This is a genomic window from Demequina aurantiaca (assembly GCF_050598105.1).
In the GTDB taxonomy this organism is placed as follows: Bacteria; Actinomycetota; Actinomycetes; order Actinomycetales; family Demequinaceae; genus Demequina; species Demequina aurantiaca_A.
The window spans coordinates 1,489,894-1,605,236 of sequence record NZ_CP192436.1 but is presented as its reverse complement, the minus strand read 5'-3'; the positions used below and the strand labels follow the sequence as shown (position 1 = coordinate 1,605,236).

The window sequence follows — 115,343 nt, the reverse complement described above, 5'->3', positions numbered from 1 at the left end:
CTCGCAGACCCGTGACTGATTCGCGCGCGAGCATGGAAAGATAGTCGCATGCCTCTGGATACCAGCATCGCCGCACGCCTCAAGCGCGACTCCGCCGGACTCGTCTGCGCCGTGGTGCAGCAATACGACACCGGAGAGGTGTTGATGGTCGCGTGGATGAACGACGCAGCGCTCGCCGAGACGTTGACAACCGGCCGCGCCGTGTACTGGAGCCGCTCCCGCCAGGAGATGTGGCGTAAGGGCGACACCTCTGGAAACGTCCAGTGGGTGAAGTCTGCTGAGCTCGACTGCGACGGCGACGCCATTCTGCTCAAGGTGGACCAGCACGGCCCCGCCTGTCACACCGGCACGCGCACGTGCTTCGAGGCGGGCGGCTCCCTAGGCGCCGTCGTGGCAGAGCAGTCATGACCGCCGCGCCGTCGCCAGCAGACCTCGAGTGGGGTCAGACGTGGCCATCGTTGCCGGAGTTCGCCGAACTCGGCGCGACGCATCGCGTGGTGCCCGTGGCGCGACGCATCCTCGCCGACGGCCTCACGCCGGTGGCCGTGTACCGGGCGCTCGCGCAGGCCCGTCCGGGCACCTTTATCTTGGAGTCGGCGGAGCCGGACGGCACGCGCGGCCGCTTCTCGTTTGTCGGCGTGCACTCGCGCGCGACGCTCACGATCGACGGCGACGACGCCCGATGGACGGGCGACGTGCCCGTCGGCCTGACGGACGAGGCGCCTCTGGCGTCCATCCAGCTCGCGCTCGACGAACTCAAGTCGGAGGCCATCCCTGGCCTGCCGCCGCTCACAGGCGGGCTCGTGGGCGTCATCGGCTGGGACATCGTGCGGCAGTGGGAGCCGACGCTCCCGAACGCCGCCACGCGGGACCTCGACGTTCCCGATGCCGTGCTGTGCCTGGCGACCGACATCGCGGCGATCGACCACCACGACGGCTCGGTGTGGCTGATCTCGAACGCGGTCAACGCGGACGCGCAGGAGAGCGGCATCGAGGCGGCCTACGACGCCGCCTTGCTGCGCCTGGACGCGATGCAGGCGGACCTCCTCGCGGCAAAGGCGGGGGAGATCTCGGTGGCGACGCCGGACGCGCCCGAGCCGCGCATCGACCGCCGGTCCGAGGCTTGGGACTACCAGAAGGCAGTCGAGGCCGGCAAGGACGCCATCCGCGAGGGCGAGGTCTTCCAGGTTGTTCCCTCGCAGCGATTCGACGTCGAGTGCACCGCCTCGCCGCTGGACGTCTACCGGGTGCTGCGCACCATCAACCCCAGCCCGTACATGTACTACTTCGAGCTCGAAGACGCCCAGGGCAGGCAGTTCGCCGTGGTCGGAGCGAGCCCCGAGTCGCTTGTGACGGTTCACGACCGCGCTGTTACCACGTTCCCCATCGCAGGATCGCGCCCGCGCGGGGCCACCCCAGAGCAGGACCGGCAGCTCCAGGAGGATCTGCTCGCGGATCCCAAGGAGCTCGCGGAGCACGTGATGCTGGTCGACCTGGCGCGCAACGACCTGGTCAAGGTGTGCGAGCCCACCTCCGTCGAGGTGGTGGACTTCATGCAGGTCAACCGCTACAGCCACATCATGCACATCTGCTCCACTGTGGTCGGCAAGCTCGAGCCGCAGTACGGCCCGCTCGACGCGCTCACGGCGACCTTCCCAGCCGGCACGCTGTCGGGCGCGCCCAAGCCGCGCGCGATCGCGCTCATCGACGCGTTCGAACCCACCCGGCGTGGGTTCTACGGCGGGGCCGCGGGATACTTCGACTTCGCTGGGAATATGGACCTCGCGATCGCGATCCGCACGGCGCTCATCAAGGACAACGTCGCGCACGTGCAGGCCGGCGCTGGCGTGGTGGCCGACTCGGTGCCGGAAACCGAGGAGCAGGAGACGCAGCACAAGGCGGCCGCGATGGTTCGCGCCGTCTCGGTCGCGTCCAGGCTCAGGCCCGCTGGGCCCCGCTAGACTATCGAGCAGATTACCGAACCAAGGAGTACTTATGTCGAGCATTCACCTCGAGCCGCAGGACCTTCCGGACATCGCGCCGCACAACCACGGCCGCACCAGGGCCGCCTGGGTGACCAACGGCTCCATCGTCTTTGGGTTCCTGCTCGCATCCATCGGCCTCGCAATTCTCTTTGCGCCGCTCATGTGGATCGGCGGCGTCATCATCGTTGTGGGAATGATCGCAGGCGGAGTCCTCAGAGCGCTGGGCCACGGTCAACCGCTAGGGTAGTTTCCGCGCGCGATAATCGTGTGCAGCGGAACTATCAGAGGAGATAGCGATGACTGCAGTACCCCCACCCCCGCCGCCCAACTCGGGTGTCCCCATGGGAACGCCTGGAGTGAACCCGGCTGAGGCGAAGAACAACCTCGGCGTCTGGGCACTCGTGCTGGGCATCCTGTCGCTGGTTTGCTGTGGATTGCTGGCAGGCATCCCGGCCATCATCCTCGGCAAGAAGTCCAAGGAGGCTCAGGCTCAGGGACTCGCGACTAACGGCAACCTCGGTAACGTCGGTTTCATCCTTGGACTCATCGGTACGATCCTTACTTCGATCGGCTGGATCCTTTACTTCGTGCTCGTGGTCCTCGCGACCGCGGGCGGCGTGTCTACCTACTAGCACGTCATGGTGTTGGAGGCGCTTCCGCGAGTTCCGGTGACCCCGCCCACGCGGCGCAAGGTAGCCGGGCCAATGGTGGCAGCTCTTTCTTTGGGCGCGGCGGCGGTCTATACCGCCGCCGCGAACCCCTACCAGGCCGGTTTCTTTCCGTCCTGTATCTACCTCTCCGCCACCGGGCACTGGTGCCCGGGTTGTGGCGGACTGCGCGCGACGCACGACATCCTCCGCGGCGACTTCGGTGCCGCGATGGGTATGAATCCCGTCGTCGTGCTGGTGATTCTGCCCCTGATCGTGGTGTCTATGGCCTGGTGGTTGCTGTCCGCCTTCGGTATGCGGCTCCCAAAAATTGTCGTCCCCACCTGGGTCGCGTGGGCGCTGCCCGCACTGCTCGGCGTGTTCTGGATACTGCGTAACATCCCAGCGCTGGAGCCCTGGCTCGCGCCGTAGACCGAGACGCCTCAAGCGCCGTTGTCCGCCGGTCATCGGCTGACGCGCGCGCCGGTACCATGGGACACATGGGAAAGGTGGGCTCATGAACGTACTTGACAGCATTGTTGCTGGCGTCAAGGAGGACCTGGCGGTTCGCCAGTCCGAGACGTCGATGGACGCACTCAAGGAGCGCGCCGCGCGACTTCCGAGTGCACTCGACGCACGCCAGATGCTTGCGCGCGAAGCGGTGGCGGTGATCGCCGAAGTGAAGCGATCGAGCCCGTCTAAGGGTGGCATCGCTGAGATCGTCGACCCGGCGGCGCTTGCCACGGAGTATGAGGCCGGCGGAGCATCGGTGATTTCGGTCCTGACCGAGCAGCGGCGCTTTGGCGGCTCGCTCGCGGATCTTGACGACGTGCGCCGCAAGGTAGACATCCCGATCCTTCGCAAGGACTTCATCGTCACGCCGTATCAGGTGTGGGAGGCGCGCGCCCACGGCGCGGACGTCGTCCTGCTGATCGTCGCGGCACTGGAGCAGATGGCCCTCGAAAGCCTGATCGAGCGCGTTCACTCGCTGGGCATGTGCGCGCTGGTCGAGGTCCACGACGAGCTCGAGGTCAAGCGCGCGGCTGACGCTGGAGCGCGAGTTGTCGGAGTGAACGCACGCAACCTGCGCACGCTCGAGGTTGACCGCGACACCTTTGCGCGCGTCGCCCCCACTATCCCCGACGGCATCCTGCGCATTGCAGAGTCCGGCATCCGGGACTCGCACGACGTGGTGGAGTACGCCCGCATGGGCGCGGACGCCGTGCTGGTAGGCGAGGCGCTGGTCAAGGACAACAACCCCCGCCAGGCGGTGGCCGAGATGGTCGCCGCCGGTTCACACCCGGCTCTGCGATCGGTGCGCCCGTGACCGAGTCAACTCCCGCGGTTCCCTCTTTGCAGTCGGCGCCGGGGCCATTCTTTGGCGAGTTCGGCGGCCGGTTTGTCCCCGAGGCCCTGGTGGCCGCGTTGGACGAGCTCACCGACGCCTACGAAAAGGCCCGTCTAGACCCGGCCTTCGATGCCGAACTGTCGCGACTGGCCCGCGAATACTCCGGACGCCCCAGCATCATCACGGAGGTGCCGCGCTTCGCGAAGCACGCCGGCGGTGCGCGCGTGATCCTCAAGCGCGAGGACCTCAACCACACCGGCTCGCACAAGATCAACAACGTGCTCGGTCAGGCGCTGCTGACCAAGCGTATCGGCAAGACCCGCGTGATCGCGGAGACCGGCGCGGGCCAGCACGGCGTCGCAACCGCCACCGCGGCCGCCCTCATGGACCTCGAATGCGTGGTCTACATGGGCGAAGAGGACACCGAGCGGCAGTCGCTCAACGTGGCGCGCATGCGCCTGCTCGGCGCGACGGTCATCCCCGTCAAGACGGGATCCCGCACGCTCAAGGACGCGATCAACGAGACGTACCGCGACTGGGTCGCGAACGTCGACACCACCAACTACGTCTTCGGAACGGCCGCGGGGCCCCACCCGTTCCCGGCAATGGTGCGCGACTTCCAGCGCGTCATCGGCCTCGAGGCGCGCGAGCAGCTGCTCGCGCTCGGCGGGCTACCGGACGCCGTTATTGCGTGCGTGGGCGGCGGCTCCAACGCGATCGGCATCTTCGACGCGTTCCTGGACGACAAGGACGTGCGTCTCATCGGCTGCGAGGCCGGGGGAGACGGGTTCGAGACCGGTCGCCACGCCGCGACCATCACGGGCGGAAAGCTGGGCGTTCTACACGGCTCGCGCTCCTACCTATTGCAGGACGCGGACGGTCAGACCATCGAGTCGAACTCGATCTCCGCAGGGCTGGACTACCCGGGCGTTGGCCCGCAGCACTCCTGGTTGGCAGACCTGGGCCGCGCCGAGTATTGGGCGGTCACGGACGCCGAGGCGATGGAGGCCTTTCGCCTGCTGTGCCGCACGGAGGGAATCCTGCCCGCCATCGAGTCGTCGCACGCGCTCGCCGGCGCGATGAAGCTCGGCCGCGAGCTCGGACCTGAAGCGACGCTGCTGGTGAGCCTGTCCGGCCGCGGCGACAAGGACGTGGAGACCGCCGCGAGGTACTTCGACATGCTTCCCGAGCCCTCCACGTCAGGTGAGGGCGCATGAGCGCGCTCACCGAGCGTCTCGACCAGATCAAGGCCGAGGGTCGCAGCGCGCTGATCGGCTACCTGCCCGTGGGGTACCCCAGCGTCGCGGGCTCGATCCGCGCCATCGAGGTGATGGTCGAGGCCGGAGTCGACATAGTCGAGGTGGGCCTGCCGTACTCGGACCCCGTGCTCGACGGGCCGACGATCCAGCTCGCCGCAGAGGAAGCCTTGCGGTCCGGCACGCGCGTGTCCGACGTGTTCCCGGCGGTTCAGGCGGCGGTAGCCGCGGGCGCGCCCGCCGTGGTGATGTCCTATTACAACCCCATGCTTCAGTACGGTCTAGAGCGCTTTAGTGCGGACCTTGCCGCTGCGGGTGGATCCGGCGTGATCACGCCGGACCTGACTCCGGACGCCGCGCAGGACTGGACCGCCGCCGCGTCGGCGCACTCCCTTGACCAGATTTACTTGGTCGCGCCTTCCTCGACGCAGGAACGGCTCCATCTGACCGCTGCGGCGACCTCTGGCTTCGTCTACGCGGCCTCCATCATGGGAGTGACGGGGGAGCGTGCTTCGGTCGGCGACGCCGCCGAGCGGCTCGTCGCAGACACCAGGGCAGCCGGCGCGGCGCGCGTGTGCGTCGGACTCGGCGTGACGACGGGCGTGCACGCGGCGAAGGTGGCCGCGTACGCGGACGGCGTGATCGTGGGATCCGCGCTGGTTCGCTGCCTGACAGACAATGACGATCTAGAAGCCGGTCTGGCCGCGTTGCGACTCAAGGTCGCTGAACTCGCGGCCGGCGTGAGGGGCAACGCCTGATGTACACGAGTATCCCCAGTCCGCCGCCCGAGTGGAGTTCGCTCTCGCTCGGCCCGCTGACCATCCACCTGTACGCCATCATGATCCTGATCGGGATCTTCGTGGGCCTGTGGATCGCCACCCGGCGCTGGGTGGAGCGCGGCGGTGACCCCGAGGTGGTCGGCTCGATCGCTATCTGGGCCATCCCTTTCGGCATCATCGGCGGCCGCATCTATCACGTGATCTCCTCGCCCGCCGCCTACTTTGGCGAGGGTGGCAGCCCACTCAAGGCCTTCGAGATCTGGAACGGCGGACTGGGAATCTGGGGCGCGGTGGCCTTCGGAGCGCTCGGCGCGTACATCGGCGCCAAGCGCAACGGCGCATCCTTCACCGCCTTCATGGACGCGGCGGCCCCCGGACTTCTGGTCGCGCAGGCCATCGGCCGGCTGGGCAACTACTTCAACCAGGAACTGTTCGGCTCGCCCAGCAGCCTGCCGTGGGCGCTGCAGATCGACCCCGCGTTCCGCCCCGAGGGCTTCGAGCAGTACACGACCTTCCACCCGACGTTCCTTTACGAACTGCTCTGGAATCTCGCGGGTGCAGCGCTGCTGATCTACCTCGACAAGAAGTGGGATCTGCGCGGCGGCCGCGTGTTCTGGCTTTACGTGGTGGTCTACACGACCGGCCGCCTGTGGATCGAGAACGTCCGCATCGACGAGGCGGTCCAGATCGCTGGCCTGCGCGTGAACGTGTGGGTGTCGCTGGTGGTGCTCGTAGGCGCCCTGCTGACGTTCATCCTGCTCGGGCGCTCCCAGGAGGAACGGCCCACCCGGGTTCCACGTTCGGAGCTGGCGGCGCCGCTCGTGCTCGCCGGGGCTAAGGGCTCCGCTGTCCCCGCTGGTAACTCAGCGAGCGACGACTCAGAGGTAGAGCAGATCTCCGACGTCCACGCACGTGACGAAGGTCATGAGGACCCCACAGATTCTGCGAATAGCATTGACGAAGAGAGTTCGAAGGGCCAGAAGCCGGCCGATGGCGGGGTTTCCTAGGGTCCTCGGATTCCTATTCCTTGCCCAAAACCAGGTAGTGTGTTTACCCGTGTGTAAGCCGGGCCGATGGCGCCCCGAAATCAATGAACCCGTGGCATAAGCCCACGAGCAATTAAGGACGGTGCAATGGCTGGATATCTCGGCGCCAATCGACCCACAAACGGGTTGTACGACCCTGCCTATGAGCACGACGCGTGTGGTGTCGCCTTCGTGGCGACCCTGCGAGGTAAGCCCGGCAGGGACATCGTCGAGGCCGGCCTGACCGCGCTCAAGAACCTGGAACACCGCGGTGCAGTCGGTGCGGAGACGGAGACCGGCGACGGCGCCGGAATCCTCACCCAGGTGCCCGACGCCTTCCTGCGTGCCGTGGTGGACTTCGACCTCCCCGAGGCCGGCGCCTACGCAGTCGGCATCGCGTTCCTGACGCCCGGAGCCGAGGACGCCGAGGTAGCCGCCTTCCAGGCCGTGGCCAAAGTAGAGAACGCGACCGTGCTGGGATGGCGCGACGTGCCGGTGGACCCCGCCTCGCTGGGCCCTTCAGCCCGCGCCTCGATGCCGACCTTCCGTCAGGTATTCGTCGCGGCAGACGACCTCGCGGGCATCGACCTGGACCGTCGCGTGTACCGGGTACGCAAGCGCGCCGAGAAGAACGGCGGCCCGTTCTTCGCCTCGCTGTCCTCGCGCACGCTGACCTACAAGGGCATGCTGACCACCTACCAGCTTGAGAAGGTGTTCCCGGATGTCACCGACAGCCGGTTCGCGTCCGAGCTGGCGCTGGTCCACTCGCGCTTCTCGACCAACACCTTCCCGTCGTGGCCGCTCGCGCAGCCGCTGCGGAGCATCGCGCACAACGGCGAGATCAACACCGTCCAGGGCAACCGCAACTGGATGAGCGCCCGCCAGGGCACGCTTAAGGCGGACGTACTCGGCGAGATGTCCGACCTGATGCCCATCTGCACCCCGTCGGCTTCGGATACCGCGTCCTTCGACGAGGTACTCGAGCTGCTGCACCTGGGTGGACGCACGCTTCCCCACGCGGTGCTGATGATGATGCCCGAGGCGTGGCAGAACAACTTTGAGATGAACCCCGCACGCCGCGCGTTCTACGAGTACCACTCGACGCTCATGGAGGCCTGGGACGGCCCCGCCGCGCTGCACTTCACCGATGGCACGCTCATCGGCGCGACGCTCGACCGCAACGGGCTACGCCCGGGGCGCTTCTGGGTCACGGACGACGGCATGGTGCTTGCGGGCTCCGAGGCCGGACTGCTGGACATCGACCCCGCCAAGGTGATCCGCAAGGGTCGCCTTCAGCCCGGGCGCATGCTCCTCGTGGACACGGCCGAGGGCCGGATCATCGAGGACGAGGAGATTAAGTCTCAGCTCGCCGCAGAACACCCGTACGAGAGCTGGGTCGAGGACAACGCGGTGCGGCTCTCGAACGTGCCCGATCGCGAACACATTTCTCACTCGCGCGCGTCGGTCAAGCGCCGCCAGCGGGCCTTCGGTTACACCGAAGAAGAGGTCAAGATTCTGCTGACGCCCATGGCTCAGAACGCCATGGAGCCGATTGGTGCGATGGGCACGGACACCCCGATCGCGGTGCTTTCCCAGCGTCCACGCCTGCTGTTCGACTACTTCACACAGATGTTCGCACAGGTCACCAACCCGCCGCTGGACTCCATCCGAGAGCAGATCGTCACCGCGATCGGCGGCGCAATTGGTCCCGAGCCGAACCTCCTCGAGGCCACGCCGGATCACGCGCGCAAGGTGATCCTTGACTTCCCGGTCCTCGACAACGACGAGTTGGCGAAGATTGAGCACATCGAGATGGACCGCAAGCTACGCGACGTCTTCTCGTCGCGCAAGATTCGCGGTCTCTACCGAGTCGCGGAGGGCGGCCAGCGTCTAGAGGAGCGGCTCTCAGAGATCTTCGCCGAGGTGGACGCCGCCGTCGCGGATGGCGTGTCCTTCATCATCCTGTCCGACCGCGACTCGAACCAGGACCTGGCGCCAATCCCGTCACTCCTGCTCGTCTCCGCGGTGCACCACCATATGGTGCGTCACCACTCCCGCACCAGGGTGTCGCTGCTCGCCGAGGCGGGAGACGTGCGCGAGGTCCACCACGTCGCGTTGCTGGTTGGCTACGGCTGTGCCGCGGTCAACCCCTACCTGGCCATGGAGACCGTCGAGGACCTCGCGACGCGAGGCTACCTGGGCGACATCACGCCGCAGCAGGCCACGGCGAACCTCATCAAGGCGCTCGGCAAGGGCGTCCTCAAGATCATGTCCAAGATGGGCATCTCCACTATCGCGTCCTACCGCGGCGCACAGGTATTCGAGGCCGTCGGTCTGTCGCGGGAGTTTGTCGCGCGTCACTTCACGGGCACGCCCAGCCAGATTGATGGCGTCGATATCGAGGTCATCGCTGCCGAGGTGGCCGCGCGCCACTCGGACGCCTACCCCGCATCGGGCGAACTGCCTGTCCACGAGCGTCTCAACACCGGTGGCGAGTACCAGTGGCGCCGCGACGGCGAGGAGCACCTGTTCGACCCGCACACGGTGTTCAAGCTCCAGCACGCGACCGCCACGCGCCAGTACGACGTCTTCCGGGAGTACACGGACCGCGTCGACAACCAGGCCAAGCGCGCTATGACGCTTCGCGGACTGTTCGAGTACAAGTCCGAGCGCGAGTCCGTGTCGATCGACGAGGTCGAGCCCGTCAGCGAGATCGTGAAGCGGTTCAACACCGGCGCGATGTCCTACGGGTCAATCTCGGCCGAGGCGCACGAGACCCTGGCTATCGCCATGAACCGACTCGGTGCGAAGTCCAACACGGGGGAGGGCGGCGAGGCAGTTGATCGCCTGTACGACCCCGAGCGCCGCAGCGCCATCAAGCAGATCGCGTCGGGACGCTTTGGCGTCACGAGCGAGTACCTGGTGAACGCGGACGACATCCAGATCAAGCTCGCGCAGGGCGCCAAGCCCGGCGAGGGTGGCCAGTTGCCCGCGAACAAGGTGTACCCGTGGGTGGCGCAGACGCGTCACTCGACGCCCGGTGTTGGCCTCATCTCGCCCCCGCCGCACCACGATATCTACTCGATCGAAGACCTCAAGCAGCTGATCCACGACGCGAAGAATGCCAACCCTCTGGCGCGCATTCACACCAAGCTCGTGTCCGAGGTTGGCGTCGGTACCATCGCGGCCGGAGTTGCCAAGTGCAAGTCCGACGTCGTGCTGATCTCCGGCCAGGACGGCGGAACCGGCGCGAGCCCGCTCAACTCCCTCAAGCACGCAGGTGCGCCGTGGGAGATTGGCCTCGCGGACACCCAGCAGACGCTGGTCATGAACGACCTGCGTGACCGCATCGTCGTTCAGGTTGACGGCCAGCTGAAGACCGGCCGCGACGTCGTGATCGCGGCCTTGCTCGGCGCTGAAGAGTTCGGCTTCGCTACGGCGCCGCTGATTGTCTCCGGCTGCATCATGATGCGCGCGTGCCATCTCGACACATGCCCGGTCGGCGTCGCGACTCAGAACCCGGAGTTGCGTGCGCGCTTCACTGGCCAGGCCGACCACGTGGTCAACTTCTTCGAGTTCATCGCCCAGCAGGTGCGCGAGCAGCTCGCGCAGCTCGGTTTCCGCACGATCGCCGAGGCGGTCGGTCACGTCGAGGCGCTCGAGACCCGCGCGGCCATCGACCACTGGAAGGCGCAGGGACTCGACCTCAGCCGCGTGCTGGCGGTTCCCGAGCAGGGTCGAGCCTTGATCAGCTCGACCACGCAGGACCACGGGCTAGACCGCGCACTTGACAACGAGCTCATCGCCTTGGCGGAGCCCGCACTCGAACGCGGCGAGCACGTCGTAATCGACAAGCCGATCCGCAACGTCAACCGCACCGTGGGAACGATGCTGGGCTACGAAGTGACGCGCCGCTACCGCGGTGCCGGACTCGAGCCGGGCACCATCCAGGTGAACTTCACCGGCTCCGCCGGGCAGTCCTTCGGAGCCTTCCTGCCGCGCGGCATCACGCTGCGCTTGACCGGAGACGCCAACGACTACGTCGGCAAGGGGCTGAGCGGCGGGCGAGTCATCGTCCGTCCGGCACCCGAGGCCATGTTGGACGACAGCCGCGATGTGATTGCAGGTAACGTCATCGGCTACGGCTCCACGAGCGGCGAGATGTTCCTCCGGGGCCAGGTGGGCGAGCGTTTCTTTGTCCGCAATTCCGGCGCCACCGCCGTAGTAGAGGGCGTGGGCGACCACGCGCTCGAGTACATGACGGGCGGCACCGCGGTGATTATGGGTAGCACCGGTCGCAACCTGGGCGCGGGAATGTCCGGCGGCACGGCGTATGTGCTGGATCTTCGCGAGCAGCGAGTGAACGCGGACGCCTTGGCAGCGGGGGAGCTCATCCTGAGCCCGCTCGATGCCGAGGATGCCACCCTGGTTAGGACGCTGATCGAGCGTCACGCGGCTGAGACTCAGTCTCCGCTGGCCCGTGAGTTGCTTGCTCACTGGGACCAGAACGTGCAACGCTTTACTCGGGTGTTGCCCGCACAATTTGCGCGAGTACGCGACGCGCTCGCCGAGCTCGAGGCGACGGGCGGGGATCTTCTCGCTCCGGGTGCCTGGGCCGAGTTCTTGGAGGTGACCAGTGGGTGATCCACGCGGATTTATGAAGATTCGGGAGCGCGAGCTCCCGCCGAGCCGCCCGGTAGAGGTACGCCTACTCGACTGGAAGGACGTCAAGGATGAGCTGGGCAAGGACGAGACTGTCCTGCGCCGGCAGGCGACCCGCTGCATGGACTGTGGCGTGCCGTTCTGCCATGAGGGTTGCCCCCTAGGTAACCTCATTCCCGAGTGGAATGACCTGGTCCGCCAGGGTCAGTGGCTCGACGCGAGCGACCGTCTCCACGCGACGAACAACTTCCCGGAGTTCACCGGTCGGATCTGTCCCGCGCCGTGCGAGAGCTCGTGCGTGCTGGGCATCAACCAGCCCGCGGTGACCATCAAGAACATCGAAGTCTCGATCGTCGACAAGGCGTTCGAAATGGGCTACCTGGGGCCGCACGTGCCCCAGCGTCAGACGGGCAAGACCATTGCCGTGGTCGGTTCAGGGCCCGCCGGACTCGCTGCGGCTCAGCAGCTCACCCGGGCGGGACATACTGTCGCCGTGTTTGAGAAGGACGACCGCATCGGCGGGCTGATGCAGTACGGCGTGCCGGACTTCAAGCTCGAGAAGCGTCACATCACTCGCAGGCTCGACCAGATGCGAGCCGAGGGCACTCGATTCCGTGTCAGCGTCGAGATCGGCAAGGACATCACGTGGGACGCGCTGCGTGACCGTTATGACGCGGTGCTGGTCGCCACGGGCGCCCCGGTTCCTCGCGAGCTCCCGCTGCCCGGCCGCGATCTTGACGGCATCCACTTCGCGATGCCGTACCTCATTGAGGGCAACAAGGCCGCGGCTGGCGACGACGTTCCCGACCAGATCACGGCTGCAGGTAAGCACGTGATCGTCATCGGTGGCGGCGACACTGGCTCAGACTGCATCGGTACCGCGCTGCGTCAGGGTGCAGCATCGGTCACCACCCTTGCTATCGGCAAGAAGCCGGCGCTCGAGCGCACGGACAGCACGCCGTGGCCGGTGGACCCCCGAATTTTTGAAATCTCTTCGAGCCATGAAGAGGGTGGCGAGCGAAATTACCTGGCTTCTACCGTCGAGTTTGTAAGCGACGAGAGCGGGCACGTTAAGTCACTGAAGGTTGCCGAGACCCAGTACAATGCGGACGGGTCGCGGACACCGATGGCTGGCACAGAACATGAAATTCCAGCGGACCTGGTGTTGATCGCGATGGGCTTTACGGGACCGGACACAGGAGCGTTGGCCGGCCAGGCTGACGTTGCAGTGACCGAACGTAGGCAGATCCAGCGCGACGAGGCATACGCGACGAGCGCCCCTGGCGTCTTTGTCGCTGGGGATGCAGGACGCGGCGCTTCGCTCATCGTTTGGGCGATCGCCGAGGGCCGTGCCGCAGCGGCCGCTATGGATGAATACTTGACTGGGAGCACCGAGCTTCCGGCACCTGTGACGGCGCGCACGGTTGCGCTCCGCGCTTAGAAATTGAGGCTGAAAAATATGCGTAAAGCAAAGATTGTCTGCACCATCGGTCCGGCGACCGCTTCGCTAGAGCAGATGCGTCTGCTCGTGGGAGCTGGAATGGACGTGGCGCGTATCAACCGCAGCCACGGCAGCGCCGCTGAGCACGAAGAGGTCTACAACAACGTCCGCCAGGCGGCGGAAGAGGCCGGACGCAACGTCGCGGTCCTCGTCGACCTCCAGGGTCCCAAGATCCGCCTCGAGCGCTTCATCGACGGTCCTCACCACCTCGCGGTGGACGACGTCTTCACCATCACGAACCGCGACGTAGAGGGCACCAAGGACATCTGCGGCACGACCTTCAAGGGCCTGCCGGGCGACTGCAACGTTGGGGACTCGCTCCTCATCGACGACGGCAAGGTCCGCCTCGAGGTGACCGCGGTGACTGACACCGACGTCGTCACCCGTGTCGTTGTTCCCGGTCCGGTCTCCAACAACAAGGGAATCAACCTTCCCGGCGTGGCCGTCTCGGTTCCCGCGCTGTCGGAGAAGGACGAGGACGACCTCCGCTGGGGCCTCGCCCTCGGCGCCGACTTCATCGCGCTGTCGTTCGTCCGCTCCGCGGCCGACTACGAAGACGTCGCACGCATCATGGCCGAAGAGGGACGCACCGTTCCCGTCGTCGCCAAGGTCGAGAAGCCTCAGGCAGTCGACAACCTCGAAGAGATCGTCGACGCGTTCGACGGCATCATGGTCGCCCGCGGTGACCTCGGCGTGGAGCTCCCGCTCGAAGACGTGCCGCTGGTCCAGAAGCGCGCTATCGAGCTGTGCCGCGCACAGGCCAAGCCGGTCATCGTCGCCACCCAGGTGCTGGAGTCGATGATTTCGTCGCCAGTGCCCACGCGCGCCGAGACCTCCGACTGCGCGAACGCCGTCCTCGACGGTGCAGACGCAGTGATGCTTTCAGGTGAGACCTCGGTGGGCGAATTCCCCATCATCACGGTCGAGACCATGGCACGCATCATCCAGAACACCGAGGAGAAGGGTGGAGACCGCATCGCGCCTTTCCTCACCACTCCCAAGACCCGCGGTGGCTCGATCACGCACGCCGCTGCTGACATCGCAGACACGCTTGACGTGAAGTACATCATCACGTTCACGCAGTCGGGTGACTCGGCGCTGCGCATGTCGCGCTTGCGTCCCAAAATCCCCATGCTTGCGTTCACGCCCGACGCTCACACGCAGAAGATGCTCTCGCTTAGCTGGGGCATCAACGCGGAGCTCGTCGCCAAGGTCGACTCCACGGACGAGATGGTCAACCTGGTTGACGGCTTCCTGAAGGAGTCAGGCAAGGCAGTAGACGGCGACTACGTAGTTGTGGTCTCGGGTACGCCCGTTGGCGTTCCCGGCACCACCAACTCGATCTTCGTTCACAAGGTCGGTCAGGTCCGCCTCTAGCGGTCAGACTCGCACGTAAGAAAGCCCGCCACCGGTCATGCCGGTGGCGGGCTTCTCTCGTCTTGGGGCTGGGTCTGTCTCGCGGTGGAGGCGGTGGACGCGGTGGACGCGGTGGAGTGTCCTAGTGCTCGGCGCGCAGCGTCGCCCAGTCTCGGTCGCCCAGGTCGGGGACGGCGCGGGCGTAGGGTTCCGCGAAGAGCGGCGAGGAGATGAGGAAGTCGGCCGTGGCCATGTTCGAGGCCATCGGGATGTTCCACACAGCGCCGATGCGCAGCAGGGCCTTGACGTCGGGGTCGTGGGGTTGCGCCTCGAGCGGGTCCCAGAAGAAGAAGAGCGTATCGATCCCGCCCTCCGCGATCTTGGCGCCAATCTGCTGGTCGCCACCCACGGGGCCGGAGAGGAATCTTGTCACCTTGAGGCCAAGTTCGAACTCGAGCATCGTGCCGGTGGTGCCCGTCGCGTAGAGGTGATGCTTGGACAGCGTCCCCCTGTTGAAGTCGGCCCACGTGAGCAGGTCGACCTTCATGTTGTCGTGTGCCACGAGGGCGATGTGGCGCTTCGTGTCGTTCGTACGCTTCGCGCTGATTTTTGACATGGCACCAGTATCGCGCGTCCGAGGCCGTACGGCCAGGGGCAGGACTGCAGTGGACAACGCAGAAGAGCCACCCGCGGTGACGATGGTCACGTTGCGGGTGGCTCTCCTGGTCTCTCTGTGCCCCGAGTGGGATTCGAACCCACACTGGTACGGGTTTGAGCCGTATGCCTCTGCCAGTTGGGCTATCGGGGCGCGCACACTAGGCTAGCGGTTGTGACCGAAACTTCTGACAACAACACTCAAGAGTCTGCCCCATCGGCCGGCATCAAAAAACGACGCGCCATTGTGGCTGAGGACGAGGCGCTGATCCGTATGGACATCGTCGAGACCCTCATCGAGGGCGGGTACGACGTCGTCGGCGAGGCGGCGAACGGCGAGGAGGCCGTGGCCCTCGCCAAGGAGCACAAGCCCGACGTCATCGTCATGGACATCAAGATGCCCGTCATGGACGGCATCACCGCGGCTGAGCACATCGCTCAGGACAGGCTCGCGCCCGTCGTCCTACTGACCGCCTTCTCTCAGAAGGAGCTCGTGGAGCGCGCCCGCGACGCCGGCGCGATGGCCTACGTCGTCAAGCCGTTTACTCCGGGCGACCTGCTTCCCGCGGTCGAGATCGCGGCGTCCCGTTTTGTGGAGATCCGTGCCCTCGAGAACGAGATTGCAGATATCAATGACCGCATGGAGACGCGCAAACTTGTAGAGCGCGCAAAGGGCCTGCTCATGGAAACAATGAAACTGAATGAGCCAGAGTCATTCCGATGGATTCAGAAGACGTCAATGGATCGTCGTCTAACCATGAAGGAAGTTGCCGAAGCAGTCGTCGACCAAATGGGAAAGAAGTAAATTACCCAGGTATTCATTGTTAAACGTCACGAAATCGTGATGAATGTGACCCACTATCGAAATAAAATGCCTGTAGCGTCTAGGTATTGCACGCGAGGAAGGTCCTCGTGGTAATCGAACGGCGGGGTCTCCCCGTCGAGTTGGAGGGAACAACATGGCACGATGGAATACCATCGCCCGCGGAGCGGCTCTAGTAGCCGTTGGCGCGCTGGCCTTGGCCGCTTGCTCTTCCAGTGACGACGCGGAGCCTTCGAGCTCCGGTTCAGCTGGCGCAAGCGACTCACCCGCAGCATCCGGCGACGGCCTGCTCATTGGCTCGCTGCTACCTATCACTGGAAGTCTTGCGTACCTCGGCCCGCCCGAGATCGCTGGCGTCGACCTCGCTATTGAGGAAATCAACGCTGCTGGCGGCGTGATGGGAACTCCCGTCACCGTCGAGCACACTGACTCGTCAGATGCAGACAACCCCACGATCGCAAGCACCTCGGTCAGCAAGCTGATCGGTGACGGCGCAGCCGCCATCGTCGGCGCTGCATCGTCGACGGTTTCGCTTAACGTGGTGGACACCATCGCGAAGGCATCCACCGTGATGATCTCGCCGGCCAACACCTCGACGGCGCTTTCTGGCTACTCACCGTTCTACTTCCGCGTGGCACCGCCGGACACCGTCCAGGGCAACGTTCTCGGAAACCTGATCGTCAACGACGGTCACAAGAAGATCGGCGTGCTGGTCTTCAACGAGGACTACGGAACGTCACTTCGCGACGTCATCTCTGAGACCGTCACGGCTGAGGGCGCGGAGATCGTCTACGGCAACGCCGGCCAGGAATTCGACCCCAAGGCGTCGAACTTCTCCTCCGACGTGCAGGCCGTGCTGGCTGCAGAGCCCGACTCGATCGTCATCATCGCGTTCGACCAGACCAAGCAGATCATCCCGGAGCTCGTGAGCGCCGGCTGGACTGACATGAGCGCGGTCTACATGACTGACGGAAACACGGCAGACTACTCTGCTGACTTCGACGCAGGTGTCCTTGAGGGTGCACAGGGTACGATTCCTGGCGCATTCCCCGATGACGCATTCAAGGAGCGCCTGAACTCAGTCGCACCCGCACCGCTCGACTCGTTCGCATACGGCCCCGAGTCGTACGACGCAACCATCCTGGTTGCTCTCGCGGCAGAGAAGGGCCAGGGCACTGACGGCATCACGGTTCAGGAGAACCTGGCTGCAGTTTCCGGTGCTACTGGTGGAGCAGATTGCACCACGTACGCGGAGTGCCTCGCAATGGTCCAGGCCGGCGATGAGATCAACTACAAGACGGTAGCTGGCTCCGGTCCGATCAACGAGCAGAACGACCCGTCGAGTGCCTTCATCGGCATCTACGAGTACCAGAACGACAACACCATCGTGTGGCAGAGTGCACAGGAGGGTCAGGCCTAAAGCCTTCCCCCTGCTCTAAATCTCGATAGCGAGGAGCCCCCGGCCATTGGCCGGGGGCTCCTTTGCGTGCCGGGCGTGCCCATCCCGATAGAACGCCGGAGACTCGATGCGGCATGCGTCTTGCCCTCGCGCGCGCCCTGGGGGTCTATAACCGCACGCTCCGGGTACCGGTTGCGTCCCAGTGGTCCATGAGCGCACGCTCCGCGCGCCCGTGACGCCCTGTTGGTCTACGAGCGCACGCTCCGGGTACCGGTGACGCCCCAGTGGTCCATGAGCGCACGCTCCGGGTACCGGTGACGCCCCAGTGGTCAGGCACCGCACGCCGCCCGCGCCAGTGCCACGCAATCGCAAGGGTGGCAACGTGAGCCCGCCACCGGGGGAGTGGCGCCCTCACGCCAGTAGCACCCCAGCGGTCCATAACCGCGCGCTCCGGGCACCAGCACCACCCCAGCGGTCCATGGACGCGCGCGAGGTTCCAATCGGTTCGAGAGGCCCGCGCGCTACATGGACGTCTGGCGGGCGCAAAAAGGCCGCGGCGCCCAATGGGCGGCCGCGGCCTTCTTGAAAGTGCTACTTGGTGACTAGGAGGCGTCCTGCTCCGAGCCGTCGCCGAGGGTTCCGAGGTACAGCTCGATGACTTTGGGGTCCTTGAGCAGTTCCTGACCGGTGGCCGTGTATGCGCTGGTGCCCTGGTCGAGCACGTAGCCGCGGTCACAGATCTGCAGGCAGCGGCGTGCGTTCTGCTCGACCATGATGACCGTCACGCCAGTGCGGTTGATCTCACGCGTACGCACGAAAGTCTCGTCCTGGCGGTCAGGGGAGAGACCTGCGCTGGGCTCATCGAGCAACAGCACGCTGGGGTCCATCATGAGGGCGCGCGCCATTGCTACCATCTGACGCTCACCGCCGGACAATGATCCCGCCGCCTGATGACGACGATCCGCGAGCACGGGGAAGATGTCGTAGATCTTCGCGCGCTGCGACTTGTACGTCTTGGGCGCTTGGTACGCGCCCATCTCCAGGTTCTCTTCGATAGACAGCGACTCGAAGACGTTCTCGGTCTGCGGCACAAAGCCGATACCGCGCCTCACGAGCTGGTCTGCCTTGAAGTTAGTGATGTCCTCGTCACGCAACGTCACCGTTCCTTCGCGTACAGGAACCAGGCCGAACAGCGCCTTCAGGAACGTCGACTTACCGGCTCCATTGGGGCCGATCACGCCGATCAGTTCGCCTTCCTTGACGTCCATCGAACATCCGTTGAGGATGTCGACGCCAGGCAGGTAGCCCGCGATGAGGTGATCTGCAGAAATGATGGTCTTCGCGTCGGTCACTCTCGCTCCTCAAAAAGGTCGGTGTCGTGGTGGTTGCCAAGGTACGCGTCCTGCACGTCCTGATTGGCCATCACCTCGTGTGGGTCGCCCTCGGCAATGATCTTGCCCTCGGACATCACTACTACCCAGTCGGAGATACGGCGCACCATGTGCATGTCGTGCTCGACGAACAACACGGTGACGCCCTCCTCCTTAAGACCGACGATGTGGTCCAGCAGGCTCTCCGTCAGCGCGGGGTTAACGCCGGCCATGGGCTCGTCAAGCATGATCATCGACGGCTTGGACATGAGCGCCCGTGCCATCTCGAGCAACTTGCGCTGTCCGCCCGAGAGCGAACCCGCGTAGTCATCCTGCTTGTCGAGCAGTTTGAAGCGTTCGAGAAGTACCTCGGCTTGCGCCGTGACCTCCTTCTCGCGCTTGCTCCACAGCGGAGAAAGCATCGCGGTCAGCATGTTCTCGCCCGACTGGTGCTGTGCACCGAGGCGCATGTTCTCCATCACCGACATGCGGTTGAGAGCCTTGGTGAGCTGGAACGTACGCACCATTCCGGCACGCGCGACGTTGGCCGACGACATGCTGTCGAGCTTCATGTCGTTGAACGTGGCGGTTCCAGCGTTGGCGCTATCGAAGCCCGTCAACAGGTTGAAGAACGTTGACTTGCCGGCGCCGTTGGGGCCGATGAGTGCCGTGATGGCGTGACGCTGGGCCTCGAAGTGCTTCACGTCCACTGCGGTGAGTCCACCGAACTGCCGCACGATGCCGTCGGCGACGATGATCGGGTCCGGCTTCGCGGAGCCGGGCTTCGAATCGACATCGGCAAATGGGTTGGGGGTCATGTCAGGCATTGAGTGATATCTCCCTCTTGTCGCCGAGGATTCCTTGCGGTCTAAACACAATCAACAGAATCAGTCCGAGGCCCACGAAGGCGAGCGCTAGCGGCTCGATCTGCTGAGTTGCCAGGTTAGGCAGTACCAACGGAGCGAGTTGCTTGATGAACACGAACATCGCCCAGAACAGCACCGAACCGAGAACTGGGCCCAGCACCGTTGCCGCCCCACCAAGGAGCAACATTGTCCAGATCCAGAAGGTCGTCACACGGCCCATGGAGTCGGGCTGCACGGCGTTTCCGTGAGACCAGACCACTCCACCGGCAGCTCCGAGGACACCACCGATGATCAGCGCCTGCATCTTGAACGAGTAGACGCTCTTACCGAGCGACCGCACGGCGTCTTGGTCCTCGCGGATGCCACGCAGCACGCGGCCCCAGGGACTCTTGTTGAGCCTCCAGAACAGTCCGGCCGTAAGTGCGACCAGCGACCAGCCGACGATCAACAGCCACCAGGTGGTGCCGTGGTAGCTCCACGGCCCGATTTCGATAATCTTGGGCGCGAACGGGGACAGGTTCTCGAACGGGGGCTTGAATTCGTTTCCACGGATACCGGTGTTGCCGCCGGTCCAGTCCTTGAGCCACTGGGAGCGGCCTATGAGTCGAACCATTTCCGCCGCCGCGATTGTCACGATGGCGAGATAGTCGCCGCGCAGCCGTAGCGTCGGCCAACCGAGGAACAGCGCGAACAGCACAGCGCCTACGAAGGCCACGAGCATGCCAAGCCACATCGAGCCGCCCTGCGAGACGGTGATGGCGTAGCCGTACATGCCGATGAGCATGAATCCCGCCTGGCCCATGTTGAGCAGGCCGGTGAGTCCGTAGTGGAAGTTCAGCCCGATCGCAGCCAGCGCGAAGGCCGCCGTGGTTGGCGAAATAATGATCTGCAGAATGTCATTGAAGTCCATGTCAGCCCACCCTTTCCTTCTTGCCGAGCAATCCTTGTGGTCGTACCAGCAACGTCAGAATGAGGATGCCCATCACAACCGCGTACTTCAGGTCAGGCGTCGGCAGGACAACTGTCGAAACTTCTGCCACGATTCCCACCACGAGCGAACCAACGAGGGCGCCGAACGGGTGACCGAGGCCACCGAGCGTCACCGCAGCGAACATAAGCAGCAGGATGCGGGCACCAGCGCTGAAGTCCGAGGTGTTCTCGTACAGCGCGAGCAACACACCACCGAGCGCCGCGAGCGAACCGGACATGATCCACACGATGCGGATCACGCGGTTGACCGAGATGCCGGTCGCCGATGCGAGGGCGGGGTTGTCGGAGACCGCGCGGGTGGCGCGTCCCAGGCGAGTGCGCTGCAGGAAGAAGCCCACAGCTCCGAGGGCAACAACACAAATACCCATCGAAATCATCGTCTGCGGGCCAATCGCAACGGGCCCGAACTGAACCCGCTCCTCGATGGACGTCGACAGGCGCACACGCTGTGCACCCATCCAGATCTGCAAGAGGTTGACGGCGATGAGCGCCAGACCAATCGAGACGATCATCTGTTGCATTGGCTTCACGTTGCGCTTGCGCAACCGGGACCACAAGATCGTGTCCTGGAGCCAGCCCGATGCACCACCGGCGGCTACCGCGATGACGGCGGCGAGGATCAGTGGAGCCCCTGCCGAGACTGCGGCAAAGGCGGCGGCAGCACCGAAGGTGACCTGCTCACCGTGGGCGAAGTTGCTCAGCCCAGTGGTTCCGTAGATCAGGGAAAGTCCAACGGATGCGAGGGCCAGGAGAAGGCCGAAAGTCACACCGTTCAGAAGGTTTTGCAGAAAGAGATTAGTTTCCGATCCTACGATCGGATCGACCACCTCAGTAGTCAGTTCCGCTGCTTTCGCTGGTACTGCCGAAATGACAGTAACGATGGCTACCGCCATTGTCGAAAGTAGAGCTATGCGCAGTGGAAATTTGCGGGCATTGAGCCTCATGGTCGCGGCTTCGCTCACCTAGTCCTCCTCGTCTGGGTTGTTTTAAACATAGCCCACTCTTGTTACGGCAATGTTTTCACCACGCAAGTTAGACGCGCTGTTGCGAGATTGTGATTGTCCTGGTCGACGATGTTTATGGCGTAGGTGGCAGTGGTTCTTCCGCGATGCAAAACTATTGCGGTTCCGGTAACAATTCCGTCTTTCGCGGAGCGGTGGTGCGTAATATTGAGGTCGACTCCGACGGCGATCTTGCCCTCCCCGGCGTGCGACATCGCGGCCAAGGAGCCGAGCGTCTCGGCGAGCACCGCGGAAGCGCCGCCGTGAAGTAGCCCGTAGGGCTGCGTGTTGCCCTCGACCGGCATCGTCCCGACCGCGCCGTCCGGATTGATGGAGAGAATCTCGATCCCCATGCGAGTGATCAGATTGTCTTTGGACATGTTCTGCAGCGCTGCAAGCGTCGTGTCTGTCATGCAGATAGGTTGTCACTTGTGAGTGAAACTAACAATGGCACCCTGCTCCTGATCGACGGCTTCTCGATGGCGTTCCGCGCCTTCTTTGGCCTGCCTGTCGACAAATTCGCGACGTCGACGGGGGTCCCCACCAACGCGGTGTACGGCTTCACCACGATGCTCGCGACACTGATGCGCGACAACAAACCCACTCACGTGGCGGTTGCCTTCGATCTCCCGGGCGGGACTTTCCGCACCGAGCGACTGCCGTCCTACAAGGGCACGCGCGACGAGACCCCGCCGGAGTTCTCGCCTCAGGTCCCGCTGCTGCGCGAGATGCTGGCTGCGCTCCGCATCGAAGTAGTGGACAAGGAGAACTTTGAGGCCGACGACGTCCTCGCCACGTACGCGAAGCAGGGCGCCGATGCGGGGCTGAGGGTACTGGTGGTGTCCGGGGACCGCGACACTATTCAGCTGGTGAACGAGAACGTCACCCTGCTGTACCCCCGCAAGGGTGTGTCGGACCTGGTCCGCTTCACCCCGCCCGCGGTGCAGGAGAAGTACGGAATCTTGCCGCACCAGTACCCCGAGCTGGCCGCACTCGTCGGTGAGACCAGCGACAACCTGCCCGGAGTGCCGGGTGTGGGCCCCAAGACTGCAGCGAAGTGGATCAACACGTACGGCTCGCTGCCGGAGATTCTGGATCGCGCGGAGGAGGTGCCGGGCAAGGCCGGCGAGAGCCTGCGCGCGCACCTGGACGACGTCCGCCTCAATCGCGAACTCAATCACCTGGTGACCGACCTGGACCTGCCGCTCGGGGTCGAGGACCTCAAGTACCTCGGCGCGGACGCCGCCGCCATTAACGAGGTCTGCGACGCGCTGCAGTTCAAGACGCTGAGGGACAAGCTCATGCCGCTCGTGGCAGAGGGCGAGCAGGGCGCCGTCGCGGCTCCTGAGGCGACTCCCGACGTCGAGGTCGTGGCGGAGATGGCGGTAGCCGGCGCGACCGCATCGTCCGCACGTGCCTATATATATGTGGACGGAAAGATCGGCGCCGACGCGGACGCCTGGGCGATCGGCGTCTCTCACGTTCCCGGCGCGGCCTGGGCGATTGACCTGACGGCACTGGATGCCAAGGAGGATGCGGCGCTCAAGGCTTGGCTCGCCGACGCCCAGATTCCCAAGGTGCTGCACGGGGCTAAGGACGCCTGGCATGCGCTCGCCGCCCGCGGCTACGACCTGCGTGGAGTAGTAGGTGACACGCAGATCGCGGCGTTCCTCGTGAACGCGGACCAGCGCGGCTTCACGCTGGACGACGTCTCGCAGCGATTCCTGGGCCAGAGCATCGGCGCGGGGGTGGCGAGCGATGAACTCGACCTTGGTCTCGAGAGCTCCGCTGCCCACTCTGCCGCGGAGCGCGCGGCAATAGTAGGGGCGCTGGCGCTCGATTTGGAGAGCCAGGTCGAGGAGCGCGGGATGGGGGACCTCTATCGCGACTTGGAGGTGCCGCTGATCGCGGTGCTGGCCGAGATGGAGCATGCCGGCATCCAGATCGACCGCGAACACCTGCAGTCTCTCTCGGACCAGTCGCGCCAGCGCGCGGGGCAGGCGGCCGATGCGGCGTACCAGGCCATCGGCGGGCGGGAAGTGAATCTGGGGTCGCCCAAGCAGCTCCAGGAAGTGTTGTTCGAGCAGTTGGGTATGCCCAAGACCAAGAAGATCAAGACGGGGTACACGACCGATGCCGCGTCCCTAGCGGACCTCAATGAGAAGAACCCGCACCCTTTCCTCGAGGCCCTGCTCGCGCATCGGGACTCGACCAAGCTCGGCCAGATTATTGACGGGCTGGCGGCATCGGTGCGCACGGACGGCCGGATCCACACCACGTTCAGCCAAACCGTCGCGTCAACGGGGCGGTTGAGCTCCAAGGACCCCAACCTGCAGAACATTCCCATCCGAACTCCCGAGGGGCACCGCATTCGCGAGGCGTTCGTGATGGGAGAGGGCTGCGAGACGCTGGTGACCGCGGACTACAGCCAGATCGAGATGCGCATCATGGCGCACCTGTCCGGCGACGGCGCCCTGATCGACGCGTTCCGCGCGGGGGAGGACCTGCACCGGTTCGTCGGATCCCGCGTCTACGGGGTTAAGCCCGAGGACGTCACCCCGGAGATGAGGTCACACGTCAAGGCGATGTCCTACGGACTCGCTTACGGGCTGTCGGCCTTCGGGCTGTCCCGCCAACTCGGAAACTCCGTCGGCGAGGCGCAAGCGCTGATGGATGACTACTTCTCTAGGTTCGGGGCCGTCCGCGATTACCTCAAGTCCGTGGTCGATCAGGCCCGGGTGGACGGGTACACGGAGACCATCTTCGGCCGTCGCCGCTACGTGCCAGACCTGACCTCGAGCAACCGCCAGCGTCGCGACATCGCGGAGCGGGTGGCGCTGAACGCACCCATCCAGGGCAGCGCGGCCGACCTCATCAAGCGGGCCATGCTGGGCGTCGAGTCCCGGCTGCGTGCGGAGGGTCTCGAGTCGCGCATGCTGCTGCAGGTTCATGACGAACTGGTGATCGAGGCCGCCGTCGGCGAGGCCGATGCGGTAGAGCTGATCCTGCGCGAGGAGATGCACGGCGCGGCCGACCTCACCGTGCCGCTCGACGTGAATGTGGGCAAGGGCGAAAACTGGCGCACAGCCGGGCACTAAGTCTTAACTTTTGGTGACAACCGGGACTTTAGTGGGGATTCAGTGTTTCCTCGGACGCTAGTCTGAACGCATGCGTATTGGACTCCTCACCGGTGGCGGTGATTGCCCAGGGCTGAATGCAGCCATCCGTGCAGTAGTGAAGCGAGGTACCGCCGAACACGGCGTATCGATCGTCGGCTTCCACAATGGCTGGCAGGGGGTAATGGACGGCGACGCCATGCCCATGAGCCGCGAGGACGTCAGCGGCATCCTCGTCGCAGGCGGCACCATGCTCGGAACGGCCCGCTGCCACCCGCACCAGGTAGAGGGCGGTATTGAGGCCGTTCTAGAGACCGCGCAGAATGAGAACCTCGACGCTCTCATCTGCATCGGCGGCGACGGCACCCTGCGCGCCGCATCCAAGGTCCACAAGGCCGGCGTGCCAGTGATCGGCATCCCCAAGACCATCGACAACGACGTAGCAGGCACCGACAGCTCGATCGGTTTCGACACTGCCGTGTCGATCGCCACGGAAGCCATCGACCGCCTGCACTCGACCGCAGAGTCGCATAACCGCGTCATGGTGGTCGAGCTCATGGGCCGCCACTGCGGCTGGATCGCGGTCGCCGCGGGCATCGCGGGTGGCGCGGACATCATCCTGGCGCCGGAACGTCCGTTCGACATCGACGACATTGTCAAGAAGATCCGTCACCGTCACCGTCACCGCAACTTCTCGATCATCGCTGTGGCCGAGGGCGCGATTCCCGCCGAGGGCACGTCGTGGCAGCCCACGGAGACTCTTGACGGGCGCGGAAACCCCATTGCGGGCCAGATCGGCAACCAGATCACGCGCGAGATCGAGGAGCGGACCGGGTTCGCGACGCGACTCACCGTCCTGGGTTACACGCAGCGCGGGGGAGTCCCCACGCCGACCGACCGGCTGCTTGCCACGCGCTTCGGCGTCGCGGCAATCGACGCTGCCGTCGAGGGAAACACCGGCGTGTACACGGCGCTGCGCGGCGAACACGTGCAGATGCGCCCGTTCAAGGTCATGGCGGGCAAGACCAAGTACGTCTCGGATGACCTCCTCGACACCTCGCTAGGACTGTAAATATCGTTCACATCACCTCGTAGGTATCCGTCCGCCGTGAACCCCGGGTAACACTCGGGTCACGGTTGGGCGTGTGCGTTGTGTCGTTTGTGCGCCTAGCGGTAGCATTGAGGTTGGTCCCGCGCGTCTCGCGTTGAACCACGTCCATTCCTTACGATCCATCCACCTATATCGGAGTTAACTACTACATGTCCGTATCCACCCCCGAAGAAACCGTTATTACCGTCAACGACATCGGCTCGAGTGAAGATTTCCTCGCCGCGATTGACGCAACGATCAAGAACTTCGACGACGGTGACCTCGTAGAGGGCATCATCGTCAAGGTCGATCGTGACGAGGTCCTCCTCGACATCGGCTACAAGACCGAGGGCGTTATCCCGTCCCGCGAGCTGTCGATCCGTCACGACGCCAACCCCGACGAGGTCGTGAACCTCGGCGACACCATCGAGGCGCTCGTCCTCACCAAGGAGGACAAGGAAGGCCGTCTCATCCTGTCCAAGAAGCGCGCGCAGTACGAGCGTGCTTGGGGCAGCATCGAGAAGGTCAAGGAAGAGGACGGCATCGTGACCGGTTCCGTGATCGAGGTCGTCAAGGGTGGCCTCATCGTGGACATCGGCCTGCGCGGCTTCCTTCCCGCCTCGCTCGTCGAGATGCGCCGAGTGCGCGACCTCGCGCCCTACATCGGTCAGCAGATCGAGGCCAAGATCATCGAGCTCGACAAGAACCGCAACAACGTGGTCCTGTCGCGTCGTGCCTTCCTCGAGCAGACGCAGTCCGAGGTCCGCTCGACGTTCCTCACCGCACTGGCTCCCGGCCAGCAGCGCAAGGGTGTCGTCTCCTCGATCGTCAACTTCGGTGCATTCGTGGACCTGGGCGGCGTGGACGGCCTCGTGCACGTCTCCGAGCTCTCCTGGAAGCACATTGACCACCCGAACGAGGTTGTCTCCGTGGGCCAGGAAGTCGACGTCGAGGTTCTCGACATCGACATGGACCGCGAGCGTGTCTCGCTCTCGCTCAAGGCAACGCAGGAAGACCCGTGGGCCGTGTACGCACGCACCCACGCGATCGGCCAGATCGTTCCCGGCAAGGTCACCAAGCTGGTTCCCTTCGGCGCATTCGTGCGCGTGTTCGAGGGCATCGAGGGCCTGGTGCACATCTCCGAGCTGGCCACGCGCCACGTGGAGCTGCCCGAGCAGGTTGTGTCGGCTGACGAGGACGTCTTCGTCAAGATCATCGACATCGACCTCGAGCGTCGCCGCATCTCGCTGTCCATCAAGCAGGCCAACGAGGGTGTCGACCCGAACGGTGAGGACTTCGATCCCGCACTGTACGGAATGACCGCCGAGTACGACGCAGCGGGCAACTACAAGTACCCCGAGGGCTTCGATTCCGAGACTCAGGAATGGCGCGAGGGCTTCGACGAAGCGCGCGAGGCCTGGGAGGCGGACTACGCCAAGGCTCACGAGCGCTGGGAACTGCACAAGGCATTCGTTGCCAAGCAGGACGCCGCAGCAATCGAAGCGGAGTCGGCACCGCCCGTCGCCGCCGCCGCCAAGAAGCGTGGACCCAAGAACGACGGTCCCACGTCTTACTCCTCGCAGGAAGAGGAGCCTTCGGACGCCGGCACGCTGGCATCCGACGAGCGCCTCGCAGCACTGCGCGAGAAGCTCACGGGCAACTAGTCCACAGTTGTAATACGAACGGCCCTCGCCATTGCGGCGGGGGCCGTTCGTGCGTCTGGAGTTAAGTCGCGCCGGCGGTCATCGCCCGTTGCGACCGGCGGAGCCCGCGGTGCGATTCTCGCCGACGTGGGTGAACCATATGCGCACCGATGTGGCGTGGGCCGCATTATGTTGCGGCGTGACGATTCGAGGTGCCACACTTTCCCAATGCTTCGCATAGGGCTTACCGGCGGAATCGCCGCAGGAAAATCGGTAGTCGCTGAGCGACTAGGCGAACTTGGCGCGTGCATCGTCGACCATGACCAGCTTTCGAGGAGAGTGGTCGAACCCGGATCGGCTGCACTGATCGAGATCATCCGCGCGTTCGGCGACAGGGTCGTCGTGGGCGGCATTCTCGATCGCGAGGCCCTCGCCGGGCTAGTGTTCGGTGATGCCAGGGCGCGTAAGCGACTCAACGGCATCGTCCACCCCTATATCGAGGCGATGGCGTCCGCGAAGGATCGCCAGCTACGGGCCGAGGGTCACACGGTCGTGGTGCACGACATCCCGCTGCTGGTGGAGACCGGGCAGGGGTCCGCCTTTGGACTGGTAGTGACGGTCGCCGCGCCCGAGGAGCTGCGGCTCAAGAGGCTGATGGAGAACCGCGGGATGCGACACGATCCCGCGCAGGCCCGCATCGACTCCCAGGCGAGCGACGCCGAGCGAGCGGCCGTGGCCGACCAGGTCCTCGACGGCAGCGGCACCCGCGAGAACCTGCGCGCCCAGGTGGATGAATTCTGGGAGACGCACGTTCCGCACTAGCGAGGGGTGTGGCACCACGTGTCACAGGCGGGGCGTAGCGTTGTCGCATGACGAATACTGACTTGCGCCGCTCACAGGCTCCCTTCGAGGTGATCTCCGAGTACAAGCCATCGGGTGACCAGCCCAAGGCGATCGCTGAACTCACCAGCCGCATCCAGGCGGGGGAGAAGGACGTGGTCCTGCTCGGCGCCACGGGTACGGGAAAGTCGGCCACTACCGCGTGGTTGATCGAGAAGCTCCAACGTCCCACGCTGGTGATGGCGCACAATAAGACTCTCGCGGCGCAGCTCACCAACGAGTTTCGGGACCTCTTCCCTAACAACGCGGTCGAGTACTTCGTCAGCTACTACGACTATTACCAGCCAGAGGCGTACGTCCCGCAGACGGACACGTTCATCGAGAAGGACTCCTCGATCAACGAGGAGGTGGAGCGGCTTCGCTACTCGGCCACCAACTCGCTTCTCACGCGCCGCGACGTGGTGGTGGTGTCCTCGGTGTCGTGCATCTACGGACTCGGCACGCCCGAGGAGTACATCCAGGGGATGGTCACGCTGCGCATCGGCGACACGATCTCCCGTGATCATCTGGTGCGCACGTTTGTGCAAAACCAATACGCGCGAAACGACCTGGCCTTCACCCGCGGCACCTTCAGGGTGCGCGGGGACACGGTGGAGATCATCCCGGTCTACGAGGAGCTCGCGATTCGCATCGAGATGTTCGGTGACGAGGTGGAGGCGCTGTACACGCTGCATCCCCTGACCGGGGAGGTGGTGGAGAGGCGCGACCAGGTCCATATCTTCCCCGCGTCGCACTACGTCGCGAGCCAGGAACGCATGAACAAGGCCATCTCGACGATCGAGCAGGAGCTCGGAGAGCGGCTCGAGGAGATGGAGCGCCAGAACAAGCTGCTCGAGGCCCAGCGCCTGAAGATGCGCACCACGTTCGACCTCGAGATGATGCGCTCGGTGGGCACGTGCAGCGGCATCGAGAACTACTCGAGCCACATGGAGCAGCGCGCGCCGGGGACGCCGCCGCACACGCTGCTGGATTACTTCCCGGACGACTTCCTGCTGGTCCTCGACGAGTCGCACGTGACGGTCCCGCAGATTGGGGCGATGTTCGAGGGCGACGCGTCGCGCAAGCGCACCCTGGTCGAGCACGGCTTCCGGTTGCCGTCCGCGATGGACAACCGACCCCTCAAATGGCCCGAATTCCAGGAGCGCGTTGGCCAGACGGTGTACCTGTCTGCCACTCCCGGAAAGTACGAACTCGAGCGCGGCGATGGCGTGGTCGAACAGATCATTCGCCCCACCGGCCTCGTGGACCCGCAGATCGTAGTGAAGCCGACGGAGGGCCAGATCGACGACCTCTTGGAGCAGATCCGGCTGCGCGTGGAGCGCGACGAGCGCGTGCTGGTGACGACTCTGACCAAGAAGATGTCCGAGGACCTCACCGAGTTCCTCGGGGACCGCGGGATTCGCGTGGAGTACCTGCACTCGGACGTCGACACTTTGCGGCGAGTCGAGCTGCTGCGCGAGCTCCGGATGGGGCGCTTCGACGTGCTCGTGGGTATTAACCTGCTCCGGGAGGGGCTCGACCTGCCCGAGGTCTCGCTGGTGAGCATCCTCGATGCGGACAAGGAGGGCTTCCTCCGTTCTGGCACGTCGCTGATCCAGACCATCGGCCGCGCGGCGCGTAACGTCTCTGGAGAAGTCCACATGTATGCGGATCGCATCACCGACTCCATGGCGAAGGCGATCGACGAGACCACGCGGCGACGCGAGCGTCAGGTTCAGTACAACCTGGACAATGGCATCGACCCCACGCCACTGCGCAAGCGGATCGGCGACATTACTGAGATGCTGGCCCGCGAGGACGCGGACACCGCCAAGGCGCTCGACCTGGCGGCGAAGGCGAAGTCGGGCGGTAAGAAGGCAAACGCCGCCGAGGTGTCGAACGCCCAGCGCCCTGCGGCGGAGCTCACCACCCTGATCGAGGACCTGTCGGCGCAGATGCACGAGTCGGCCGCCAACCTGCAGTTCGAGATCGCTGCGCGACTGCGCGACGAGATCGGCGAACTCAAGAAGGAACTGAGGCACATGCTCAATGCGGGGTAGCGGGGTAGCGGGGTAGCGGGGTAGCGGGGTAGCGGGGTAGCGGGGTAGCGGGGTAGCGGGGCGGTTGGCGTCGGCTCTACGCGGACAACCAGCGAACGCGGGATTGGCTTGGGTCGCGCGTCCGCGCACGTAGGATTGCCGGGTGCATGAGACCTCATTGTGGATCGCGACGATTGCCTTCATCGTCGCGCTGTTCGTGTTCGATTTTGCGATCGTCATTCGACGCCCTCACGTGCCGTCGTTCCGCGAATCCGTCTTCTGGTCGATGTTCTACATCGGGATCGCGATCGTGTTTGGTGCCACGCTCCACTTCTGGTCGGACACCTTCAACACGGGAGAGTATTTCGCGGGGTACATCACCGAGAAGTCGCTGTCCGTAGACAACCTCTTCGTGTTCCTCGTGATCATGACGCGGTTCGCAGTTCCACCAAAATACCGCCCCAAGGTTTTACTGATCGGGATCGCGATAGCGCTCGTGCTGCGCGGCCTGTTCATCTGGGCCGGCGCCGCCGCCATCGAGCACTTCTCGTGGACGTTCTATATCTTCGGCGCGTTCCTGGTCTATACCGCCTTCGGCCTGCTGAAGGAGGACTCCGAGGAGACGGCGCATCCCGAGTACAAGGAGAGCGCGCTCATCCGCGGCATCCGCAAGCTCGTGCCGGTCACGGACGGGTACCGCGGCGGCAGGATGACGGTGCGCGAACTCGGCAAGCGCATGGTGACACCCATGCTGATCGTCGTGATCGCGCTCGGAACCACGGACGTGCTGTTCGCCCTCGACTCGATTCCGGCAATCTTCGGTCTGACGAAGGATCCGTACATCGTCTTCACCGCGAATGCGTTCGCGCTGCTGGGGCTACGCCAACTCTTCTTCCTGGTCGACGGGCTACTCCAGCGACTGGTGTACCTGCACTACGGGCTGGCCGCGATCCTGGCCTTCATCGGCGTCAAGCTCGTGCTCGAGGCGCTCCACGTCAACTCCGTCTCGTGGATCAATGACGGCGAACCGTTCGCGTGGGCGCCCGCTATCTCCACCGCCACCTCGCTCATGGTGATACTCGGGACGCTGACCATAGCGACGGTCGCGAGCCTGGTAGCCACGCGCAAGCAGCGCGTTGGTGCAACGGTCGGCGCCCCAGAGGGGTCGGCAGGCTCCAAGGACGCGTCGGACGATGGCGAGACCAAGTAGCCAGCCGGGCACTGGTTCCGCCGCGGCGGAACAGACTCTCTAGCGGGGGATAGCGCCCCAGGTCCCGATCCACTCGCGGATGCGGTGCGAGCCGACCTGGCCCTCGAGGACGTAGGGGTCCGCGGCCAGCAGGGCCTCGACCTCGTCGGACGACTCGGCCGCGACCAGGAGCAACGCGCCCGCCGGACCGTCCTGGCCAAAGCGGCCGTACGCGAGCATCTGGCCGGTGGAGACCAGCGACTCGAGATAGGCGCGGTGCACGGGGCGGAGTTCGTCGCGCTTGGCTGAGTCGTCGGTATAGGTGTATTCGACCATGAAGTTCGTCATGCTGACATTGTGGGGCGTGGCGGCACCGGCCCACAAATCGAACGGATCGTGAGCCCTCGGCGCGTTCGAACACTTGTTCGATGCGAATGGCACGTACCATTGGCGTGTGAATGACCAAATCCTGGTGCGCGGTGCGCGCGAACACAACCTCAAAGGTGTCGACCTCGACCTTCCCCGCGACGCGCTGATTGTCTTCAGCGGACTGAGCGGTTCGGGCAAGTCGTCACTCGCCTTCGACACGATCTTTGCAGAGGGGCAGCGTCGCTACGTTGAGTCCCTCTCCGCGTACGCGCGGCAGTTTCTGGGCCAGATGGACAAGCCGGACGTGGACTTCATCGAGGGGCTGTCCCCGGCGGTCTCGATCGACCAGAAGTCGACCAACCGCAACCCGCGCTCGACCGTCGGAACCATCACCGAGATCTACGACTACCTGCGCCTCCTGTACGCGCGCGTCGGCACCCAGCATTGCCCCATTTGCCACGAGCGCATCCAGGCCCAGACGCCGCAGCAGATTGTGGACTCGGTGCTGACGCTCCCCGAGGGCACCCGCTATCAGGTGCTCGCGCCGGTCATTCGTGGCCGCAAGGGTGAATACTCCGAGCTTTTCGATGACCTGCAGCAGCAGGGGTTTGCGCGCGCCCGCGTGGATGGCGAGACCATCCAGCTCACCGAGCCCCCGGAGCTCGAGAAGAAGCTCAAGCACGACATCGAGGTGGTCGTGGACCGACTCGTCGCGCGCGACGGCGTCCGGCAGCGCCTGACCGACTCGGTAGAGACCGCGCTCAGGATTGCCGATGGCCTGGTGGTCATCGACCCGGTCGATAGCGAGATTGAGCCGCGTCGCTACAGCGAGAAGCGCGCCTGCCCCAACGACCACGTGCTGACGCTCGAGGAGATGGAGCCGCGTACCTTCTCGTTCAACGCCCCGTACGGCGCGTGCCCCGAGTGCAGCGGAATCGGCATCAAGCTTGAGGTGGACGCGGACCTGGTGGTGCCGGACCCCGGACTGAGCCTGAATCAGGGCGCAGTCGCGCCGTGGTCGAGCATGGCGTCAGAGTACTTCTCCCGCATGCTGAACGCGCTGGCGGAGGACCTCGACTTCGACATGGACGCCCCCTGGGAGACGCTCTCCAAGGAAGTCCAGCAGTCGGTGCTCGTGGGCAAGGACTACGAGGTTCACGTCAAATTCAAGAACCGTTACGGGCGTGAGCGCCAGTACACCACCGGCTTCGAGGGCGCGATCACCTGGATCGAGCGCCTGCACTCGCAGACCGAGTCCGACTTCTCGCGCGAGAAGTACGAGAACTACATGCGCGAGGTTCCCTGCCCGACGTGCGCGGGTTCGCGGCTCAAGCCCGAGGTGCTGGCGGTGACCATCGGCGGGCTGTCGATCTCGGACGTCTGCAACCTGTCCATCGCCGACGCGCGCAAGTTCCTGCTCCAGGCGGAGCTGGACGAGCGCGGCCGTCAGATCGCCGTGCAGGTGCTCAAGGAGATCGACGCCCGGTTGGGCTTCCTGCTCGATGTGGGACTCGACTACCTCACGATGGCCCGCGCTGCGGGGACGCTGTCGGGAGGCGAGGCGCAGCGCATCAGGCTCGCGACGCAGATTGGGTCGGGACTGGTCGGGGTGCTGTACGTGCTCGACGAGCCGAGCATCGGGCTGCACCAGCGCGACAACCGGCGGCTGATCGACACGCTGACCCGCCTGCGGGACCTTGGCAACACGCTCATCGTCGTCGAGCACGACGAGGACACCATCCGGGTCGCGGACTGGATCGTGGACATCGGCCCCGGCGCCGGCGAGCACGGCGGGGAAGTGGTCCACGCGGGCACCTACGAGGACCTCCTCACCAACGAGGCCTCCATCACGGGCGCCTATATCTCCGGACGCAAGTCGATTCCCACGCCCGAGACGCGTCGCGAGATAGATACCGACCGACAGGTGACGGTGGTGGGCGCGCACGAGAACAACCTGCAGGACATTGAGGTGTCGTTCCCGCTCGGAGTATTCACGGCCGTGACCGGCGTCTCCGGTTCCGGCAAGTCCACGCTGGTCAACGCGATTCTCTACACCTCGCTCGCCAACACTCTCAACGGCGCGCGCCAGGTCGCGGGACGACACACCCGCATCCTGGGTGCGGATCAGCTCGACAAGATCGTGCACGTGGATCAGGGCCCCATCGGCCGGACCCCGCGCTCCAACCCCGCAACCTACACGGGCGTCTGGGACAAGGTTCGTAAGCTCTTCGCTGACACGCAGGAGGCCAAGGTCCGCGGGTACGGGCCCGGCCGCTTCTCCTTCAACGTGAAGGGCGGGCGCTGCGAGTCGTGCTCGGGCGACGGCACGCTCAAGATCGAGATGAACTTCTTGCCCGACGTCTACGTCCCGTGCGAGGTCTGCAAGGGCGCGCGGTACAACCGCGAGACGCTCGAGGTGCACTTCAAGGGCAAGAACGTCGCCGACGTGCTCGACATGCCGATCGAGGAGGCCGCGAACTTCTTCGAGGCCATCCCTGCCATCTCCAGGCACCTGAAGACGCTGGTCGAGGTGGGGCTCGGATACGTGCGGCTCGGCCAGCCCGCTCCGACCTTGTCGGGAGGCGAGGCGCAGCGCGTCAAGCTCTCGTCCGAGCTGCAGCGCAGGTCGACGGGCCGCACCATCTACGTGCTCGACGAGCCCACCACCGGGCTTCACTTCGAGGACGTGCGCAAGCTGCTGGGCGTCCTGCAAGGGCTGGTGGAGAAGGGCAATACCGTCATCGTGATCGAGCACAACCTTGACGTGATCAAGTCTGCGGACTGGGTCATCGACCTGGGTCCCGAGGGCGGATCCGGCGGTGGACTGGTGGTCGCTGAGGGCACTCCCGAGGAGGTCGCCGCCGTGGCGGCGAGCCACACGGGCAAGTACCTCGCAGAGTCGCTGGGCGTCGTCGTCAACAAGTGAGCGTTGTAGCGCACGGCTGGCGACGGCGACCTACGGTGGGTCGCGGTCGCCAACCGGCTGCGTCTCGCCCGCGCGTCTGGAAGTAGGCTGAGCGCGTGACCAATCCGGCCGATTACCGCCCCGCACCGGGCAGTATCCCCACCGACCCCGGCGTGTACCGCTTCCGCGACCCGCACGGGCGCGTGGTGTACGTGGGAAAGGCCAAGAACCTGCGCGCGCGGCTCGGCAACTACTTCCAGGACCTGTTCGCGCTGCACCCCCGCACCCGGCTGATGGTGACCACCGCCGCATCGGTCGAATGGACCGTGGTGCGCTCCGAGGTCGAGGCGCTGATCCTCGAGCACACGTGGATCAAGCAGTACGACCCGCGTTTCAACGTGGTCTTCAAGGACGACAAGTCGTACCCGTACCTCGCCGTGACGCTCAACGAGAAGTTCCCCCGCATTCTGGTGATGAGGGGCGACCGCAAGCCCGGCGTTAGGTACTTCGGCCCGTACGCGAAGGCGTGGGCCATACGCGAGACCGTGGACACGCTGCTGACCGCGCTGCCGGTCAGGACCTGCGCCGCGGGAGTGTTTCGCAAGGCGGAGCGGCAGGGGCGACCCTGCCTGCTCGGGTACATCGATAAGTGCTCGGCGCCCTGCGTGGGCCGCATCAGCGAGGAGGACCACCGGGCGCTAGCAGAGCGGGTGTGCGCGGTGCTAGGCGGAGATGCCAAGTCGATGATGCGTGACCTGACGGCCTCGATGGAATCAGCCGCTGGGCGCCAGGACTACGAGTCGGCGGCGAGGGCCAGGGACCGTCTCCGCGCGCTGAATGCCGTGCTCGAACGCAACGCCGTGGTGTTGGCCGAGGGGACCAACGCGGACATTTTCAGCCTGGTGGACGACGACATGGAGGCCGCCGCGCACGTCTTCCACGTCCGCGACGGACGGATCGCGGGGGAGCGGGGATGGGTGGTCGACAAGCCCGAGCCCCTCGACGGCCCCGCGATGGTGGCGCAGCTCATCCAGGAGGCGTACGGAGCCGCCGCACCGGAGGACATTCCGACCGAGGTGCTCGTGCCCCACATGCCAGAGATGGCGGACAGCGTCACCGAGTGGCTGGCAGGGGTGCGCGGAGCTCGCGTGTCGATCCGGGTGGCCGCCCGCGGCAAGAAGGCCGAACTCGCGACCACCGGCCACCAGAACGCCCAGCAGGTGCTCGACCAGCATCGGCTGCGACGGGCGTCGGACCTGACCACGAGGTCCGCCGCGCTGCAGGACCTGCAGAGCGCCATCGGCATGGCCGACGCCCCGCTGCGAATTGAGTGCTACGACATCTCGCACACGCAGGGCACCAATCAGGTGGGATCGATGGTGGTGTTCGAGGATGCGCTTCCGCGCAAGGCGCAGTACCGCCAGTTCTCGATCGCCGATGCGATGGACGACACCGCGGCGATGAAAGAGGTGCTGAGGCGCCGGTTCACTCGCTACCTCGAGGAGTCGAAGTTGTCGCCCGAGGAGCGGGAGACGGCCAGGTTCGCGTACCCCCCGCAACTGGTGGTGGTCGACGGCGGCCTGCCGCAGGTGAACTCCGCGGCGGAGGTTCTCAAGGAACTCGGCATCGTCGACGTCATGCTGGTGGGCCTCGCCAAGCGTCTCGAGGAGGTCTGGATCCACGGCGAGCCGTTCCCGGTGATCCTTCCGCGCGGCTCAGAGGCGCTCTACCTGCTCCAACGGGTGCGCGACGAGGCGCACCGCTTCGCGATCAAGAACCACCGCCGCAAGCGTGGCAAGGCGATGCAGACCTCCGCGGTGGATGCGATTCCGGGGGTGGGGCCGACGCGCTCCAAGGCCCTCATCCGGCACTTCGGGTCGTTGGCCAAGCTCAAGGAGGCCTCACCCGAGCAAATCGCACTCGTCCCGGGCATCGGATCCGGGACGGCCGCGCAGGTCTATTCCGCTTTGCGCGCATAGGGTGGCATGCTGGTGCCATGACGAATGAGCCCGCACCAGAGACCTATCCGTCTGGCATCCTCAAGCCTTTTGTGGAGGCGCCGCACTCGAATCCCGAGGTGATGATCCTCACCGGAATGTCGGGCGCCGGCCGCACGCGTGCAGCCGCCGTCCTGGCCGATCTTGGCTGGTACGTCGTGGATAACCTCCCGCCGCAGATGCTCGCGCACCTCGTGACGATGGTGGGGCGAGACACCGGGCGCAAGCTCGCCGCAGTTGTCGACGTGCGCGGCGGCGAGTTCTTCCAGGACCTCGAGGCGGTGATGGACGACCTCGAGGCTCGGGAAGTGCCGGTGACGTTGATCTTCCTCGACGCCTCGGACCACACGCTCGTCTCGCGGTTCGAGGAGGCGCGTCGCCGCCACCCGTTGCAGGAGGACGGCACCATCCTCGAGGGAATCGCGCGTGAGCGGACGCAGCTAGATACCGTGCGCGAGCGCTCGCACATCGTCATCGACACCTCGTCCCTCAACGTCCATCAACTCCGCGACCGGATCGCGGTGGAGGTGGCGGTGGAGACCCCCCGGATCCACGTGAATGTGGTTTCGTTCGGCTTCAAGAACGGCATCCCCGCCGACGCGGACTTTGTCGCTGACGTGCGTTTCCTGCTCAACCCGCACTGGAATCCCGAGCTGCGGCCACTGACCGGTCTCGACCCCGCCGTGCGCGATCACGTGCTGTCGGGGGAGGGCGCGCAGGAGTTCCTGGACGCCTACGCGAAGGTGATCGACATTGCCCTCAACCGATACCGGGCAAACGACAAGAGTGACGTGACCATCGGCGTGGGGTGCACGGGTGGCAAGCACCGCTCGGTAGCGATGTCGGTAGCGCTCGGCGACGCCCTGCGCGACCTCGGCTATTCCGTACGGACCACGCACCGGGACCGACCCTCGACATGACAACTGACCGGAGCATCGTCGCTCTTGGTGGGGGTCACGGCCTCTACGCCACCCTCACCGCGCTGCGAGACCTGAGCCCCTCGCTGACCGCCATCGTCACCGTCGCAGACGATGGCGGCTCGTCGGGGCGGCTGCGCTCGGAACTGGGCATCCTGCCTCCGGGCGACCTGCGCATGGCGCTGAGCGCGCTGTGCGAGGACACGGAGTGGGGCCGCACGTGGAGGGACGTCTTGCAGTCCCGCTTCGACTCGGAGGGGCCGCTCGACGGCCACGCGCTCGGCAACCTGCTCATCGCGTCGCTGTGGGAACACACCGGCTCAGCGGTGGACGGCCTCGACTGGGTGGCCCGGCTCCTGCGCGCACGCGGTCGCGTATTGCCGCAGGCTGACGTCCCGCTCGAGATTGTCGCGACAGTCGAGTCGGCCGATGGCGTGGTCGAGGTCCGCGGTCAGGCCGAGGTGGCCACGACGCCTGGACGCATCAGAAGCTTTCGCATCGAGCCCGAGCAGCCGTCGGTACCCCATGCCACGGTCGAGGCGATCACCGAGGCTGACATGGTGGTGCTGGGTCCGGGTAGCTGGTACACCTCGGTGCTCACCCACTTCCTGGTCCCCGATGTCGCCGCAGCGTTGCACGGTGCCGCGCGGCGCACCGTGGTGACGCTCAACCTCGCTCACGAGGACATCGAGACCGCTGGGACGGATCGCGTGGATGACGTGCGTGCGATGCGCGACCTCGTTCCCCACTTTCGTCCCGCGGTAGTGATCGCTGACGCGGGCTACCGCGATGACCAAGCACTGAGCGCGGAACTCGTCGACTGGGGAGTGAAACTCGTGACCGCGGACCTCGCCCTGGAGGAGCACACCGCGCGCCACGACCCCGCGGCGTTGCGCGAGGTTTACGAGAACTTACTCGCAGAGTTGTCGTAAAGCGGTACCCGCGGTTCACTTTGAGTGGCAGGATAAGCGCATGGCTCTGACGGCACAGGTGAAGGACGAACTCGCGCGGGTACCCACGGAGAAGGTCTCGGCTCGAAAAGCCGAGATTGCTTCTACGCTGAGGTTTGCAGGCGGACTGCACATCGTCTCCGGCCGCATCGTCATCGAGGCGGAGCTCGACACCGCCATGGGTGCCAGGCGCCTGCGCGGCTTCATCCACGAGGTCTACGGACTCGGAAGCGAGATTATCGTCGTCCAGGGTGGCGCCCTCAAGAAGGGCAACCGCTACGTGGTGCGGGTGGTCAAAGAGGGCGAGTCTCTCGCTCGCCAGACCGGGCTGCTGGATCACCGCGGTCGACCAGTTAGAGGTCTCCCGCCGCACGTCGTCGCGGGCTCGATTGAGGACACCGTTGCCGCGTGGCGCGGCGCGTTCCTCGCACATGGATCCCTGACCGAGCCCGGACGGTCGTCCGCACTCGAGGTCACGTCCCCCGGCCCGGAGGCCGCCCTCGCACTCGTCGGCGCGGCCCGCCGCCTCGGAATCTCCGCCAAGTCCCGTGAGGTACGCGGCGTTGACCGCGTGGTGATCCGTGACGGCGACGCAATCTCCGCGCTGCTGGCCCGGCTCGGCGCGCACGACTCGGTACTCGACTGGGAGCAGAAGCGCACGCGACGCGAGGTTCGCGGCACCGCGAACCGCCTCGCAAACTTCGATGACGCCAACCTGCGTAGGTCCGCTCAGGCCGCCGTCGCGGCTGGCCTGCGTGTGGAGCGCGCGTTCGAGATCCTTGGCGACGAGGTTCCGGAACACCTGCGCGAGGCAGGGGAGTTGCGCCTCGCCAACAAGGCGGCGTCGCTCGAGGAACTCGGCAAGATGGCGGACCCGGCGTTGACCAAGGACGCCGTCGCCGGACGCATCCGACGACTACTGGCAACCGCGGACAAGAAAGCCGAGGACCTCGACATCCCTGACACGGAAGCGGGAATCCGCCACCTCCTCGACCTCCAATAGCTTGGTCGCTGAGATAGGACCTTGGTCGCGTGCATCCTTAGGCTTGACCGTAGTAAGGTAATGGAAGTGGCCAGATAGTACTCAGGCCCCGCGCACGTAGAGGTGTGCAAGCATCCACCACCAACCGCGCCGGCTACCGGCGCGAGCCGAGGAGAAAAAATGACTATTAAGGTCGGCATTAACGGCTTTGGCCGTATTGGACGTAACTACTTCCGCGCAATTCTCGCTTCGGGTGCAGACGTCGAGGTGGTCGGCATCAACGACCTCACCGACAACGCGACCCTCGCGCACCTCCTCAAGTACGACTCGATCCTTGGCCGCATCGGCCTCGAGGTGACGCACACCGAGGACACCATCACCGTTGGCGGCAAGACGTTCGCGGCTTCCGCAGAGCGCGACCCGTCGAACCTCAAGTGGGCTGAACTGGGCGCAGACGTCGTCATCGAGTCCACCGGTTTCTTCACCGATGCAACCAAGGCGAAGGCTCACATCGAAGCCGGCGCCAAGAAGGTCATCATCTCCGCTCCGGCGAAGAACGAGGACGCTACGTTCGTCATGGGTGTTAACCACGAGGACTACGACCCCGCGAACCACCACATCATCTCCAACGCCTCGTGCACCACGAACTGCCTCGCGCCCATGGCCAAGGCACTCAACGATGGCATCGGCATCGAGCGTGGCCTCATGACCACGATCCACGCTTATACCGCTGACCAGAACCTGCAGGACGCGCCTCACAGCGACCTGCGCCGTGCACGCGCAGCTGCGCTCAACATTGTCCCCACCTCCACCGGTGCGGCCAAGGCTGTAGCACTGGTTCTTCCCGAGCTCGCTGGCAAGCTCGACGGCTTCGCGCTTCGCGTGCCTGTCGCCACCGGCTCGGCAACGGACCTCACCTTCACCGCATCGCGCGAGACCTCGGTTGAGGAAATCAACGCGATCGTCAAGAAGGCCGCTGAGGGTGCCATGAAGGGCTTCCTGGTCTACACCGAGGACCCCATCGTCTCCAAGGACATCGAGACTGACCCCGCATCGTCGATCTTCGACTCGGGACTCACCAAGGTAATTGGTGACCAGGTCAAGGTTGTCTCTTGGTACGACAACGAGTGGGGCTACTCGAACCGCCTCGTAGACCTCACGGTTTACGTCGGCGAGCGCATCTAACTCCCGTGAATGTAGCAACGTCCGTGCACGCATTGCGTGTGCGGACGTTGCTACGTCAGGGCGGTGAGAGTACGGCGCGGTCGATAGACGTGGTTTACGACGTCTGCGCGCGCGAGAACTTCCACCAGCCCGCCAACGCGCCCGCGCGGCACCTCCGCTCAGGCGAGAACCAGAACTATTTTTCGAACAATAAGGACTTCTCATGAAGACGATCGAATCGCTCGGTGACCTCACCGGCAAGCGCGTGCTGGTGCGCTCAGACCTGAACGTGCCGCTCGACGGCACCACCATCACCGACGACGGCCGCGTACGCGCCTCCGTCCCCACCATCAAGCGCCTGCTTGACTCCGGTGCCGCAGTCATCGTGATGGCGCACCTCGGTCGTCCCGGCGGAACCCCCGACGAGAAGTACTCCCTCGCACCCGCGGCAGCACGCCTCTCGGAGCTGCTCGAGCAGCCCGTCACGCTCGCCGACGACCTCGTGGGGGAATCCGCCAAGGCAGTCGTCGCCGCGGCCAAGTCCGGCGACGTCGTCATGCTCGAGAACGTGCGCTTCGACGCACGCGAGACCTCCAAGGTCGACTCCGAGCGCGAGGAGCTCGCTGGCGAGCTCGCCGCGTTCGCCGACGCATTCGTATCCGACGGCTTCGGGGTAGTTCACCGCAAGCAGGCCTCGGTGTACGACATCGCCAAGATCCTTCCCGCCGCAGCCGGCACGCTCGTGCAGAACGAGGTCGAGTCGCTCAGCCGCGCGGTCAACGAGCCCGCACGCCCCTACGTCGTCGTCCTCGGCGGCTCCAAGGTGTCCGACAAGCTCGGCGTCATCGCCAACCTTTTGGGCAAGGCCGACCGCATCCTCATCGGCGGCGGAATGGTGTTCACGTTCCTGGCTGCTAAGGGCCACGGCGTGGGCAACTCGCTCCTTGAGTCCGACCAGATCGACACGGTCAAGGGCTACCTCGCGACCGCCGAAGCAAACGGCGTCGAGATCGTCCTGCCTACCGACATTGAGGCTGCTGCCGCATTCGCTGCGGACGCTGACCACAAGGTAGTCGCCGCGGACGCAATCCCCGACGGCACCATCGGCCTCGACATCGGCCCCGACTCCGCCAAGCTCTTCGCCTCGAAGATCGCCGACGCGAAGACCATCGTCTGGAACGGCCCGATGGGCGTGTTCGAGTTCGAGGCCTTCGCAGAGGGCACCAAGGCCGTCGCACAGGCAATGATCGACGCCGATGGCTTCTCCGTCGTGGGCGGCGGTGACTCCGCGGCTGCGGTTCGCCGACTCGGCTTCGACGAGGCCGGATTCGGCCACATTTCCACTGGCGGCGGCGCGTCGCTCGAACTGCTCGAAGGCAAGGTCCTCCCGGGCCTTTCCGTACTGGAGGACTAAAACCATGGCACGTACCCCGCTCATCGCAGGTAACTGGAAGCTCAACCTCGACCACCTCGAGGCCACACACACGGTGCAGAAGCTGGCTTGGCTGCTGCGCGACGCACACCACGACTTCAACGACGTTGAGGTAGCGGTGCTGCCGTCCTTCACGTCGCTGCGCTCGGTGCAGACGCTGGTCGACGCTGACAAGCTCGAGATCAAGTACGGCGCACAGGACATCTCCGCGAACGTCTCCGGTGCCTACACCGGTGAGGTCGCTGGTTCGCAGCTCGCAAAGCTCGGCTGCGACTACGTCGCGGTTGGTCACTCCGAGCGTCGCGAGCACCACAACGAGTCCAACGAGCTGCTCGCAGCCAAGGTGGGCGCCGCATTCGATAACGGCATCGTGCCCATCGTGTGCGTAGGCGAGGGTCTCGACGTGCGTAAGGAAGGCAAGCAGGTCGAGCACACGCTCGCCCAGATCGACGGAGCGCTTGCCGGACTCGACGCCGAGCGCGCCAAGCAGGTTGTCATCGCTTACGAGCCCGTCTGGGCAATCGGAACCGGCGAAGTCGCCACGCCAGAAGACGCGCAGGAAGTCTGTGGCGCTATTCGCGCTCGCCTGACTGAGCTCTACGATGCGGAACTCGCCAACGGCGTTCGCGTGCTCTATGGCGGTTCGGTTAAGTCGTCGAACATCGCGTCGATCATGGACAAGCCCGACGTTGACGGTGCACTCGTGGGTGGCGCAAGCCTGGACCCCGAGGAATTTGCTAAGATTGCTCGATTCCGCGCACACCAGGTCGGTCTCTAACGACTCCGCGGCGCCTCTGGCGTCGCGTACCCTGGTAAACGATTATCGAACTCAAGGAGAATTGTGGACATCCTGAACGCCATCCTGTGGGTGTTGCTCGCGGTCACTGGCCTGATGCTCATCGCACTCGTACTAGTCCACCGCGGTCGCGGCGGCGGTATCACCGACATGTTCGGTGGCGGACTCTCGTCCGGTGTACAGTCATCGGCGCTGGGCGAGCGTAACCTCACTCGAATTACCTGGGGTCTCGCCATTACCTGGTTCGTCGTGATCGTGCTGTTGGGTCTGATCACTCGTTTCAACGTCTAGGGGGGGCTAACGATGGCTGGTGGAAGCGCAATTAAGGGCTCGCGTGTTGGAGCCGGACCAATGGGTGAGGACGAACGCGGCGAGTCCGCGCCTCGCCAGACCGTCACGTACTACTGTGCGCGCGGTCACGTGAACTCTCCGAGCTTCGCCATCGGCGAGTCGCTCGAGATTCCCGTCGAATGGGACTGCCCGAAGTGCGGCCTTCCCGGTGGGCTCGATGCGGCTAACCCGCCCGAGCCGATTCGTAACGAGCCATTCAAGACCCACCTTGCTTACGTCAAGGAACGTCGGACCGAGTCGGAGGGTGAGGCGCTTCTTGACGAGGCCCTAGACGCCCTTCGCGTTCGCCGAGGTTAATTAGCAGCTGCTTCACCGGCGCGACCTAGTCGACGCCGTCTCGCGGAGCCGGTCCGTAAGGCATCGGTTCGGTTGCAAGACATTGGGCATCGTAGCCCGGTCGCATGTCGGTTGTTCCTAGGACAACCAAGCGACGATGCCGCCCGCGGCGTCACACGCTTCGCCCAGTTGGGTGGAGGTGGGCGCCGGCAGGGCGGCTTCGTTGTTTCCGGAGGAGTCTCAGGGCGCTGACCACCCGCGGCCGTCACGGTGCACTGTGCTCCGGCGTCCCGGACACCTCATCTCGTCCCGCGCACCGCGCACCGCACACCGCGCACCACGCACCGCACACCGCACACCGCGCACCGCACACCGCGCACCACACTCCGTACATGACGTGCGCTGCGCCGTAGGCCGACGAGTATCCTCCGCAGGCGCCCAAGGACGGAATCTTTCCGCCGCCCGAGTGGTTACCGGGTTAAGACGCCCAACTTATGACCCGAGTAGAAGGAGTTTGTGATGAACATCGAAATCGAGTACTGCGTGCCGTGCGGCTACCTGGACAAGGCCGCTGAGGCGCAGAAGACCATCCTGAGTACCTTCGGGGAGCAGATCGGCACTGTGTCTCTCAAGCCAGGCAACAAGGGCGTTTACGTGTTCCGCGCCGACGGCGACGTGATCTATTCGAAGCCGGACGAGTTCCGCATCGAGGACATCGTGGACACGATCAAGGAACGACTCTAGGAGTCACGCATGCGGATAGCGGGAATCTAGCCGCGACGGTATTCGCCCGACTTTCGCCGCCGGGACACGGAGAATACGCCGCCGGGACACGGAGAATACGCCGCCGGGACACGGAAACGACGCCATCCGATTTGCGTCAAAAAAAGGGACGGACCGCCGCGAGGCAGTCCGTCCCCTTTTTGAACTGTGCGTAAGGCTAGGCGCGAGCCGCCGCGGCGCTGTCGATCAACCACAGCGTCTGCTCGGTGCCAAAGACGACGGCTCCGGGATAGCTCTCGTTGCCCGCGAGGCAGTCGCGAACAGCCTCGGCCTTGCCTTCGCCCGCTGCGACTACCCACACCTGGCGCGCCCGATTGATGGCACCCAGTCCCAGGCTCACTCGCGTGGGCGGGGGCTTGGGGGAGTCGTGGATGGCTAGCACCGTGGCCGCTGCCTGGGTGAAGCCGTGGTGTTGGGGGAACAGCGAAGCGACGTGACCGTCCGGCCCCAGCCCCAGCAGTAGGACGTCCCACTGGGGGTTGCCGTGCTCTGCAATCTCTGCGTGGTACGCGGCTGCCGCAGCCTCGACTGAGGCGAAGCTGTCGCTGTCACCCATGCGGTGAATGTTCTCCTCGGGGATAGGCACGTGGCCAAGGAAGGCCGCCTGTGCCTGACCCTCATTGCGGTCCGGGTCCCCGGCCGCGACAAAGCGCTCGTCGCCCCACCAGATGTGGACCGAGGTCCAGTCGATTGATTCGCGCAAGGGAGACTCCGCCGCCGCCGCGAGAGTCGCGGTACCCACGGTGCCGCCGGTGATGACGATGTGCGCCCGCTCCTCGACGGTGAGGGCATCCGCGATCGCGGTGAGCAGACGAGCGGCCGCGGTCTGAGCCACGGCGTTCGCGTCGGGTAGGACCACTACTCGGCGTTTCATCGGTTCTCCTTGTAGAACTTGACCACGTCGCCGTACACGAGGTCCGCGTCGAGCCTGCGGAGCTCCTCGGCGAGGCAGTCGCCGAGCGTACGCGCGGGAAGCGCGATGACGTGATCGGGTTGGCCCGGCTGGGTGAGCGTGGCATTGTGGCCGTCGGGGCGCGCGATGCCGATCTCGCCCGAGGGGGTCTCGAGCACGATGTGCTGGACCCCGGCAAGCTTGTCGTCGTAGGACAACTCAATCTCGCAACCCAGCGTGAGCTGCAACCAGGCGCCGAGCAGCAGGATCGACGCGCTGTTGGTGTCGCCGTGGATGCGGGCCTTGGTCACGCGCTGGTCGCTGACCTGCTCGAGAGCCGCGGCCAGCAGTGCGCGCCAACGAGTCACTCGCGTCCAGGCCAGGTCGGTGTCGCCGTCGCGGTAGTTGGCGGACAGCTTGCACAGCGTGTCCCCGGGACTGGCCTCGCCCTTGGTGTCCGTGATGCGACGCTGGGCCATCTTGCCCAGCCCGGTGGCGGAGACGTGCGGCGGTACGGCGGCGGGCCACCACGCCACGATGGGGGCGTCGGGCAGCAGCAGGGGGGTAACAAGGGTGTCCGCGTGGTTGATCTGCTCACCGGACGGGCGCAACACGATGACCTCGGAGGCCCCCGCGTCCCCGCCCACGCGGATGTCGGCGTCGAGGCGGTCGTCGTCGCTGTCCTGCGGCGCGATCACGATGATGCGGCAGGGGTGCTCCCGCGAGGCCACGTTCGCCGTGTCGATCGCGAAGTCGGCGTCCGCACCGGTGGCGTCGATCACAAGAGTCATGACGCGTCCGAGGGTGACGACGCCACCCTCTTTGCGCAACTGGACAATCTGACCGTTGATTTCTCCGGTCGTCGTTTTGGGCAGCGTGATAATCATGGGCGCCTCCAGACGCGACCGTCGCGCGCGAGCATCGCATCGGCGCTAGCGGGCCCCCAGGTCCCGGACCTGTACTGGTCCGGCTGTCCCTGGGTTGCCCAGAACGAGGTGATGGGGTCGAGGATCTGCCATGACAGCGCGACCTCTTCATGACGGGGGAACAGTGGCGGGTCGCCCAGCAGGACGTCGAGGATCAACCGCTCGTACGCCTCCGGGGAGGTCTCGGTGAAGGAGTTGCCGTAAGCGAAGTCCATCGTCACGTCGCGCACCTCCATCGCGGTGCCGGGAACCTTGGAGCCAAAGCGGAGGGTCACGCCCTCATCGGGCTGGACGCGGATGACGAGCGCGTTGTTGCCGACGTCGGAGCCCTCGACCTTCTGGAAGTACGGGCTGGGTGCCTTCTTGAAGACCAGCGCAATCTCGGTGACGCGGCGTCCTAGACGCTTGCCCGCGCGCAGGTAGAAGGGCGTTCCAGCCCAGCGACGGTTGGGAATGTCGACACGAATAGCGGCGTAGGTCTCGGTGCCGGAGTCTGCTGCGATGCCGTCCTCGTCGAGGAAGCCGCCCACCTGCTCGCCACCGCGCCAGCCCGCGGAGTACTGACCGCGCGCCGTGTTCTCGCCTAGGTCCGCGGGCAGGGTCGCGGCGCGGAGTACCTTCTCCTTCTCCGTTCGCAGGTCGCTCGCCTCGAATGTGGCGGGCTCCTCCATGGCGGTCAGCGCCATGAGCTGCAGGAGGTGGTTCTGGATGACGTCGCGAGCGGCGCCGATGCCGTCGTAGTAGCCCGCGCGGCCGCCGATGCCGATGTCCTCGGCCATGGTGATCTGCACGTGATCGATGTACTGCGAGTTCCAGATGGGCTCGAACAACTGGTTGGCAAAGCGCAGCGCCAGCAGGTTCTGCACGGTCTCCTTGCCCAGGTAGTGGTCGATGCGGAACACGGAGTCCGCGGGGAAGACCTCGGAGACGATGTCGTTGAGCTCGTTCGCGGACTCTAGGTCGTGGCCGAAAGGCTTCTCGATGACGACTCGGCGCCAGGTGTCCTCCTTGGGGGCGGACAGCCCGGAGTCGCGTAACTGGCGAATGACCTGGGGGAAGGCGGACGGCGGGATGGACAGGTAGAACGCGTGGTTGCCGCCGGTGCCGCGTTCGCGGTCCAGGTCCTCGACCGTCTTGCGGAGCGTGGCGAACGCCTCTGGGTCGTCGAACGTGCCCTGCACAAATCGAATACCCTCGGAGAGCTGCTTCCAGGTCTCCTCGCGGAAGGGCGTACGCGCGTACTGCTTGACGGAGTCGTGAACGACCTGCTGGAAGTCCTCACGCTCCCAATCGCGGCGGGCAAAGCCCGTGAGCGCGAAGGCGGGCGGGAGCAATCCGCGGTTGGCCAGGTCGTACACGGCGGGCATGAGCTTCTTCCGTGCGAGGTCGCCCGTCACGCCAAACATCACCAGGCCGCATGACCCGGCGATGCGTGGAAGTCGGCGGTCCCGTGGGTCGCGGAGAGGATTATTCACTAATTTACCCTTCGAGCAGTGCGGCCACTCGGGCCACGTGCGATGCGTCGGTCAAGTTAAGGCGAAGGACGGGACGACCTAGATCTGAGAGGACTTTGGCGTCGCCCGCGGCCTGCGCGGTAATGAGTTGTGCAAAGGAAAATGGTCGCATGGGAATGTCGAGGTCGCCGGCAAAAGTGCCGGTGATCTGCAGGAACACCCCCTCGGGCGCCCCACCCTTGTGAAGCTGGCCGGTGGAGTGCAGGAACCGCGGGCCCCATCCGAAAGTAGTGGGCCTGCCGGTGCGGGCCGCGATCGCGTGGCGCACTGACGGGAGCGCGGGGTTGCCCTCGCGGTTGAGGTACGCCATCACGGCGATGTAGCCGCGGGGTCCAACCTGAGCCTCGAGAGCGGCGATTGCTCCCTCGACGGTGTCGACGCCGTCGAGCAGTCCCGCGGTTGCCCGGGCCTCGATGCCGTCGTCGACGAGGTCGGGTGCCTCGGGCTCCGGCAGAGCGTCGAGCAGCGCGAGGGACGCAGCCTTCGCGGACTCGACGTCGGGCTGGTTGAACGGGTCGATTCCGAGCACACGCCCGGCGACGGCTATCGCGTACTCCCAGAGCAGGAACTGCCCTCCGAGCGTGCCGCCGGTGACCACTTGGTGGCCCTCCGCATCGGCGCCTGCGGTGAGCGAGACGAGCCGGACGTCGATCACGTCATCGGCGAGTCGCTCCGGTGCGCCAGACTCGGCGACCACGGGCAAGATGCCAAGGCCGTCCTTGCCGGTGGACTCAGCGATGAGCTGCTCGGCCCAGTCGCCAAAGCCGATCAGCCCGGAGCCCTCGTCGGTGATGACCAGTTTGTCGCGGTCGGAGCCGGCAATCGCGGCGCCGAGCACCAGCGCGGGGTTCGCGGCGTGATCCTCGCAGAGCGATTCGGCGACGGCCGCGGCCTCGTCCAGCAGTTCTGCCACCGGCACCCCGGCAAGAGCCGCGGGGACCAGGCCGAAGGCGCTGAGCGCGGAGAACCGTCCGCCTACGTTGGGGTCCGCCAGAAAGACCGCGCGGTACTTTGCCGCGACGGCCGCCTTGTGCAGCGGCGAGTCGGGGTCCGTCACAATGACGATGTGCTGGCGGGGGTCGAGCCCGGCCGCCTCGAATGCCTCCGCGAAGATGCGCAGCAGCGAGTCGGTCTCGAGAGTGCCGCCCGACTTGGACGAGACCACGACGATCGTCTCGTCGAGATCTCCGTCGAGCGCCGCCCGAACCTGGTCGGGGTCGGTGGAGTCGAGGGTGATGAGCGGAACGCCGTACGTCGCGCAGATCACCTCGGGTCCAAGCGAGGACCCGCCCATGCCAGCCAGCACGACGTGGGTCTTGCCCTCGGATCGGGCCTTGTCCACGACCGCGTCGAGCTGCTCAAGCAGCTCGCGTGCCGAGACGTGTAGAGCGGTCCATCCCATACGAGTCGCGGCCCCGGACTCGGCGTCAGGACCCCACAGTGTGGGGTCCTGAGCGCCAATTCCGGAGGCCACACCATCAGCAACCAGCGTCTCAATCAAGCGCGAGACGGCTTCGGCGGCGTCGCCCGATACGGCGACGGCAACGTGTGCCTCGTCGGCGACGCCCACCCAGGTGCTGATGAATTGGCTCAATTTGCAGCCTTGATGCTTTCCCGTGCCTTGTCCGCGACGTTCTCGGCCGTGAAGCCGTACTCCTTGAACAGGAAGTCAGCGTCTGCGGAGGCGCCGAAGTGCTCGAGCGAGACCATGCGGCCTGCGTCGCCGACCAGCTCGCGCCAGCCCATGGCGATTCCGGCCTCTACCGAGACGCGCGCCTTGACTGCGGACGGCAGGACCGACTCGCGGTAGGCGTCCGTCTGCTCGTTGAACCACTCGAGGCAGGGAAGCGACACGACGCGTGCCTTGACGCCTTCCGCCGCAAGCAGGTCGCGGGCTGCGACAGCATGCTGGACCTCGGAGCCGGTGCCGATCAGGATCACGTCGGGCTCGCCGTCGGTGTCGAGCAGCGTGTAGCCACCCTTGAGGACGCCCTCAGCCGAGGTGAACTCGCCGTCGCGGTCAAAGGTGGGGACACCCTGACGCGTGAGCACGATGCCGGCGGGGCCGTCGGTGCGCTCGAGGATTCCACGCCAGGCGTAGGAGGTCTCGTTCGCGTCGGCGGGGCGGACAACCGCTAGGCCCGGGATCGCCCGGAGCGCAGCGAGGTGCTCGACCGGCTGGTGCGTGGGGCCGTCCTCGCCAAGGCCGATGCTGTCGTGCGTCCACACGAAGATGCTCGGAGCCTTCATGAGGGCACCTAGACGGACTGCGCCGCGCATGTAGTCGGAGAACTGCATGAACGTTCCGCCGTAGGCGCGGGTAGGTCCGTGCTGCACGATGCCGTTGAGGATCGCGCCCATGGCGTGCTCGCGGATTCCAAAGTGGAGCGTGCGGCCGTAGGGGTTACCAGCGAAGGCTTCGGTTGAGCGCTCGACCGGCAGGAAGGACGGCTCGCCCTTCATGGTGGTGTTGTTGGAGCCGGCGAGGTCGGCGGAGCCGCCCCACAGTTCCGGCAGCACCGGTGCGAGCGCGTTGAGGACCGATCCGGAGGCGGCGCGAGTCGCGACGCCCTTGCCTGCCTCGAACACGGGGAGTGCGTCGGTCCAGCCCTCGGGGAGCTCGTGTGCCTGGGTGCGGGCGAGGAGTGCCGCGCGCTCGGGGTTCTCGGCCTGCCACAGTGCGAAGGCGCTGTTCCACTCGGAGTGAAGTTCCTGGCCGCGCTTCTTCACGTCGTGCATGTGCGTGAGGATCTCGGGCTCGACGTCAAAGTTCTTCTCGGGGTCAAAGCCGAGCAGGTTCTTGAGTCCAGCAACTTCCTCGGTGCCCAGCTTCGAGCCGTGGATTCCGCCGGTGCCCTGCTTGGTGGGCGACGGCCAGCCGATGATGGTGCTGAGGCGGATGAACGACGGCTTGCCGGTCTCTGCCTTGGAAGCCTCGATGGCGGCATAGAGCGCCTCGATGTCTTCCTTGTACTCGCCGCCAGCCTTCCAGTCGACGTGGTGCGTGTCCCAGCCGTAGGCCGCGTAGCGCGCAAGCGTGTCCTCGGTGAACGCGATGTCGGTGTTGTCCTCGATCGAGATGTTGTTGTCATCCCAGATGACGATCAGGTTGCCCAGTTCCTGGGTGCCGGCGAGCGAGGAGGCCTCAGAGGTGATGCCCTCCTCCATGTCGCCGTCTGACGCGATGACGAAGATGTGGTGGTCGAACGGCGACTCGCCGGGAGCTGCCTCGGGGTCGAATAGTCCGCGCTCACGGCGGGCGGCCATTGCCATGCCTACCGCGGTAGCGAGGCCCTGGCCGAGCGGGCCGGTGGTGGTCTCGACGCCGTCCGTGTGGCCGACTTCGGGGTGGCCGGGGGTGCGTGAACCCGCGACGCGGAGCGACTTGAGGTCGTCCATGTTGAGGTCGTAGCCGGACGCGAAGAGCTGCAGGTACAGGGTGATCGACGAGTGGCCACAGGACAGCACGAAGCGGTCGCGGCCAATCCACTTGGAGTCCGAGGGGTCGTGCTTCATCACGTTCTGGAAGAGCAAGTACGCGGCAGGTGAAATTGAAATCGCGGTACCGGGGTGGCCACTGCCAACCTTTTCTACGGCATCGGCGGCGAGCACGCGGAGCGTGTCAACGGCGCGGCGATCCTGGTCTGTCCAGTTGATGGTCACAGATATCTCCAAGGTGTTTTGACGGGTCTTTTTGCCGTTCCTACCCTAGTGGGAGACGCGAGGCACGGCGAACTGATTACCGACGGTAAGATTGCGTAATGCCCACCGCTTCAACTGACATCGCTGGCGCACCCACTTCGAGTGCCTCCGGCTGGCGCCGGGCTACCCGTCGGGTGGGTCCCTACGTGGCGCTGACCAAGCCACGCATCATCGAGCTGCTGCTCGTGACGACGCTGCCCACGATGGTGCTGGCCGCACAGGGCTGGCCTGGAACATGGCTGATGATCGCGACGCTGATCGGTGGCTCGCTGTCCGCCGGCAGCGCCAATACCTTCAACATGTACATCGACCGCGACATCGACGCGATCATGAAGCGCACGCAGAAGCGCCCGCTCGTGACGGGCTCCGTGACGCCTCGTGCCGCGCTGATCTTTGCCTGGGTCCTCGCCGTGCTGTCGACGGCCTGGTTCTGGTTCGTCGTTGACTCGCCGCTGGCCGCGCTGCTGTCAGTCATCGCGATCTTCGCCTACGCCGTGATCTACACAATGGTCCTCAAGCGCCGCACGTCGCAGAACATTGTCTGGGGCGGCGCCGCCGGTTGCATGCCGGTACTCATCGGCTGGGCCGCGGTGACGGAGTCGCTGTCGTGGACCCCCGTGGTGCTGTTCATGATCATCTTCCTGTGGACCCCGCCGCACTACTGGCCGCTGTCCATGAAGTTCAAGAAGGAGTACGCGGCCGCAGAGGTGCCGATGCTGCCCGTGGTCGCTTCCTCGCGCCACGTGGCCGTGGAGATGGTCGCATACGCGGTGGCCATGGTCCTCGCGACCATCGTCCTGATCCCGCTCGCCTCGATGACCTGGGTGTACGCGATCGTGGCCGTGGCCGCAGGCATCTGGTTCACCGGCGGCTGCGTGCGCCTGTACCGGCGCTCGGCGGCCGGTCAAGAGAAGCTCCACGAGATGCGCCTTTTCCGCGACTCGATCATGTACCTGACGGTCGTGTTTGCGGCAATCTTCGTTGACCCGTTCCTTCCCGACGCGTGGACCGTCTGGCCCTTCTAGTGCACAGCGGCATCTCGACGAGCGGTGCCGACTCGAACACGCCCAGGTACGTCGGCACGCGGTGTCGCATGCGTTGGTGCAATCGGCCCGATGCTTAGCGCCGAGCGCGACGCCTACCTGGCTCACGTCACGGTTGAGCGGGGCCTGAGCGTCAACACGGTTGCGGCGTATCGCCGCGATCTCAGCCGCTACTGCGCGTTCCTCGAGAGCCGCGGCATCGATTCGCTGGTGGACGTGCGCAGGCCGGAAGTGGCCGCCTTTGCGGAGGCCGTGGGAACGGGGGAGGACGGGGGCGCTGCGCTCTCCCCGGCATCGGCCAGCCGCACGATCGTGGCGGTGCGGGGACTGCATCGATTCGCGCTGATGGAGCAGTGGGTCGTCTCCGACGTGTCGGTTGAGGTCAAGCCGCGCGCGATTCCCAAGCGGCTGCCCAAGGCGATCTCTACCAGCCAGGTCGCCGCCATCCTGGACGTGGCTGCCAGCGGCGATGGCGTGGCTCCGCTGCGCGACGCCGCGCTGCTCGAGCTGGTCTACGCGACGGGTGCGCGCATCTCCGAGGCGGTGGGGCTGGACGTCGACGACCTGGTCCTGGAGCCCGGCGCCGAGTCGGTGCTGCTGCGAGGCAAGGGGCGCAAGGAGCGCGTGGTGCCGGTAGGTAGCTTCGCGGCGCGCCGCGTTGAGGCCTACCTGGTGCGGGGGAGGGCGACCTTCGCTTCCAAGGGCGCGGGCACGTCCGCGGTCTTCCTGAATACCCGCGGGTCCAGGCTGTCGCGCCAGAGCGCGTGGGCGATCCTCAAGGACGCGGCGGAACGCGCGGGCGTGGACGATGTCTCGCCCCACACGTTGCGGCACTCGTTCGCCACTCACCTGCTGACCGGCGGCGCCGATGTGCGGGTGGTTCAGGAGCTCCTGGGGCACGCGTCGGTGACGACCACCCAGATCTACACGATGGTGACGCAGGACACGCTGCGCGAGGTCTACGCGGCATCTCACCCGCGCGCCCGGTGACGTAGCGAGGCAAGTTTTTCGCGCACGACGCGGTCGCTTACCCGCGCGCCCGGTGACGTAGCGAGGCAAGTTTTCCGCGCACGACGCGGTCGTTCACCCGCGCGCCCGGTGACCATGCGACGCAACTTATCGACGCGCTACGCGGTCGCTTACCCGCGCGCCCGGTGAGCGACCGCGACGCTAAACGGTAATGTGACCTATGTGACTGATTTCCCCGTACCCCCGCCGCTTTCAAGCCACGGCCCCGCACGCATTGTGGCCCTCTGTAACCAAAAGGGTGGGGTCGGGAAGACGACTACCTCGATCAACCTCGCCGCAGCTCTCGCTGAGTACGGGCGCAAGGTGTTGCTGATCGACTTTGACCCGCAGGGTGCGGCCTCCGCCGGCATCGGCGTGAACTCGCACGACCTCGACACCACGGTTTACGACCTCCTGATGCGCAGCGACGTCCCCACCCGCGACGTCATCATGAAGACGGAGTTCGAGAACCTCGACCTGCTGCCCGCGAACATCGACCTCAGCGCCGCCGAGGTGCAGCTGGTCAGCGAGGTGGCTCGCGAGAGTGCGCTGGCACGCGCGCTGCGCAGCGTCGAGGACGAGTACGACGTGATCCTGATCGACTGCCAGCCCTCGCTGGGGCTGCTGACCGTGAACGCGCTGGTCGCGGCTCACGGCGTGCTGATCCCGCTCGCGAGCGAGTACTTCGCCATGCGCGGCGTCGCGCTGCTCGTCGACACGGTGACCAAGGTGCAGGACCGGCTCAACCCGCGTCTGACCATGGACGCGATTGTGCCCACCATGTACGACCCGCGCACCCTGCACTCGCAGGAGGTCGTGGAGCGCGTCCGCCAGGCCTTCGGCGACAAGGTGACCGAGACCATGATTCACCGCACCGTGAAGTTTCCCGATGCATCGGTCGCGTCAGAGCCCATCACGACCTTCGCACCCAACCACGCCGGCGCCACGGCCTACCGTCAGCTCGCGCGTGAACTCATAGCGCGCGGAGTCGCTGCTTAGCGTGTCCGCGGAGGCCACAGCCGCGCGGCCCACGCCTCAGGGCTTCGAGGTTCATCTCGACAACTTTGACGGCCCGTTTGATCTATTGCTGTCCCTGATCTCCAAGCACCAGATGGAGATCACGGAGATCGCGCTTGCCCGTGTGACGGACGACTTCCTGGTCACGGTCCGCAACCAACAGGGCGAGTGGGACCTGTCCCAGGCGTCGGAATTCTTGGTGGTGGCCGCCACGCTGCTGGACCTCAAGGCCGCGCGGCTGCTGCCGCAGGGCGAGGTGGACGACCGCGAGGACCTCGAGTTGCTCGAGGCGCGCGACCTGCTGTTCGCCCGGCTGCTGCAGTATCGCGCGTTCAAGAGCGTGGCGAGTTCCTTGGCCGAGGCGTTCGACAAGCCGCGCCGGGTGCCGCGCGACGTGCCGCTCGAGCCGCACTTCGCGACGCTACTGCCGGAGTTGGTGTGGCGAGTGACCCCGGACCAGCTCGCCCGGCTCGCCGCGCAGGCGCTGCAGCCCAAGGCGGCTGACTTGGGCGTGAGCCTGACCCACCTTCACAATCCGGCCGTAAGCGTGCGCGAGCAGGCTGCGGTACTGACCGGCAGGCTGCAACGCGACAAGGTGATGTCGTTCCGTGAGCTGGTCCAGGACGCGGACCACGTGAACGTGGTCGTGGCACGGTTCCTGGCGCTGCTGGAGCTCTTCCGCGAGTCGGTGGTCGCTTTCGACCAGATGCGGTCGTTGGGAGAGCTGACGGTGCGCTGGACCGGTTCCGATGCGCCCGTTGACGTCTCCGACGAATTCGACGAGGCCGATGCGCTGCTTGGCTCCGGTTCCGACGCCGATGCCGATGGCGCGGACACCGCGGCGATCACCACAGCATCGGCCGGCGCAGGCCCGGAGACGGCGTCAAAGACGGGCACGGTCGCCGCGGCGATCACCACAGCATCGGCCGTGGAACAGGGGAGAGAGAATGACTGACGTGAATGAAGACTCGCGCGTGGACCCAACGAACTTGGTGAACCCAGTGGAACCGGAGACTGACTCGGACGCGGCGGTGAATACTCCCGCGCACCTGAGGGGGGCGCTCGAGGCGATTCTGATGGTGGTCGACGAGCCGGTCGCCCCGGCGGATCTCGCCGCGGCCATCCGCGCGCCGCAGCAGCAGGTCCTCGACGCCCTGCACGCCCTCCGTGACGAGTACGCGGACCCCGCCGCGCCCCGCGGATTCGAGCTGCGAGACGTGGACGGTCGGTGGCGTATTTACAGCTCGAGGCTGTACGCGGATGTGGTCGGCGCGTTCGTGGTGGACGGCCAGAGCGCACGCATGTCGCAGGCGGCGCTCGAATCTTTGGCAGTTGTGGCGTATCGTCAGCCGGTGACTAGAGGCCAGGTGTCTCAGATTCGCGGAGTGAACGTTGACTCGGTGATGAAGACGCTTAGCGCTCGAGGTTTGATCACCGAGGTGGGTGAGATCGGCGGTGCCGTGCAATTCGGCACATCGACTGAGTTCTTGGAGCGCATGGGCGTTTCATCTCTCGATGAGTTACCGCCGCTCGCGCCCTACCTTCCTGAGTTAGCAGACGTTGATGGAGAGGCACGCTAGTGGAACTTGAAATTCACCGCCCGGAGGGCGTTCGCCTGCAGAAGGTGCTGGCGTCCGCAGGAGTGGGCTCACGCCGCAAGTGTGAGGACATCATCGAGGCAGGCCGCGTCAAGGTTAACGGCGACGTCGTCGACCAGCTCGGCGTGCGCATCGACGCCAACGAGGTTGTCATCGAGGTGGACGGCAAGCGCATCTGCGTCGACGACTCGAACATCACGGTGGTCCTCAACAAGCCACGCGGCGTCGTGTCCACGATGAGCGATCCCCAGGGTCGCCCCGCGCTCGACCAGTTCGTGAGCAACTACACCGAGCGTCTCTTCCACGTGGGTCGCCTCGACTCCGAGACCACCGGCGTGCTGCTGCTCACCAACAACGGCGACCTGGCCAACCGCCTGGCGCACCCCACGCACGGCGTGTCCAAGGTTTACGTCGCCAAGGTCGAGGGCGTAGTCCCCAAGTCCATCTGCACCACGCTGCGAGCCGGCGTCGACCTTGAGGACGGCCCCGTGCGGGTCACCGACTGCGTGATCCTCGACACCAGCAGGGACACCTCGCTGGTGCAGGTCGAGTTGCACGAGGGCCGCAACCGCATTGTTCGCCGCATGTTCGCCACGGCAGGTTTTCCCGTGATTGACCTGGTTCGGACCCAGTTCGGGCCCATCCGGTTGGGGACGCTGTCTCCCGGTGAGGTCCGCGAGCTGGGCCGCGAGGACATCGGCGCGCTCATGACCGTCGCGGGCCTGTAGCGCAACAGGCGCAACCCACGCGTGCCCGGTTCGGCGCGGACCATGCGCGTACGCGTGCCCGATACGATAGGACGCATGACAATCCGGGCTATTCGCGGCGCCACCACGCTTACCGCAGACGAACGTGACCACCTGCACGCACGCACCCAGGAGCTGGTCGTCGCCATGCTCGAGGCGAACTCCCTCGACACGGACGCGCTCATCTCGGTGTTCTTCACGTGCACGCCGGATATCGTCAGCGACTTTCCCGCAGCAGCGGCGCGAGCCATCAACCTGGGCGACGTCCCGCTGATGTGCGCGCAGGAGATGCCGGTTCCCGGTGCGCTCCCGCTGGTAGTCCGCGTGATGATGCACGCCCACCTCGACACCCCGCGCAACCAGGTGCAGCACGTGTACCTCCACGACGCAGTGTCCTTGCGCCGCGACCTCGCGCAGTAGCCCGCCGTGACGACACCCGTTCAGGACTCGGCGGCCGTTGAGCCTCCCGTCACCCACATCATCGGCGCCGGACTCATCGGGGCGAGCATCGGCATCGGCCTGGTGGCCGAGGGCTGGACCGTCACGATCGACGACAACGACGCAGACGCCGCGCGGCTGGCCCGCAGCATCGGCGCCGGGGGCAACCTCGAGCCGGAATCGACGCCTGACCTCGTCGTGGTGGCTGTTCCGCCATCCGCAGCATCGGCCGTGGTGGGTGACGCGCTTCTCCGCTGGCCCGATGCCGTGGTCACCGACGTGGCGAGCGTCAAGGCGCCCATCGCGGACGCGGCGCACGCGACTGGTCACGGCGAGCGCTACGTAGGCTCGCACCCGATGGCGGGACGAGAGATCTCGGGCGGCCTCGGCGCGCAGGGAGACCTTTTCAAGGCGCGACCGTGGGTGCTGTGCCCGAACGGCGGGACCCCACACGCGATCGCGCTCGTGCGGCAGATTCCGGAAGCGTTGCAGTGCGACGTCGTGACGATGGACGCCCAGGCGCACGATGCGGCGGTGGCCAGGGTGTCCCACGCGCCGCAGGTGGCGGCCTCGGCGGTCGCGGCTGCGCTCGGCACTCTGAGTCCCGCGGACGTGGCGTTGGCGGGGCAGGGCCTGCGCGACGTGACCCGGATCGCCGCATCGGAAGCGGGCATGTGGGCGGACATAGCGCGCATGAATCACCACGCGCTGGTCTCGACGCTCGACCACATCATCGGCGACCTCGAGGACGTCAAGGAAGCGGACGACATCGGCGAGGCCCTGACCGACCTGATCGAACGCGGACGCATCGAGGTTGCCCGGATTCCAGGCAAGCACGGCGGCGCGCGTCGCGACTACACGGCCGTGACCGTGATTGTGCCGGATGAGCCGGGTCAGCTGCTGCGCCTGCTGGGCGACGTGACCGACGTGGGCGTGAACATCGAGGACATCGCGATCGAGCACTCGCCGCGTCAGCCGGTGGGACTCACCACGCTATACGTGATCAGCGCGCGGGCCAAGGAATTGACTGAGATTTTGAGTGACAAGAACTGGGAGATAGCAGCGTCATGACTGGAATTGTTATAGCGATCGACGGCCCCGCGGGGACCGGCAAGTCGACAGTGTCGCGCGAGGTTGCGCGTCGGTTGGGCCTGGCGTACTTCGATACCGGGGCCACGTACCGCGTCGCCACCGTGTGCTGCCTTCGCGAGGGCGTGGACTTCAAGAATCACGCCGATGTCACCGCCATGATCGAGACCATGAACGTGGAGCTGATCCTCGACCCGGGCAACCCGCGAGTGACGCTCGAGGGTCAGGACGTGTCGTCCATGATCCGCAGCGACACGGTGGCGCTCAGCGTGTCCCAGGTGTCCACCAACCTCGACGCGCGCGCCGCGTTGGGACGTTTCCAGCGCGAGGTGATCGCGGGCGAGGTGGCCGGCGGGTTCTCCGACGGAGCGGGTGTCGTGGTCGAGGGCCGTGATATCACGACGGTCATCGCGCCCGATGCGGACGTGCGGATTCTGATGACGGCCGACGAGGAAGTACGCGTGGCACGCCGCGCCGGCGACGGTGCCGACGCCGCGACAGTGCGCGAGGCCGTGTTGGGTCGCGACAAGAAGGACGCCACCGTGGTGAACTTCCAGACCGCGGCCGATGGTGTGGTCACCTTGGACACCACCGACATGACCATCGACGAGGCGGTGAACGCCGTCATCGCGCTGGCCCACGAGGCACAGGCGTGAACTCGGGCGTGAGCGTTGCCCGAGCTAGTGAGATTGGAGTCCGGTTGTGAGTGGAACGGATGCCCCCAGTGTCTGGGGTCCGCGGTGGTCGCGGTGGGTCGGTCGCGCGTTGGCGCGCGGGCTCTGGGCGACCAAGGTGCGCGGCAGGCGTAACGTCCCCAAGAAGGGCGCGGCGATTGTGCTCGCGAACCACCTGGGATTCATTGACGGGCCGGTGATCCACGGCGTGATTCCTCGCGGGTCGCACTTCTTGATCTCCGATCACATGTTCAAGGGCCCGGTTGGGTCGTTGCTCACGGGCGCATGCCAGATCAAGGTCGAGGGCGCTGGACGCCAGGCCTTGGCGCAGGGTCTCGCGGTTTTGCGCAGGGGCGGAGTGGTCGGAGTGTTCCCTGAGGGCACTCGTGGCGCGGGGTCCGCGGACTCGGTGCACGGCGGCGCTGCATGGCTTGCGTTGCAGTCCGGCGCGCCCATCGTGCCGACCGCTTTGATCGGTACACGCAACACCGGCGAGAGCGTGAATGTGTGGCCGAGGCCCAGAAGGCGTATCCTCGTGGAGTTTGGCGAGCCCATTGTGTTGGATGCGCCCCCGGAGTTAAAGGGGCGCGCGAAGCAGTCCTGGGCCGAGAGTGAAGTAGCCGCGGCATTGCGCCGGCAGGTGACGGCCACGCTCGCCACCACTGATCTTGAACTTCCCACCGATAAGCCGAAGCGGAGTCGCCCCACGAGTGGCGGCAGTTCCGAACCAAAGGAGAACGCATGAGCGACGACCAGCAGGGCAAGCGCCCAGACGCGGCCGATGCCTTTGACGACAATTATTTTGACGACCTTCCGTCCAGCCAAGTGGGGGGACTCGGAGACGGTGACGTCCCGGCGCCCCGTGAGTCCGATCCCGAGGAATCGTTTGACGAGATTCGCGAGGCGGCGCTGCGTGCGGGCCTCGAGGCTTACGACCTATCAGACGAAGACTTCGCCACGCTCGATTCAGACATCGTCGCGCAGACGGAAGCCGAGCTGCCGACTATCGCGATCATCGGCCGCCCGAACGTCGGCAAGTCGACGCTGGTCAACCGCATCATCGGCCGGCGCCTCGCAGTAGTCGAGGACATGCCGGGCGTGACGCGCGACCGAGTATCTTACCCCGCGGAGTGGGCCGGCACGGACTTCATGCTGATGGACACCGGTGGCTGGGAGGCGAAGGTCGAGGGACTTGACCTCACCGTCGCGCAGCACGCCGAGGTGGCCATCGACATGGCTGACGCGATTATCTTTGTCGTCGATGCCACCGTTGGCGCTACCGCGACCGACGAGCACGTCGTTCGCTTGCTGCGCGCGGCTAAGAAGCCGATTGTGCTTTGTGCCAACAAGGTGGACGGCCCTCAGGGTGAACTTGAGGCTGCCGCGCTGTGGAACCTGGGGCTCGGCGAGCCCTGGCCCGTATCGGCGCTGCACGGTCGCGGAACTGGCGACCTGCTCGATGCCGCTGTGGCTGCGTTGCCGCTGGAGATGCCGCAGGTCGAAATCGATCCGGATGCGCCGCGCCGCGTCGCGCTGGTGGGTCGACCCAACGTCGGCAAGAGCTCGCTGCTGAACAAGCTCGCGGGCGAAGAGCGTGTAGTCGTCAACGAGTTGGCTGGCACTACCCGTGATCCCGTCGACGAGATCGTCGAGTTCGGCGATCGCAAGTGGACCCTCGTGGACACCGCCGGTATTCGCAGGCGTGTGCACATGGCGAAGGGCGCTGACTTCTATGCGTCTCTGCGCACCGGTGCCGCAATTTCGCGTGCCGAGGTTGCGCTGGTGCTGCTGGACGCTTCCGAGCCGCTCAGCGATCAGGACCTTCGCGTCATCACCCAGGTGGTCGACGCTGGACGAAGCCTCGTGCTGGTGTTCAACAAGTGGGACTTGGTGGGCGAGGACGAGCGTTTTGTGCTCGAGCGCTCCATCGAAAAGGACCTGGTGCAGCTGACTTGGGCGCCGCGAATTAACCTTTCCGCCACGACCGGTTGGCACACCAACAGGCTCGTGCCAGCTCTGGACCTTGCGCTCTCGAGCTGGGACCAGCGGATCTCGACGGGCAAGCTCAACTCCTTCCTTGGGGAGTTGGTCGCTGAGCACCCTCACCCCGTTCGCTCGGGCAAGCAGCCTAAGATTCTCTTCGCGACGCAGGCTTCGACCCGTCCGCCTCGCTTCGTGATCTTCACCAGCGGATTCCTGGACCCTCAGTACCGTCGGTTCATTGAGCGCCGACTGCGCGAGGCCTTTGGATTCGAGGGCACGCCGATTCAGGTGTCAGTCCGAGTCCGCGAAAAGCGCAAGCGTAAGCGCTAACGCTAACTGGAGCAGACACGCTTGGGCTCGGACCATACTTCGACCGCGCCGTGGGCATGCCTGGTACGTGGCCGGGCAGTGTCTGGGCGGTGGCTGGGCAGGGACGGTAGTTGTGGCTGTTTCTTTACCGGGATTTCACAGGTTCCGGGCAGCGCGCAGTTTCAGCCGCGGGTGTCCTCGTGGATTCCGTTCACCTAGGCAGGCAGCGACTCACCTAGACGAGGGGCGTCGAAGTGTTTGCGGCCGCCTATTCGAGGGCGCCGTTGCGGATCAACGCTTGCGGGTGGCGTGAACCACACGTCCCCGTGCAGAATTGAGATTTCCCAGTCGTCGCGATGGATCCGATGGTGACACGACACGCAAAGCAACAGTCCGTTATCTAGATCGGTCGGGCCGCTGTCTCGAACCCACCATCGGATATGGTGCGCCTCGGTGAAGCTTGGCGGGGCCCCGCACCACGCGCATCCTCCGTCTCGCTCGCCGAGTGCGAGGCGCTGGGCGGGGGAGAAGAGACGCATGACACGCCCAAAATCGAGGATCTCGCTGTCACCGCCAAGCACCATCGGGATAATCTCGGCGTCGGCCGCCATTCGTCGCGCGGTAGACACGCTCACGGGTTGGGAGAGTCCATCTATTGCTGCAACGCCATCGCCGGATTGAAGGTCTCCCAACGAAAGTCTCACCACTACCGTCGTCTTAGCCAGGGTCGGAGCAGTGTTTTCGCACCCGAGTGCATGCCTGCAAATAGCTGCCAGGGCATCAGCGCGCATCTGGCCAGGCTGGCGCCGGTCTTCACTTGCACGATCATTCCCGCGCGACCTGTGTAGGTCCGCAGCCACCAGCGCATCGACAGCGGCCTTAATGGGTGCAGCCGTTTCAGGATCCAGTCGCCCGCGAATCGCGATCGCGCCGCCTCGGTCCTCAGTAAGCGTCAGGTACCGATCGTTCTTCAGCGCTTCCTCAGTTTCCTCGACTGATCGATGATCCAGTTGAGCTTCGAGCTGTCGCACAAACCTAGAGAAATTCTCAAGCGACAGAGACGGCGCCCGCTCGACCATCCGTCGTTCCGCCTCAACCCAAAGGGCGGGATCCGCGACATCCTCGGTGCGCGTCAGCATCGAAGTGATGATGTGGGACGCCTCAATAGAAAGCTCGCCGGCGCTCAGTGCCTTGCTCAGGTACTTGAGCCGTGGTTGCGAGTTGATGGCGGGAGTGGATGGGTCCGCGTCGTCGCTCGGGGGGTTCGGGTCGGCGCTGTTCGGATTGGCGGTGTTGTCGATGGAGTCAGGCACGGGGGAGGTAGATGCTGCGGCCACGCCTGCCTCGACAAGCCTGCGGCCCTCTGCCCGGGATCCACCCGTCGCGTTAGCAATGAGCGCATCCGGCGTCGCGACCCCGGACTTCTTCGCGAGGCTGCCCGCGCCCGCGTCGGGTGCTGACCGGCGCCCAATCTCGCCAGAGAGCTGGGCGAGCACGGCGTCCACCTCACGGCGGACCTTGCCAAACGCTGCCAGCGCATCGAGGAGGCGCGTGCTATCCAGTTCTGTGAGGGAGACCTCGGCGTCCCCGGACGTGCCAATCACGCCGCAGGCTGCGGCGGTGTCACGTTGGAGAAGCGCGGTGCTTGTTGTCATGAATCCAGTCAATCAAAAGGGTCTGACACCAGGGGCGATGTTGCGAGAATCTGTGGATCAACTCCCGTCTCTTCGTCCTGTGAACATCAGTGACCGCACGGCCGATGAGGAGCTTTGGGAGGTGGCGGGCACGGTCTCAGTGCCGGATAGGAGGCAAGAGGGCAGGGGAGTGTGTTGCGACGAGGCGTGGGAGCGGCTTCCCAACCGACCCAAGTCTTGGAGCCTCGAATCCGCCCAGGCGAAAAGCGCGCTGGATGGGCGGCGCGAGCTTCGCCGTTGGTTCCTAGCTCCGGGATCGAGTCGCTAGCGGCAGCGCCCGCTTGTGTCGCAAGCGACGAGTAGTGACTGGGGGTTTCGCACCTCGATCGTGATCGGGGGGCTCTGGCTCGTGATCGATGTACCGAAGGCGGTCCACGGGCCGGTGCCGATACGGTATTCGCCGTCCCATCGAGTGGCGAGAGAGACCGAGACATTGCCCTCTTGATGCTCGTAGGTGTGAGTCAGTGTTGCGTGGGGGTAGGCGCTGCCGGGATCGTCGGTGACTGTGGTTTCACCGTCTCCCCACGCCCAAGTGAAGGTCTCCGGGGTGGCTCGGATTTGCACGCTGACGCCGAGCAGCGTCGCGTTGTGAGTGGTCGCAGAATCGTCCGCCATCGCGATTGTGGGGACATTCGCATAGACCCAGTCGGTGTCGGGTTGCAGCGTCACGGAAGACGGTGTTGGAGTTAGGTTTGCCCACTCATGCTCGATAGCGGCGAATAGAGCGTCCGGGTCGTCTGCGCATTGGTACCAAGAGACCTGAGACCAGCGGGTCCAGGAGCCGTCGTCCAGTTGCGTGCGCGCGTACAGAGGATCCTGAGCGGTGCTTCCATCCGGACAGGTCTGTGCGATCGCTACGTCACCAGTGCAGAGCGGCGACACGTTGGGGTCGTAGTTGGGGCGGTTGCACGCAGGGAAGCGGAGGTACTCCACTGGCGCGTGGTTGGAGGTGGACACCACAGTCGGCGAACCAGCTCCGCTCCGAATTGCACGAAAGGCCTCTACCGCGTAGGAATGCTCCTGGGTTTGAGCTTGCGAACCGAAGCCGTCGTCGCTGCCTTGGGCTGAAGCCGATGAAACCACTAAGGCTCCGGCAATTAGCGAGAACGCTACAGCGCAACTGGAGCGCGTCAACAGCTGGCGCATGTCAGGCATCCTCGGTGTCGACATCGGTCACTCGCCACACGGCGTCATGAAACTCCATAAGCAGGTAATAGTTAACCCGACTCACCGAACTAACGCTGCGCACGTCCATGCCTGGCTCAGTGGCGAAAATCTCCGCCTCCATGGCGGGATAAAGCACCGCGACGCTCCCGTCGCTCTGCAAGTTCGCTTCGGTTATTTCCGGAACGTCTGAGATCTCTCCGCCGGTTACGATCCAACCCTCATTCTTGTAGCGGAGTGCATTCGCCCGTGAACTCTCGCAAAAATCACAGCCGTCCAGCGACAGCGAGTCCCACACTCGCGTATCCCCGGTGGCGAACATCTTCGGAAACTCCTGAATGAAGAACTCCGCAGTCACCACCGCCCCCTGCAGATCGTCCCTTTCAGCCCCCGCAGGCAACAACGCGAGCAACTCCTCGTCGCTCAGCGCCACGGGCGACGCCGTTGGAGACGCGGCGGGAGACGGCACCCCCGAAGGACTCACCCCAGGACCCTCACTCGCGGACGCATCAATACTGGGCGACGGAGTCTGGGTCACAATTGGATCTGTGTCGCTGCATCCTGCGAGCCCCGCGGACGCGACCAGCCCGGCCGCGAGCATCGCCCCGCCCGTCACCAGCCTCTTCGCCGCCCGCAACACGTCCATGTCTCCGACCGTAGCGAAGTCCACCAATCTGCGCGCACTGAAACCGGCGGTTGTGGATAGTGCCGTCCATCACCGAGCTAAGACCTGCACGTTAGGCCACCTCGCCATCGCGAACGCCGCGACGAACAGCACGAGTGCAATGGCAGCCAGCCCAATCGCGATATTCGTCGCCTGCGCGAGCGCCGTGGCGCCGATGCTCGCCAGCATGCCCCCACCCTGCAAGGCCATCGAGTTGGCGGAGAGCATAGTCGCGCGACCGTGAGAACTCACTGCGTCGTGACCCAGCTCGTCAAGCAACGGCCCGCCCACCCCGAGTGCGATATAGAACACGACAAAGGCTGCCGCGGCCCACCAGAAGCTAGGTAAGCCCACCCCCACGACGGCGATCGCTCCGGCGACGGCACTGACCAACACTGCTCGCGGGGCTGCGCGTATCAACCGTGCGGCCACGGGAGCTAGCGCAGCACCACCCGCGGCGCCAGCAAAGCCGAGCGTCACGAGCACCGAATATGGCCCGGCGGCAGCGGACTCGCCTCCAAGCCGCTCGGCGAAACTAGTAGGAGCGAGCAATTCGATTCCGTTGAGCGCAACCCCGATACCGGCGGTCAGCAGCGCAATCCGTCGCAGCACCCCCGGCCCGGCAACCAGGCGCGCTCCCGCAGCGACCGTCGCAGGAACGTCCCGGAACACATCCGCCAACCGCGGCCGAACACGGTCCGCGGGATGCGGAATCCACGCCCACACGAGCCCGGCGTGTACCAGCGACATCACCGCCGACACCAGGAACGGAGTCGACATGGCGATCAGCGCCGTGCCCTGCGTGGGCAGCGGCGACAACGCGACGAGCCCCCCGGCACCCAACGCCCCCGCTCCCAACCCCACTGAACCGGCAACTTCAGCACGTGACAATCCAGACCTGATGGGAGCATCGGCCGCCATTGCGCGGGTGGCGTCGACGAACCACGCCTGCAGTGGGCCCGAGTCGAGTGCGCGCGACACGGCCAAGGCGACGTACCCGGCACCCAGCGTCCACACGGAGGCACCAGTCGCCAACACAAGGCTTGACACTCCGGCCAACACCGCAGAGACCAGCAGCACCGGCCGTCGCCCAATAACGTCTGATAGACCGCCGGTAGGCAGTTCGAGGCTCACGATGGTTGCGCTGTAAATCGCGCTGAGGACGCCGATGGTCGCGATTCCCAACCCGCGTTCCTGCAACAGCAGCACCAGGCCCGGAATTAGCAGCCCGGTGGGGAACCATCGTAGGCCGGTGAGCACGACGTACTTGCGGCGGATTGTGGCAAGTTGCGCGACATCGCTTGCGCTAGGTGTCATCGGCGGCCGATGCCGTGTCACCTTCGTCTCCAACAAAGGGTTCGCCGTCAAGCAGGGGGCCCGCGTTCCCGCCATAGGCGTAGGCGAAGAACCGCACCACGCGCGCATCCGAAGGGCGGGCCGAGGGGTCGTCTCGGCGCGTTCGGAATGGTGCGAACAGGTCGTAGAGATCTTGGGTGAACTGCGCGAGTTCGCCCGCGGTCATCCAGGACACGGCGTCGGTGGACAGCGCGGTATCGCGCCACTCGCGCGGCTCGTCGGCCTGCTTGAGCCGGTACCGCCGCCACGCGTCGAATCGATAGCGATCCACGGCATCGCCCAGCACCGCGCTCGCAGCCTCGCCCGCAGGGGAGTGCGGGTCCCAACTGATACCTTCGTCGCGGATCCTCCAAGGACGCTCCCGCCCACGCCCGCCCTCGGCCGCGTGCACGTGACCATACTTCGCGAGCTGTCTCAAGTGGTACGAGCAGTTCGCGGGGGATTCGCCCAGTTCCGCGCCGCACTGTGACGCGGTAAGTGGCCCCTCGGATAGCAGGTCGAGGAGCGCAAAGCGCACGGGATGCGCCAGTGCCCGTAGCTCCCTGGAGTCGGAAATCTCTCGCACTCGCCACGGCGGTGTGGGCTTGGAGGGGACGTTCGCTGGTTCGGTCATGAGTTGAAAATACCCTTTCGAAAGGATTCCTTCAACCTCAGCGCGAGTGAGCGCCGGCTGTCGCATTGACGGAGCGACTGGGCGCGACCACACCCCCACGCCGCTTAGGCTGGCAACATGGATCTGTTCGAGTCGACGCACCGCACCAGCAGCGGCGTACCCACACCGGGAGACAACGCCCCGCTCGCGGTCCGCATGCGGCCGCGCGAACTCAAAGAAGTAGTCGGCCAGGCCCACCTCCTCAACGAGAACAGCCCCCTGGTCCGCCTCATCGGCGACGATGCCCCTGCCACCTCCGTGATCCTGTGGGGTCCTCCCGGCACGGGCAAGACCACGCTCGCCTACTTGGTCGCAGGCAACCGCCGCTTCGTCGAGCTCAGCGCGGTCAGCGCCGGCGTGAAGGACGTCCGCGCGGTCATCGAGGACAGCAAGCGCCGCATCGCGACGGGCGAGCGCGAGACCGTCATGTTCATCGACGAGATCCACCGCTTCACCCGCAGCCAGCAGGACTCCCTCCTGCCCGCCGTCGAAAACCGCTGGATCACGCTCGTGGGCGCCACCACCGAAAATCCCAGCTTCTCTGTCGTCGGCCCGCTCCTCAGCCGCAGCCTGCTTCTGGTCCTCCAGCCCCTGGCTGCCGCGGACATCGACGGCCTCATCACGCGCGCCCTCGCGGACGAGCGCGGCTACTCGGACAAGATCTCTATCGACCAGGAAGCGCGCGACCACATTGTCCGCGTCGCCGGTGCCGATGCCCGCAAGGCCCTCACCCTGCTCGAGGCCGTCGCGGACGCCGCCAAGCGCGCGGACAAGGTCATCACCGCAGAGATCACCGAGCGCACTATGGATACGGCGCTTGTCGCGTACGACAAGTCTGGTGACCAGCACTACGACGTCATCAGCGCGTTCATCAAGTCCGTTCGCGGCTCCGACGTCGACGCGTCCCTTCACTACCTGGCCCGCATGGTGGTCGCGGGTGAAGACCCGCGCTTCATCGCCCGCCGACTGGTCGTCCTGGCCGCGGAGGACATCGGCATGGCGGACCCACAGGGCCTGGTCATCGCACAGGCAGCGGCCGATGCGGTGAGCTTCATCGGCATGCCGGAGGGCAGGATTCCGCTCGCCGAAGCGACGACCTACCTGGCACTGGCACCCAAGTCGAACCGCTCGTATCACGCGATCGACGCAGCTATCGCGGACGTGAGGGCCGGTCGCGCCGGCGTGGTCCCCGACCACCTCCGCGACGCGCACTACCCGGGCGCCAAGAACATTGGCCACGGTAAGGGCTACAAGTATTCGCACGACGCCGACCATGGGGTGGCCCGACAGGAGTACCTCCCCGAGTCGCTCACGGGGGAGCGGTACTACCTGCCCACCGACCACGGCTACGAGCGCGCTGTCGCGGAGAGACTCAGCATCATCCGCAACATGCTGGGCCGGGATAAGTAGGCTCCAGTTCCCATGGGGCGAGCTCCTGCGCCCTATTGGTCCGATATCGCACGGTCTCAGGCGGAAATGACTCCTGTTGGTCGGATTTGGTCCACCACAGCCCGTAACCCGTGACTGGGATCCAGCAGCCGGCAGCGACCAGCAGCCAGCAGCCAGCAGCCAGCAGCCAGCACCCCGCCACCCCAGCACCATGCCTACCCGCCACCCCGGCACCCGCCACAAGCCAGACCGTGCCAAAATGGACCAACACCGCGCAGAGACCGCCCGCAACCGTGCCAAATCGGACCCATAGCAGGGAGGGTGGAGGTTGGAGCGCAGTCGAACCGGGCAGAGTAGCGCTTGGGCGTGGCGCGTAAGCACCACCAGCCCAGAGTTTGCTATCATTGGCACAGCCCTCGCGGGCGGTTGGCTGCTGTCCCCGCGAAAACTCACATATATGTATGGCAATCGAACACGCCTGAACCGCTGGCACCGCATGGTGCAGCGACACACAGGTAGGCGTTCATCATCTAAGGAATAATTTTGACTTCAGTACAGCGCGCGCGCCGACAGGTACGCCTGTCTCGCGCCCTGGGCATCGCCCTGACCCCCAAGGCCGTTAAGCACTTCGAGAAGCGCCCTTACCCGCCCGGTGAGCACGGCCGCACCGCTCGTCGTAAGGAGAGCGACTACGCAGTCCGCCTTCGCGAGAAGCAGCGTTTGCGTGCCCAGTACGGCCTTCGCGAGAAGCAGATGACGCGCGTCTTCGAAGAGGCTCGCAAGGAAACCGGTCTGACCGGTGAGAACTTCGTCGAGCTGCTCGAGATGCGCCTTGACGCTCTCGTCCTCCGCTCGGGCTTCGCTCGCACCATCCTTCAGGCACGCCAGTCGGTCCTGCACCGTCACATCATGGTTGACGGCCAGATCGTCGACCGTCCTTCCTTCCGCGTGAAGCCGGGCCAGACCATCCAGGTCAAGCCCAAGGCTGTCACCATGGAGCCCTACATGGCTGCCGCCGCTGGCGCGCACCGCGACGTGCTCCCCGAGGTCCCGGACTACCTGGACGTCTCGCTCGAGAAGCTCTCCACCAAGCTGTCGCGTCGCCCCAAGCGCGCCGAGGTCCCCGTGACCTGTGAAGTTCAGCTTGTCGTCGAGTTCTACGCTCGCTAGTCACAAACTGAACCGTGCCGGCATCACCGCGGCACAGCGTTTGGCAGCTTCAAGCAGTACAGAATTTCATATAGCGACAGACACTTGAGTGGGTTTTCAACTACTAGGCTGTTTCCCAGCCAACAGTGACTGTCAAAACAGCAACTACGCACTGTCTCCGGGCAGTGCGTAGTTGCGTTTAACCCCGAGGAGCACCACGAACCATGCGTACCGCAGACGTCAGCAAGCGCTGGATTGACTACTTCGAGAGCAAGGGCCACTACATCCAGCCCAGCGCCTCGTTGGTGTCCCCGGATCCCAGCCTGCTGTTCACAGTCGCCGGCATGGTGCCCTTCATCCCGTACATCCTCGGCACCGAGGACGCGCCCCACCCGCGCATCGCGAGCGTGCAGAAGTGCATCCGCACTAACGACATCGAAGAGGTCGGCAAGACCACGCGCCACGGCACGTTCTTCCAGATGATGGGCAACTTCTCCTTCGGCGACTACTTCAAGGAGGGCGCGATCGATTTCGCGTTCGACCTCCTGACGGGTGACGAGGACCAGGGCAAGTACGGCCTGGACCCCGAGCGCTTGTGGGTGACCACCTGGAAGGACGACCAGGAGGCCCACTCCGCGCTGAAGAACATCGGCGTAGACGCGTCGCGCATCGTCAAGCTCGAGCGCGAGGAGAACTTCTGGGACACCGGCCAGCCCGGTCCCGCAGGCCCGTGCGCGGAATGGCACTACGACCGCGGCCCCGAGTTTGGTCCCGATGCCGTGGGCGGCTCGGTCGACCCGGGCGGCGACCGCTACCTGGAGGTCTGGAACCTGGTGTTCGACCAGTTCCTGCGCGGCCCCGGCAACGGCAAGGACTACCCGCTGGTCCGCGAGCTCGACCAGAAGGCAATCGACACCGGCGCCGGCCTGGAGCGCATTGCGTACCTCAAGCAGGGCGTCGCGAACATGTACGAGATCGACGAGGTCTTCCCGGTCATCCAGAAGGCCCAGGAGATGACCGGCATCACGTACGGTGCGAGCGTCGAGAATGACGTCCGCATGCGGATCGTCGCCGACCACGTCCGCTCATCGCTCATGCTCATCGAAGACGGCATCAAGCCGGGCAACGAGGGCCGCGGCTACGTCCTGCGCCGCCTCCTGCGCCGCAGCGTGCGCGCGATGCGCCTCATGGGCGTCGACGATCACGCCCTCCCGGAGCTGCTCCCCGCGTCCTTCAACGCCATGAGGCTGTCCTACCCCAACCTCGAGAAGTCGTTCCCGCGCATCGAGGCCGTCGCCTACGCCGAGGAGGACGCGTTCCGCCGCACCCTCGTGTCCGGCACCACCATCTTCGACACCGCAGTGGCTGAGATCAAGAGGTCCGGCGGCGGGGAGTCGTCGGGCAAGCCAGTCCTGTCCGGCAAGAACGCCTTCGCGCTGCACGACACCTACGGATTCCCCATCGACATCACCCTTGAAATGGCTTCCGAGCAGGGCGTGGCGGTGGACGAGGTCAAGTTCCGTGAACTCATGCAGGAGCAGAAGGAACGCGCCCGCGCCGATGCGAAGGCCAAGAAGGGCGGCCACGCCGACACCGGCGTCTACCAGGGCATCAAGGACGCCTCCAGCACCGAGTTCAAGGGCTACGAAGAACTCACCACAGCCACCCAGATCCAGGCCATCGTCAAGGACGGCGTCGCCGTCCCCGTCGCTGTTGCCGGCGACACGGTCGAGATAGTCCTCCCGCAGACCCCGTTCTACGCGGAGTCCGGCGGGCAGGAGGCCGATGCGGGGGTAATCCAGTCGTCTGGCGGCACGCTCAACGTGCTCGACGTCCAGCGCCCCATCAAGGGCCTCGTGGTGCACACCGTGACTGTCGCGGAGGGCGAGATCGCCGTGGGTGACGACGTCTCCGCCCAGGTCGACAAGGATTGGCGTACCGGCGCGCGACAGGCGCACTCCGGCACCCACCTGATCCACGCGGCGCTGCGCGAGGTGCTCGGCCCGGACGCGCTGCAGTCCGGCTCGTACAACAAGCCCGGCTACCTGCGCCTGGACTTCAGCTGGCCGACCGCGCTGAGCGCGGAGACCCGCAGCGAGGTCGAGGAAGTCACCAACCGCGCCATCCGCTCGGATCTCGCGGTCCGCGCCCAGCACATGTCGCTCCCGGACGCGCGCCAGTGGGGCGCCGTCGCCCTGTTCGGCGAGACGTACGACAAGGAAGTGCGCGTCGTCGAGATCGGCGGCGAATGGTCGCGCGAGCTCTGCGGCGGCACGCACGTCGACCACTCCAGCCAGGTGGGGCTCGTGGCGATGACCTCCGAGTCCTCCGTGGGCTCCGGCTCGCGCCGCGTCGAGGCCTTCGTGGGCCTCGAGGCGTTCCAGAAGCTGGCCGCCGAGCGTGCGCTGGTGAGCGAACTCACCACCACCCTCAAGGTTCAGCCCGGCGAGCTCAAGAGCCGCGTCGAGAAGCTCCTCGAGCGCGTCGCCGATGCTGAGAAGCAGCTGGCCGGCTACCGCCAGCAGGCCATGCAGCAGGTCGCGGCGATGCTCGTCGACGGCGCGCAGGACGTAGGCGGCATTCGCGTGGTCGCTCACTCATCCGCCGATGCGGCCGATGCGGACGACCTCCGCACGGTGGTCACCGACGTGCGCGCTCGACTAGGCGACGCCCGCCCGGTGGTCGTGGCGGTAGCCGCGAGCATCGGCGACCGACCGCAGATCGTCATCGCCACCAACCAGGGCGCGCGCGACGCGGGCCTGAAGGCAGGAAACCTAGTCAAGGCGGCATCGGCCGTCCTGGGCGGCGGCGGCGGCGGCAAGCCGGACCTCGCGCAGGGTGGCGGGCAGGATGCCAGCAAGATCGGCGACGCCCTCGCCGCCGTGACCGAGGCGGTACGCAACCGCTAAGCGCGGCTGCGTGAGTGACGTTGACGACGATGGAAGGCCCTCAGGGTCAGGACGGCACGCCGGGGGAGAAGCCCACCCCGGAGCAGCCGAGCATGCCGCGGGGCGCGCGTTTCGCGGTGGACGTGGGCACGGTGCGCGTCGGAGTCGCCGCGAGCGACCCCGAGGGGCGCATGGCGTTCCCGGTGGGCACCGTCCAACGCACTCCCACCGCAGCGGCGGAGGTGGCGGCGCTGATCGCCGAGCGCGAGACGGTCCACGTGTTCGTCGGACTGCCCCGCAAGCTGTCCGGCGAGGAGGGTTCGAGCGCCGCCGACGCGCGCGTCTTCGCCGCAGAACTCGCGGAACTAACCACCGCACCGGTTCGTTTGATAGACGAGCGATTCTCAACGGCAACCGCATCGGCAGCGATGCGAAGTGCCGGCAGGAACTCCAAACAGCAGCGCCAGGTCATCGACCAGGCCGCCGCCGTGGTGATCCTGGAGAGCGCACTAGACACAGAGAAAAACGGAAAACTGGGTACAGTGACCAGTAAAGTTCCGCCCGAGGGGAAATAAGTGACCGACCTTTTTGAGTCCGAAGTGACGACCACTACGACGCTGGACATGCGCCGCCTGCAGCGCAAGCAGCGCCGTTCGACGCGCCGCAAGTGGACCCTTGTCGCGACCGCGGTCGCCCTCGTCATCTTCGCCATGGGTGCGAACATCGCGTACAACTTCGCGAAGACCCTCGCGCCCACGGGCTCAACTGAGATCGCCGACTACGAGGGCGCCGGCCAGGGCGTCGTGCAGGTGGTGGTCAACCCGGGCGACAGCGGCGCGGACATCGCCACCGCTCTCTTCGAAGCCGGGGTTATCGCATCGCCCCAGGTATTCATCGTTGAGGCCAGCACCAACCCGGACGCGGCGAGCATCGTCCCCGGTTACTACTTCATGCACAAGGAGATGAAGGCAAGCTACGCGCTGCAGTCGCTCCTTGACCCCGCCAACCGAGACCTGCGCACCATCACGGTCCCCGAGGGCCTGGGCGTGGACGCCTACTACCAGCGCATCGCTGACCTGACCGAGTACTCCCTCGCGGACGTCGAGGCCGCCGCTGAGAACACCGCGGCCATCGGCCTGCCCGAGGAAGCCGACGGCAACATCGAGGGCTGGCTGTTCCCGTCGACCTACGAGTTCAACCCCGGCGTGACGCCCACCGACGTGCTGTCCAAGATGGTCCAGGAGACCATCCGTCAGCTCGACGCCGCCGGCGTGGCCACCGAGGAGCGCGAGCGGATCCTCACCATCGCGTCGCTGGTCGAGAAGGAAGCGAAGCTCGACGTCGACCGCCCCATGATCGCACAGGTCATCTATAACCGACTCGACCTGGACATGAAGCTCGAGTTCGACTCCACCGTCAAGTACGTGGCTCCCTCCGAGGGTGTCTTCACCAGTGATGAAGACCGCGCGACGGACTCGCCGTACAACACGTACTTCTACAAGGGTCTGCCTCCCGGACCCATCGCCGGCCCCGGCGCCGCGTCCATCAAGGCCGCGGTTAACCCGGAGGAGTCAGACAACCTGTTCTTTGTGACCGTGAACCTGCTGACCGGTGAGACGGCCTACGCCAAGAACTTCGCTGACCACCAGAAGAACGTCGACATCCTGCAAGAGTGGGTCGCGGACAATAAGGCTGAGAGCTCCGCGGAGCCCTCAGCCGCGAACTGATCCACGGTGACCACTCGCAGGGCGGCAGTACTTGGGCACCCCATCGCCCACTCGCTGTCACCCGTGCTCCACAACGCCGCCTACCAAGCGCTCGGGCTCGACTGGCACTACGACTCCCACGACGTCACTGAGGGCCAGTTCGCGGACTTCGTGGCCGGGCTCGGCGACGAGTGGGCTGGTTTGTCGCTGACCATGCCCCTCAAGGTCGAGGCCGTGCGCCACATGGACTTCATCGAGCCCATGGCCAAGTTGGTGGGCGCGGTCAACACCGTCCTTATCCAGACCACCGGCGCCGGCCGCCACTTGGTGGGCGCGAACACCGACGTCTACGGCATCGTCGCCGCACTGCGCGAGGGTGGCGTGACCCAGGCGTCCAGGGGAGTGATCCTGGGCGGGGGAGCGACGGCGACCTCCGCCATGGCCGCGCTGGGGCAGATGGGAGTGACCGCGCCGGTCGTCGCCGTGCGCGACAAGACCAGGTCAGGGGGGCTGCTGCGTGCCGCCACCAAGATGGGCGTCGCACCGCGGTTCGTCCCGCTCGACCAGGCGCACGAGTTCCTCGCCGATGCCGAGGCGGTTGTCTCTACCATTCCGGCCGATGCGGGGGAGAAGTTGGCGACGGCGCTCACCGCGGTCGCCCCGGCTTCAGTCCTGCTGGACGCGGTCTACCACCCGCTGGTGACGCCTCTCGCCGCACGCTGGGCGCAGCTCGGCGGCACCCGCGTGGGCGGCGAGCGGATGCTCGCGCACCAGGCCGGGGAACAGGTACGGCTGATGACGGGCAAGGAAGCGCCCCTCGACGTAATGTTACGGGCGCTTAACGGCGTGTTGAATTAGTAACACTCCTATACGTCCCAGGCGATTTGGGTGATAGTTTCCGTTTCGTACCCATGCACAACGGGGACGGTTTGACGCGGGACTCAATTACGCGCAACCTCAAGTCGCGAGGCCGGGTTGTCGATGTGATGTGAGGGTCGCATTGAGAAGTATTGACTCTTGACAATGAAGTTTTGAATGTAGTGGCCGGGACGATGGCGGTAGGTACCGAAACGTTCCGTTTCGTGAATGACGCAGCGCTGAGGGAGTGCATGTGAAGCAGCTAGGGTCGATTCTGCTCGAGGACGGCGTCCTCACAGAAGACCAGTTGATGGACGCCATCGACGAGCAGCAGAAGCGCGGCCAGTCGCTTGGTCGTACCCTCGTCGAGATCGGAGTGATCTCCGAGTCCCAGTTGGTCCGAGCCCTCGCCGTCCAGGTGGGCATGGAGTACGTCGAGCTCGGCGACTTCCCGGTTGACCGCAGCGCCGTAGCGCTCGTCCCAGGTAGCGTCTGCCGCCGCCACACCGCGCTTCCCATCGCGCTAGACGGCACCCTGCTCAAGGTCGCAATGTCCAACCCCGGCAACGTGGTCGCGGTGGACGACATGCGTCAGATCACCAAGATGGACATCCTGCCCGTGGTCGCCGCCTACGACGACGTGCTCACCGCTATCGACCGCTACTGCCGCTCGGACGCCGAGCTCCAGGACCTCCAGGAGTCGCTGGCCGAGGACGCCGACGCGGACCTCAACGACATGGGAACGGCCGTCGAGGACGACGCCCCCATCGTGCGGTTCGTCAACCTACTGATCTCGCAGGCCATCAACGACCGCGCATCGGACATTCACATCGAGCCGGGGGAGCGCGACCTGCTGGTCCGCTACCGGATCGACGGCGTTCTGCACGAGATGCAGCGTGCCCCCAAGGCCACCGCCAACGGCGTGACCAGCCGCCTCAAGATCATGAGCGACATCGACATCGCCGAGCGTCGCAAGCCCCAGGATGGCCGCCTGTCGGTCAACCACCAGGGCCGCAAGATCGACCTTCGTGTCGCGACGCTGCCCACCGTGTGGGGCGAGAAGATTGTCATGCGTATTCTCGACAACTCCACGGCGTCGCTGGACCTTGAGGACCTGGGCATCCGTCAAGCGAACCTTGACCGCTACGAGCAGTCCTTCACCAAGCCGTACGGCATGATCCTGGTCACGGGCCCTACGGGTTCCGGTAAGTCCACCACGCTGTACGCGACGCTCAACCAGATTTCCAAGCCGGAGATTAACGTCATCACGGTCGAGGACCCGGTCGAGTACCGCCTCGCGGGCATCAACCAGGTGCAGGTCAACCCCAAGGCCGGGTTGACGTTCGCCTCGGCGCTGCGATCCATCCTGCGTTCCGACCCCGACGTGGTGCTGCTCGGTGAGATCCGTGACCACGAGACGGCCCAGATCGCGATCGAGGCCGCCCTCACCGGTCACCTCGTGCTGTCCACCCTTCACACGAACGATGCGCCGTCCGCCATCACGCGTCTGATCGAGATGGACATCGAGCCGTTCCTGGTGGGTTCCGCCGTAGACTGCGTGGTCGCCCAGCGCCTGGCCCGCAAGCTGTGCAACAGCTGCGCGGCCGAGTACCACCCCACCATGGCCGAGCTCCCGCAACGCGTGCGCGACATTGTCGACACGCCACCCGTGCTGTTCAAGGCGGCGGGCTGCAACCAGTGCTCGAACACCGGCTACCGCGGCCGCATCGCGCTGCACGAGATCATGACCGTGGACGAGGACATCGAGCGACTCGCAGTGGCGCACGCCTCCGCGGCGGAGATCCAGCGCACCGCGGAAGAGCACGGCATGGAGTCGCTCTACATGGACGGCTGGGCCAAGGTCAAGCAAGGTTTGACCACTCTCGAGGAACTCCTCCGGGTGGTGAAGTAGACGTGATCGCGTATGTAGAAGTGGCACGTTCAAGCACGAGCGCAGTAGCGCCGATAGCAATCGCACTGGCTTCTGAGGGGCGCCCAACCGGCGCACTCGGCGGCCGTCGGTCGCGGTTGATGGAGGATTGATGTCTGCTCAGTTTTTGCCACAGGGCTTTGAGCCCGAGCCTGCTCGCCAGGCCCCGGCTGTCCCGCCTGCTCCTCCGGTAGCGCAGCAGCCCCCCGCGCAGCGCCCGGCCCAGCAGGCCCAGCCCGCAGGCAACGCCGTGCCGGCTCAGGCTTTCGCTGAGTTCAACGACCTCCCCTCGCAGCGCCCCGCGCCAACGCAGCAGTTTGCCGCTCAGCAGCCCGTCGCTCAGCAGCAGGTGCCGCGTCAGGCGCCCGAGCAGGCTCGCCCGCAATACAACCCGCAGCAGCCGCAGGCCCAGGCCCAGGCTCAGCAGCCACAGCAGCCACAGCAGGCCGCGCCGATGCGCGCTCCGATGCAGCAGCCGGTAGCGCCGCAGCAGTCGGCTCCGCAAAACGGTGCACCGGCTCGCGCCCCGATGATGTCTCAGCCTGCCCCTCAGCGTCCGCCGATGATTCCCACCACGGGACAGGTCCCGGTTACCCAGAACCCGGCCGCCCAGCAGGCGCCGCAGTCCGCGCCCCCAGCTGGCGCTCCGGCGGCGCAACGCCCGGCCGCCGCACCCTCCGCGTACCAGGCGCAGCCCGCCGGTGCGCGCGTTGGCATGGCGCAGGAGAACCGCTCGGGTGACGTGGACCTCGCCGCAGCTCTGCGTGGCATGCTCGCCGCCGGCGCCTCCGACCTTCACCTCACCTCGGGCGCTCCGCCCACCATTCGTATCGACGGCCAGCTCGCGCCCCTTCCGGGCTTCGCCTTGCTCGAGGGAGAGGGCTTGCAGCGTTCCCTCTACGGCCTGCTCACGCAGAAGCAGCGCGAGGCCTTCGAGGAGGAGCTGGAGCTCGACTTCAGCTACGCGCTGGTGGGAGAAGCCCGCTTCCGCGTGAACCTCTACATGCAGCGCGACTCCGTGGGGGCCGCGTTCCGCGTGATCCCCTACGAGATCAAGCCGCTCGAGTCGCTCGGCATTCCCGAGGTGGTGGCGAAGTTTGCGACGCTGGCGCGCGGTCTGGTCCTCGTGACCGGTCCCACGGGTTCCGGCAAGTCCACCACGCTGGCATCGCTCGTCGACCTGGCCAACAGGACTCGCGCCGCGCACATCATGACGGTCGAGGACCCGATCGAGTTCCTGCACCGCCACAAGAAGAGCCTGATCAATCAGCGCGAGGTTGGGGCGGACACCAAGTCCTTCCAGAAGGCGCTCAAGCACGTGCTGCGCCAGGACCCGGACATCATCCTGATCGGCGAGATGCGCGACCTGGAGACCATCCAGGTGGCGCTCACCGCCGCGGAGACCGGACACCTCGTGTTCGCCACGCTGCACACGCAGGACGCCGCGCAGACCATCGACCGCGTGATCGACGTGTTCCCGCCTGAGGCGCAGGGCCAGATTCGCACCCAGCTGGCCACCGCGCTGCAGGGCGTCATGTGTCAGTCGCTCCTCAAGCGCGCGGATGGGCCGGGACGAACAGTGGCTGTAGAGGTTCTCGTCGCCACCCCCGGCGTGCGAAACCTCATCCGCGAGGGCAAGACTCACCAGATCTATACCAATATGCAGGCTGGCGCGGCACTCGGCATGCAGACCATGGACCAGCACCTCGCGGAGCTGGTCAAGACCGGCCGCGTCTCCTACGAAGATGCCATCGACATCTGCCACTCGCCCGAGGAATTCAACCGCCTCGCCGGACGCGCTGGCGCGCGGTAGCGCGCGGGACTGAGGGAGACGAACATGGCTACTGAAACCAAGACTTTCGAGTTCACCGCTCGTGACGCGACCGGCAAGGTCCACAAGAGCACCATCGAGGCGCCGTCGTCGTCCGCGGTCGCTGGGCGCCTTGCGGAGCGTGGCCTCACGCCGCTGTCCGTGGAGGAGGCCGGAGGCAAGGGCCTCAACATGGAGCTCACCATCCCGGGCATGGGCGAGAAGATCACGCTCAAGGACATCGCGATTATGTCGCGCCAGCTCGCCACGATGATCGACTCCGGGCTCTCGCTACTGCGGGCACTCAGCATCCTTGCGGATCAAACTGAGAGCAAGCCGCTAAAAAAGGTCATCGGGGAGGTCCGTGGAGACGTCGAGACCGGTAGCTCGTTCTCCAAGTCGCTCAGCCGCCACCCCGACGTGTTCCCGCCCATCATGCTCAATATGGTGAAGGCGGGAGAGATCGGCGGTTTCCTCGACGAGGTGCTCGTTTCGATTGCGAATAACTTCGAGGCCGAAGTCGCGCTGCGCGGCAAGGTGAAGTCGGCAATGACCTATCCGGTGGTCGTGTTCTTCATTGCGATCCTCGCGGTGGCCGTCATGCTTATCTTCATCGTGCCTATCTTCGCGGATATGTTTGCCAGCCTCGGCGGGGAATTGCCGTTGCCCACGCAGATCCTGGTCATCATGTCAGATGTCCTCAAATTTGGCGCACCCATCTTTATCGTGGCAGCCATTGCGCTATCCGTCTGGTGGCGCAAGAATAAGCACAAGCGTGAGGTCCGCGAAAAGGTGGACCCCATCAAACTCAAGGTGCCGATCTTTGGCAACCTGATCCAGAAGATCGCGATCGCGCGGTTCACGCGGAACTTCGGATCCATGATTCGGTCTGGCGTCCCGATCTTGCAGGCACTCGACATCGTGGGGCAGGCCTCGGGCAACACTGTGATCGAGGACGCGACAAAGGACGTGCAGGATTCCGTGCGCCGTGGAGACAGCCTTTCCGGTCCGCTCGCGAAGCATTCGGTGTTCCCACCGATGGTCGTGCAGATGATGGCCGTGGGCGAGGACACGGGCGCCCTGGACACAATGTTGGATAAAATCGCCGACTTTTACGACCAGGAAGTGGAATCCACCACAGAACAACTGACAGCGCTCATAGAACCCCTTATGATTGCAGTGTTGGGTTGCCTGATTGGCGGTATGGTGATTGCGTTGTACATGCCAATCTTCAAGGTCTTCGACCTGATCGGATAGCTCCAACCATAAATTTATAGATGTGGCATGCGAGGTAATGAGAATTACGACGTATGTCCGGTTTGGCCGGTATGTTCCGGTTAAGCGTTTTGATCCATTTAAATATGAAACCGAAAGGCATTAAAATGATTGCACGCATTCAGAAGCGTATGCAGGAGCGTCAGAACGGCGAAGGCGGCTTCACGCTCGTCGAGCTCCTCGTCGTCATCATCATCATCGGCATCCTTGCCGCTATCGCCATCCCGCTGTACCTGAACCAGCAGGCGAAGGCCAAGGACGCGGCCCTCAAGTCTGACATGAAGAACGCCCAGATCGAGGTCGCTAACCAGCTGGTTGATGACCCGACCGGCGCGGCAGTCTCGCTCGCTGCCTTCACTGAGTCTCCTGGAGTTACGTTGGTCCTCACCGGACCCGACGTCTCGGCTGGCACGTTCAGCATCTGCGGCACGGTTGACGGTGGCGCCACCGCTGGCGGATTCTGCCTCGACCAGACCGGTGCATTGACGGAGCAGGGCGCAGCAGCGCCTGTAGTTCCCTGACTCTAACGTTTGATCGTTGATGTGTGCGGGGAGTCGAAAGTTCGACTCCCCGCACACATACGCTGTTTTAGGCCATCCAGGATTATTAGGGAACTCAGATGCATGTACAGCAACTTGATGACGAGGGCTTCGGATTGACCGAAGCCTTGGTCGCTATCTTGCTGTTCGGGATTCTGTCCCTGGCGCTCGTGCCACCCATCATCCTTGCCCTCCAAACTTCGGCTAAGTCCACGGTCATTGCGACCGCTTCCGCGGTAGCGAGCGAGCGTGTTGACCTGGCTCGCCAGAACTCGGGGACGTGCGCCGAGTATGTCGCGTTCCTCAGCACCGCGGTGCCTACTACCTATGAAGACGCCCGCGGAAGCGCGTTCACCGTTACCCAGAGTCCCACTCCCGCCTACGCCGCCGGCCAGAAGGTCAGTCCCGTCGGCGGTGCTGGCGACGGGAACGCGGACGGAGTCGCGGACTCGTTCTGTGATGACGGCGACTCCCACCAGAATGCGATGGACTTTAGCGTTGACGTGGTGTCCAGCTCGCTAGACAACCCCGACGCGGCCAGCGCTCAGACCCTGGTCGCAGTGCCAGGATTCGGCGGGTGATGGCAATGATGGAGCGGATCAGGGACCCACGACTCCGCAGTGGCGACTCCGGCTTCACCCTTGTGGAGCTGTTGGTGTATATAGTCCTGCTAGCGATTGTAGGAACGATGGTGGTGATGCTGATGCTCAATGGGTATAAGTCACAGCTCAACATCTCGCAGACCACCCAGAATTCGGGCGACAGCCAGAACGCGATCAAGGCCATCACGTACGACGTGCGGTATTCGTCTGCGTCGAAAATAAGTCCCTCGGGGAACCTATTGGTGACCCGCACCTGGGTAGGCGATCCTGAGACCGGGACTTACGTGTGCCGCGGCTGGTTCTACGACGATGCTACGAAGAAGCTGCGTCGCGCGACGACGAGTGCTGCCACCAGTGGTGCCAACGCAACTACCGCCAGTGCCTGGACTCAGTATGTGGAGGGCGTCACCGCAACCTCGCCATTCTCGACGTCGGGGTCCGATGGCGTGCGGGTGAGCTTTACCGGGACGCCGGCGGCCTGGGGTCGGGACACTGGCATCGATACGGTCATTAGCCCACGGCCACAAACTGACACGGAGAGTGCGCCATGTTTCTAGGACGCGAACGCAACGAAGAGGGCATGGCGCTCGTGATGGTGATTGGCCTGATGATGGTCATGACGGTGTTGATCACCGTGATCGTGTCATCCACCGTGTTCGGGTTGAACTTCACTAGCCAGACCAGGGCGTCCGTGCAGTCGAACGCTGCGGCCGAGGCGGGTATCGACGCCGTCGCCGTCAAAATCAATAACGACAAGTGTTCCGAACTCGTGGACGGCAGCGGAAACTTCAGCCAAACTGCCTCCGTACCCGCGTTTGAGGGTCAGGTATTGCGCCAGGCGACGGCCGCCAGCGGCTTTACTCCCGGTTGCCCCGTGGCCAGTGACCACGCTTACAAGATTGTGTCGACCGGGTTCGCACAACTGACCGGCGGCGGCGGCTACAACAGGGGCGACGAACAGGTTCTAGAGGCGCAGTGGGTGCGGCCCACACCGCCGCCTTCGTTTGACGAAGCCATCCGTGGCGACACCCTGATCTATTTCCACTCGGACACGATTGTGGAGACGATTCACACCGATGGTGACATCTACACCAAGGGCAGCATGACCTGTGCCTCCGGAATGCAGATCGGTGGAAATGTGATCGCTGAGGGTGATATCACCTGGACTAACTCGGATTGCATTGTCAAGGGTGACGTCTACGCCGGTGGCGACATCGTTTACCCGGTGAGCCCGTACTCCGTTCCCTCCGTCGAGGGCAACATCGTCGCACTTGGATCAATTAAGAGCGGCGCTAAGCAGACGAAGTTCGGTTACCTGAACAACAGCCAGTACATTAACGCCTCAGGGACCATTCAAGCCGGCGGTCAGATCCATGCGTATTGCTCGTATCCCGGGAGGGCAAACAATACCAACTGGACCAACTTTGCGGGCTCAGGTAGTGCCTGCCCCGTCGGCACCGGTACCCGAGTGAAGATGAACGTACCTGGGCTCTCCATTCCGCCGGGTTCGGACTTTGAGCCACTTGCTCTCACGAGTGAGCCGTGGGCAAGTTGGACTAACAAGAACTGGAACGATTCGTCGTACGGTGGCAATGCAGTTGGGAGTTCCTGCGGTAGCCACTCAGGCGGCGGGACCATGAATATCACTACCAACACACGTATTGATACCACGTCAACGTGTTCTGGTGGCGTGATCCTGGGGGACTGGGGCGGGCTTACATTGAATCTGTCTGCGGACCTCGTCGTCTATGCCAACTCGTTCAAAGTGAACGGCAAGGTGACGATCAATTCGGTTGATGGCGGAGACCACTCCGTATACTTCGTGAATCCATCGGCTTCTGCCACCAGCGTGACCTGCCCCGCGGAGAGTAGCGTCGGCACGCTTTCGACCAAGATCACTATGTCCTCCGGTCCGTGGAACCAAAGCTCGAAGATCGCGGTGATGTTCTATACGCCCGGGAAGATTGCTAACAACTTCTACGACTTCAACATGTCTGGCCAGCTTTATGGTTGCGCAGTTGACACGGGTCCCAAGATCACCGTGCACTACAAGAAGGCCGGGGACGCGTCGTCGTCCCAGGACCTGTCGTCGTTCGCCATTCAATACCTGCGGGAAAAGTAGCCTTGGCACTGATTGTCTTAGTTGCGGGCCTGCTGGGGCTGGGACTCGGATCTTTCGCCAACGTGGTTATCTACCGCGTGCCGGCTGGGGAGTCGGTAGTGCACCCCCGCAGCGCGTGCCCCAAGTGTGGACACCCTATCCGGTCGCGACACAACATCCCGGTGTTGAGTTGGCTGTGGCTCAGGCGCCAGTGCGCGGACTGCGGTGCACCCATCAGCGCGCGGTATCCCCTCGTGGAACTTGGCACCGCTGTCGCATTTGCTCTGATTGTGGGGCTGAACGGGTTTCAATGGTCGACGCTGCTGCTGTTGGTGTTCGCCTACGGCGGGATCATTCTCACCGCGGTGGACCTTGACACTATGCGTTTGCCAAACGTGCTTGTCGGCGTATTGGCCATCGCCGCTGTGGCATCGATCATCCTTGCCGCGGGCTTCGGGGACCAGTGGCCTGACGCGTTGCGAGCCCTTATCGGCGCAGCACTATTGGGGCTTTTCTACTTCGTCGCGTGGTTCTTCTACCCCAAGGGCATGGGCTTCGGTGACGTCAAACTCGCCCCCGTGGTGGGCGCAACGCTCGCATTCTTTGGGTGGCCCCAGCTGATAGTAGGCGGGTTCTTCGCCTTCGTTTGGGGGGCGATCGCTGGTGTGCTCGTCATGATCGTCTCCAAGCGAGTCAAGCAAGTGAAGATTCCCTTTGGACCCTGGATGTTCGCAGGGGCCTGGACAGGAATCATCCTGGGGCAACAAGTCTCAGACTGGTACCTCGGTGTGGTGTTGAGCACAAGTACTTGAGTATCACCGGTCGCATGCCGATAGTTGAGTCGAAACGTAGGGGAAGGTTTAATCGTGGGTAGTAGATCTGTGGCAATAGACATTGGTGCCACCATGGTGCGTGTCGCCGAGGTGGAACTGGGTTCCGGAGCGAACCCGCGCGATAGTGCGGTGTTACACGCCTACGCCGAGCGCAGCATGCCCGCCGGAGTGATTCGTAATGGCGTGATCGAGGAGCCTGCGAGTCTTGCCGGAGTGGTGCGCGAGACCTACGCCGCTGCCAAGACCAGCGGTAAGAACGTTACGGTGGGAATCGGCCACCACAGCCTGGTAGTGCGCGAGGTCGACATCCCCGCACAGCCCATGGCCCAGGTTCGCGACACTTTGGCATTCCACGTCCAGGACTCCCTGACTACGTCCGTGGACGACGCGATCCTTGACTTTTTCCCCACCCTCGAAGTAGAGGGACAATCGGGCACTAGCTTGCGTGGACTTTTGGTTGCGGCCCCTAAGGACATGGTGCGTGACGTAGTGGCAGTAGTGGACAAGGCAGGGGTTCCGCTGACCGTGGTTGATCACTCGGCGCTCGGGCTGTGGCGCGGGGGCTGCAGGGGACAGATCGCACTCGAGAACACCGCGCTCGTGGATGTGGGGTCCTCCGCCACGACCATCGTGTTGTCCCAGGGCCTTACTCCGCGCCTGGTGCGCGTACTGCCCCAGGGCAGCAATGATGCCAATAAGGCCATTGCGAACGCCATGAAGGGCACCGGCCAGGATGCCGAGTCTATGAAGCGCGAGATAGGCATGGACCTCAACATCCAGGATGACCGCAGGGCCTATGCAGAAGCAGCCAGCCACGCACTCAACCCACTAATCGAGTCCATTCGCAACACGCTGGTTTATTTCGCCAGCTCCAACCCGGGTGGAGCCGTCCAACGGATCGTGCTGACGGGCGGGGGCGCGTATGTGCGCGGCTTTGGCCAGGCGCTTGCGAGTGCGACGCGCCAGGCTGTCCAATACGGCGAACCCCTCGCCGGTATCAGACTCGGCAAGGGCGTCGACCTGCGAGCCCATCAGGGCCGCGAGGCAGAGCTCGCCACGGTTATAGGTCTCGCGATGGGAGGAGAGCGATGAATCCGGAACTCCGCTCCAAGTACGGCACCGCACAGTTCCCTGGTGTCAACCTCATCCCCAAGGAGATCGCCGAGAAGAAGGCCCTCCAGCGGGTAAGGCTCTTGGCCGTTGTCGCCATAGTGATCTCGATCGCAGTAGTCATAGTCGGCTACTTTGGCGCGGTGGCGGTTAAGACGATTGCGCAAAGCGATCTGAATTCGGCGCTTGCCGATCAGACCGCGGCCGTCAACGAGCGCGACGGGAAAGTTGACGTGTATACCGAGTACCTGCGGCTCGAAAGCGAGGAGTATGCGCTAACTCAGGTGGGCTTTGGCGAGATGGACTACGCCCAGTTGACGTCGGCCGTCGCGGGCACAGCCAACGCTGAGACCAGCTACGAGTTGATTTACATCCAGGGCCCTAACGCGGAAGGCTTTGGCGCTCCGCTGGACGACCCGATCTTCGGCGTGGGTGGTGTGGGTACCCTTCAGTTCATCGCACACGCGACATCTGTCGAGGAGGCCTCCGCATTGGTGCAGCGACTCGAGGAGGTGCCGGGCATCGCCAACGTCACTGCGGTATCCGAGGAGTTCGTGGACGAAAACGGAAATCTGTCCTGGAAGGTGTCAGGCCAGGGCATCATAACTAAACTGCGACTTATGCAGCGGCTCCTGCCTACGGACGGGGTATCGGACATCGACGCTAGCGAGACTGTGCGACTCCAGGACCCTAACGAGGAACCGCTTCCGGCGGCTTCCGCATCACCATCGGCTTCGCCTAGCGACGCCGCCGCGGCTGCGGACGAGGGGAACTGATTATGTTGAATTCAAAGTACGCGCCTATTGTCGCGCTGACTGTTCTAGCCATCTTGGTGATAGCTGCACTGGGCTGGTTCTTGGCCATCAGCCCGCAGTTCGCCAAGGCGGATGCGTTGAACGCGGATACCGATGCGGTCAATAGCAACATCACAATGGTGCAGACCTCTTCCGCGAAGCTCGATGACTACCAGGCCCAGGCGGATGCCGCCGCAAGCAATGAGGAGTCCATCGCGCTCAACACGCCCACGACGTATGACCTGCAGGCCTTCCGTGAGCGCGCCTCTGAAGCGATCGAGAAGTCGAATGTCGAGATCATCGGTCTGACCCAAGAAACTGCGTTCTCCTTAGAAGGATGGACGGCGACGCCAGCTCAACTAACTTCGACCGCTGTCGCCAAGCTCTTTGCCGTGGGACCGATCACCGTAGCCGGGGACCCCAACTCAACGGTGGTTCTAACCGAGGACGCTCCCGCTGCAGCCACGGATACGGCGACAGACGACTCGGCGACCCCTACTGGGGACGGCGCTTGGGCCGCGATCGTTACTCCCAAGGCGGAGGATGGCCCAGTAGCGCTGGGGCTCGTCATGATTCCGCTGACGTTGAGCGTGACAGGCACCGCTGCGGAGCTCAATACCTTCTTCGAGCTGATGGCCAACCCAGACGATCCGATCTTTCAGGTATATGAGGTGACAGCGAACGCTCGGCCCGCCGGATCATCCACGCAGGTGGGTGTATCGGAGGCCGAGGACGGCGACGTGATCGCGACGGTGACCGGTGCAATGTATCTTCTGAACGCGGATACTACTGTGATTGACGAGGAAGCGCTCGTAGTGGTGAAGCCGGCAGAAGACTCCGCTTTCACGCCGGTCGGGGACGCTCCCGCCCAGTCGGGCGAATAGTTTTTCTTTAGGTTCGAGTAAAGCCCAACGCACAAGCCGGGTCCCTGCCAGGGGCCCGGCTTTTGCATGGCAGAATGAAGCCCATGCTTAGATGGCTCACCGCAGGAGAATCGCACGGCCCAGCACTAGTGGGCACCCTCGAAGGACTCCCGGCCGGAGTGGAGATCACCACGGCCGAGGTTCAGGACGGTTTGGCGCGACGACGCCTCGGTTACGGCCGCGGCGCGCGCATGTCGTTCGAGAAGGACCAGGTCACATTCCTGGGCGGCGTCCGCCACGGTCTCTCCCAGGGTGGCCCCGTCGCCATTATGGTGGGCAACACCGAGTGGCCCAAGTGGGAGACCGTGATGTCCGCGGACCCCGTGGACCCCTCCGAGCTCACCGGAGCGCGGGCCGCGAACCTGACTCGTCCTCGCCCCGGCCACGCCGACCTTGCCGGCATGACCAAGTACGGCTTCGACGACGCCCGCCCGGTGCTGGAGCGAGCCTCGGCCCGCGAGACCGCCGCGCGCGTGGCGCTCGGTACCGTCGCCGAATCCTTCCTTCGCCAGGTCGCGGGCATCGAGCTCGTGAGCCACACGGTGCAGATCGGGCCGATCTCGGTTCCGGAGGATGCCCCGCTGCCTCCCGCCGGCTCTACGCCCGAGCTCGACGCGGACCCCATCCGTTGCTTCCACGCCGAGACCTCCGCGCGCATGATCGAGGAGATCGACGCGTGCCAGCAGGACGGCGACACCATGGGAGGCGTAGTCGAGGTGGTGGCCTACGGGCTTCCCGTTGGCCTCGGCAGCCACGTGCACTGGGACCGACGGCTCGACTCGCGCCTCGCCGGTGCGCTCATGGGCATCCAGGCGATCAAGGCAGTGGAGGTCGGCGACGGCTTCCGTACCGCCGGACGCCGTGGCTCGCAGGCCCACGACGAGATCGAGTACACCGAGAATGGCGTAGCCCGCCGCACCAACCGTGCCGGTGGCATCGAGGGCGGAATGACCAACGGCGCCCCGCTCACGGTCCGCGCCGCCATGAAGCCCATCAGCACTGTGCCTCGCGCTCTGGACACGATCGACACCGCCACGGGTGAGGCGGCTAAGGCCATCCACCAGCGCTCGGATGTGTGCGCCGTAGCTCCCGCAGCGGTAGTGGCACAGGCGATGGTCGCGTTGACCCTCGCCGACGCGGTGGTGGAGAAGTTCGGTGGCGACTCTGTGGCTGAGGTTCGTCGCAACATCGACGCCTACGTCGCAGCGGTCCCCGAGCACCTGCGCTGATGCCGGGACCCACGCAGGAACATGACCCATCGGGTGAGTCCATTCACCCCAAGCCAGAGCCGCCCAAGAACCCGTTGGTCGCCCAGGCGCCGCCAGGCATGACTCGCTCTCAGGGCACGCCGGTGGACGGCCCCCGCGCGGTCCTGATCGGCCCTCCGGGCTCCGGCAAGAGCACTGTGGCGAAGGGGCTCGCCCGCGAGTGGGGCGTCGCCAGGCGCGATACCGACGACGACATCGTCCGCACTGCCGGTAAGCCAATCTCTGACATCTTTTTTGACGACGGCGAGGTCGCCTTCCGCGAGCTCGAGCAGGCCGCCGTCGCCACCGCCATGGCGGAGCACCGGGGCGTGCTGTCCCTAGGTGGCGGAGCGATCCTCAACGAGTCGACTCAGGAACTGATCGCGCGCTACGCCGACAGTGGGGGAGACGTGATCTTCCTGGACGTGTCCCTGTCCGCGGCCGCACCGCGCGTGGGCCTCAACAATGCGCGCCCGCTGCTGATTGGCAATCCGCGCCGCCAGTGGTCCGACCTGATGGCGGCCCGGCGCCCCATCTACGAGCGTCTGGCCACGCGCACCGTCAACACCGACCACCTGAACGCTAAGCGCATCGCACACGAAATCGCCGGCACTACTCCTTCCCCCGAGACCGATGCCGCGGAGGCCACCGAATGACCGCTGAAGAATCGTCGAGCGTCCCCGACGCGGCATCGGCCGCTGTTGAGGAATCGAGTGCGCGCCACGTCATCTCTGTGACTGGCGCCGCGCCGTACGACGTGACGGTGGGCACAGACTTGCTTGCGGAGGCGGTCGCATCGATCCCCGAGGGCGCCGCACGGGTCCTGGTGGTCCACTCGCAGCCCCTGCAGCGGCGCGCTGACTACCTGAAGCGCCTGATTGACGAGTCCGGCCGCCTTGGCGTCCTGGTCGAGGTTCCCGATGCCGAGGCGGGCAAGACCGCCGAGGTGGCGGCCTTCTGCTGGGGAGTGCTCGGTAAGAGCGAGTTCACCCGCACCGACGTAGTGATGGCGCTGGGCGGCGGGGCGGTGACGGACCTCGCGGGGTTTGTGGCGGCATCGTGGCTGCGAGGCGTGGGTGTCATCCAGGTCCCCACGACGCTGCTGGCCATGGTCGACGCGGCCGTGGGAGGCAAGACCGGGATCAACATCACCGAGGGCAAGAACCTGGTGGGCGCGTTCCACGAGCCGCTGTCGGTGTGGTGCGACGTGTCGTACCTCGAGACGCTGCCGCGCAACGACTTGGTGGCCGGGATGGCCGAGGTGGTCAAGATCGGCTTCATCCGCGACGCGGAGATTCTGAGCCTCACCGAGGCGAACATCGAGTTGCTGCGATCCTCCGACGCGCAGGACGGTTCGCGCGAGGGTGGGGCGACTGGGGCATCGGCCGCCGGGAGCGACAAGCTTGATCCCGCGGCGCTGCCTGTGCTCGTCGAGCTCATTCGCCGTGCCATTCAGGTCAAGGCGGACGTGGTGAGTGCGGACCTCAAGGAGTCCCACCTGCGCGAGATCCTCAACTACGGGCACACGTTCGCGCACGCAATCGAGTACACCGAGCGGTACCAGTGGCGCCATGGCGCTGCGGTGTCGGTGGGCATGGTCTATGCGGCCGAGCTCGCTGGGTTGGCCGGCAAGCTCAGCGAGGCGGAGGTCGAGCGGCACCGTTCCGTGCTGACCTCGCTCGGACTGCCCGTGACGTACGCGGGCGGACGCTGGGACGCGCTGCACCTGGCCATGAAGCGGGACAAGAAGACCCGGGGCGACATGCTGCGGTTTGTGATCCTGCAGGGGATCGGCAACCCCGTGCGCTTCGAGGGGCCGGACCCGACGTTGCTGATTGCCGCATACGACGCCGTTTCGCGGTAGGTTGCGGCGGACGGTTCCGTTGGGGTGAGGTTCCGACTGCCCTCACCACTGATGTCCACAGGTCCGGCTGTGAGGTTCTTTTACACAGTTTGACCCATTTTGATGGTGTTTGTCAGTGGTCGGTGTTTGACTTGCCGTATGACCTTTTCAACCGCGCTGATTGAACGCGAACTCGCCTCGGTGCGATCGTTCGACGGCTCAGACTGCGCGCAGTTGACGCCCCGGCAGTTGCACGACGTGAGCGATGCGCTGGGCCGGGCCCGCCGGTCTCTCGATGCGCTCGTCGTCATGGTGGCGGGAGAGGTCGGGCGTAGAAGCGCACCTGAGCTGGGCGTAGGGGGACTGTCACGCAGCGAGGGATTCTCCACTCCGCAGGAGATGCTTGCCAAGACGCTTGGAACCTCGACGTTTGACGCCAAGCGGCTCATCGACGTAGGTAAATCTATCGCCGCCCAGGACGCGGCTGTGGATGCCAATAATGGTGGCGGGATGACTGAAGGAACCCCATTCGCGGCGAGTGGCACTGGATCGCAGCGCGCCCCTGAGAGCGCGCCGCGATTCGCGCGTCTCGCCCAAGCGGTGGCCGCGGGCTCAATTGGGGTAGAGGCGGCCGCACTCGTCACGCGAACTCTCAATGCCCTCGAACCAGTACTGGTCTCTAATGCCTCAGTTGAGTTGGGAGACTCGGGGGCTGCGACTCCCGGATCGGAGTCACACGCCGCGTCACCGGATGACGCACGAGTGCGCGCGACGAGTGAGCTCACGAAGATCGAAGAGAAACTGGTGGACAAGGCGCAACGACTGTCGCTGGCCGAGTTTCGGCGTGCGTGCGACCGTGAACGTTCGTGGATCGCTCCACGAGACCTAGTCGAGCGTGAACGACGCCACAGGGAGAACCGCACGCTGTATTTCAGTGAGGATGCGGACGGGATGACCGTGATGACGGCGAAACTGGACGTGGGTTCAGCTGCCCCGATCAAAGCTTGGATTGAAGCGCAGGTGCGGCACGGATTCCAACAACGCAGGGATACCGGCGCCCATGATGGATCTACGGACGTTCGTTCCGCGGGGCAGATGCGGGTGGACGCGCTGGCGTCGCTGGCCAGCCATGGTTTGGATTGCGATTCGCCTACCTCCGGTGTGAAGACGACGGTGGTGGTGCGAGTCGAGGCGTCACAACTGGAGTCTGACCTGGGACTGGGGGAGTGCGACCAGGTCTCCGGGCCCATATCTGCCTCGACGCTGCGGATGATGGCGGTCGACGCAGAGATACTCCCGGTGGTGATGGGCGGCGAGAGCTTGCCACTTGACTTGGGGCGCGCGTTCCGGTTGTTTACCAAGGCTCAACGCATCGCGCTGCTCGAGCGAGATGGCGGGTGTAGTTGGTGTCACGCGCCGCCGGCGTATTGCGAGGCACACCATATTCGGTGGTGGGGGCGCGACCGAGGGAACTCGGATCTCGCCAACGGGGTGATGTTGTGCACGGGCTGTCATCACCGTCTGCATCGCGACGACTGGACTGTCGAGGTGAGGGAAGGCGAGGTGTGGTTCCAGCAACCACCGACGCTCGGCCGTGAGAAGCAGGAACGTATCGGAGGAAAGGCGCACCTCGCACTCAATGGCTAGCGGGCTCGTAGGCTGGCCGCTGGTGACGAGGTGAGCGGCTCAACGGTTTTGCGCCGGTGCCTCGTGGGCTCGTCGCTGGTGAGCAGCTGTCCCGCTTCCCGGGTTTTCGCCGGTGACTAGTAGGCTGACCCGCATGAGCACCGTCCTTGTGATTAACGGCCCCAACCTGGGAAGACTCGGCTCTCGCGAGCCCGAGAAGTACGGGTCCACCACCCACGACGAAGTTGTCGCTCAGGCGATGCAGTGGGGGAGTGACTTAGGGCTAGAGGTGGTGGTTCGTCAGAGTGACGACGAGGCAGACCTGGTGCACTGGCTGCACGAGTGCGTGGACCAGGGTTGGCACGTCGTGATCAATCCGGCGGCGTTCACTCATTACTCCTACGCCCTGCGCGATGCCTGCGCCCTGGTGCCGTCCGCCGGCCAGCAGCTGGTCGAGGTTCACCTCACCAACCCCGCGGCACGCGAGGAGTTCCGGCACACGTCCGTGATTTCCGGCGTCGCGACGGGAACCATCGCGGGATTCGGTCCCGACTCTTACCGGCTGGCGCTCGAGGCGATCGCCGCTCGTATTGACTGATCACGGCGGGGTCTAGTCGGGGGCGAGGGGGAGTGTTCACTCACGTCCGCTAGAATCGTCTTCGGACTTCTGATCCTCAGAACACTCTTCACGCAATCAAGTACTGCAAGGACATAACTCGTGGCTTCCTCAAACGACATCAAGAATGGCTCCGTGCTCAAGATCGACGGTCAACTCTGGACCATCACCGACTTCCAGCACGTGAAGCCCGGCAAGGGCGGAGCCTTTGTCCGCACCAAGATGAAGAACGTCCTCAGCGGCAAGGTCGTCGACAAGACGTACAACGCCGGCGCTAAGGTCGAGTTCGAGATCGTCGACCGCCGCGACATGCAGTACTTGTACAACGACGGCGCCAACTACATCTTCATGGACCCCGACACCTTCGACCAGATTCCCGTCAGCCCCGAGATCATGGGCGACGCTAAGGACTTCCTGCTTGAGAACGAGAAGGCTCAGATCGGCTCCAACAACGGCAACCCGATCTTCATCGAGCTCCCGATGTCCGTGGTCCTCGAGGTCACCTACACGGAGCCCGGACTGCAGGGCGACCGCTCGTCGGGTGGCACCAAGCCTGCGACGCTCGAGACCGGCCGCGAGATCCAGGTCCCGCTCTTCCTGAACGTTGGCACCAAGGTCAAGGTCGACACCCGCAGCGGTGACTACATTTCCCGCGTGAACGACTAGTGGGCGCCCGTACCAAGGCGCGCAAGCGCGCCCTGGACGTCCTGTTCGAGGCGGACCAGCGCGGCTACAACGCCACGTCGACGCTCGACCAGCGCATTCTGCTGTCCGGTCGCGAGACTCCTCTTCCTCCCTACGCCGTGCAGATTGTCCGCGGGGTGGTGTCCCGCTGGGTCGAGCTCAACTCGATCATTCAGGACGCTTCTCCCGCTTGGACCATCGCTCGCATGCCCGGAATCGACCGTGGGTTGCTACGCATCGCCACGTGGGAGATTCTCTGCAACGACGAGGTGCCCACCTCGGTCGCCATCAATGAGGCGGTCACCCTCGCGACGCAGCTCTCCACCGACGAGTCCGCGCGGTTCATCAACGGACTGCTGTCGACCATCGCCAAGGACGCTCCCGCTTTGTCCTCGCTGCACATGGAGGAGGTCGAGAGCGTTGACGGCGCCGCGATCTTCGATTCTCTGGGCGCGGACACCGTATTCAGTGACACGGCCACCAACGATGATTCTGACGACGACGACTCGGAAGACGACGTCGAGGCGGACCACGACTTCCCCGACTCGGGACTAGCGGACGACGTCGCGAAGGAGTGGGCCGAACGCCTTCTCGCCGACGACGCGGCGACCCTCATCCCGGCCACCGACATCGCCGACGCGAGCGTGAACGATGCGACCGAGACCGAGACCGAGAGCCTTCCTGCTGCGGACGTCGCCGAGGAAAGCAGCGAACCTGCACCCGTGGGCGACCTGGCAGATGCGATTGCCTCCGTCAAGGCCGTCGAGGTTGACCCCGTCGACACCGAATCCGCGCTCGACGAGAATGACCCGGTTGAGGCTGAGCCTGTCGAGACTGAATCGCTCGACGAGCCCGCCGAAATCACCCCGGAAGCGATCACCGACCGGGACTGATCTCCGGTACAGTTGCGACAAGTAATTTGACGCCCGCGGGGCCATGCGCCGCGAGCCGATAGACATCCTTTAAGTACCGTCCTGTGAGGCGGGGAAGGAGGTCTCCAGATGACTGGGACCATTCTGGGCGCGCCCGATATTTCTAGGGCGCTCACTCGCATTGCTCACGAGATCCTCGAACGCAACGGCGGCGCCGACAAGCTCGTGCTGCTGGGCATCCCGACCCGAGGACTGCCGCTGGCGCACCGCCTGGCCGCACGCATCTCCGATGTCGAGCCCACCTTCGACGCCACCGCGCGCTGCGGGTCGCTCGACATCACCATGTATCGCGACGACCTCTCCAAGCACCCCACCCGCAACATCGGCACCACCACGCTGCCGAGCGCGGGGATAGACGGCGCAGTTGTGGTGCTGGTGGACGACGTCTTCCACACGGGCCGCACCATTCGCGCCGCGCTGGACGCCGTCAAGGATGAGGGCCGGCCCCAAAGCGTGCAGCTCGCCGTGCTGGTGGACCGCGGCCACCGCGAGCTGCCCATCCGCGCCGACTATGTGGGTAAGAACATCCCCACGGCCCGCTCCGAGCGCGTGCACGTGCGCCTGACGGAGACGGACGGCGAGGACGCCGTCATCCTCAGCGACGGCGCTCCCGCCGGCGGGGAGGGCGCGAAGTGAAGCACCTCCTCAGCACCGCCGACCTGTCGCGCGAGAACGCCATCCGCATCCTGGACACCGCCGAGCAGATGGCGGCCACCCAGGAGCGCGAGATTCGCAAGCTCCCCACGCTTCGCGGCAAGACCGTGGTCAACCTGTTCTTCGAGGACTCGACGCGCACGCGCATCAGCTTCGAGGCGGCCGCCAAGCGCCTCAGCGCGGACGTCATCAACTTCTCCGCCAAAGGCTCCAGCGTCTCCAAGGGCGAGTCGCTCAAGGACACCGCGCTGACCATGCAGGCCATGGGCGCCGATGCCGTGGTGATCCGTCACTGGGCGTCCGGCGCTGCTGAGAGGCTGGCCGAGTCCGACTGGATGACGGGCGCCGTACTCAACGCCGGCGACGGCACGCACCAGCACCCCACCCAGGCGCTGCTCGACGCGTTCACCATGCGCAAGCACCTGATCGGCACGGGCGCCGGTCCCGGGGCCCACTTCGAGACCTCGACCGGTAACGACCTCTCCGGGCTGACCGTCGGCCTGGTGGGGGACGTGCTCCACTCCCGGGTCGCGCGCTCGAACATCTCGCTGCTGCACACGCTGGGCGCCAAGGTAGTGCTGATTTCCCCGCCGACCCTGGTGCCGGTCGGCATCGAGGCGTGGCCCGTCGAGGTAGTCCACGGGCTCGACGCCGCGCTGGACGCCTACGACCTGGACGCGATCATGATGCTGCGCGTCCAGCGCGAGCGCATGACCGGCGGCGGAAACTCCTTCTTCCCCAGTCCCCAGGAGTACACCCGGCTGTTCGGCCTGGACGGCGACCGCATGCGGCGCCTGCCCGACCACGCCATCGTCATGCACCCCGGCCCCATGAACCGTGGGCTCGAGATCACCGCGGAAGCCGCCGACAGCAAGCGCTCCGTCATCGTCGAACAGGTCAGCAACGGCGTCGCCGTGCGCATGGCCTCCTTGTACTTGTTGCTAGCAGGAGAGGAGGACGGCGAATGAGCCAGTCCACCACCACCCAGTCATCGGACAACCGCGCCGTCGTCATCGAGAACGCCTCCCTGTTGGGGGAGTCGCCCACGAGCATCGTGATCGAGGACGCCCTCATCACCCTGGTGCGCGGAGCCGACGAGCCGCTGACCGAGGCGGAGATCCCCGCCGGCGCCGCGCGCATCGACGCCTCCGGGCTGGTCGCGCTGCCCGGCCTGGTCGACATCCACACTCACCTGCGTGAGCCCGGCCGCGAGGACGCGGAGACCATCGAGTCCGGCTCGCGCTCCGCCGCCCAGGGCGGGTTCGTCGCGGTCTTCGCGATGGCCAACACCACACCTACGGCGGACACCGCCGGAGTCGTCGAGCAGGTCTGGAGCCGCGGCCGCGAGATCGGCCTGGTGGACGTGTACCCGATCGGCGCCGTCACCGTCGGCCTGAACGGCACCCAGCTCTCCGAGATGGGCGCCATGGCCATGTCCCGGGCCCGCGTCCGCATGTTCAGCGACGACGGCAAGTGCGTGCACGACCCGGTCGTGATGCGCCGCGCGCTCGAGTACGTCAAGACCTTCGACGGCGTCATCGCGCAGCACTCGCAGGACCCCCGACTGACGGAGGGCTCCCAGATGCACGAGGGCGTCGTGTCCGCGGAGCTCGGGCTGACCGGCTGGCCCGCCGTCGCCGAGGAATCCATCATTGCCCGCGACGTGCTGCTGGCCAAGCACGTCGGCTCGCGCCTGCACGTGTGCCACGTCTCCACCGCCGGCTCGGTGCGCATCCTGCGCTGGGCCAAGGCCGAGGGCATCGACGTGACCGCCGAGGTCATGCCGCACCACCTGCTCCTCACCGAGGAGTCCGTGCGCGGCTACGACCCGCGCTTCAAGGTCAACCCGCCGCTGCGCACCCAGGAGGACGTGGACGCCGTGCGCGCCGCCCTCGCCGACGGCACCATCGACATCGTCGCCACCGACCACGCCCCGCACCCGGACGAGGACAAGGACTGCGAGTGGGGCGCCGCCGCGATGGGCATGATCGGCCTCGAGACCGCCGTCGGCATCGTCCAGAAGACCATGGTTGACTCCGGCCTCATGACGTGGGCAGACGTAGCCCACCGCATGTCCGAACTTCCCGCCCGCATCGGCCGCGTGGAAGAGGTCCACGGGCGTCCTGTCGCGGTGGGCGAGCCGGCGAACATCACGCTGGTCGACCCCGACGCGGCGTGGACGGTCGACCCGACCGCGACGCAAAGCCGCAGCAACAACTCACCATTCGGCGGCATAGAGCTGCCGGGACGCGCCGTCGCCACCATCCTGCGCGGCAAGCCCACGTATCTTGACACTCGTTTTGAAGGAGCATCCGCGTGACCGACGTAGCCAAGGCAGTACTCGTCCTGGAGGACGGCCAGGTCTTTGAGGGCCGCGCATACGGCGCGACCGGTCAGACGCTGGGCGAGATCGTCTTCAACACCGGCATGACCGGCTACCAGGAGACGCTGACCGACCCCAGCTATCACCGCCAGATTGTCACCATGACCGCGCCGCACATCGGCAACACGGGCATGAACGACGAGGACAACGAGTCCCGCAAAATCTGGGTGGCCGGCTACGTGGTCCGCGACCCCGCCCGCAAGCCCTCCAACTGGCGCGCGCAGCGCACCCTCGACGAGGACCTCGAGGCCCAGAGCATCGTCGGCATCTCCGGCATCGACACCCGTCAGCTCACGCGCGTCCTGCGCACGGCAGGCGTCATGCGCGCGGGGATCTTCTCCGGCGACGCGCTCGTCGAGGGAGGCGCGGAGGTCGGCACCGACGAGCTCCTGAACCGCGTCAAGTCCGCGGAGCCCATGGCCGGCGCCCACCTGGCCGATGAAGTTTCCGTCATGGACGAATACGTGGTCGAGCCCCCCGAGGGAACGCTGACAATCGCCAACGTGGTGGCCGTCGACCTGGGCATCAAGGCCATGACCCCGGAGATGATGGCGCAGCGCGGCATCCGCGTCACGGTGGTGCCGTCCAAGATGACCGCCGCGGAGATCCTCGCCAAGAAGCCCGACGGGGTGTTCTTCTCCAACGGCCCCGGCGACCCGGGCGCGGCCGACCGCGCGGTCACGACGCTGCGCGAGATCCTCGACGCGGACGTGCCGTTCTTCGGCATCTGCTTTGGCAACCAGATCCTGGGCCGCGCGCTCGGGTACGGCACCTACAAGCTCCAGTTTGGCCACCGCGGCATCAACCAGCCCGTCATGGACCGAGCCACCCGCAAGGTGGAGATCACGTCGCATAACCACGGCTTTGCCGTGGACGCGCCCATCGACCGCGACTCGCAGTCTCCCGCGGGCTACGGCCGCGTGCGCGTGAGCCACGTGTGCCTGAACGACGACGTGGTGGAGGGGCTCGAATGCCTCGACATCCCGGCGTTCTCCGTCCAGTACCACCCGGAGGCCGCGGCCGGCCCGCACGACGCCGCCTACCTCTTTGATCGTTTTGTTGACCTGATGGACAGCGCTAAAAACGCAGCCAAGAATGGAGCGCGAAAGTAATGCCTCGCCGCGAAGATATTAAGTCCGTCCTGGTCATTGGCTCAGGGCCAATCGTTATTGGCCAGGCGTGTGAGTTCGACTACTCCGGCACCCAGGCCTGCCGCGTGCTGCAGGCCGAGGGCGTGCGCGTGATCCTGGTCAACTCGAACCCGGCCACCATCATGACCGACCCCGAGTTTGCCGACGCCACCTACGTCGAGCCCATCACCACCGAGGTGATCGAGACCATCATCGCCAAGGAGCGCCCCGACGCGATCCTGCCGACCCTCGGCGGCCAGACCGCCCTCAACGCGGCCATCGCGCTGGACGAGGCCGGCATCCTGGAGAAGTACAACGTCGAGCTGATCGGCGCCAACATCGCGTCCATCAACCTGGGCGAGGACCGCGAGCTGTTCAAGGGCGTCGTGGAGCGTTGCGGCGCGGAGAGCGCCCGCTCCTTCATCTGCAACACGATGGAGCAGTGCATCGCCGCCGCCGAGGACCTCAACTACCCCGTGGTGGTGCGCCCCTCCTTCACGATGGGCGGGCTGGGTTCCGGCTTCGCTTACGACGAGGCGGACCTGCGTCGCATCGCCGGCACCGGCCTGCACTATTCGCCGACCACCGAGGTGCTCCTCGAGGAGTCCATCCTGGGCTGGAAGGAATACGAGCTCGAGCTCATGCGCGACCACCACGACAACGTCGTGGTCGTGTGTTCCATCGAGAACGTCGATCCCGTTGGTGTCCACACCGGCGACTCGATCACCGTGGCCCCCGCGCTGACCCTGACCGACCGCGAATACCAGAAGATGCGCGACGTCGGCATCGCGATCATCCGCGAGGTGGGCGTCGACACCGGCGGCTGCAACGTGCAGTTCGCCGTGGACCCCAAGGACGGTCGCCTGATCGTCATCGAGATGAACCCCCGCGTGTCGCGCTCGTCCGCGCTGGCCTCCAAGGCCACCGGCTTCCCGATCGCCAAGATCGCCGCGCGCCTCGCGATCGGCTACACGCTCGACGAGATCCCCAACGACATCACGGGCTCGACGCCCGCGAGCTTCGAGCCGACCCTCGACTACATCGTGGTCAAGGTCCCGCGTTTCGCGTTCGAGAAGTTCCCCGCGGCGGACCCCGTGCTGACCACCACCATGAAGTCGGTGGGAGAGGCCATGAGCATCGGCCGCAACTTCACCGAGGCGCTGGGCAAGGCACTGCGGTCCATCGACAAGAAGGGCATGAACTTCCACTGGAAGGGCGAGTACCGCACCGGCGCCGACTTCGACGCGCTACTCGCGGAGATCGCCATCCCCACCGAGTCGCGCATGGTCCAGGTCCAGCAGGCCCTGCGCACCGTGACCGCCGGTGAGGCCACGCTCGACCAGGTCTTCGACGCGACGGGCATTGACCCGTGGTTCCTCGACCAGATCGTGCTGATGAACGAGATCGCCAACGAGACAGCCGCCGCTGAAGAGCTGACCGCGGCCGTCCTGCGCCGCGCCAAGGAGAACGGGCTGGCCGACGAACAGATCGCGCAGCTGCGAGGACTCGGTGTCGCCGAGGTCTACGCCGCCCGCGCGGACCTGGGCGTGCAGCCGGTCTACAAGACCGTCGACACGTGCGCCGCCGAGTTCGACGCGACCACGCCGTACTACTACTCGACCTACGACTGTGAGAACGAGGTGGCGACCCGCGAGCGCGAGGCCGTGCTGATCCTGGGCTCCGGCCCCAACCGGATCGGCCAGGGCATCGAGTTCGACTACTCGTGCGTGCACGCTGCCATGGCCCTCAAGGACACCTACGAGACCGTCATGATCAACTGCAACCCGGAGACGGTCTCCACCGACTACGACACCGCGGACCGGCTCTACTTTGAGCCGCTGACATTCGAGGACGTCATGGCGGTCTATCACGCCGAGCTCGCCGCCGGCCCTATCAAGGGCATGTTCGTCCAGCTGGGCGGCCAGACCCCGCTCAGCCTCGCGCAGCGCCTAGCCGATGCCGGGGTGCCCATCCTGGGCACGTCGCCCGAGGCCATCGACAACGCCGAGGACCGCGCCGCCTTTGGCCGCGTGCTCGAGGAGGCCGACCTTCCCGCACCCGCGTACGGCACGGCTCACAGCATCGAAGAGGCCATCGAGATCGCCGAGCGCATCTCGTACCCCGTGCTGGTCCGCCCCTCGTACGTGCTGGGCGGCCGCGGCATGGAGATCGTCTACGACCGCGCGCAGCTCGAGGACTACGGCACCCGCATGGAGAGCGTGGGGGACCACGCCACCGACGCGCCGCTGCTCATTGACCGCTTCCTCGACGACGCGATCGAGATCGACGTCGACGCGCTCTACGACGGCACGGAGTTGTTCCTGGGCGGCGTGATGGAGCACATCGAGGAGGCCGGCATTCACTCGGGCGACTCGGCGTGCGTGCTGCCCCCGGTGACCCTGTCGCGCGACGAGCTGGTGCGCATCCGCAAGTCCACCGAGCTACTCGCCAAGGGCATCGGCGTGCGCGGCCTGATGAACGTGCAGTTCGCCCTCGCATCGGACGTCCTGTACGTCCTCGAGGCCAACCCGCGCGCCTCGCGCACGGTGCCCTTTGTCGCGAAGGCGACCGGCGTGCCGCTGGCCAAGGCCGCGGCTCTGCTGATGGCCGGCACCTCAATCGCCCAGATGAAGGCGGACGGCGTACTGCCGGAGCTGGATGCCGCGCACCTCGACATGAGCCAGCGCATCGCGGTGAAGGAGGCGGTGTTGCCCTTCAGGCGCTTCCGCACCCACGAGGGGCTCGTCGTCGACTCGGTGCTGGGCCCGGAGATGCGTTCCACCGGCGAGGTCATGGGCTTCGACGCCACCTTCCCGCTGGCGTTCGCCAAGTCGCAGGCCGCCGCTATCGGCGGGCTGCCCACGGGCGGCACGGCGTTCGTCTCCGTCGCGGACCGCGACAAGCGCTCGATCACCTTCCCGATCGCGCGTCTGCACCAGCTCGGCTTCGAGATTCTGGCCACGGCGGGCACCGCTCAGGTGCTCGGACGCAACGGCATCCCGGCCACCGTGGTGCGCAAGCACTCCGAGGGCAGGTCGGAGTCGGGGGAGCCCACCATCGTGGACCTGATCAACGACGGCAAGGTGGTCCTCGTGGTGAACACGCCGTCGGGCCAGGGCGCCCGCGCTGACGGTTACGAGATCCGCGCCGCGGCCACCGCTGCCGACGCCGCGATCATCACCACCACGCAGCAATTGTCCGCCGCGGTGCAGGCCATCGAGGTCATTCAGCACGGCACGTTCGAGGTGATGAGCCTGCAGGAGGCGCAACTAGCCAGCGCACAGAAGTGAGTCATCGCAGGTAGTATGCCTAGATAGGGCAAACCGCCCGCGATGACTTGATGAGGAGGCTGTGGTGGCTTTCGGAACCCGGCTCGCGTCCGCCATGCGGACACACGGACCCCTGTGCGTGGGAATCGACCCGCACCCCGGCCTGCTCGCGGCGTGGAACCTGCCCGACAACGCGGATTCGCTTCAGCTGTTCTCCGACGCGGTCATCGACGCCGCCCAGGGTCGCGCGGCAGCCGTCAAGCCCAACGCAGCCTTCTTTGAGCGGCACGGCTCACGCGGCATGGCCGTGCTGGAGAACCTGCTGGGCCGCTGCCGCGAGGTGGGGCTGCTGACGGTTCTGGACGCCAAGCGCGGCGACATCGGCAGCACCATGCAGGCGTACTCCGAGGCCTTCCTGGTGCCCGGCGCGCCGTTCGAATCCGACTCGCTGACAGTGTCGCCGTACCTGGGTGTGGGCTCGCTGCAACCAGCATTCGACCTGGCAGAAAAGCACGGCAAGGGAATTTTTGTGCTGGCGCTGACGTCTAACCCAGAGGGACGTACCGTGCAACACGCGACTGCTCCCGATGGCGGCTCCGTGGCGGGCGCCGTTGTTAAGGCGGCCGCCGCGCTGAACGCTGGCGCGGAACCGATGGGCAGCATCGGCCTGGTGGTCGGAGCGACCGTTGGTACCGCGGTAAGCGATCTTGGCATAGATTTGTCGTCTCTCAACGGGCCGATCTTGGCACCCGGAGTAGGGGCACAGGGGGCAGGGCCTGCCGAACTTGAGCAGGTGTTCGGGAACGCACGAAGGTGCGTACTCGTCAATCAATCACGGGGTGTGTTGCAGGCTGGCCCGTCGGTTGAACGCTTGGTGGAGGCCATCGACTCGGCCTCGACCGAAGCACAATCACTCCTGCAAACCCCGTCCTAAACACTCGGGACTATTCGCTTCAATAAGAAGGAGACACAGTGGCTACTCCAGAACTCAGCGACGAACAGCGCGCCGCGGCCCTCGTCAAGGCAACGGCAGTACGCTCCGCCCGGCGCGTCTTTAAAGAGGAACTGTCCCGCGGTGAGATGACCCTCTCGCAGGCCATCACTCGCGCCAAGGCGGACGAGGCCCTCGCGGGCATCCGCGTCCACGACCTCCTGCAGTGCCTGCCTGGGGTTGGCCCCAAGCGAGCCGCGATAACCATGGAGGAGATCGGGATCTCAGCCGCGCGTCGCGTTCGTGGGCTAGGCACCCACCAGGTCGAGGCGCTCCTCGAGCGCGAGGCTCGGTGAACCGACTCATCGTTCTTGCCGGCCCCAGCGGGGTAGGCAAGGGCACGGTGGTGCGCGCGCTCAGGGACCGACACCCCGAGGTGTGGCTATCGGTGTCCGCGACCACGCGCGACCCGCGGCCGGGCGAGGTTGAAGGCAAGCACTACTTCTTTGTGAGCGACGACGAGTTCTCCCGGATGATCGACGAGGGCGAGCTGCTCGAGTGGGCGACCGTCTTTGGCGGTCACCGCTACGGCACACCGCGCGGCGCCGTCGACAGCCAGCTCGCGGACGGCGTTCCGTGCATCCTGGAGATCGACCTGCAGGGAGCGCGCCAGGTGCGCGAGTCCATGCCGGAGGCGCTGCAGGTGTTTATTGCGCCGCCGTCATTCGAGGTATTGGTGGACCGGTTGGTAGGCCGTGGCACCGAGGACGAGCGTGAGCGTGAGCGGCGGCTGGCCACCGCTAAAGACGAACTCGCCGCCCAGGATGAATTCGACGAGGTCATCGTGAACGACAACGTCATAGACGCGGCCGGCGCCCTGGAGCGCCTCTTGCTACCTTCGCGGTAAGATAGTGGAAGTTTGAGCGCGTACGCTCACCCAAGCACCCCCTTAAGCATTGGAGTTATTGTGGCTGGAACGATTGCAAATCCCATCGGAATTACCAACCCGCCCATCGACGAGCTGCTCGAAAAGGTCGACTCCAAGTACGCCCTGGTGATCTACAGCTCCAAGCGTGCGCGCCAGATCAACTCGTACTACGAGGCGCTCGGCGAGGGTCACTTCGAGAACGTGGGACCGCTGGTTCCCGCCGACACGACGGACAAGCCGCTTTCGGTCGCGCTGCGCGAGATCAACGAAGGCTCGCTGTTGGTGCTGGGCGACGACGCGTAACGCGTCAGTCCCACCAACACAGATAGCTGATGCGCGTCCTCCTGGGCGTGACGGGCGGCATCGCCGCCTATAAGGTGGCGCTCGTACTGCGCCGGCTCCGCGAAGACGGCCACTCAGTACGTGTCGTCCCCACCGCCGCCTCGCTCAACTTTGTTGGGCGGGCGACGTGGGAGGCGCTGTCCGGGCACTCTGCCCCGACCGAGACCTTTGAGGACGTGCCGTCCGTGGCGCACGTGCGGCTGGGCCAGGAGGCCCAGATCGTGCTGATCGCCCCCGCGACCGCGGATTTCCTGGCCTCCATGGCTCATGGCAACGCCAAGGACCTGCTCGGTAACGCGTTGCTCGCCACCCAGGCGCCCATCGTCGTCGCGCCGGCCATGCACACGGAAATGTGGACCAACCTGGCCACGCAGGCCAACGTCAGCACCCTGCGCGAGCGGGGGGTCCACGTGATCGAGCCCGCCGTCGGTCGCCTCACCGGTGCCGACTCGGGTCCAGGTCGTCTTCCCGAACCCGAAGAGCTGGTGGCGGCGCTCTACGCGGTGGCCGACGGTCAGGCCATCCCGCTCGCGGCAACCGCGGCGGACGATGCGGGCTGGGGCGATTTAGATGGCGTCCGCGTCCTGGTCACGGCCGGCGGCACCCACGAGCCCATTGACGCGGTCCGCTTCATCGGCAACAGGTCCAGCGGGCACCAGGGTCTCGCCCTCGCGCACGCCGCCGCCGAGCGGGGCGCCAAGGTGACACTGATCGCCGCCAACGTGGTGCTGCCCGCAGGGGAGGGCATCGAGCGTATTGACGTCGAGACCACCGCCCAGCTGGCCGATGCGGTGACGAGCGCGGCGCCCAGCGCCGACGTGGTGATCATGGCGGCTGCGGTCGCCGACTTCCGGCCACGCGTGGTGAGCCAGACCAAGATCAAGAAGAACGGGGACTCCGGCCTCACGCTCGAACTGGAACCCACCGAGGACATCCTGGCCGCTCTGGTGGCGCATCGTCACGAGCGCCAGACGGTGGTGGGCTTCGCGGCCGAGACCGGCGACTCCACCGCGACCGTGCTCGAGCACGGTGCGGCCAAGGCCCGCCGCAAGGGCGCGGGACTGTTGGTGCTGAACCCGGTGGGCGCGGGCCAGGGTTTTGGAGATGTGCCCAACTCCGTCACCATGCTCGACGTCAACGGTGTCGCCATCGCCGAGGCGAGCGGGTCCAAGCTGGCCGTCGCGCACGCCGTGCTCGACCGGATAGTCAGCATGCGCGCCTCACCCTCGTGATGAGAGTCGGACGCCCCGGCTATGCTGGCTCGCATGACAAATCTGCGTCTCTTCACGTCCGAATCCGTGACCGAAGGTCACCCCGACAAGATCTGTGACCAGGTCTCGGACGCGATCCTCGACGAGATGCTGCGCCAGGATCCGCTTTCCCGAGTCGCGGTAGAGACCATGGTCACCACCGGGCTGGTCCACGTGGCCGGCGAGGTCACCACCGAGGCCTACGTCGACATCCCCGGCACCATCAGGGCCGTGGTGAACGACATCGGCTACACCTCCTCCAAGGTGGGCTTTGACGGCGACTCGTGCGGCATCTCAGTCTCCATCGGGGAGCAGTCTCCCGACATCTGGCGGGGCGTCGGCTCCGCCACCGATGTTGACGACAAGCAGTTGGGGGCGGGGGACCAGGGCCTCATGTTCGGCTACGCGTGCCAGGACACTCCCGAGTTCATGCCGCTGCCCATCTCGATCGCCCACCGCCTCACCCAGCGTCTTGCGCAGGTTCGCCGCGACGGCACGGTGCCAGGGCTACGCCCCGACGGCAAGGCGCAGGTCACCATCGGCTACGACGGCGCGACTGCGGTGTCAGTCGACACGGTCGTGGTCTCCAGCCAGCACGCAGAGGGCATGAGCATGGACACCCTGCGCGGCGACATCGAGGAGGCAGTGATTGCGCCGGTGCTCGCGGCGTACGACCTGGATGCGACGGGACACCGCTCGCTCATCAACCCCACCGGCATCTTCGAGATCGGCGGCCCCAAGGGCGACGCCGGCCTGACCGGCCGCAAGATCATCGTCGACACGTACGGCGGGATGGCGCGCCACGGCGGCGGCGCCTTCTCCGGCAAGGACCCGTCTAAGGTCGACCGATCCGCGACCTACGCGATGCGGTGGGTGGCCAAGAACGTGGTGGCCGCCGGACTCGCGGGACGCTGCGAGTTACAGGTCGCCTACGCGATCGGCACCGCTCACCCCGTCGGCCTGTACGTCGAGACCTTCGGCACCGCCACCGTCGACGAGGGCGCCATCGTCCGCGCGATCCGCGAGGTATTCGACCTGCGCCCGCAGGCGATCATCGCGGACCTGAACCTCCAGCGCCCCATCTATCGCCAGACGGCGACCTACGGCCACTTTGGCCGCGAGCTCGCCGACTTCACGTGGGAGCGGACCGACCGTGTGGATGCGCTCCTCAGCGCGGTGAGTTAAGAAGGCGACACAATAGGAAACATGGCCGCCGAGGGGCTGAATGTGCTTCCCGCCGACGTCGACGTGGACGACGGCGGGCTCTTCGCCGCGCCCGTTTCCCTCGCTCCGCCTACGAAGGCAGTCAAGGCGGGTAAGGCCGTCGACAAGAAGCGCGCGAGTGCCGCCAAGCGCGCGAGTGCCAAGGCCGCGAGCGCGGCTGAGGGCGCGCCCCCGCTGAGGGTGGCCAGCGTCTGCATCGACAGCGCGCTGCCTCACCTGGACAGGCCGTTCGACTACGAGATCCCCGCGAAGCTGGACGGGGTGGTGCAAGTGGGAACCCGCGTGCGCATCCGATTCGCGGGCCGGCTCATCAACGCGGTCGTCACCGCGGTCTCGGACTCGTCGCAGTTTGCGGGCAACCTGGCGCCGTTAAACTCTGCTGCCGCGTCTCCCTCGTACACTCCGGACTCGCTCGAGTTCGCCCGCGGCGTCGCGCGAAGATACGGCGGATCGCTCTGGGACGTGCTGCGGCTCATGGCCCCGCCGCGAGTGGCGAGCGTCGAGTCCCGCGACTGGGACTCGACATTGTTCGGCACGAGCCCGTTCAAGGCCGCGGCCCAGAACCTGCGCGGGGCCGCGGAGGCGGCCGGTCTGCCGCACGTGCAGATCGCCGCGGGCGCGCGCATGATGTGGGAGGCGCTGCCGGATCCGCTAGCTCCGGCGTCGATTCCCGCTGCCGCGCTCGTCGCCCCCTCCGTCGAGGTGGCCGCGAAGGGACTCAGCGCGATCATCGTGGTGCCCGACGGACGCGCGGTGCTGCGCATCGAGGCCGCGCTGATCGAGGCCGGTCTCACCCGGTGGAATGCCCGTTCGGGCGGACACTTTGCCGTCGTGGATTCCGAGGACGGCGCCACCGCGCGCTACGCCTCTTACCTGGCGGCCATGCACGGCCGAGTGGGGTTGGTGGTCGGGACCCGCACGGCCGTCATGCAACCCGTCCCCGAGTTGGGGCTGGTCACCATCTGGGATGACGCGTCCTCAGTGTTCGACGAACCGCACGCTCCGTACCCACACGCCCGCACCCTTGCTGCCATGCGCGCGGAATTCAACGGCGCCGGCGCGTTGCTGGGCGCCTACGCGCCCGGGGTGGACGCGATGGCTCTCGTGGCCCACGGCTGGGCGGAGATGCACAGCGCCCCGCGGTCCACGGTTCGCGCGCACACGCCCACGGTCGACGTCCTCACCGGCGAGCGGCGCGAGGCCGAGGGCGGTTCCGGATGGCACTGGATGCCTGGCAGCGCCTGGCGGTCCGTCATCAAGGGCCTGACCAAGGGCCCCGTCGCGATCGTGGTCCCGCGCGCCGGCTACGTGAGAGCGGTCACGTGCGCCGAGTGCGGCACGTGGGCGCAGTGCAGGGCGTGCGAGGGGTCGCTGAGCCAGGCCAGTCTCTCCGCGCAACTGGTCTGCGTGGACTGCAAGGCGGTGCAGGCCGACTGGCACTGCGCCGAATGCCATTCCAGCGCGGTGAAGCAGGCGCGACAGGGAGTCGAACGCATCGCCGAGCAGGTTCGCGTGATGGCGAAGTCGACGCCCGTCCACGTGTCCGCGGCGGCGGTTGGCACGCTGCCTGACGACCAGATCACGGAGGGAATCGTGGTCGCGACTCCTGGCGCGCTGCCCGCGGTTCGCGGCGGCTACGCGCACGCCGTGGTGGTGGGAGCAGACGCCCCGGCATCGGGCGGCCTTGGCGCTGAACTTCAGGCAATCCGTTGGTGGCTCAACATCGCCGCCCTGGTCCGCTCGCGCGAGCACGGGGGAGCGGTCACCCTGGTGGGGGACCTCCCCGACGAGGTGCGCCACGCGATCGTGTCCTGGGCCCCTGGCGACGCCGCGCGCGACGCCTACACGGAGCGCGCGAGCCTGGGCCTGCCCCCCGCGCGCAGGACACTCTCCGTCGTAGGCGACGACGCCAGTCTGACGCTCGCCCTCAGCGTCCCCGTGGAGGGGGAGCGGATCGAGCGCCACCCCGACATCACCGTAGTGCCGTCCCGCGACGGCGTCACGCTGCTCATGTCACGCAGGGTCACCGCGGCGACGGTCGACGCGGTGAGGTCCGTTCAACTCGAGATGTCCAAGTCCGGCGAAGGCGAGTTGCGACTGCGGGTCGACGGTCCCCTCGAGGTCTAGCGCGGCCCGGTAGGTCGCGGGCAATGCCGCCGCCTACGATGGTCACATGCGTCTGATCTTTGCCGGTACCCCACAGATTGCCGTCCCCACCCTCGAGGCCCTCATCGCCAGCGAGCACGAGGTGGTCGCGGTCCTCACTCAGCCCGATGCCAGGGGAAAGCGCGGCAAGACGCTGCACCCCAGCCCCGTCAAGGTGGCCGCCCTGGAACACGGGCTCCCCGTCCTAACTCCGGAAAAGGCCTCCGCGCCGGACGTCGTGGCGCAGATCGCCGCCCTGGACGCCGATGCGGCCGCCGTGGTCGCCTACGGGCAGATCCTCAAGCCCGAGCTCCTCGACGCCGTGCGCTTGGCGTGGGTGAACCTCCACTTCTCGCTGTTGCCCCAGTGGCGCGGCGCCGCGCCGGTCCAGCGCGCCATCATGGCCGGGGACGAGATCACCGGCGCCAGCACGTTCGTGATCGAGAAGGGCCTCGACACCGGCCCAGTGATCGGCACGCTCACCGAGTTCCTGCGCGCCACCGACACCTCCGGCGACCTGCTGGAGCGCCTGGGAGAGGCCGGCGCACCCCTGATGGTGCAGTCGCTGACAGCGCTCGACATGGGCCAGGCCTCACCGCTGGCCCAGGGTGACCAGGACGTGAGCTACGCGCACAAGCTGACCCGTGAGGACGCCTACGTCCGGTGGGAGCTAGCCGCCCACGTCGTGGACCGCCAGATCCGGGGCTGCACCCCGGCCCCCGGCGCGTGGACCACCCTGCCGGACGGCACGGTGGCCAAGCTCGGCCCCGTCACGCCGGTTCCCGGCGCCGCGACCACCGTCCCCGGGCAGGTGCGCCTGGCGGCCGACGACCAGGCTGCGGACGGCGGCGACGAGTCCGCGGCGGCATCGGACGCGGCGGAGCAGGGCCACAAGGGCGCCGTGCTGGTAGGTACGGGGACGCACCCGGTGGCGCTGTCGTGGATCGCGCCGGCCGGCAAGAAGCCAATGCAAGCATCTGATTGGTGGCGAGGCGCCCGGCTGGGCGACGCCGCCATCTTGGGAGACTCATGAGCAACGAGCACGGTTCCGTCGATCCAGAGCAGGCTGCGGAGGCCTCTCACCGCCGCGTGGTTGCCGCCACGAGTGACAAGGCGCGCTCCGCGGCCTACGAGTGCGTGCTGAACGTGACGCGTGACGACGCGTACGCGAACCTGCTGATGCCGTCCATCCTGCGCGCGGCGGACCTGCACGGCCGCGACGCCGCGTTCGCGACCGAACTCGCCTACGGCACCCTGCGCATGCAGGGCCTCTACGACGAGATCATCGCGGTCGCGGCCAAGCGAGCGCCCTCGACGCTGGACGTCGACGTGCGCGCCGCACTGTGGATGGGAGTCCACCAGGTGCTCGCGATGAGGGTGCCCCCTCACGCCGCGGTGTCGGAGACCGTCGCGACGGTCAAGGCGCAGTCGAACGTGGGCGCGGCCAAGTTCGCGAACGCGGTGATGCGACGCGTGACCGAGCGCACGCCCGAGGAGTGGCTCGAGTTGGTGGCCCCCGGCTCCTCTCGGGAATCGCTCGGCGTGCGGTACTCGCACCCCACCTGGGTGGTGAACGAGTTGGCGAACTCGCTTTCCGCCGACGGGCGCGGCGAGGAGCTCGAGGACCTACTCGACGTCAACAACACCCCGGCCCGCGTGACCCTGGTGGCCCGGCCCGGGCTCGCGAACCCCTTCGACGTGGCAGACAGCATCGAAGAGGCGGACGTCACCGAGTTGTCGCCGTACGGCGTCGCGCTGTCGGGAGGCGACCCCGGTTCCATCGCGGGCGTACTCGACGGCACCGTCGCGGTGCAGGACGAGGGCAGCCAGATCGTCGCCACCGCGATGGTGGCCGCGCAGGACGTCGTCGAGGGCGAGCGTTGGCTCGACATGTGTTCGGGCCCGGGCGGCAAGACGGCGCTACTAGGCGGAATCGCCGGCGAGTACGGCGCCACCGTGGACGCGCTCGAACTTCACAAGCACCGCGCCAAGCTGGTGCGTCAGGCCATCAGGGCGCTGCCCAGAGGGGTGGTCGACGTCCACGTGGGCGACGGCCGGACCTGGGGCGCGGACGGCTCCTACGACCGCGTGCTGCTGGACGCTCCGTGCACCGGGCTCGGCGCCCTGCGTCGCCGGCCTGAGTCGCGTTGGCGCCGCAGCCCGCAGGACCTGGCGGAACTCGCCGAGCTTCAGCGCGAGCTTCTCGCGTCGGCGGTCAGGCTGGTGCGCCCGGGCGGCATCATCGCGTACATGACGTGCTCGCCGGTCCTCGCGGAGACCCGAGAGGTGGTCGAGTCAGTGCGAGGCTCCGCGGGACTCGAGCAGATCGACGCGCGTGACGCCGTCGCCGCGGTGACCGCGCGGGACGCGGACACGTGGGGCGACGGGCCGCACGTCCAGCTATGGACGCACGCGCACGGCACCGACGCGATGTTCCTGTCGTTGCTGCGCCGGCCCATCTCGTAGGGTCCGGGCTCACGCGCCCCACCAGGCAGTAGGCTCGGAGCATGGCTATTCAGATTGCTCCCAGCATCCTTTCCGCCGACTTCGCAAACCTCGAGCGAGACATCGCCAGGGTTTCCACGGCGGACCTGCTCCACGTCGACGTGATGGACGCCCATTTTGTGCCCAACCTGACGCTCGGGCTGCCCATCGTCGAGCGCATCGTGCAGGTGTCGCCCATCCCCGTGGACGCGCACCTCATGATCGAGAACCCGGACTACTGGGCCCCACGCTACGCGGAGGCCGGCGCCGCGTCGGTGACCTTCCACTACGAGGCGGCCAAGAACCCTGTGGCGATCGCTCGCGACCTGCGCGCACTCGGCGTGCGGGCGTCGGTGGCGCTCAAGCCCGGCACGGACGCGTCGGTGATCCTCGACGACCTCAAGGAATTCGACATGGTGCTCGTGATGACCGTGGAGCCGGGCTTTGGCGGACAGGCTTTCATGCCGGACATGCTGCCCAAGATCGAGGCCGTCCGTGCGGCCGCCGATGCCGCGGTCGCCTCCGGCGAGCTCACCGTCGCACCGTGGATTCAGGTGGACGGCGGCATCGCGACCGCGACCGCGCCCAGCGTGGCCGCCGCCGGCGCCGACGTCCTGGTGGCCGGGTCCGCCGTCTACGGCGAGCCGTTCCCCGCCGATGCCATCGCCGCGCTGCGCTCAATCGCCCAGGGCGCCGTGAGTGGAGCGCACCATCACTGACCTGCCAGCGGACAGACCCGCGTGGAGAACGACTGCCTCCGGAATGCGCACGGTAGAGGCCTTCTCTCGCGCCGTCGAGCTCGCGGCCCTCGGCCCAGCCCACGGCCCCAACCCGCGCGTCGGATGCGTGATCACCGACCCTTATGGCACCGTGCTGGGAGAGGGATACCACCAGGGCGCCGGCACGGCACACGCCGAGGTCGCGGCACTGAGGGACCTGCGTGAGCGAGGCCACAACGCGGTGGGCGCCTTCGCGTACGTCACGCTGGAGCCCTGCTCCCACACGGGACGCACGGGCCCCTGCACGCAGGCGCTGCACGACGCGGGCATCGGCGCCCTGCGTTACGCGGTCGAGGACCCCAACCCCGAGGCGGCGGGCGGCGGCGCTCTGTTGCGCGACGGCGGGATGGATGCGCTGTTCGTGCCCAATGAGGCGGCGGAGAAGCTTAACGAGCGCTGGCTGGCGGCCATGCGCAGGAGCCGCCCCTACGTCATCGCCAAGTGGGGCGTGACGCTGGACGGGCGGACCGCGGCCGCTGACGGCACCAGCTTCTGGATCACCGGCGACGAGTCCCGGGATCACGCCCACACCGTCCGCGGCGAGGTGGACGCAATAGTCGTGGGCACCAACACCGTGCTGATCGACAACCCGTCGCTGTCCGCCCGCCCCGGTGGCCACGAGACCGGCCACCAGCCGCTGCGCGTGGTCATGGGGTTGCGGGACACCCGGTCGACCGTCACGGCGCCCGGTAGGCCCGCGACGGCCACGGAGCCTGCGCAGCCGGGCGACGGCCAAGCGCTCAAGGTCTGGCGCGACGACAACGTCGTGGCGGTACACACCCACGACCCGGCGGAGGTGTTGGAGGAGCTGCAGCGTCGAGAGATGCGCACCGTGCTGATCGAGGGCGGCGCGCGGGTGACCACCGCATTCCTGGCTGCAGGCCTGGTAGACGAGATTCACGTGTACGTCGCGCCCGTCATCCTGGGCTCGGGAACCACCGCCGTCGGCGATCTGGGAATCACAACCATGAACAGGGCGTTGAGGGGACAGGACGTGTCAACGCGCCAGCTGGGCGCGGATACGCTTGTCATCGCACATGTGGCGAAAGGAACCTGATGTTTACCGGGATAGTCGAGTCAATCGGCACCATCACTGCAGTCTCCGAGAACGGCGCGCAGTCGCAGTTAGCTATTAGTTCGCCGGGCTTCGGGTCGGACCTAACCCACGGCGAGTCGATTGCCGTCAACGGCGTCTGCCTCACCGTGGCCAAGCATTCGGGCGAAGAGTGGATCGCCGACGTCATGCGTGTGACGCGCGAGACCACGTCGCTGGGCGCAATCGGCGTGGGCGAGCGGGTGAACCTCGAGCGCGCGATGCGCGCCGACGGCCGCCTGGGCGGGCACCTCATGCAGGGGCACGTGGACGCCACCGCCACCCTTGTCGCACGCGACTCGCACCCTGACTGGGACGACCTCACCTTTGAGATTCCTGAGTCCATCGCCCGCTACGTGGTCGTCAAGGGCTCCATCGCGCTCAATGGCGTGTCGCTCACGGTGGCCTCGCTAGAGGGCAACCGCGCCACGGTCTCGCTGATCCCCACGACGCTCGCGGACACCACCTTCGGCGAGGCCGCGGTGGGGTTCGTCGCCAACGTCGAGGTCGACATCATCGCCAAGTACGTCGAGAAGATGTTCGGAGACCGTTCATGACCGACCTCCCGGACGTCAACCCCGCAGACTCGGAACACGATTCCGACTGCGAGCCCCACGACGCAATCGCGCTGGTCGAGAGCGCGCTCGAGCAGCTGCGCGCCGGCCGCCCGGTGCTGGTCGCCGACTCGCGTCACCGCGAGAACGAGGCCGACTTCATCATGTCCGCCCAGACCACCACGGTGGAGTGGGTCGCCTGGGGAATCAGGCACTCAAGTGGATACCTGTGCGCTCCCATGCCGGGACCCAAGGCCGACGCCTTGAACCTGCCGCTCATGGTGCCTAACAGCCAGGACCCGCGACGTACGGCCTACACAGTGTCGGTGGACGCCGCGAGCGGCGTCACCACCGGGATCTCCGCCGCCGACCGCCTGCGCACGCTGCAAGTGCTCGCCGAGCCGGAGGCGTCCCCGGACGATGTCATCCGCCCGGGTCACGTCCTACCCCTGCGCGCAGTCGCCGGGGGAGTGCTGCATCGTCCCGGCCATACCGAGGCCGCGGTCGACCTGTGCCGCCTCGCCGGGCTCGAGCCCGTCGGAGTCATCGCGGAGCTGGTGAACGACGACGGCACGATGATGCGGTTGGGTAACGCCGGCGAGCTCGCTGATCGCGAGGGCCTGATTCTGATGACCATCGCCGACCTCATCGAGTACCGCAAGTTCAAGGGCGACGAGCCGCTGGCGATCGAGCCCGCGCCTCACCGCGTGGTGTTCCAGGGCGAGTCGGTCCTGCCCACCAAGCACGGTCAGCTGAAGATTCGTGGCTACCGCGACGCCCGCACCGGGGACGAGCACGTGGCGCTCATCGCGCCCAGCCATCCCGGCATCACGCCGCTGGTGCGGGTGCACTCGGAGTGCCTCACCGGCGACGCCTTCGGCTCCCTGCGATGCGACTGCGGACCGCAACTCGACCACGCGATCGAACGCATCGTGAAAGAGGGCGGGGCCGTGGTGTACCTACGCGGCCATGAGGGCCGTGGCATCGGCATCCTGGCCAAGATTCAGGCGTACGCGCTTCAGGATCAGGGCCGCGACACGGTGGACGCGAACACGGACCTGGGCCTGGCGGTTGATCGCCGGGAGTACAGTGCCGCCGCGGCAATCCTGGCGGACATTTCGCTCGACACCGTCCGGCTGCTCACCAACAACCCGGCCAAGGTCGAGGGCCTGCGCGCCTCCGGCATCGTGGTGGCCGAGCGCGTCCCTCACCATGTTGGCGCGACGCCGGAGAACGCGTTCTACCGCCAGACCAAGGTGGACCGCATGGGTCACCTGCTCGGCGACAACGCCTAACTCACTCATTTCACTTTCACTTCAAGGAGGACCCGCATGAGCGGCGACGGAGCACCCACCATCGAGGTCGACGGCAGCGGACTACACATCGAGATTGTGGCGTCCCAGTGGCACACGGCGGTCATGGACGGCCTAGTCGCGGGAGCCATCCGCGCGGCTGAGAAGTCCGGCGCGACGTACCGGCTCACGCGCGTCGCCGGGGCCTTCGAGCTCACGGTGGTGGCGGAGAAGTTCGCCCGCGACGGAGCTGACGCGATCGCCGCCCTGGGCGTCGTGGTGCGCGGCTCCACGCCCCACTTCGAGTACGTGTGCCAGGCCGTGACGCACGGGCTGAACGACGTCGCTCGCGAGCACGTGACGCCCGTGGGATTCGGGCTGCTGACCGTGGACAACGACGCGCAGGCCCTCGCACGGGCCGGGCTGCCGGACTCCGACGAGGACAAGGGCGCGGAGGCGGTCGAGGCCGCGCTGTCCACCGCGCGCATCCTTCGCGACTCGTAGTCGACGCGCTTCACAAGGCGGCATGCGGGACCGCGCCCGTATGGCGTTCGCTCCCGCGGCTCTGCCTGCCCTAGGCTGTGCTTGTGAAAACCTTTGACGAACTCTTCGCTGAACTCTCCTCCAAGTCCGTGGAACGTCCCGAGGGCTCCGGCACCGTGACGCTGCTCGACGCGGGGGTGCATGCCATCGGCAAGAAGCTCGTCGAAGAGGCAGCGGAGGCCTGGATGGCCGCCGAATACGAGACCGACGACGAGTGCGCCGAGGAAATCTCGCAGCTGCTTTATCACGCGCAGGTCATGATGATCGCGCGCGGCCTCACCCTCGAAGACGTGGGCCGCCACCTCTAAGTTTCTTTTTCGCCTATAAGGAGAGTTGTGCTTCGCATCGCCGTCCCCAACAAGGGGTCCCTGTCCGACCCGGCCTGCCAGTTGCTCAAGGAGGCCGGCTACAAGCAGCGCCGTGACCCTCGTGAGCTCGTGCTGGTCGACCAGCGCAACGAGGTCGAGTTCTTCTTCCT

105 protein-coding genes and 1 tRNA gene (2 of these 106 only partly in view) are annotated in these 115,343 nt (G+C 65.8%); 88 read left to right on the top strand and 18 right to left on the bottom strand.

The window, feature by feature from the left end; translation table 11 throughout:
- From ACQU6B_RS07170 to pyk, 13 genes are all read left to right on the top strand, one after another.
- Positions 1–19: the 3' end of an ABC transporter ATP-binding protein gene (locus ACQU6B_RS07170; protein WP_430866861.1), read on the top strand. Its footprint begins 1,922 nt before the window's first position; 19 of the gene's 1,941 nt are visible here — the last part of the coding sequence; its start codon lies beyond the left edge, outside the window; it ends in the stop codon at positions 17–19.
- Positions 20–48: 29 nt separating this feature from the next.
- A complete protein-coding gene (gene hisI, locus ACQU6B_RS07165; RefSeq protein WP_430866860.1) occupies positions 49–408 on the top strand; it encodes a phosphoribosyl-AMP cyclohydrolase in 360 nt (119 codons plus the stop codon).
- Positions 405–1,961, top strand: coding sequence for an anthranilate synthase component I (locus ACQU6B_RS07160; protein ID WP_430866859.1), 1,557 nt, complete (start codon positions 405–407; stop codon positions 1,959–1,961). The genes hisI and ACQU6B_RS07160 overlap by 4 nt, the downstream gene beginning before the upstream one ends.
- A 34-nt stretch (positions 1,962–1,995) precedes the next feature.
- A complete protein-coding gene (locus ACQU6B_RS07155; protein ID WP_430866858.1) occupies positions 1,996–2,232 on the top strand; it encodes an HGxxPAAW family protein in 237 nt (78 codons plus the stop codon).
- 49 nt (positions 2,233–2,281) lie between these two features.
- Positions 2,282–2,617: a hypothetical protein gene (locus ACQU6B_RS07150; protein ID WP_430866857.1), complete on the top strand. Its 336-nt coding sequence runs from the start codon at positions 2,282–2,284 to the stop codon at positions 2,615–2,617.
- Between the two features lie 72 nt (positions 2,618–2,689).
- Complete coding sequence (locus ACQU6B_RS07145; protein ID WP_430866856.1) at positions 2,690–3,064, top strand: DUF2752 domain-containing protein; 375 nt, start codon at positions 2,690–2,692, stop codon at positions 3,062–3,064.
- Between the two features lie 85 nt (positions 3,065–3,149).
- Positions 3,150–3,959 carry an indole-3-glycerol phosphate synthase TrpC gene (gene trpC, locus ACQU6B_RS07140; RefSeq protein WP_430866855.1) on the top strand — a complete coding sequence of 270 codons (810 nt, stop codon included), beginning with the start codon at positions 3,150–3,152 and terminating at the stop codon, positions 3,957–3,959.
- A complete protein-coding gene (trpB, locus tag ACQU6B_RS07135; protein ID WP_430866854.1) occupies positions 3,956–5,197 on the top strand; it encodes a tryptophan synthase subunit beta in 1,242 nt (413 codons plus the stop codon). Before trpC ends, trpB begins: the two co-directional genes overlap by 4 nt.
- Complete coding sequence (gene trpA, locus ACQU6B_RS07130; RefSeq protein ID WP_430866853.1) at positions 5,194–5,994, top strand: tryptophan synthase subunit alpha; 801 nt, start codon at positions 5,194–5,196, stop codon at positions 5,992–5,994. Before trpB ends, trpA begins: the two co-directional genes overlap by 4 nt.
- The gene (gene lgt / locus ACQU6B_RS07125; protein WP_430866852.1) at positions 5,994–7,022 is read left to right on the top strand and encodes a prolipoprotein diacylglyceryl transferase; all 1,029 of its coding nucleotides are present in this window, start codon (positions 5,994–5,996) and stop codon (positions 7,020–7,022) included. The genes trpA and lgt overlap by 1 nt, the downstream gene beginning before the upstream one ends.
- 126 nt (positions 7,023–7,148) lie before the next feature.
- Positions 7,149–11,684 carry a glutamate synthase large subunit gene (gltB, locus tag ACQU6B_RS07120; protein WP_430866851.1) on the top strand — a complete coding sequence of 1,512 codons (4,536 nt, stop codon included), beginning with the start codon at positions 7,149–7,151 and terminating at the stop codon, positions 11,682–11,684.
- Positions 11,677–13,143 carry a glutamate synthase subunit beta gene (locus ACQU6B_RS07115; RefSeq protein ID WP_430866850.1) on the top strand — a complete coding sequence of 489 codons (1,467 nt, stop codon included), beginning with the start codon at positions 11,677–11,679 and terminating at the stop codon, positions 13,141–13,143. The genes gltB and ACQU6B_RS07115 overlap by 8 nt, the downstream gene beginning before the upstream one ends.
- Before the next feature lie 18 nt (positions 13,144–13,161).
- Entirely contained in the window at positions 13,162–14,580 is a 1,419-nt protein-coding gene (gene pyk / locus ACQU6B_RS07110; RefSeq protein WP_430866849.1) for a pyruvate kinase, read from the top strand.
- 121 nt (positions 14,581–14,701) lie between these two features.
- Here the strand turns inward: pyk and ACQU6B_RS07105 are convergent, their stop codons facing one another.
- Both ACQU6B_RS07105 and ACQU6B_RS07100 read right to left on the bottom strand, forming a co-directional pair.
- The gene (locus ACQU6B_RS07105) at positions 14,702–15,175 is read right to left on the bottom strand and encodes a methylglyoxal synthase (protein ID WP_430866848.1); all 474 of its coding nucleotides are present in this window, start codon (positions 15,173–15,175) and stop codon (positions 14,702–14,704) included.
- Positions 15,176–15,293: 118 nt separating this feature from the next.
- Positions 15,294–15,367, bottom strand: a tRNA-Leu gene (locus ACQU6B_RS07100).
- Between the two features lie 21 nt (positions 15,368–15,388).
- Between ACQU6B_RS07100 and ACQU6B_RS07095 the strand changes: the two genes are divergently transcribed.
- A complete protein-coding gene (locus tag ACQU6B_RS07095) occupies positions 15,389–16,018 on the top strand; it encodes an ANTAR domain-containing response regulator (protein WP_430866847.1) in 630 nt (209 codons plus the stop codon).
- Between the two features lie 154 nt (positions 16,019–16,172).
- The gene (locus tag ACQU6B_RS07090) at positions 16,173–17,456 is read left to right on the top strand and encodes an ABC transporter substrate-binding protein (RefSeq protein ID WP_430866846.1); all 1,284 of its coding nucleotides are present in this window, start codon (positions 16,173–16,175) and stop codon (positions 17,454–17,456) included.
- A 581-nt stretch (positions 17,457–18,037) separates the two neighbouring features.
- Here the strand turns inward: ACQU6B_RS07090 and ACQU6B_RS07085 are convergent.
- The 5 genes from ACQU6B_RS07085 to ACQU6B_RS07065 all read right to left on the bottom strand — a co-directional run bounded on the left by ACQU6B_RS07085 (position 18,038) and on the right by ACQU6B_RS07065 (position 22,075).
- Complete coding sequence (locus ACQU6B_RS07085) at positions 18,038–18,787, bottom strand: ABC transporter ATP-binding protein (RefSeq protein ID WP_430866845.1); 750 nt, start codon at positions 18,785–18,787, stop codon at positions 18,038–18,040.
- The gene (locus ACQU6B_RS07080) at positions 18,784–19,632 is read right to left on the bottom strand and encodes an ABC transporter ATP-binding protein (RefSeq protein WP_430866844.1); all 849 of its coding nucleotides are present in this window, start codon (positions 19,630–19,632) and stop codon (positions 18,784–18,786) included. Before ACQU6B_RS07080 ends, ACQU6B_RS07085 begins: the two co-directional genes overlap by 4 nt.
- Positions 19,625–20,581, bottom strand: coding sequence for a branched-chain amino acid ABC transporter permease (locus ACQU6B_RS07075; RefSeq protein WP_430866843.1), 957 nt, complete (start codon positions 20,579–20,581; stop codon positions 19,625–19,627). The genes ACQU6B_RS07080 and ACQU6B_RS07075 overlap by 8 nt, the downstream gene beginning before the upstream one ends.
- Before the next feature lies 1 nt (position 20,582).
- Positions 20,583–21,428 (bottom strand): branched-chain amino acid ABC transporter permease, encoded by an 846-nt coding sequence (locus ACQU6B_RS07070; protein ID WP_430866842.1) that lies wholly within the window; start codon positions 21,426–21,428, stop codon positions 20,583–20,585.
- Between the two features lie 239 nt (positions 21,429–21,667).
- Positions 21,668–22,075 carry a PaaI family thioesterase gene (locus ACQU6B_RS07065; RefSeq protein ID WP_430866841.1) on the bottom strand — a complete coding sequence of 136 codons (408 nt, stop codon included), beginning with the start codon at positions 22,073–22,075 and terminating at the stop codon, positions 21,668–21,670.
- Positions 22,076–22,093: 18 nt separating this feature from the next.
- Between ACQU6B_RS07065 and polA the strand changes: the two genes are divergently transcribed.
- The 6 genes from polA to ACQU6B_RS07035 all read left to right on the top strand — a co-directional run bounded on the left by polA (position 22,094) and on the right by ACQU6B_RS07035 (position 31,639).
- Positions 22,094–24,760 carry a DNA polymerase I gene (polA, locus tag ACQU6B_RS07060; RefSeq protein ID WP_430866840.1) on the top strand — a complete coding sequence of 889 codons (2,667 nt, stop codon included), beginning with the start codon at positions 22,094–22,096 and terminating at the stop codon, positions 24,758–24,760.
- A 70-nt stretch (positions 24,761–24,830) separates the two neighbouring features.
- Positions 24,831–25,850: a 6-phosphofructokinase gene (locus ACQU6B_RS07055; protein ID WP_430866839.1), complete on the top strand. Its 1,020-nt coding sequence runs from the start codon at positions 24,831–24,833 to the stop codon at positions 25,848–25,850.
- Positions 25,851–26,038: 188 nt separating this feature from the next.
- Positions 26,039–27,532, top strand: coding sequence for a 30S ribosomal protein S1 (rpsA, locus tag ACQU6B_RS07050; RefSeq protein WP_430866838.1), 1,494 nt, complete (start codon positions 26,039–26,041; stop codon positions 27,530–27,532).
- Positions 27,533–27,739: 207 nt separating this feature from the next.
- Positions 27,740–28,333 (top strand): dephospho-CoA kinase, encoded by a 594-nt coding sequence (coaE, locus tag ACQU6B_RS07045; protein ID WP_430866837.1) that lies wholly within the window; start codon positions 27,740–27,742, stop codon positions 28,331–28,333.
- A 47-nt stretch (positions 28,334–28,380) separates the two neighbouring features.
- The gene (gene uvrB, locus ACQU6B_RS07040) at positions 28,381–30,450 is read left to right on the top strand and encodes an excinuclease ABC subunit UvrB (protein ID WP_430866836.1); all 2,070 of its coding nucleotides are present in this window, start codon (positions 28,381–28,383) and stop codon (positions 30,448–30,450) included.
- Positions 30,451–30,592: 142 nt separating this feature from the next.
- Complete coding sequence (locus ACQU6B_RS07035) at positions 30,593–31,639, top strand: TerC family protein (RefSeq protein WP_430866835.1); 1,047 nt, start codon at positions 30,593–30,595, stop codon at positions 31,637–31,639.
- 39 nt (positions 31,640–31,678) lie between these two features.
- On the opposite strand, the gene ACQU6B_RS07030 is transcribed toward ACQU6B_RS07035, so the two are convergent.
- Positions 31,679–31,966, bottom strand: a complete 288-nt coding sequence (locus ACQU6B_RS07030) for a YciI family protein (RefSeq protein ID WP_430866834.1) — start codon at positions 31,964–31,966, stop codon at positions 31,679–31,681.
- 106 nt (positions 31,967–32,072) lie between these two features.
- Here ACQU6B_RS07030 and uvrA point away from each other — a divergent pair, with 106 nt between their 5' ends.
- The 11 genes from uvrA to ACQU6B_RS06975 all read left to right on the top strand — a co-directional run bounded on the left by uvrA (position 32,073) and on the right by ACQU6B_RS06975 (position 44,501).
- Complete coding sequence (uvrA, locus tag ACQU6B_RS07025) at positions 32,073–34,913, top strand: excinuclease ABC subunit UvrA (protein WP_430866833.1); 2,841 nt, start codon at positions 32,073–32,075, stop codon at positions 34,911–34,913.
- Positions 34,914–35,008: 95 nt separating this feature from the next.
- The gene (gene uvrC / locus ACQU6B_RS07020) at positions 35,009–36,871 is read left to right on the top strand and encodes an excinuclease ABC subunit UvrC (protein ID WP_430866832.1); all 1,863 of its coding nucleotides are present in this window, start codon (positions 35,009–35,011) and stop codon (positions 36,869–36,871) included.
- Between the two features lie 17 nt (positions 36,872–36,888).
- Positions 36,889–37,809 carry an RNase adapter RapZ gene (rapZ, locus tag ACQU6B_RS07015; protein ID WP_430866831.1) on the top strand — a complete coding sequence of 307 codons (921 nt, stop codon included), beginning with the start codon at positions 36,889–36,891 and terminating at the stop codon, positions 37,807–37,809.
- The gene (locus ACQU6B_RS07010; RefSeq protein ID WP_430866830.1) at positions 37,806–38,738 is read left to right on the top strand and encodes a gluconeogenesis factor YvcK family protein; all 933 of its coding nucleotides are present in this window, start codon (positions 37,806–37,808) and stop codon (positions 38,736–38,738) included. The genes rapZ and ACQU6B_RS07010 overlap by 4 nt, the downstream gene beginning before the upstream one ends.
- Positions 38,739–38,778: 40 nt before the next feature.
- On the top strand, positions 38,779–39,759 hold the full coding sequence (gene whiA / locus ACQU6B_RS07005; protein WP_430866829.1) for a DNA-binding protein WhiA: 981 nt from the start codon (positions 38,779–38,781) through the stop codon (positions 39,757–39,759).
- Positions 39,760–39,918: 159 nt separating this feature from the next.
- Complete coding sequence (gene gap, locus ACQU6B_RS07000; RefSeq protein WP_430866828.1) at positions 39,919–40,923, top strand: type I glyceraldehyde-3-phosphate dehydrogenase; 1,005 nt, start codon at positions 39,919–39,921, stop codon at positions 40,921–40,923.
- Positions 40,924–41,125: 202 nt separating this feature from the next.
- Complete coding sequence (locus tag ACQU6B_RS06995; RefSeq protein ID WP_430866827.1) at positions 41,126–42,316, top strand: phosphoglycerate kinase; 1,191 nt, start codon at positions 41,126–41,128, stop codon at positions 42,314–42,316.
- A 4-nt stretch (positions 42,317–42,320) separates the two neighbouring features.
- Positions 42,321–43,112, top strand: coding sequence for a triose-phosphate isomerase (tpiA, locus tag ACQU6B_RS06990; protein WP_430866826.1), 792 nt, complete (start codon positions 42,321–42,323; stop codon positions 43,110–43,112).
- A 63-nt stretch (positions 43,113–43,175) separates the two neighbouring features.
- A complete protein-coding gene (secG, locus tag ACQU6B_RS06985; RefSeq protein WP_430866825.1) occupies positions 43,176–43,421 on the top strand; it encodes a preprotein translocase subunit SecG in 246 nt (81 codons plus the stop codon).
- A gap of 12 nt (positions 43,422–43,433) precedes the next feature.
- The gene (locus tag ACQU6B_RS06980) at positions 43,434–43,778 is read left to right on the top strand and encodes an RNA polymerase-binding protein RbpA (RefSeq protein ID WP_430866824.1); all 345 of its coding nucleotides are present in this window, start codon (positions 43,434–43,436) and stop codon (positions 43,776–43,778) included.
- Positions 43,779–44,276: 498 nt separating this feature from the next.
- Positions 44,277–44,501: a SelT/SelW/SelH family protein gene (locus tag ACQU6B_RS06975; RefSeq protein ID WP_430866823.1), complete on the top strand. Its 225-nt coding sequence runs from the start codon at positions 44,277–44,279 to the stop codon at positions 44,499–44,501.
- Between the two features lie 196 nt (positions 44,502–44,697).
- On the opposite strand, the gene pgl is transcribed toward ACQU6B_RS06975, so the two are convergent.
- From pgl to tkt, 5 genes are read right to left on the bottom strand one after another with little or no spacing between them, the layout of a single operon-like run.
- On the bottom strand, positions 44,698–45,414 hold the full coding sequence (gene pgl, locus ACQU6B_RS06970) for a 6-phosphogluconolactonase (RefSeq protein WP_430866822.1): 717 nt from the start codon (positions 45,412–45,414) through the stop codon (positions 44,698–44,700).
- On the bottom strand, positions 45,411–46,319 hold the full coding sequence (locus tag ACQU6B_RS06965) for a glucose-6-phosphate dehydrogenase assembly protein OpcA (RefSeq protein ID WP_430866821.1): 909 nt from the start codon (positions 46,317–46,319) through the stop codon (positions 45,411–45,413). Before ACQU6B_RS06965 ends, pgl begins: the two co-directional genes overlap by 4 nt.
- On the bottom strand, positions 46,316–47,833 hold the full coding sequence (zwf, locus tag ACQU6B_RS06960) for a glucose-6-phosphate dehydrogenase (RefSeq protein ID WP_430866820.1): 1,518 nt from the start codon (positions 47,831–47,833) through the stop codon (positions 46,316–46,318). Before zwf ends, ACQU6B_RS06965 begins: the two co-directional genes overlap by 4 nt.
- A gap of 4 nt (positions 47,834–47,837) precedes the next feature.
- Positions 47,838–49,466, bottom strand: coding sequence for a glucose-6-phosphate isomerase (locus ACQU6B_RS06955; RefSeq protein WP_430866819.1), 1,629 nt, complete (start codon positions 49,464–49,466; stop codon positions 47,838–47,840).
- Positions 49,463–51,535 carry a transketolase gene (gene tkt, locus ACQU6B_RS06950; RefSeq protein ID WP_430866818.1) on the bottom strand — a complete coding sequence of 691 codons (2,073 nt, stop codon included), beginning with the start codon at positions 51,533–51,535 and terminating at the stop codon, positions 49,463–49,465. The genes ACQU6B_RS06955 and tkt overlap by 4 nt, the downstream gene beginning before the upstream one ends.
- Before the next feature lie 98 nt (positions 51,536–51,633).
- Here tkt and ACQU6B_RS06945 point away from each other — a divergent pair, with 98 nt between their 5' ends.
- The 11 genes from ACQU6B_RS06945 to der all read left to right on the top strand — a co-directional run bounded on the left by ACQU6B_RS06945 (position 51,634) and on the right by der (position 61,500).
- Positions 51,634–52,599, top strand: a complete 966-nt coding sequence (locus ACQU6B_RS06945; protein WP_430866817.1) for a heme o synthase — start codon at positions 51,634–51,636, stop codon at positions 52,597–52,599.
- Positions 52,600–52,689: 90 nt separating this feature from the next.
- Positions 52,690–53,607 carry a site-specific tyrosine recombinase XerD gene (locus ACQU6B_RS06940; RefSeq protein WP_430866816.1) on the top strand — a complete coding sequence of 306 codons (918 nt, stop codon included), beginning with the start codon at positions 52,690–52,692 and terminating at the stop codon, positions 53,605–53,607.
- A gap of 201 nt (positions 53,608–53,808) precedes the next feature.
- Complete coding sequence (locus tag ACQU6B_RS06935; RefSeq protein ID WP_430866815.1) at positions 53,809–54,624, top strand: ParA family protein; 816 nt, start codon at positions 53,809–53,811, stop codon at positions 54,622–54,624.
- A gap of 1 nt (position 54,625) precedes the next feature.
- Positions 54,626–55,597 (top strand): segregation and condensation protein A, encoded by a 972-nt coding sequence (locus ACQU6B_RS06930; RefSeq protein WP_430866814.1) that lies wholly within the window; start codon positions 54,626–54,628, stop codon positions 55,595–55,597.
- Positions 55,590–56,222 carry an SMC-Scp complex subunit ScpB gene (gene scpB / locus ACQU6B_RS06925; protein ID WP_430866813.1) on the top strand — a complete coding sequence of 211 codons (633 nt, stop codon included), beginning with the start codon at positions 55,590–55,592 and terminating at the stop codon, positions 56,220–56,222. The genes ACQU6B_RS06930 and scpB overlap by 8 nt, the downstream gene beginning before the upstream one ends.
- Entirely contained in the window at positions 56,222–56,968 is a 747-nt protein-coding gene (locus ACQU6B_RS06920; RefSeq protein ID WP_430866812.1) for a pseudouridine synthase, read from the top strand. Before scpB ends, ACQU6B_RS06920 begins: the two co-directional genes overlap by 1 nt.
- A 75-nt stretch (positions 56,969–57,043) precedes the next feature.
- Positions 57,044–57,406: a chorismate mutase gene (gene aroH, locus ACQU6B_RS06915; protein WP_430866811.1), complete on the top strand. Its 363-nt coding sequence runs from the start codon at positions 57,044–57,046 to the stop codon at positions 57,404–57,406.
- Between the two features lie 6 nt (positions 57,407–57,412).
- Positions 57,413–58,495 (top strand): prephenate dehydrogenase, encoded by a 1,083-nt coding sequence (locus ACQU6B_RS06910; protein WP_430866810.1) that lies wholly within the window; start codon positions 57,413–57,415, stop codon positions 58,493–58,495.
- Complete coding sequence (gene cmk / locus ACQU6B_RS06905) at positions 58,492–59,169, top strand: (d)CMP kinase (RefSeq protein ID WP_430866809.1); 678 nt, start codon at positions 58,492–58,494, stop codon at positions 59,167–59,169. The genes ACQU6B_RS06910 and cmk overlap by 4 nt, the downstream gene beginning before the upstream one ends.
- Positions 59,170–59,215: 46 nt before the next feature.
- Positions 59,216–59,932 carry a lysophospholipid acyltransferase family protein gene (locus ACQU6B_RS06900; RefSeq protein ID WP_430866808.1) on the top strand — a complete coding sequence of 239 codons (717 nt, stop codon included), beginning with the start codon at positions 59,216–59,218 and terminating at the stop codon, positions 59,930–59,932.
- A complete protein-coding gene (gene der / locus ACQU6B_RS06895) occupies positions 59,929–61,500 on the top strand; it encodes a ribosome biogenesis GTPase Der (protein WP_430866807.1) in 1,572 nt (523 codons plus the stop codon). The genes ACQU6B_RS06900 and der overlap by 4 nt, the downstream gene beginning before the upstream one ends.
- 194 nt (positions 61,501–61,694) lie before the next feature.
- Here the strand turns inward: der and ACQU6B_RS06890 are convergent, their stop codons facing one another.
- The 5 genes from ACQU6B_RS06890 to ACQU6B_RS06870 all read right to left on the bottom strand — a co-directional run bounded on the left by ACQU6B_RS06890 (position 61,695) and on the right by ACQU6B_RS06870 (position 66,970).
- Positions 61,695–63,134 (bottom strand): DUF222 domain-containing protein, encoded by a 1,440-nt coding sequence (locus tag ACQU6B_RS06890; RefSeq protein WP_430866806.1) that lies wholly within the window; start codon positions 63,132–63,134, stop codon positions 61,695–61,697.
- A gap of 303 nt (positions 63,135–63,437) precedes the next feature.
- Complete coding sequence (locus ACQU6B_RS06885; RefSeq protein WP_430866805.1) at positions 63,438–64,106, bottom strand: hypothetical protein; 669 nt, start codon at positions 64,104–64,106, stop codon at positions 63,438–63,440.
- 214 nt (positions 64,107–64,320) lie between these two features.
- The gene (locus ACQU6B_RS06880) at positions 64,321–64,983 is read right to left on the bottom strand and encodes a DUF6318 family protein (RefSeq protein ID WP_430866804.1); all 663 of its coding nucleotides are present in this window, start codon (positions 64,981–64,983) and stop codon (positions 64,321–64,323) included.
- A gap of 69 nt (positions 64,984–65,052) precedes the next feature.
- Complete coding sequence (locus ACQU6B_RS06875) at positions 65,053–66,318, bottom strand: MFS transporter (RefSeq protein WP_430866803.1); 1,266 nt, start codon at positions 66,316–66,318, stop codon at positions 65,053–65,055.
- Positions 66,308–66,970, bottom strand: a complete 663-nt coding sequence (locus ACQU6B_RS06870; protein WP_430866802.1) for an ArsR/SmtB family transcription factor — start codon at positions 66,968–66,970, stop codon at positions 66,308–66,310. The genes ACQU6B_RS06875 and ACQU6B_RS06870 overlap by 11 nt, the downstream gene beginning before the upstream one ends.
- Before the next feature lie 117 nt (positions 66,971–67,087).
- Between ACQU6B_RS06870 and ACQU6B_RS06865 the strand changes: the two genes are divergently transcribed.
- From ACQU6B_RS06865 to hisG, 45 genes are all read left to right on the top strand, one after another.
- Positions 67,088–68,419, top strand: a complete 1,332-nt coding sequence (locus tag ACQU6B_RS06865) for a replication-associated recombination protein A (RefSeq protein ID WP_430866801.1) — start codon at positions 67,088–67,090, stop codon at positions 68,417–68,419.
- Between the two features lie 522 nt (positions 68,420–68,941).
- Entirely contained in the window at positions 68,942–69,568 is a 627-nt protein-coding gene (gene rpsD, locus ACQU6B_RS06860) for a 30S ribosomal protein S4 (RefSeq protein ID WP_430866800.1), read from the top strand.
- Between the two features lie 203 nt (positions 69,569–69,771).
- A complete protein-coding gene (gene alaS / locus ACQU6B_RS06855; RefSeq protein ID WP_430866799.1) occupies positions 69,772–72,456 on the top strand; it encodes an alanine--tRNA ligase in 2,685 nt (894 codons plus the stop codon).
- A 29-nt stretch (positions 72,457–72,485) separates the two neighbouring features.
- Positions 72,486–73,010 carry a Holliday junction resolvase RuvX gene (gene ruvX / locus ACQU6B_RS06850; protein WP_430866798.1) on the top strand — a complete coding sequence of 175 codons (525 nt, stop codon included), beginning with the start codon at positions 72,486–72,488 and terminating at the stop codon, positions 73,008–73,010.
- On the top strand, positions 73,011–74,162 hold the full coding sequence (mltG, locus tag ACQU6B_RS06845) for an endolytic transglycosylase MltG (protein WP_430866797.1): 1,152 nt from the start codon (positions 73,011–73,013) through the stop codon (positions 74,160–74,162). It abuts the gene before it with no gap.
- Between the two features lie 6 nt (positions 74,163–74,168).
- Positions 74,169–74,999, top strand: coding sequence for a shikimate dehydrogenase (locus ACQU6B_RS06840; RefSeq protein ID WP_430866796.1), 831 nt, complete (start codon positions 74,169–74,171; stop codon positions 74,997–74,999).
- A gap of 253 nt (positions 75,000–75,252) precedes the next feature.
- The gene (locus tag ACQU6B_RS06835; protein WP_430866795.1) at positions 75,253–76,911 is read left to right on the top strand and encodes a GspE/PulE family protein; all 1,659 of its coding nucleotides are present in this window, start codon (positions 75,253–75,255) and stop codon (positions 76,909–76,911) included.
- Between the two features lie 130 nt (positions 76,912–77,041).
- The gene (locus tag ACQU6B_RS06830; RefSeq protein ID WP_430866794.1) at positions 77,042–78,742 is read left to right on the top strand and encodes a PilT/PilU family type 4a pilus ATPase; all 1,701 of its coding nucleotides are present in this window, start codon (positions 77,042–77,044) and stop codon (positions 78,740–78,742) included.
- A 24-nt stretch (positions 78,743–78,766) separates the two neighbouring features.
- Positions 78,767–79,996 carry a type II secretion system F family protein gene (locus ACQU6B_RS06825; RefSeq protein WP_430866793.1) on the top strand — a complete coding sequence of 410 codons (1,230 nt, stop codon included), beginning with the start codon at positions 78,767–78,769 and terminating at the stop codon, positions 79,994–79,996.
- A gap of 125 nt (positions 79,997–80,121) precedes the next feature.
- Positions 80,122–80,535, top strand: coding sequence for a prepilin-type N-terminal cleavage/methylation domain-containing protein (locus ACQU6B_RS06820; protein WP_430866792.1), 414 nt, complete (start codon positions 80,122–80,124; stop codon positions 80,533–80,535).
- Positions 80,536–80,633: 98 nt separating this feature from the next.
- Positions 80,634–81,134, top strand: a complete 501-nt coding sequence (locus ACQU6B_RS06815; protein WP_430866791.1) for a type IV pilus modification PilV family protein — start codon at positions 80,634–80,636, stop codon at positions 81,132–81,134.
- Positions 81,134–81,712, top strand: coding sequence for a type II secretion system protein (locus tag ACQU6B_RS06810; protein ID WP_430869225.1), 579 nt, complete (start codon positions 81,134–81,136; stop codon positions 81,710–81,712). Before ACQU6B_RS06815 ends, ACQU6B_RS06810 begins: the two co-directional genes overlap by 1 nt.
- Before the next feature lie 23 nt (positions 81,713–81,735).
- Positions 81,736–83,277, top strand: a complete 1,542-nt coding sequence (locus tag ACQU6B_RS06805; protein WP_430866790.1) for a hypothetical protein — start codon at positions 81,736–81,738, stop codon at positions 83,275–83,277.
- A gap of 2 nt (positions 83,278–83,279) precedes the next feature.
- On the top strand, positions 83,280–84,068 hold the full coding sequence (locus tag ACQU6B_RS06800) for a prepilin peptidase (RefSeq protein WP_430866789.1): 789 nt from the start codon (positions 83,280–83,282) through the stop codon (positions 84,066–84,068).
- A gap of 69 nt (positions 84,069–84,137) precedes the next feature.
- Positions 84,138–85,181 (top strand): pilus assembly protein PilM, encoded by a 1,044-nt coding sequence (gene pilM / locus ACQU6B_RS06795; protein ID WP_430866788.1) that lies wholly within the window; start codon positions 84,138–84,140, stop codon positions 85,179–85,181.
- A complete protein-coding gene (locus ACQU6B_RS06790; RefSeq protein WP_430866787.1) occupies positions 85,178–85,975 on the top strand; it encodes a hypothetical protein in 798 nt (265 codons plus the stop codon). The genes pilM and ACQU6B_RS06790 overlap by 4 nt, the downstream gene beginning before the upstream one ends.
- 2 nt (positions 85,976–85,977) lie before the next feature.
- Positions 85,978–86,877, top strand: a complete 900-nt coding sequence (locus tag ACQU6B_RS06785) for a hypothetical protein (RefSeq protein WP_430866786.1) — start codon at positions 85,978–85,980, stop codon at positions 86,875–86,877.
- 83 nt (positions 86,878–86,960) lie between these two features.
- The gene (aroC, locus tag ACQU6B_RS06780) at positions 86,961–88,145 is read left to right on the top strand and encodes a chorismate synthase (RefSeq protein ID WP_430866785.1); all 1,185 of its coding nucleotides are present in this window, start codon (positions 86,961–86,963) and stop codon (positions 88,143–88,145) included.
- Positions 88,145–88,819 (top strand): shikimate kinase, encoded by a 675-nt coding sequence (locus ACQU6B_RS06775; RefSeq protein WP_430866784.1) that lies wholly within the window; start codon positions 88,145–88,147, stop codon positions 88,817–88,819. Before aroC ends, ACQU6B_RS06775 begins: the two co-directional genes overlap by 1 nt.
- On the top strand, positions 88,816–90,027 hold the full coding sequence (gene aroB, locus ACQU6B_RS06770; RefSeq protein ID WP_430866783.1) for a 3-dehydroquinate synthase: 1,212 nt from the start codon (positions 88,816–88,818) through the stop codon (positions 90,025–90,027). The genes ACQU6B_RS06775 and aroB overlap by 4 nt, the downstream gene beginning before the upstream one ends.
- Before the next feature lie 138 nt (positions 90,028–90,165).
- Positions 90,166–91,653, top strand: a complete 1,488-nt coding sequence (locus ACQU6B_RS06765; protein WP_430866782.1) for a DUF222 domain-containing protein — start codon at positions 90,166–90,168, stop codon at positions 91,651–91,653.
- 133 nt (positions 91,654–91,786) lie between these two features.
- Positions 91,787–92,230, top strand: a complete 444-nt coding sequence (gene aroQ / locus ACQU6B_RS06760) for a type II 3-dehydroquinate dehydratase (RefSeq protein ID WP_430866781.1) — start codon at positions 91,787–91,789, stop codon at positions 92,228–92,230.
- A 120-nt stretch (positions 92,231–92,350) separates the two neighbouring features.
- On the top strand, positions 92,351–92,914 hold the full coding sequence (gene efp / locus ACQU6B_RS06755) for an elongation factor P (protein ID WP_430866780.1): 564 nt from the start codon (positions 92,351–92,353) through the stop codon (positions 92,912–92,914).
- Positions 92,914–93,825 carry a transcription antitermination factor NusB gene (nusB, locus tag ACQU6B_RS06750; protein ID WP_430866779.1) on the top strand — a complete coding sequence of 304 codons (912 nt, stop codon included), beginning with the start codon at positions 92,914–92,916 and terminating at the stop codon, positions 93,823–93,825. Before efp ends, nusB begins: the two co-directional genes overlap by 1 nt.
- A 108-nt stretch (positions 93,826–93,933) precedes the next feature.
- On the top strand, positions 93,934–94,500 hold the full coding sequence (pyrR, locus tag ACQU6B_RS06745; protein ID WP_430866778.1) for a bifunctional pyr operon transcriptional regulator/uracil phosphoribosyltransferase PyrR: 567 nt from the start codon (positions 93,934–93,936) through the stop codon (positions 94,498–94,500).
- Entirely contained in the window at positions 94,497–95,486 is a 990-nt protein-coding gene (locus tag ACQU6B_RS06740) for an aspartate carbamoyltransferase catalytic subunit (protein WP_430866777.1), read from the top strand. Before pyrR ends, ACQU6B_RS06740 begins: the two co-directional genes overlap by 4 nt.
- Complete coding sequence (locus tag ACQU6B_RS06735; RefSeq protein ID WP_430866776.1) at positions 95,483–96,838, top strand: dihydroorotase; 1,356 nt, start codon at positions 95,483–95,485, stop codon at positions 96,836–96,838. The genes ACQU6B_RS06740 and ACQU6B_RS06735 overlap by 4 nt, the downstream gene beginning before the upstream one ends.
- Positions 96,835–98,013 (top strand): glutamine-hydrolyzing carbamoyl-phosphate synthase small subunit, encoded by a 1,179-nt coding sequence (gene carA, locus ACQU6B_RS06730; protein ID WP_430866775.1) that lies wholly within the window; start codon positions 96,835–96,837, stop codon positions 98,011–98,013. The genes ACQU6B_RS06735 and carA overlap by 4 nt, the downstream gene beginning before the upstream one ends.
- Complete coding sequence (gene carB / locus ACQU6B_RS06725) at positions 98,013–101,321, top strand: carbamoyl-phosphate synthase large subunit (protein WP_430866774.1); 3,309 nt, start codon at positions 98,013–98,015, stop codon at positions 101,319–101,321. The genes carA and carB overlap by 1 nt, the downstream gene beginning before the upstream one ends.
- A gap of 94 nt (positions 101,322–101,415) precedes the next feature.
- Complete coding sequence (gene pyrF, locus ACQU6B_RS06720; protein WP_430869224.1) at positions 101,416–102,234, top strand: orotidine-5'-phosphate decarboxylase; 819 nt, start codon at positions 101,416–101,418, stop codon at positions 102,232–102,234.
- 38 nt (positions 102,235–102,272) lie between these two features.
- A complete protein-coding gene (mihF, locus tag ACQU6B_RS06715; protein WP_430866773.1) occupies positions 102,273–102,587 on the top strand; it encodes an integration host factor, actinobacterial type in 315 nt (104 codons plus the stop codon).
- Positions 102,584–103,138, top strand: a complete 555-nt coding sequence (gmk, locus tag ACQU6B_RS06710) for a guanylate kinase (protein ID WP_430866772.1) — start codon at positions 102,584–102,586, stop codon at positions 103,136–103,138. Before mihF ends, gmk begins: the two co-directional genes overlap by 4 nt.
- 60 nt (positions 103,139–103,198) lie before the next feature.
- Positions 103,199–103,462, top strand: coding sequence for a DNA-directed RNA polymerase subunit omega (gene rpoZ / locus ACQU6B_RS06705; protein ID WP_430866771.1), 264 nt, complete (start codon positions 103,199–103,201; stop codon positions 103,460–103,462).
- 29 nt (positions 103,463–103,491) lie between these two features.
- Complete coding sequence (gene coaBC, locus ACQU6B_RS06700; protein ID WP_430866770.1) at positions 103,492–104,733, top strand: bifunctional phosphopantothenoylcysteine decarboxylase/phosphopantothenate--cysteine ligase CoaBC; 1,242 nt, start codon at positions 103,492–103,494, stop codon at positions 104,731–104,733.
- 33 nt (positions 104,734–104,766) lie between these two features.
- Positions 104,767–105,936, top strand: coding sequence for a methionine adenosyltransferase (metK, locus tag ACQU6B_RS06695; RefSeq protein ID WP_430866769.1), 1,170 nt, complete (start codon positions 104,767–104,769; stop codon positions 105,934–105,936).
- 21 nt (positions 105,937–105,957) lie between these two features.
- Positions 105,958–108,102: a hypothetical protein gene (locus ACQU6B_RS06690; RefSeq protein ID WP_430866768.1), complete on the top strand. Its 2,145-nt coding sequence runs from the start codon at positions 105,958–105,960 to the stop codon at positions 108,100–108,102.
- A gap of 46 nt (positions 108,103–108,148) precedes the next feature.
- On the top strand, positions 108,149–109,153 hold the full coding sequence (gene fmt / locus ACQU6B_RS06685) for a methionyl-tRNA formyltransferase (protein WP_430866767.1): 1,005 nt from the start codon (positions 108,149–108,151) through the stop codon (positions 109,151–109,153).
- Positions 109,150–110,586, top strand: coding sequence for an RsmB/NOP family class I SAM-dependent RNA methyltransferase (locus ACQU6B_RS06680; RefSeq protein WP_430866766.1), 1,437 nt, complete (start codon positions 109,150–109,152; stop codon positions 110,584–110,586). The genes fmt and ACQU6B_RS06680 overlap by 4 nt, the downstream gene beginning before the upstream one ends.
- Before the next feature lie 41 nt (positions 110,587–110,627).
- The gene (rpe, locus tag ACQU6B_RS06675; protein ID WP_430866765.1) at positions 110,628–111,323 is read left to right on the top strand and encodes a ribulose-phosphate 3-epimerase; all 696 of its coding nucleotides are present in this window, start codon (positions 110,628–110,630) and stop codon (positions 111,321–111,323) included.
- Positions 111,304–112,440 carry a bifunctional diaminohydroxyphosphoribosylaminopyrimidine deaminase/5-amino-6-(5-phosphoribosylamino)uracil reductase RibD gene (gene ribD, locus ACQU6B_RS06670; RefSeq protein WP_430866764.1) on the top strand — a complete coding sequence of 379 codons (1,137 nt, stop codon included), beginning with the start codon at positions 111,304–111,306 and terminating at the stop codon, positions 112,438–112,440. The genes rpe and ribD overlap by 20 nt, the downstream gene beginning before the upstream one ends.
- The gene (locus ACQU6B_RS06665) at positions 112,440–113,033 is read left to right on the top strand and encodes a riboflavin synthase (protein ID WP_430866763.1); all 594 of its coding nucleotides are present in this window, start codon (positions 112,440–112,442) and stop codon (positions 113,031–113,033) included. The genes ribD and ACQU6B_RS06665 overlap by 1 nt, the downstream gene beginning before the upstream one ends.
- Positions 113,030–114,325, top strand: coding sequence for a GTP cyclohydrolase II (gene ribA, locus ACQU6B_RS06660; protein ID WP_430866762.1), 1,296 nt, complete (start codon positions 113,030–113,032; stop codon positions 114,323–114,325). Before ACQU6B_RS06665 ends, ribA begins: the two co-directional genes overlap by 4 nt.
- Positions 114,326–114,361: 36 nt before the next feature.
- Positions 114,362–114,826, top strand: a complete 465-nt coding sequence (ribH, locus tag ACQU6B_RS06655; RefSeq protein ID WP_430866761.1) for a 6,7-dimethyl-8-ribityllumazine synthase — start codon at positions 114,362–114,364, stop codon at positions 114,824–114,826.
- An 83-nt stretch (positions 114,827–114,909) separates the two neighbouring features.
- Positions 114,910–115,173: a phosphoribosyl-ATP diphosphatase gene (locus tag ACQU6B_RS06650; protein WP_430866760.1), complete on the top strand. Its 264-nt coding sequence runs from the start codon at positions 114,910–114,912 to the stop codon at positions 115,171–115,173.
- A 27-nt stretch (positions 115,174–115,200) separates the two neighbouring features.
- A protein-coding gene (hisG, locus tag ACQU6B_RS06645; RefSeq protein WP_430866759.1) for an ATP phosphoribosyltransferase crosses the window boundary here: on the top strand, positions 115,201–115,343 show its 5' end (the start). The gene runs 700 nt beyond the window's last position; 143 of the gene's 843 nt are visible here — the first part of the coding sequence; the start codon lies at positions 115,201–115,203; its stop codon lies beyond the right edge, outside the window.

Excerpts from the sequence above, each read along its gene's own strand:
- hisI (WP_430866860.1), top strand. The coding sequence starts at position 49 with ATGCCTCTGGATACCAGCATCGCCGCACGCCTCAAGCGCGACTCCGCC.
- ACQU6B_RS07160 (WP_430866859.1), top strand. The coding sequence starts at position 405 with ATGACCGCCGCGCCGTCGCCAGCAGACCTCGAGTGGGGTCAGACGTGG.
- ACQU6B_RS07155 (WP_430866858.1), top strand. The coding sequence starts at position 1,996 with ATGTCGAGCATTCACCTCGAGCCGCAGGACCTTCCGGACATCGCGCCG.
- ACQU6B_RS07150 (WP_430866857.1), top strand. The coding sequence starts at position 2,282 with ATGACTGCAGTACCCCCACCCCCGCCGCCCAACTCGGGTGTCCCCATG.
- ACQU6B_RS07145 (WP_430866856.1), top strand. The coding sequence starts at position 2,690 with ATGGTGGCAGCTCTTTCTTTGGGCGCGGCGGCGGTCTATACCGCCGCC.
- trpC (WP_430866855.1), top strand. The coding sequence starts at position 3,150 with ATGAACGTACTTGACAGCATTGTTGCTGGCGTCAAGGAGGACCTGGCG.
- trpA (WP_430866853.1), top strand. The coding sequence starts at position 5,194 with ATGAGCGCGCTCACCGAGCGTCTCGACCAGATCAAGGCCGAGGGTCGC.
- lgt (WP_430866852.1), top strand. The coding sequence starts at position 5,994 with ATGTACACGAGTATCCCCAGTCCGCCGCCCGAGTGGAGTTCGCTCTCG.
- gltB (WP_430866851.1), top strand. The coding sequence starts at position 7,149 with ATGGCTGGATATCTCGGCGCCAATCGACCCACAAACGGGTTGTACGAC.
- pyk (WP_430866849.1), top strand. The coding sequence starts at position 13,162 with ATGCGTAAAGCAAAGATTGTCTGCACCATCGGTCCGGCGACCGCTTCG.
- ACQU6B_RS07105 (WP_430866848.1), bottom strand. The coding sequence starts at position 15,175 with ATGTCAAAAATCAGCGCGAAGCGTACGAACGACACGAAGCGCCACATC.
- ACQU6B_RS07090 (WP_430866846.1), top strand. The coding sequence starts at position 16,173 with ATGGCACGATGGAATACCATCGCCCGCGGAGCGGCTCTAGTAGCCGTT.
- ACQU6B_RS07080 (WP_430866844.1), bottom strand. The coding sequence starts at position 19,632 with ATGCCTGACATGACCCCCAACCCATTTGCCGATGTCGATTCGAAGCCC.
- ACQU6B_RS07075 (WP_430866843.1), bottom strand. The coding sequence starts at position 20,581 with ATGGACTTCAATGACATTCTGCAGATCATTATTTCGCCAACCACGGCG.
- ACQU6B_RS07065 (WP_430866841.1), bottom strand. The coding sequence starts at position 22,075 with ATGACAGACACGACGCTTGCAGCGCTGCAGAACATGTCCAAAGACAAT.
- ACQU6B_RS07055 (WP_430866839.1), top strand. The coding sequence starts at position 24,831 with ATGCGTATTGGACTCCTCACCGGTGGCGGTGATTGCCCAGGGCTGAAT.
- rpsA (WP_430866838.1), top strand. The coding sequence starts at position 26,039 with ATGTCCGTATCCACCCCCGAAGAAACCGTTATTACCGTCAACGACATC.
- coaE (WP_430866837.1), top strand. The coding sequence starts at position 27,740 with ATGCTTCGCATAGGGCTTACCGGCGGAATCGCCGCAGGAAAATCGGTA.
- uvrB (WP_430866836.1), top strand. The coding sequence starts at position 28,381 with ATGACGAATACTGACTTGCGCCGCTCACAGGCTCCCTTCGAGGTGATC.
- ACQU6B_RS07030 (WP_430866834.1), bottom strand. The coding sequence starts at position 31,966 with ATGACGAACTTCATGGTCGAATACACCTATACCGACGACTCAGCCAAG.
- rapZ (WP_430866831.1), top strand. The coding sequence starts at position 36,889 with ATGACGAATGAGCCCGCACCAGAGACCTATCCGTCTGGCATCCTCAAG.
- ACQU6B_RS07010 (WP_430866830.1), top strand. The coding sequence starts at position 37,806 with ATGACAACTGACCGGAGCATCGTCGCTCTTGGTGGGGGTCACGGCCTC.
- whiA (WP_430866829.1), top strand. The coding sequence starts at position 38,779 with ATGGCTCTGACGGCACAGGTGAAGGACGAACTCGCGCGGGTACCCACG.
- gap (WP_430866828.1), top strand. The coding sequence starts at position 39,919 with ATGACTATTAAGGTCGGCATTAACGGCTTTGGCCGTATTGGACGTAAC.
- ACQU6B_RS06995 (WP_430866827.1), top strand. The coding sequence starts at position 41,126 with ATGAAGACGATCGAATCGCTCGGTGACCTCACCGGCAAGCGCGTGCTG.
- tpiA (WP_430866826.1), top strand. The coding sequence starts at position 42,321 with ATGGCACGTACCCCGCTCATCGCAGGTAACTGGAAGCTCAACCTCGAC.
- ACQU6B_RS06980 (WP_430866824.1), top strand. The coding sequence starts at position 43,434 with ATGGCTGGTGGAAGCGCAATTAAGGGCTCGCGTGTTGGAGCCGGACCA.
- ACQU6B_RS06975 (WP_430866823.1), top strand. The coding sequence starts at position 44,277 with ATGAACATCGAAATCGAGTACTGCGTGCCGTGCGGCTACCTGGACAAG.
- pgl (WP_430866822.1), bottom strand. The coding sequence starts at position 45,414 with ATGAAACGCCGAGTAGTGGTCCTACCCGACGCGAACGCCGTGGCTCAG.
- ACQU6B_RS06965 (WP_430866821.1), bottom strand. The coding sequence starts at position 46,319 with ATGATTATCACGCTGCCCAAAACGACGACCGGAGAAATCAACGGTCAG.
- ACQU6B_RS06945 (WP_430866817.1), top strand. The coding sequence starts at position 51,634 with ATGCCCACCGCTTCAACTGACATCGCTGGCGCACCCACTTCGAGTGCC.
- ACQU6B_RS06940 (WP_430866816.1), top strand. The coding sequence starts at position 52,690 with ATGCTTAGCGCCGAGCGCGACGCCTACCTGGCTCACGTCACGGTTGAG.
- scpB (WP_430866813.1), top strand. The coding sequence starts at position 55,590 with ATGACTGACGTGAATGAAGACTCGCGCGTGGACCCAACGAACTTGGTG.
- aroH (WP_430866811.1), top strand. The coding sequence starts at position 57,044 with ATGACAATCCGGGCTATTCGCGGCGCCACCACGCTTACCGCAGACGAA.
- cmk (WP_430866809.1), top strand. The coding sequence starts at position 58,492 with ATGACTGGAATTGTTATAGCGATCGACGGCCCCGCGGGGACCGGCAAG.
- der (WP_430866807.1), top strand. The coding sequence starts at position 59,929 with ATGAGCGACGACCAGCAGGGCAAGCGCCCAGACGCGGCCGATGCCTTT.
- ACQU6B_RS06890 (WP_430866806.1), bottom strand. The coding sequence starts at position 63,134 with ATGACAACAAGCACCGCGCTTCTCCAACGTGACACCGCCGCAGCCTGC.
- ACQU6B_RS06880 (WP_430866804.1), bottom strand. The coding sequence starts at position 64,983 with ATGGACGTGTTGCGGGCGGCGAAGAGGCTGGTGACGGGCGGGGCGATG.
- ACQU6B_RS06875 (WP_430866803.1), bottom strand. The coding sequence starts at position 66,318 with ATGACACCTAGCGCAAGCGATGTCGCGCAACTTGCCACAATCCGCCGC.
- ACQU6B_RS06870 (WP_430866802.1), bottom strand. The coding sequence starts at position 66,970 with ATGACCGAACCAGCGAACGTCCCCTCCAAGCCCACACCGCCGTGGCGA.
- ACQU6B_RS06865 (WP_430866801.1), top strand. The coding sequence starts at position 67,088 with ATGGATCTGTTCGAGTCGACGCACCGCACCAGCAGCGGCGTACCCACA.
- alaS (WP_430866799.1), top strand. The coding sequence starts at position 69,772 with ATGCGTACCGCAGACGTCAGCAAGCGCTGGATTGACTACTTCGAGAGC.
- ruvX (WP_430866798.1), top strand. The coding sequence starts at position 72,486 with ATGGAAGGCCCTCAGGGTCAGGACGGCACGCCGGGGGAGAAGCCCACC.
- ACQU6B_RS06830 (WP_430866794.1), top strand. The coding sequence starts at position 77,042 with ATGTCTGCTCAGTTTTTGCCACAGGGCTTTGAGCCCGAGCCTGCTCGC.
- ACQU6B_RS06825 (WP_430866793.1), top strand. The coding sequence starts at position 78,767 with ATGGCTACTGAAACCAAGACTTTCGAGTTCACCGCTCGTGACGCGACC.
- ACQU6B_RS06820 (WP_430866792.1), top strand. The coding sequence starts at position 80,122 with ATGATTGCACGCATTCAGAAGCGTATGCAGGAGCGTCAGAACGGCGAA.
- ACQU6B_RS06815 (WP_430866791.1), top strand. The coding sequence starts at position 80,634 with ATGCATGTACAGCAACTTGATGACGAGGGCTTCGGATTGACCGAAGCC.
- ACQU6B_RS06810 (WP_430869225.1), top strand. The coding sequence starts at position 81,134 with ATGGCAATGATGGAGCGGATCAGGGACCCACGACTCCGCAGTGGCGAC.
- ACQU6B_RS06805 (WP_430866790.1), top strand. The coding sequence starts at position 81,736 with ATGGCGCTCGTGATGGTGATTGGCCTGATGATGGTCATGACGGTGTTG.
- ACQU6B_RS06790 (WP_430866787.1), top strand. The coding sequence starts at position 85,178 with ATGAATCCGGAACTCCGCTCCAAGTACGGCACCGCACAGTTCCCTGGT.
- ACQU6B_RS06785 (WP_430866786.1), top strand. The coding sequence starts at position 85,978 with ATGTTGAATTCAAAGTACGCGCCTATTGTCGCGCTGACTGTTCTAGCC.
- aroC (WP_430866785.1), top strand. The coding sequence starts at position 86,961 with ATGCTTAGATGGCTCACCGCAGGAGAATCGCACGGCCCAGCACTAGTG.
- ACQU6B_RS06775 (WP_430866784.1), top strand. The coding sequence starts at position 88,145 with ATGCCGGGACCCACGCAGGAACATGACCCATCGGGTGAGTCCATTCAC.
- aroB (WP_430866783.1), top strand. The coding sequence starts at position 88,816 with ATGACCGCTGAAGAATCGTCGAGCGTCCCCGACGCGGCATCGGCCGCT.
- ACQU6B_RS06765 (WP_430866782.1), top strand. The coding sequence starts at position 90,166 with ATGACCTTTTCAACCGCGCTGATTGAACGCGAACTCGCCTCGGTGCGA.
- aroQ (WP_430866781.1), top strand. The coding sequence starts at position 91,787 with ATGAGCACCGTCCTTGTGATTAACGGCCCCAACCTGGGAAGACTCGGC.
- pyrR (WP_430866778.1), top strand. The coding sequence starts at position 93,934 with ATGACTGGGACCATTCTGGGCGCGCCCGATATTTCTAGGGCGCTCACT.
- ACQU6B_RS06735 (WP_430866776.1), top strand. The coding sequence starts at position 95,483 with ATGAGCCAGTCCACCACCACCCAGTCATCGGACAACCGCGCCGTCGTC.
- carB (WP_430866774.1), top strand. The coding sequence starts at position 98,013 with ATGCCTCGCCGCGAAGATATTAAGTCCGTCCTGGTCATTGGCTCAGGG.
- pyrF (WP_430869224.1), top strand. The coding sequence starts at position 101,416 with ATGCGGACACACGGACCCCTGTGCGTGGGAATCGACCCGCACCCCGGC.
- coaBC (WP_430866770.1), top strand. The coding sequence starts at position 103,492 with ATGCGCGTCCTCCTGGGCGTGACGGGCGGCATCGCCGCCTATAAGGTG.
- metK (WP_430866769.1), top strand. The coding sequence starts at position 104,767 with ATGACAAATCTGCGTCTCTTCACGTCCGAATCCGTGACCGAAGGTCAC.
- ACQU6B_RS06690 (WP_430866768.1), top strand. The coding sequence starts at position 105,958 with ATGGCCGCCGAGGGGCTGAATGTGCTTCCCGCCGACGTCGACGTGGAC.
- fmt (WP_430866767.1), top strand. The coding sequence starts at position 108,149 with ATGCGTCTGATCTTTGCCGGTACCCCACAGATTGCCGTCCCCACCCTC.
- ACQU6B_RS06680 (WP_430866766.1), top strand. The coding sequence starts at position 109,150 with ATGAGCAACGAGCACGGTTCCGTCGATCCAGAGCAGGCTGCGGAGGCC.
- rpe (WP_430866765.1), top strand. The coding sequence starts at position 110,628 with ATGGCTATTCAGATTGCTCCCAGCATCCTTTCCGCCGACTTCGCAAAC.
- ACQU6B_RS06665 (WP_430866763.1), top strand. The coding sequence starts at position 112,440 with ATGTTTACCGGGATAGTCGAGTCAATCGGCACCATCACTGCAGTCTCC.
- ribA (WP_430866762.1), top strand. The coding sequence starts at position 113,030 with ATGACCGACCTCCCGGACGTCAACCCCGCAGACTCGGAACACGATTCC.
- ribH (WP_430866761.1), top strand. The coding sequence starts at position 114,362 with ATGAGCGGCGACGGAGCACCCACCATCGAGGTCGACGGCAGCGGACTA.